Source organism: Nibribacter koreensis, assembly GCF_039541795.1.
Classification (GTDB): Bacteria; Bacteroidota; Bacteroidia; order Cytophagales; family Hymenobacteraceae; genus Nibribacter; species Nibribacter koreensis.
In genome coordinates, this window is the sequence record NZ_BAABGX010000001.1 from 288,357 (window position 1) to 401,579 (window position 113,223).

Annotated in this window: 112 protein-coding genes, 1 tRNA gene, 1 other RNA gene and 1 pseudogene (1 of these 115 cut by a window edge); 61 read left to right on the plus strand and 54 right to left on the minus strand. The window is 49.5% G+C overall.

Annotated features, from left to right (window positions below; all coding sequences use genetic code 11):
* Positions 1–243: 243 nt before the first annotated feature.
* Both ABD880_RS01120 and ABD880_RS01125 read left to right on the plus strand, forming a co-directional pair.
* Entirely contained in the window at positions 244–1,041 is a 798-nt protein-coding gene (locus tag ABD880_RS01120; protein WP_345161464.1) for an alpha/beta fold hydrolase, read from the plus strand.
* A gap of 62 nt (positions 1,042–1,103) precedes the next feature.
* Positions 1,104–1,511: a hypothetical protein gene (locus ABD880_RS01125; protein ID WP_345161466.1), complete on the plus strand. Its 408-nt coding sequence runs from the start codon at positions 1,104–1,106 to the stop codon at positions 1,509–1,511.
* Between the two features lie 500 nt (positions 1,512–2,011).
* Here ABD880_RS01125 and ABD880_RS01130 read toward each other — a convergent pair whose 3' ends face one another.
* Entirely contained in the window at positions 2,012–2,212 is a 201-nt protein-coding gene (locus ABD880_RS01130; RefSeq protein ID WP_345161468.1) for a hypothetical protein, read from the minus strand.
* 969 nt (positions 2,213–3,181) lie between these two features.
* Here ABD880_RS01130 and ABD880_RS01135 point away from each other — a divergent pair.
* The 4 genes from ABD880_RS01135 (at position 3,182) to ABD880_RS01150 (ending at position 5,922) form a co-directional block, all read left to right on the plus strand.
* The gene (locus ABD880_RS01135) at positions 3,182–4,459 is read left to right on the plus strand and encodes a PAS domain S-box protein (protein ID WP_345161469.1); all 1,278 of its coding nucleotides are present in this window, start codon (positions 3,182–3,184) and stop codon (positions 4,457–4,459) included.
* 50 nt (positions 4,460–4,509) lie between these two features.
* Positions 4,510–4,872 carry a hypothetical protein gene (locus ABD880_RS01140; RefSeq protein WP_345161471.1) on the plus strand — a complete coding sequence of 121 codons (363 nt, stop codon included), beginning with the start codon at positions 4,510–4,512 and terminating at the stop codon, positions 4,870–4,872.
* A 259-nt stretch (positions 4,873–5,131) separates the two neighbouring features.
* Positions 5,132–5,482: an STAS/SEC14 domain-containing protein gene (locus tag ABD880_RS01145; protein WP_345161473.1), complete on the plus strand. Its 351-nt coding sequence runs from the start codon at positions 5,132–5,134 to the stop codon at positions 5,480–5,482.
* Positions 5,479–5,922 carry a hypothetical protein gene (locus ABD880_RS01150; protein ID WP_345161475.1) on the plus strand — a complete coding sequence of 148 codons (444 nt, stop codon included), beginning with the start codon at positions 5,479–5,481 and terminating at the stop codon, positions 5,920–5,922. The genes ABD880_RS01145 and ABD880_RS01150 overlap by 4 nt, the downstream gene beginning before the upstream one ends.
* A gap of 87 nt (positions 5,923–6,009) precedes the next feature.
* Here the strand turns inward: ABD880_RS01150 and ABD880_RS01155 are convergent, their stop codons facing one another.
* The 5 genes from ABD880_RS01155 to ABD880_RS01175 form a co-directional block, all read right to left on the minus strand.
* Positions 6,010–6,150 (minus strand): hypothetical protein, encoded by a 141-nt coding sequence (locus ABD880_RS01155; protein WP_345161476.1) that lies wholly within the window; start codon positions 6,148–6,150, stop codon positions 6,010–6,012.
* A 141-nt stretch (positions 6,151–6,291) separates the two neighbouring features.
* Positions 6,292–6,432, minus strand: a complete 141-nt coding sequence (locus ABD880_RS01160; protein ID WP_345161478.1) for a hypothetical protein — start codon at positions 6,430–6,432, stop codon at positions 6,292–6,294.
* A 46-nt stretch (positions 6,433–6,478) separates the two neighbouring features.
* Positions 6,479–7,072, minus strand: a complete 594-nt coding sequence (locus ABD880_RS01165; protein ID WP_345161480.1) for a heme NO-binding domain-containing protein — start codon at positions 7,070–7,072, stop codon at positions 6,479–6,481.
* 54 nt (positions 7,073–7,126) lie between these two features.
* Positions 7,127–7,540 (minus strand): hypothetical protein, encoded by a 414-nt coding sequence (locus ABD880_RS01170; RefSeq protein ID WP_345161482.1) that lies wholly within the window; start codon positions 7,538–7,540, stop codon positions 7,127–7,129.
* A gap of 163 nt (positions 7,541–7,703) precedes the next feature.
* Positions 7,704–8,213, minus strand: coding sequence for a GAF domain-containing protein (locus ABD880_RS01175; protein WP_345161484.1), 510 nt, complete (start codon positions 8,211–8,213; stop codon positions 7,704–7,706).
* A 579-nt stretch (positions 8,214–8,792) separates the two neighbouring features.
* On the opposite strand from ABD880_RS01175, the gene ABD880_RS01180 reads away from it, so the two are divergent.
* From ABD880_RS01180 to ABD880_RS01190, 3 genes are all read left to right on the plus strand, one after another.
* Entirely contained in the window at positions 8,793–9,173 is a 381-nt protein-coding gene (locus ABD880_RS01180) for a response regulator (RefSeq protein WP_345161486.1), read from the plus strand.
* Between the two features lie 127 nt (positions 9,174–9,300).
* Positions 9,301–9,687 carry a hypothetical protein gene (locus ABD880_RS01185; protein WP_345161488.1) on the plus strand — a complete coding sequence of 129 codons (387 nt, stop codon included), beginning with the start codon at positions 9,301–9,303 and terminating at the stop codon, positions 9,685–9,687.
* 2 nt (positions 9,688–9,689) lie between these two features.
* Positions 9,690–10,037: a hypothetical protein gene (locus ABD880_RS01190; RefSeq protein ID WP_345161489.1), complete on the plus strand. Its 348-nt coding sequence runs from the start codon at positions 9,690–9,692 to the stop codon at positions 10,035–10,037.
* 493 nt (positions 10,038–10,530) lie between these two features.
* Here ABD880_RS01190 and ABD880_RS01195 read toward each other — a convergent pair.
* Positions 10,531–10,602: transfer RNA gene (locus ABD880_RS01195), tRNA-Glu, on the minus strand.
* 185 nt (positions 10,603–10,787) lie between these two features.
* Here ABD880_RS01195 and gap point away from each other — a divergent pair.
* The 3 genes from gap (at position 10,788) to ABD880_RS01210 (ending at position 13,144) form a co-directional block, all read left to right on the plus strand.
* Entirely contained in the window at positions 10,788–11,783 is a 996-nt protein-coding gene (gap, locus tag ABD880_RS01200; RefSeq protein WP_345161491.1) for a type I glyceraldehyde-3-phosphate dehydrogenase, read from the plus strand.
* Between the two features lie 109 nt (positions 11,784–11,892).
* Positions 11,893–12,789 (plus strand): diacylglycerol/lipid kinase family protein, encoded by an 897-nt coding sequence (locus ABD880_RS01205; protein WP_345161493.1) that lies wholly within the window; start codon positions 11,893–11,895, stop codon positions 12,787–12,789.
* 10 nt (positions 12,790–12,799) lie between these two features.
* A complete protein-coding gene (locus tag ABD880_RS01210) occupies positions 12,800–13,144 on the plus strand; it encodes a translation initiation factor (RefSeq protein WP_345161495.1) in 345 nt (114 codons plus the stop codon).
* Between the two features lie 94 nt (positions 13,145–13,238).
* Here ABD880_RS01210 and kdsB read toward each other — a convergent pair whose 3' ends face one another.
* Positions 13,239–13,979 carry a 3-deoxy-manno-octulosonate cytidylyltransferase gene (gene kdsB / locus ABD880_RS01215; RefSeq protein WP_345161497.1) on the minus strand — a complete coding sequence of 247 codons (741 nt, stop codon included), beginning with the start codon at positions 13,977–13,979 and terminating at the stop codon, positions 13,239–13,241.
* Positions 13,980–14,094: 115 nt separating this feature from the next.
* On the opposite strand from kdsB, the gene ABD880_RS01220 reads away from it, so the two are divergent.
* The 4 genes from ABD880_RS01220 (at position 14,095) to ABD880_RS01235 (ending at position 19,942) form a co-directional block, all read left to right on the plus strand.
* A complete protein-coding gene (locus ABD880_RS01220; RefSeq protein WP_345161499.1) occupies positions 14,095–14,931 on the plus strand; it encodes a DUF4905 domain-containing protein in 837 nt (278 codons plus the stop codon).
* A 13-nt stretch (positions 14,932–14,944) separates the two neighbouring features.
* Entirely contained in the window at positions 14,945–16,072 is a 1,128-nt protein-coding gene (locus tag ABD880_RS01225) for a LysM peptidoglycan-binding domain-containing protein (protein WP_345161501.1), read from the plus strand.
* A gap of 203 nt (positions 16,073–16,275) precedes the next feature.
* A complete protein-coding gene (locus ABD880_RS01230) occupies positions 16,276–17,046 on the plus strand; it encodes a TIGR02757 family protein (RefSeq protein ID WP_345161503.1) in 771 nt (256 codons plus the stop codon).
* A 490-nt stretch (positions 17,047–17,536) separates the two neighbouring features.
* Positions 17,537–19,942 (plus strand): endonuclease MutS2, encoded by a 2,406-nt coding sequence (locus ABD880_RS01235; RefSeq protein WP_345161505.1) that lies wholly within the window; start codon positions 17,537–17,539, stop codon positions 19,940–19,942.
* Between the two features lie 92 nt (positions 19,943–20,034).
* Here the strand turns inward: ABD880_RS01235 and ABD880_RS01240 are convergent, their stop codons facing one another.
* Together ABD880_RS01240 and murB are read right to left on the minus strand one after the other, a co-directional pair.
* The gene (locus ABD880_RS01240) at positions 20,035–20,580 is read right to left on the minus strand and encodes a hypothetical protein (protein WP_345161507.1); all 546 of its coding nucleotides are present in this window, start codon (positions 20,578–20,580) and stop codon (positions 20,035–20,037) included.
* Positions 20,581–20,591: 11 nt separating this feature from the next.
* A complete protein-coding gene (gene murB / locus ABD880_RS01245) occupies positions 20,592–21,611 on the minus strand; it encodes a UDP-N-acetylmuramate dehydrogenase (protein ID WP_345161509.1) in 1,020 nt (339 codons plus the stop codon).
* A 199-nt stretch (positions 21,612–21,810) separates the two neighbouring features.
* Here murB and ABD880_RS01250 point away from each other — a divergent pair, with 199 nt between their 5' ends.
* The gene (locus ABD880_RS01250; protein WP_345161511.1) at positions 21,811–22,986 is read left to right on the plus strand and encodes a THUMP domain-containing class I SAM-dependent RNA methyltransferase; all 1,176 of its coding nucleotides are present in this window, start codon (positions 21,811–21,813) and stop codon (positions 22,984–22,986) included.
* A 104-nt stretch (positions 22,987–23,090) separates the two neighbouring features.
* On the opposite strand, the gene ABD880_RS01255 is transcribed toward ABD880_RS01250, so the two are convergent.
* The 7 genes from ABD880_RS01255 to ABD880_RS01285 form a co-directional block, all read right to left on the minus strand.
* Entirely contained in the window at positions 23,091–24,302 is a 1,212-nt protein-coding gene (locus ABD880_RS01255; protein ID WP_345161513.1) for a DUF3570 domain-containing protein, read from the minus strand.
* A gap of 11 nt (positions 24,303–24,313) precedes the next feature.
* A complete protein-coding gene (locus tag ABD880_RS01260; protein ID WP_066512859.1) occupies positions 24,314–24,496 on the minus strand; it encodes a DUF4266 domain-containing protein in 183 nt (60 codons plus the stop codon).
* 41 nt (positions 24,497–24,537) lie between these two features.
* Entirely contained in the window at positions 24,538–25,497 is a 960-nt protein-coding gene (locus ABD880_RS01265) for an FAD:protein FMN transferase (protein ID WP_425575817.1), read from the minus strand.
* Positions 25,498–25,926: a thioredoxin family protein gene (locus ABD880_RS01270; RefSeq protein ID WP_345161520.1), complete on the minus strand. Its 429-nt coding sequence runs from the start codon at positions 25,924–25,926 to the stop codon at positions 25,498–25,500. It abuts the gene before it with no gap.
* Positions 25,927–26,240: 314 nt separating this feature from the next.
* On the minus strand, positions 26,241–27,545 hold the full coding sequence (gene murA / locus ABD880_RS01275; protein WP_345161522.1) for a UDP-N-acetylglucosamine 1-carboxyvinyltransferase: 1,305 nt from the start codon (positions 27,543–27,545) through the stop codon (positions 26,241–26,243).
* 6 nt (positions 27,546–27,551) lie between these two features.
* A complete protein-coding gene (locus ABD880_RS01280; RefSeq protein ID WP_345161524.1) occupies positions 27,552–28,211 on the minus strand; it encodes a DUF4290 domain-containing protein in 660 nt (219 codons plus the stop codon).
* Between the two features lie 194 nt (positions 28,212–28,405).
* The gene (locus tag ABD880_RS01285) at positions 28,406–30,643 is read right to left on the minus strand and encodes an ATP-dependent helicase (protein WP_345161526.1); all 2,238 of its coding nucleotides are present in this window, start codon (positions 30,641–30,643) and stop codon (positions 28,406–28,408) included.
* A 315-nt stretch (positions 30,644–30,958) separates the two neighbouring features.
* Here ABD880_RS01285 and ABD880_RS01290 point away from each other — a divergent pair, with 315 nt between their 5' ends.
* Both ABD880_RS01290 and ABD880_RS01295 read left to right on the plus strand, forming a co-directional pair.
* On the plus strand, positions 30,959–31,357 hold the full coding sequence (locus ABD880_RS01290) for a hypothetical protein (protein WP_345161528.1): 399 nt from the start codon (positions 30,959–30,961) through the stop codon (positions 31,355–31,357).
* 138 nt (positions 31,358–31,495) lie between these two features.
* On the plus strand, positions 31,496–32,071 hold the full coding sequence (locus tag ABD880_RS01295) for a DUF3109 family protein (protein WP_345161530.1): 576 nt from the start codon (positions 31,496–31,498) through the stop codon (positions 32,069–32,071).
* Positions 32,072–32,229: 158 nt separating this feature from the next.
* On the opposite strand, the gene accC is transcribed toward ABD880_RS01295, so the two are convergent.
* From accC to ABD880_RS01340, 9 genes are all read right to left on the minus strand, one after another.
* Positions 32,230–33,573, minus strand: coding sequence for an acetyl-CoA carboxylase biotin carboxylase subunit (gene accC, locus ABD880_RS01300; protein WP_345161532.1), 1,344 nt, complete (start codon positions 33,571–33,573; stop codon positions 32,230–32,232).
* A gap of 156 nt (positions 33,574–33,729) precedes the next feature.
* Positions 33,730–34,221, minus strand: a complete 492-nt coding sequence (accB, locus tag ABD880_RS01305; protein WP_345161534.1) for an acetyl-CoA carboxylase biotin carboxyl carrier protein — start codon at positions 34,219–34,221, stop codon at positions 33,730–33,732.
* A 4-nt stretch (positions 34,222–34,225) separates the two neighbouring features.
* Positions 34,226–34,789 (minus strand): elongation factor P, encoded by a 564-nt coding sequence (efp, locus tag ABD880_RS01310; RefSeq protein WP_345161536.1) that lies wholly within the window; start codon positions 34,787–34,789, stop codon positions 34,226–34,228.
* A 123-nt stretch (positions 34,790–34,912) separates the two neighbouring features.
* Positions 34,913–35,911, minus strand: coding sequence for a beta-ketoacyl-ACP synthase III (locus tag ABD880_RS01315; protein ID WP_345161537.1), 999 nt, complete (start codon positions 35,909–35,911; stop codon positions 34,913–34,915).
* 30 nt (positions 35,912–35,941) lie between these two features.
* Positions 35,942–36,886 (minus strand): phosphate acyltransferase PlsX, encoded by a 945-nt coding sequence (gene plsX, locus ABD880_RS01320; RefSeq protein ID WP_345161539.1) that lies wholly within the window; start codon positions 36,884–36,886, stop codon positions 35,942–35,944.
* Between the two features lie 64 nt (positions 36,887–36,950).
* Positions 36,951–37,145: a 50S ribosomal protein L32 gene (gene rpmF, locus ABD880_RS01325; RefSeq protein ID WP_066510210.1), complete on the minus strand. Its 195-nt coding sequence runs from the start codon at positions 37,143–37,145 to the stop codon at positions 36,951–36,953.
* Positions 37,146–37,182: 37 nt separating this feature from the next.
* Positions 37,183–37,734, minus strand: a complete 552-nt coding sequence (locus ABD880_RS01330; RefSeq protein WP_345161543.1) for a YceD family protein — start codon at positions 37,732–37,734, stop codon at positions 37,183–37,185.
* 140 nt (positions 37,735–37,874) lie between these two features.
* On the minus strand, positions 37,875–38,885 hold the full coding sequence (pdxA, locus tag ABD880_RS01335; RefSeq protein WP_345161544.1) for a 4-hydroxythreonine-4-phosphate dehydrogenase PdxA: 1,011 nt from the start codon (positions 38,883–38,885) through the stop codon (positions 37,875–37,877).
* 3 nt (positions 38,886–38,888) lie between these two features.
* Positions 38,889–40,325, minus strand: a complete 1,437-nt coding sequence (locus ABD880_RS01340; RefSeq protein WP_345161546.1) for a leucyl aminopeptidase family protein — start codon at positions 40,323–40,325, stop codon at positions 38,889–38,891.
* A gap of 54 nt (positions 40,326–40,379) precedes the next feature.
* On the opposite strand from ABD880_RS01340, the gene rsmA reads away from it, so the two are divergent.
* Genes rsmA through ABD880_RS01355 form a run of 3 tightly spaced genes read left to right on the plus strand, consistent with a single transcriptional unit; the run spans position 40,380 to position 43,478 of the window.
* A complete protein-coding gene (gene rsmA, locus ABD880_RS01345) occupies positions 40,380–41,165 on the plus strand; it encodes a 16S rRNA (adenine(1518)-N(6)/adenine(1519)-N(6))-dimethyltransferase RsmA (protein ID WP_345161548.1) in 786 nt (261 codons plus the stop codon).
* Positions 41,155–42,507, plus strand: a complete 1,353-nt coding sequence (gene mgtE / locus ABD880_RS01350) for a magnesium transporter (RefSeq protein ID WP_345161550.1) — start codon at positions 41,155–41,157, stop codon at positions 42,505–42,507. Before rsmA ends, mgtE begins: the two co-directional genes overlap by 11 nt.
* Positions 42,508–42,512: 5 nt before the next feature.
* Positions 42,513–43,478 (plus strand): NAD(P)-dependent oxidoreductase, encoded by a 966-nt coding sequence (locus ABD880_RS01355; RefSeq protein ID WP_345161552.1) that lies wholly within the window; start codon positions 42,513–42,515, stop codon positions 43,476–43,478.
* A 97-nt stretch (positions 43,479–43,575) separates the two neighbouring features.
* On the opposite strand, the gene ABD880_RS01360 is transcribed toward ABD880_RS01355, so the two are convergent.
* Both ABD880_RS01360 and abc-f read right to left on the minus strand, forming a co-directional pair.
* The gene (locus tag ABD880_RS01360) at positions 43,576–44,937 is read right to left on the minus strand and encodes a type IX secretion system plug protein (protein ID WP_345161554.1); all 1,362 of its coding nucleotides are present in this window, start codon (positions 44,935–44,937) and stop codon (positions 43,576–43,578) included.
* A 211-nt stretch (positions 44,938–45,148) separates the two neighbouring features.
* Entirely contained in the window at positions 45,149–47,077 is a 1,929-nt protein-coding gene (abc-f, locus tag ABD880_RS01365) for a ribosomal protection-like ABC-F family protein (RefSeq protein ID WP_345161556.1), read from the minus strand.
* 385 nt (positions 47,078–47,462) lie between these two features.
* On the opposite strand from abc-f, the gene ABD880_RS01370 reads away from it, so the two are divergent.
* Positions 47,463–47,993 (plus strand): 2'-5' RNA ligase family protein, encoded by a 531-nt coding sequence (locus ABD880_RS01370; protein WP_345161558.1) that lies wholly within the window; start codon positions 47,463–47,465, stop codon positions 47,991–47,993.
* Here ABD880_RS01370 and ABD880_RS01375 read toward each other — a convergent pair.
* From ABD880_RS01375 to ABD880_RS01400, 6 genes are all read right to left on the minus strand, one after another.
* Positions 47,980–49,461 carry a pyridoxal phosphate-dependent decarboxylase family protein gene (locus tag ABD880_RS01375; RefSeq protein WP_345161560.1) on the minus strand — a complete coding sequence of 494 codons (1,482 nt, stop codon included), beginning with the start codon at positions 49,459–49,461 and terminating at the stop codon, positions 47,980–47,982. The two genes, ABD880_RS01370 and ABD880_RS01375, sit on opposite strands and share 14 nt — an antisense overlap.
* 45 nt (positions 49,462–49,506) lie before the next feature.
* The gene (locus tag ABD880_RS01380; RefSeq protein ID WP_345161562.1) at positions 49,507–50,109 is read right to left on the minus strand and encodes a DUF4136 domain-containing protein; all 603 of its coding nucleotides are present in this window, start codon (positions 50,107–50,109) and stop codon (positions 49,507–49,509) included.
* A gap of 258 nt (positions 50,110–50,367) precedes the next feature.
* Positions 50,368–51,339, minus strand: coding sequence for a deoxyhypusine synthase family protein (locus ABD880_RS01385; protein ID WP_066510238.1), 972 nt, complete (start codon positions 51,337–51,339; stop codon positions 50,368–50,370).
* A gap of 108 nt (positions 51,340–51,447) precedes the next feature.
* Positions 51,448–51,987, minus strand: a complete 540-nt coding sequence (gene hslV / locus ABD880_RS01390) for an ATP-dependent protease subunit HslV (protein WP_160688101.1) — start codon at positions 51,985–51,987, stop codon at positions 51,448–51,450.
* A 222-nt stretch (positions 51,988–52,209) separates the two neighbouring features.
* Positions 52,210–53,946, minus strand: a complete 1,737-nt coding sequence (locus tag ABD880_RS01395; RefSeq protein ID WP_345161568.1) for a pyruvate dehydrogenase complex dihydrolipoamide acetyltransferase — start codon at positions 53,944–53,946, stop codon at positions 52,210–52,212.
* Positions 53,947–54,079: 133 nt separating this feature from the next.
* Entirely contained in the window at positions 54,080–54,694 is a 615-nt protein-coding gene (locus tag ABD880_RS01400) for a histidine phosphatase family protein (protein ID WP_345161570.1), read from the minus strand.
* Positions 54,695–54,747: 53 nt separating this feature from the next.
* Between ABD880_RS01400 and ABD880_RS01405 the strand changes: the two genes are divergently transcribed.
* The 7 genes from ABD880_RS01405 to ABD880_RS01435 all read left to right on the plus strand — a co-directional run bounded on the left by ABD880_RS01405 (position 54,748) and on the right by ABD880_RS01435 (position 61,475).
* On the plus strand, positions 54,748–55,170 hold the full coding sequence (locus ABD880_RS01405) for a hotdog fold thioesterase (RefSeq protein WP_345161572.1): 423 nt from the start codon (positions 54,748–54,750) through the stop codon (positions 55,168–55,170).
* Between the two features lie 19 nt (positions 55,171–55,189).
* Positions 55,190–55,612 (plus strand): hypothetical protein, encoded by a 423-nt coding sequence (locus ABD880_RS01410; protein WP_345161574.1) that lies wholly within the window; start codon positions 55,190–55,192, stop codon positions 55,610–55,612.
* Between the two features lie 28 nt (positions 55,613–55,640).
* A complete protein-coding gene (locus ABD880_RS01415) occupies positions 55,641–56,864 on the plus strand; it encodes a chorismate-binding protein (protein WP_345161576.1) in 1,224 nt (407 codons plus the stop codon).
* Positions 56,861–58,591 carry a 2-succinyl-5-enolpyruvyl-6-hydroxy-3-cyclohexene-1-carboxylic-acid synthase gene (gene menD, locus ABD880_RS01420; RefSeq protein ID WP_345161578.1) on the plus strand — a complete coding sequence of 577 codons (1,731 nt, stop codon included), beginning with the start codon at positions 56,861–56,863 and terminating at the stop codon, positions 58,589–58,591. The genes ABD880_RS01415 and menD overlap by 4 nt, the downstream gene beginning before the upstream one ends.
* A gap of 87 nt (positions 58,592–58,678) precedes the next feature.
* Positions 58,679–59,155 (plus strand): DoxX family protein, encoded by a 477-nt coding sequence (locus tag ABD880_RS01425; protein WP_345161580.1) that lies wholly within the window; start codon positions 58,679–58,681, stop codon positions 59,153–59,155.
* A 196-nt stretch (positions 59,156–59,351) separates the two neighbouring features.
* Positions 59,352–60,176 (plus strand): 1,4-dihydroxy-2-naphthoyl-CoA synthase, encoded by an 825-nt coding sequence (gene menB / locus ABD880_RS01430; protein WP_345161582.1) that lies wholly within the window; start codon positions 59,352–59,354, stop codon positions 60,174–60,176.
* Between the two features lie 204 nt (positions 60,177–60,380).
* Positions 60,381–61,475: an AMP-binding protein gene (locus tag ABD880_RS01435; protein WP_345161584.1), complete on the plus strand. Its 1,095-nt coding sequence runs from the start codon at positions 60,381–60,383 to the stop codon at positions 61,473–61,475.
* Between the two features lie 78 nt (positions 61,476–61,553).
* On the opposite strand, the gene ABD880_RS01440 is transcribed toward ABD880_RS01435, so the two are convergent.
* Positions 61,554–62,225 (minus strand): hypothetical protein, encoded by a 672-nt coding sequence (locus ABD880_RS01440; RefSeq protein ID WP_345161586.1) that lies wholly within the window; start codon positions 62,223–62,225, stop codon positions 61,554–61,556.
* Positions 62,226–62,658: 433 nt separating this feature from the next.
* Here ABD880_RS01440 and ABD880_RS01445 point away from each other — a divergent pair, with 433 nt between their 5' ends.
* The 4 genes from ABD880_RS01445 to ABD880_RS01460 all read left to right on the plus strand — a co-directional run bounded on the left by ABD880_RS01445 (position 62,659) and on the right by ABD880_RS01460 (position 70,440).
* Positions 62,659–66,102 carry a pyruvate carboxylase gene (locus tag ABD880_RS01445; RefSeq protein ID WP_345161589.1) on the plus strand — a complete coding sequence of 1,148 codons (3,444 nt, stop codon included), beginning with the start codon at positions 62,659–62,661 and terminating at the stop codon, positions 66,100–66,102.
* A gap of 139 nt (positions 66,103–66,241) precedes the next feature.
* Complete coding sequence (locus ABD880_RS01450; protein WP_345161591.1) at positions 66,242–66,844, plus strand: porin family protein; 603 nt, start codon at positions 66,242–66,244, stop codon at positions 66,842–66,844.
* Between the two features lie 409 nt (positions 66,845–67,253).
* Positions 67,254–68,339, plus strand: a complete 1,086-nt coding sequence (locus tag ABD880_RS01455; RefSeq protein WP_345161593.1) for a tetratricopeptide repeat protein — start codon at positions 67,254–67,256, stop codon at positions 68,337–68,339.
* A gap of 31 nt (positions 68,340–68,370) precedes the next feature.
* Entirely contained in the window at positions 68,371–70,440 is a 2,070-nt protein-coding gene (locus ABD880_RS01460) for an OmpA family protein (protein WP_345161595.1), read from the plus strand.
* 103 nt (positions 70,441–70,543) lie between these two features.
* Here ABD880_RS01460 and ABD880_RS01465 read toward each other — a convergent pair whose 3' ends face one another.
* Positions 70,544–71,329, minus strand: coding sequence for a transporter (locus ABD880_RS01465; RefSeq protein WP_345161597.1), 786 nt, complete (start codon positions 71,327–71,329; stop codon positions 70,544–70,546).
* A gap of 230 nt (positions 71,330–71,559) precedes the next feature.
* Between ABD880_RS01465 and ABD880_RS01470 the strand changes: the two genes are divergently transcribed.
* The 3 genes from ABD880_RS01470 to ABD880_RS01480 are packed head-to-tail and all read left to right on the plus strand — an operon-like array spanning position 71,560 to position 73,462.
* A complete protein-coding gene (locus ABD880_RS01470; protein ID WP_345161599.1) occupies positions 71,560–71,859 on the plus strand; it encodes an antibiotic biosynthesis monooxygenase family protein in 300 nt (99 codons plus the stop codon).
* A gap of 16 nt (positions 71,860–71,875) precedes the next feature.
* Entirely contained in the window at positions 71,876–72,928 is a 1,053-nt protein-coding gene (locus ABD880_RS01475; protein ID WP_345161601.1) for a cobalamin B12-binding domain-containing protein, read from the plus strand.
* Between the two features lie 36 nt (positions 72,929–72,964).
* Positions 72,965–73,462: a hypothetical protein gene (locus tag ABD880_RS01480; RefSeq protein ID WP_345161603.1), complete on the plus strand. Its 498-nt coding sequence runs from the start codon at positions 72,965–72,967 to the stop codon at positions 73,460–73,462.
* Positions 73,463–73,626: 164 nt separating this feature from the next.
* On the opposite strand, the gene ABD880_RS01485 is transcribed toward ABD880_RS01480, so the two are convergent.
* The gene (locus tag ABD880_RS01485; protein ID WP_160688133.1) at positions 73,627–73,965 is read right to left on the minus strand and encodes a tetratricopeptide repeat protein; all 339 of its coding nucleotides are present in this window, start codon (positions 73,963–73,965) and stop codon (positions 73,627–73,629) included.
* Positions 73,966–74,027: 62 nt separating this feature from the next.
* On the opposite strand from ABD880_RS01485, the gene ABD880_RS01490 reads away from it, so the two are divergent.
* From ABD880_RS01490 to ABD880_RS01505, 4 genes are all read left to right on the plus strand, one after another.
* Positions 74,028–74,765, plus strand: a complete 738-nt coding sequence (locus ABD880_RS01490) for an electron transfer flavoprotein subunit beta/FixA family protein (protein WP_345161606.1) — start codon at positions 74,028–74,030, stop codon at positions 74,763–74,765.
* A gap of 2 nt (positions 74,766–74,767) precedes the next feature.
* Entirely contained in the window at positions 74,768–75,742 is a 975-nt protein-coding gene (locus ABD880_RS01495; protein ID WP_345161608.1) for an electron transfer flavoprotein subunit alpha/FixB family protein, read from the plus strand.
* A gap of 10 nt (positions 75,743–75,752) precedes the next feature.
* Positions 75,753–76,376 carry a bifunctional nuclease family protein gene (locus ABD880_RS01500; RefSeq protein WP_345161610.1) on the plus strand — a complete coding sequence of 208 codons (624 nt, stop codon included), beginning with the start codon at positions 75,753–75,755 and terminating at the stop codon, positions 76,374–76,376.
* 95 nt (positions 76,377–76,471) lie between these two features.
* Positions 76,472–77,773: a NupC/NupG family nucleoside CNT transporter gene (locus ABD880_RS01505; RefSeq protein WP_345161612.1), complete on the plus strand. Its 1,302-nt coding sequence runs from the start codon at positions 76,472–76,474 to the stop codon at positions 77,771–77,773.
* Between the two features lie 96 nt (positions 77,774–77,869).
* Here ABD880_RS01505 and ABD880_RS01510 read toward each other — a convergent pair whose 3' ends face one another.
* Positions 77,870–78,670, minus strand: a complete 801-nt coding sequence (locus ABD880_RS01510) for an ABC transporter ATP-binding protein (RefSeq protein ID WP_345161614.1) — start codon at positions 78,668–78,670, stop codon at positions 77,870–77,872.
* Positions 78,671–78,703: 33 nt separating this feature from the next.
* Positions 78,704–79,432: an MlaE family ABC transporter permease gene (locus tag ABD880_RS01515; RefSeq protein ID WP_345161616.1), complete on the minus strand. Its 729-nt coding sequence runs from the start codon at positions 79,430–79,432 to the stop codon at positions 78,704–78,706.
* A 107-nt stretch (positions 79,433–79,539) separates the two neighbouring features.
* On the opposite strand from ABD880_RS01515, the gene ABD880_RS01520 reads away from it, so the two are divergent.
* The 9 genes from ABD880_RS01520 (at position 79,540) to gldC (ending at position 88,206) form a co-directional block, all read left to right on the plus strand.
* Positions 79,540–80,247 (plus strand): SDR family NAD(P)-dependent oxidoreductase, encoded by a 708-nt coding sequence (locus ABD880_RS01520; RefSeq protein ID WP_345161618.1) that lies wholly within the window; start codon positions 79,540–79,542, stop codon positions 80,245–80,247.
* A 220-nt stretch (positions 80,248–80,467) separates the two neighbouring features.
* Positions 80,468–81,184 carry an SDR family oxidoreductase gene (locus ABD880_RS01525; RefSeq protein WP_345161620.1) on the plus strand — a complete coding sequence of 239 codons (717 nt, stop codon included), beginning with the start codon at positions 80,468–80,470 and terminating at the stop codon, positions 81,182–81,184.
* Positions 81,185–81,193: 9 nt separating this feature from the next.
* Positions 81,194–82,114 (plus strand): gliding motility-associated ABC transporter ATP-binding subunit GldA, encoded by a 921-nt coding sequence (gldA, locus tag ABD880_RS01530; protein WP_345161622.1) that lies wholly within the window; start codon positions 81,194–81,196, stop codon positions 82,112–82,114.
* A 101-nt stretch (positions 82,115–82,215) separates the two neighbouring features.
* Positions 82,216–82,944, plus strand: a complete 729-nt coding sequence (gene gldF, locus ABD880_RS01535) for a gliding motility-associated ABC transporter permease subunit GldF (protein WP_345161625.1) — start codon at positions 82,216–82,218, stop codon at positions 82,942–82,944.
* Complete coding sequence (gene gldG / locus ABD880_RS01540; protein ID WP_345161627.1) at positions 82,938–84,653, plus strand: gliding motility-associated ABC transporter substrate-binding protein GldG; 1,716 nt, start codon at positions 82,938–82,940, stop codon at positions 84,651–84,653. Before gldF ends, gldG begins: the two co-directional genes overlap by 7 nt.
* Positions 84,654–84,663: 10 nt before the next feature.
* Complete coding sequence (locus ABD880_RS01545) at positions 84,664–85,437, plus strand: toxin-antitoxin system YwqK family antitoxin (RefSeq protein WP_345161629.1); 774 nt, start codon at positions 84,664–84,666, stop codon at positions 85,435–85,437.
* A gap of 197 nt (positions 85,438–85,634) precedes the next feature.
* Complete coding sequence (locus ABD880_RS01550; RefSeq protein ID WP_345161631.1) at positions 85,635–86,360, plus strand: hypothetical protein; 726 nt, start codon at positions 85,635–85,637, stop codon at positions 86,358–86,360.
* Between the two features lie 159 nt (positions 86,361–86,519).
* A complete protein-coding gene (dnaN, locus tag ABD880_RS01555) occupies positions 86,520–87,644 on the plus strand; it encodes a DNA polymerase III subunit beta (RefSeq protein WP_345161633.1) in 1,125 nt (374 codons plus the stop codon).
* Positions 87,645–87,840: 196 nt separating this feature from the next.
* Positions 87,841–88,206 (plus strand): gliding motility protein GldC, encoded by a 366-nt coding sequence (gene gldC / locus ABD880_RS01560; protein ID WP_345161635.1) that lies wholly within the window; start codon positions 87,841–87,843, stop codon positions 88,204–88,206.
* 71 nt (positions 88,207–88,277) lie between these two features.
* On the opposite strand, the gene ABD880_RS01565 is transcribed toward gldC, so the two are convergent.
* From ABD880_RS01565 to guaA, 8 genes and pseudogenes are all read right to left on the minus strand, one after another.
* Positions 88,278–88,763 carry a hypothetical protein gene (locus ABD880_RS01565; RefSeq protein WP_345161637.1) on the minus strand — a complete coding sequence of 162 codons (486 nt, stop codon included), beginning with the start codon at positions 88,761–88,763 and terminating at the stop codon, positions 88,278–88,280.
* A gap of 209 nt (positions 88,764–88,972) precedes the next feature.
* Positions 88,973–89,509 (minus strand): dCTP deaminase, encoded by a 537-nt coding sequence (dcd, locus tag ABD880_RS01570; protein WP_345161639.1) that lies wholly within the window; start codon positions 89,507–89,509, stop codon positions 88,973–88,975.
* A gap of 184 nt (positions 89,510–89,693) precedes the next feature.
* Entirely contained in the window at positions 89,694–90,161 is a 468-nt protein-coding gene (locus ABD880_RS01575; RefSeq protein ID WP_345161641.1) for a hypothetical protein, read from the minus strand.
* A 298-nt stretch (positions 90,162–90,459) separates the two neighbouring features.
* A complete protein-coding gene (locus ABD880_RS01580) occupies positions 90,460–90,861 on the minus strand; it encodes an acyl-CoA thioesterase (protein ID WP_345161643.1) in 402 nt (133 codons plus the stop codon).
* Between the two features lie 161 nt (positions 90,862–91,022).
* A complete protein-coding gene (gene hemL, locus ABD880_RS01585) occupies positions 91,023–92,318 on the minus strand; it encodes a glutamate-1-semialdehyde 2,1-aminomutase (protein ID WP_345161645.1) in 1,296 nt (431 codons plus the stop codon).
* Between the two features lie 84 nt (positions 92,319–92,402).
* Positions 92,403–93,677, minus strand: coding sequence for an ABC transporter substrate-binding protein (locus ABD880_RS01590; RefSeq protein WP_345164104.1), 1,275 nt, complete (start codon positions 93,675–93,677; stop codon positions 92,403–92,405).
* Positions 93,678–93,683: 6 nt separating this feature from the next.
* Positions 93,684–94,100 (minus strand): annotated as a pseudogene (locus ABD880_RS01595) (tetratricopeptide repeat protein); the annotation flags it as partial.
* A 15-nt stretch (positions 94,101–94,115) separates the two neighbouring features.
* On the minus strand, positions 94,116–95,645 hold the full coding sequence (guaA, locus tag ABD880_RS01600; RefSeq protein ID WP_345161647.1) for a glutamine-hydrolyzing GMP synthase: 1,530 nt from the start codon (positions 95,643–95,645) through the stop codon (positions 94,116–94,118).
* A gap of 299 nt (positions 95,646–95,944) precedes the next feature.
* Between guaA and ABD880_RS01605 the strand changes: the two genes are divergently transcribed.
* From ABD880_RS01605 to ABD880_RS01630, 6 genes are all read left to right on the plus strand, one after another.
* The gene (locus ABD880_RS01605; RefSeq protein WP_345161649.1) at positions 95,945–96,601 is read left to right on the plus strand and encodes a hypothetical protein; all 657 of its coding nucleotides are present in this window, start codon (positions 95,945–95,947) and stop codon (positions 96,599–96,601) included.
* Positions 96,602–96,759: 158 nt separating this feature from the next.
* Positions 96,760–96,859, plus strand: an RNA gene (gene ffs, locus ABD880_RS01610) — signal recognition particle sRNA small type.
* A 122-nt stretch (positions 96,860–96,981) separates the two neighbouring features.
* Positions 96,982–97,638 carry a fructose-6-phosphate aldolase gene (gene fsa / locus ABD880_RS01615; RefSeq protein WP_345161651.1) on the plus strand — a complete coding sequence of 219 codons (657 nt, stop codon included), beginning with the start codon at positions 96,982–96,984 and terminating at the stop codon, positions 97,636–97,638.
* Positions 97,639–97,759: 121 nt separating this feature from the next.
* Entirely contained in the window at positions 97,760–97,963 is a 204-nt protein-coding gene (locus tag ABD880_RS01620; protein WP_066510384.1) for a fructose-6-phosphate aldolase, read from the plus strand.
* 103 nt (positions 97,964–98,066) lie between these two features.
* The gene (locus tag ABD880_RS01625; RefSeq protein ID WP_345161653.1) at positions 98,067–98,777 is read left to right on the plus strand and encodes a cell division ATP-binding protein FtsE; all 711 of its coding nucleotides are present in this window, start codon (positions 98,067–98,069) and stop codon (positions 98,775–98,777) included.
* On the plus strand, positions 98,767–99,657 hold the full coding sequence (locus tag ABD880_RS01630; RefSeq protein WP_345161655.1) for a glycosyltransferase: 891 nt from the start codon (positions 98,767–98,769) through the stop codon (positions 99,655–99,657). The genes ABD880_RS01625 and ABD880_RS01630 overlap by 11 nt, the downstream gene beginning before the upstream one ends.
* Before the next feature lie 126 nt (positions 99,658–99,783).
* On the opposite strand, the gene ABD880_RS01635 is transcribed toward ABD880_RS01630, so the two are convergent.
* Positions 99,784–100,635 carry a DUF6565 domain-containing protein gene (locus ABD880_RS01635; RefSeq protein WP_345161657.1) on the minus strand — a complete coding sequence of 284 codons (852 nt, stop codon included), beginning with the start codon at positions 100,633–100,635 and terminating at the stop codon, positions 99,784–99,786.
* Between the two features lie 226 nt (positions 100,636–100,861).
* On the opposite strand from ABD880_RS01635, the gene ABD880_RS01640 reads away from it, so the two are divergent.
* From ABD880_RS01640 to ABD880_RS01655, 4 genes are all read left to right on the plus strand, one after another.
* On the plus strand, positions 100,862–101,992 hold the full coding sequence (locus ABD880_RS01640) for a DegT/DnrJ/EryC1/StrS family aminotransferase (RefSeq protein ID WP_345161659.1): 1,131 nt from the start codon (positions 100,862–100,864) through the stop codon (positions 101,990–101,992).
* Positions 101,993–102,095: 103 nt separating this feature from the next.
* Entirely contained in the window at positions 102,096–103,127 is a 1,032-nt protein-coding gene (locus ABD880_RS01645; protein ID WP_345161660.1) for a Gfo/Idh/MocA family protein, read from the plus strand.
* A 97-nt stretch (positions 103,128–103,224) separates the two neighbouring features.
* The gene (locus ABD880_RS01650) at positions 103,225–103,911 is read left to right on the plus strand and encodes a class I SAM-dependent methyltransferase (protein WP_345161662.1); all 687 of its coding nucleotides are present in this window, start codon (positions 103,225–103,227) and stop codon (positions 103,909–103,911) included.
* A gap of 17 nt (positions 103,912–103,928) precedes the next feature.
* Entirely contained in the window at positions 103,929–104,990 is a 1,062-nt protein-coding gene (locus ABD880_RS01655) for a glycosyltransferase family 4 protein (RefSeq protein WP_345161664.1), read from the plus strand.
* 30 nt (positions 104,991–105,020) lie between these two features.
* On the opposite strand, the gene ABD880_RS01660 is transcribed toward ABD880_RS01655, so the two are convergent.
* The 3 genes from ABD880_RS01660 to ABD880_RS01670 form a co-directional block, all read right to left on the minus strand.
* Positions 105,021–106,520, minus strand: a complete 1,500-nt coding sequence (locus ABD880_RS01660) for a lipopolysaccharide biosynthesis protein (protein ID WP_345161666.1) — start codon at positions 106,518–106,520, stop codon at positions 105,021–105,023.
* A gap of 249 nt (positions 106,521–106,769) precedes the next feature.
* A complete protein-coding gene (locus ABD880_RS01665; protein WP_345161668.1) occupies positions 106,770–108,089 on the minus strand; it encodes a polysaccharide deacetylase family protein in 1,320 nt (439 codons plus the stop codon).
* A 77-nt stretch (positions 108,090–108,166) separates the two neighbouring features.
* Positions 108,167–109,486 carry a glycosyltransferase family 4 protein gene (locus ABD880_RS01670; RefSeq protein WP_345161670.1) on the minus strand — a complete coding sequence of 440 codons (1,320 nt, stop codon included), beginning with the start codon at positions 109,484–109,486 and terminating at the stop codon, positions 108,167–108,169.
* Between the two features lie 215 nt (positions 109,487–109,701).
* Between ABD880_RS01670 and ffh the strand changes: the two genes are divergently transcribed.
* Complete coding sequence (ffh, locus tag ABD880_RS01675) at positions 109,702–111,039, plus strand: signal recognition particle protein (RefSeq protein ID WP_066510417.1); 1,338 nt, start codon at positions 109,702–109,704, stop codon at positions 111,037–111,039.
* A 574-nt stretch (positions 111,040–111,613) separates the two neighbouring features.
* On the opposite strand, the gene ABD880_RS01680 is transcribed toward ffh, so the two are convergent.
* From ABD880_RS01680 to ABD880_RS01690, 3 genes are all read right to left on the minus strand, one after another.
* Positions 111,614–112,102, minus strand: coding sequence for a nucleoside deaminase (locus ABD880_RS01680; RefSeq protein ID WP_345161673.1), 489 nt, complete (start codon positions 112,100–112,102; stop codon positions 111,614–111,616).
* Positions 112,103–112,150: 48 nt separating this feature from the next.
* A complete protein-coding gene (locus tag ABD880_RS01685) occupies positions 112,151–112,672 on the minus strand; it encodes a DinB family protein (protein ID WP_345161675.1) in 522 nt (173 codons plus the stop codon).
* Positions 112,673–112,753: 81 nt separating this feature from the next.
* A protein-coding gene (locus ABD880_RS01690) for a glycosyltransferase family 2 protein (protein ID WP_345161677.1) crosses the window boundary here: on the minus strand, positions 112,754–113,223 show its 3' end. The gene runs 958 nt beyond the window's last position; 470 of the gene's 1,428 nt are visible here — the last part of the coding sequence; its start codon lies off the right edge, out of view — the gene reads right to left on this strand; it ends in the stop codon at positions 112,754–112,756.

Genomic DNA, 113,223 nt, shown 5'->3' on the forward strand with positions numbered 1-113,223 from the left:
GGCATGTGTTCTTCTTGCCTGGGACAAGGTTTAGATTGCCGGCATCCTAGTACTATACTATGCCCTTGGGGTTCTGCAGGTCCTTTCTGTGTTTACATGACGGCGAACTTTAACGTTAATCCACAGCGAACAGAGGCAAGCTATCGTATATGAGGGCCAGAGAAGATAAGCACCAACCTTAGACTAAAAGGTTGCAAATTTATTATTGCTAAATTGCAAGACCTTGCTTAACAAAACCCGCCCATGATAAATGCCATAGAAAGGAACAATGTTAAAGTCTTGGGCAATGGCAGCACGCCAATGCTCTTTGCCCATGGGTATGGATGTGACCAAAACATGTGGCGATTCGTATACCCAGCCTTCACCGAGCAATACAAAGTAGTGTTATTTGACCATGTTGGGTTCGGGCACTCTGATGTTTCGGAATACTCGCCTCAAAGGTATGGCTCACTTCAAGCCTACGCCGATGACATCATCGGCATCTGCACTGAGTTGGGCCTGAAGGATGTCATCTTCGTAGGGCATTCGGTTAGTGCCATGATCGGTGTCCTGGCTGCTAATACATCCCCTAGGCTCTTTAGTAAATTAATCCTTGTAGGCCCGTCCCCAAAGTATATAAATGAAAATGGGTACGTGGGAGGGTTTGACCGAGATTCTATTAATGGTCTTTTGGAATCATTGGATGGTGATTACCTAGCCTGGTCCAATGCCATGGCCCCGGTAATCATGGGAAACGCCGAAAAGCCGGAGTTAGGCGAAGAGCTGGCTGCGAGCTTCTGCCGGAGCAATGAAGAGATTGCGAAGAATTTCGCATACCTGACTTTCCTCTCTGACGGGAGGGAAGCCTTGAAAAGGGTCAAGGTTAAAACACTGGTGTTGCAATGCAAGGAAGATGTGATAGCACCGATAGAAGTTGGCAAGTACGTACATGAATCTATTGAAGGCAGCTCCTTTGTTCTGCTGGATGCCACGGGGCACTGCCCCAACTTGAGTGCCCCAGAATATACTGTAGATGCCATCAAGGGTTTTTTGCAGGAGTAACATGTCAAAATAGTAGACTGCTAACCAATAACAAGGGCTAGGGGTGTGCCCATTTCCAATTAATGGCAAAAAGAGAGTTGAAAAAGGCGAATGGAGATGTCTATCTGGAAGCGAGCAGATCTCACGATAATAGCTTTATCTTTGTAAACTGGATTGGTATCCAGTCGTTAGAATCAATCATGATGGGCGCGAATGTTGTCTTGGATATGCTTCGTGAAAGACCCTGTCCCAAAATCCTAAACAGCAATAAAGAACTAATCGGCCCATGGAATGATGGGGCCTTATTTTTAGGGAAAAAGTGGGCATCAAAAGCCAAACAGGCTGGTGTCACCAAATTCGCCCAAATCCTGGGTCCTGGAATTTATGGCCGAAAATCCTTTAGCTTCTTCCTAGAATACGCTATCGACCACTTGGATATAAAGTCTTTTGAGACCGAGTCGGAGGCTCTTGCCTGGTTAAACGAAAGATAAAAAGGTTCTTATCATCTGATTAGACTTCCAGAAGCCATGCCTCAGCTTCTGCTCTTGTCACGAATGTCCTGTTTTAAATAGATAAACCTGTTTTCTGGGTACCCTCATCGGAAATTTCCTTGGAGCGCACCTCCCGGGCTTCATCCAGCGCAAGGATGCGGTCTAGCTTCCTCAGCCTAGTGCCCATCAAGTTCAGGGAGAACCTATGCGTGACAGCCTTGTAAGCTTCGTCCTTCACCTCTATCACTGACTTGTTCGATTCAATGCAAGGAGCTTGATGTCATAGTTAGTGAGGGTGTCAACGATTTGACTTAGGCAGAAGCTCAACTCTGACATACCCAATGCCTAGATTGTCGGGCATGGTGGTGACAGGGGCATACTAGGCGGGGTCCTAGTCCAGAGTGATCATGGCGTCTTAAATTACCATTTGAGCTTAGGGGGGTGTTCGTCCTGGAATATATAGCCGTTTGACTACGTAGCTAGATTTTAGTTTTATGCCCTTAAGCGCAATGCTTTAATTTTTCTACTCTGAAATCGTCATCACCCAGCTCGGATATGGCGAACCTACAAGCAGAGTAGTATGTTTTAAAATACCCCACAATCTTCTCATTAATAATAAGGGCGTGCGCCTCAGAGGTAAGGCTCTGGGCGTCTTCTAACTTCTGGGATTCAGAAACAAGTTGCGCGTATAAATGGTACATATAGGGGAGATTTTGTCCGCAAAGATAAGAAAACGCATGTAGATACACTAGTTTAGTCCATGTTCTTAGCAAGTCAATTAACCAATGCCCGTCTCTAATAGGTCAATGAGAACTTTACTCCACGGCTCTGACTAAACTCCTTAGTGTCACTGGCTAACAAGGGGCCTGCAAGGCAGCCGTTTTTTTATTTTAATAAGTATTAATACTATGGTTATTCTGATTTTATTTTATGGTCAACCACGTATAGTATAAAGAAAAAATAAATCAGATGAGGCAAGGAGAGCATACAATGAATGATTTTGAGAGAATGTTCGCTCATTCAAACACGCCACATGCAGCAACATGAATGCATCGGTAAAGGTGGGGTGGATTGAAGGAAGGAGAAGATTAACATCCAGGGTCTGCCTTTTCATTTCAGTAAGTTCAAGCACTATGATGACGCCAAGGCCTGGCTTCTCCAAAAATAGTAAGTCCAAGCAGACAGGTGGATGTATTCCAGGCTTCCGGTCGCAGGAAGTATTTACGTCCTAACAGGCAGAAGGCTAACTAAGATGGCCCTTCTGATGGATTGTCGTTGGAAAGCCCGAATCTCCTTATCCATACTTTTCAAACGATCCTTTTCAAAAAATACAACTACCTATTGTCGGTCGCTATACCTTGGTCAATTTTTCTGTAACTCCAGCCAAAAAATACCTTAGGATTGTCAATGATTTATAACAGTACTCATGTAGAACAACCAGACTAATATGGGTCTTCGTTGGATTACATAAGAACTGAGGAAAGGCGCAAAACAGGCATCCGGCATTCTGCGTTGAATGGCCGGGCGCTAGTCATTGTCGAGGGTTATTTATCATTAAGGTCGGAGGCTGATTTTGGGAGGTCTTACCGCCTATTTCCTTATATTGCGCTTCTGTAAAAATAGATTGACAGTTATCGCCACTGCAAATGGAAAATACAACATCTGAGCATATGACCAAACAAACTGAGTCCGAATCAGCGCTGGAGAAACAGCTCAAGATAACCAACACCATCACCGACAATGCCACGGTGGCCATGTTCATGATGAATGACAGGGGCTTCTGCACGTTCATGAACCCTGCGGCCGAGAAAATGACAGGCTTTACCTTTGCAGAGGTGCAGGACAAGCCGTTGCACGACATAATCCATCACCACCACCCCGACGGCACTCCTTACCCTATGGCGGACTGCCCCATTGACCGGGCCCTGCCTACCAACAACAACGTACGGGCGCACCAGGACGTCTTCATCAGGAAGGACGGCAGCTTCTTCCCCGTTAGCTGTGCGGCCAGCCCGATCTTTGAGAACGGGGTGCCTGTGGCCACGGTCATCGAGGTGAAGGACCTCACCGAGGAGAAGGCGGCAGAAAGGGCCTTGAGGGACAGCGAGGAGAAGTTCAGGTTCATGGCCGAGTCTCTGCCCCAGATGTTCTGGACCACCCGGCCGGACGGGTACTGCGACTACTACAACCAGAGGTGGGCGGAGTATACCGGCATTCCGCTGGACAGACTGTACGGCTACGGCTGGCTGGAGACCGTGCATCCGGATGATGCCCAGAAGGCCAGCAATGCTTGGAACAGGGCTGTGGAGACAAAGACGGAGTACCAGGTGGAATACCGGGTCCGGCGGCACGACGGTACCTACCGCTGGCACCTGACTAAGGGCCTGCCCCGGCTGAATGAAAGTGGGGAGGTTATGATGTGGGTGGGCAGTACCACCGACTACCACGAGCAGAAAAAAATGGTGGAGGAGCTCGTGGCAACCAACGAGGAGCTGGCGGCCTCTTTCGACCGCGAGGTGGCGGCCTCCCAGAAGGCTGAGTCCCAACGACTGCTTCTGCACGACCTGTTCATGCAGGCGCCGGCACTGGTGGCCATACAGCGGGGCCCTGAGCATGTATACGAAATGGTCAACCCGTTCTACCAGCAACTAGCGCCAGGAAGGGAGTTCATCGGCAAGACGGTGGAGCAGGCCTGGCCCGAGTTAAAGGGACAGGGTTTTTTCAAACTGCTGGACAAAGTTTACCAGACCGGCGAACCTTTCGTAGGCAATGAGATGCTGGCGAAGATAGACCGTCATGGGAACGGGCAGATGGTGGATACCTACTATAATTTCGTGTATCAGGCCTTTAAGGAAGAGGGTAGAATTGCGGGAATCGTGACCTTTGGATTTGAGGTCACTGACTTGGTTCTGGCAAAGCTTGACAATCAGGTGAAATCAGAAGAATAGCAAGGATATTTCAATCGTAGCTTTCGTTTTTACTACACCAATCCCCCAATATGTTACACAAACAGGATAGTCTTCAGAGCCTAGACATAAAGCAGGCCAGGGTGAAATTCATCCTGTTCAAGTCAAAGCTGCGGTCCATCCTGTACGGAAGTTCCGCGGACGACTCGGTGCTGTCCCCAAGGGATAACTCTCTGGGGCAGTGGTTGTATGCCTCTGCCTTGGCAAAATACGGACACTTGGCAGAGATAAGGGAGATCGAGAAGATCAATCTGTCCATCTCCGGCATAGCCAAGGATTTGATTAGCCTTTACAAAGGAGGCAAGATAGACGAGGCCCGGTCAGGGCTGACCCACCTTGACAGATGGGAGGAAGAACTGATAAGGTTGCTTGATGAGATTGAAAGCAAAGCCTAATGAAAATTCCCAAATGGGGAAATACTTTTAAAAAGGTAGCTTTCATGAGTAAATGTCTTAACCGATGATTTACTATAAGATTTGGAGAAAGGACTGAAACATTGACCGGCTGTAACAAGATTTACGCTATTTAACGATTTACGACATCTATAGAACCTTAGGCGGCAACTTACGTCTAGGTAGCATTATGACACAGGAGTACAGAAACGCATTCGGGAATGTCTATCTCTCAGTGACGGTGGACAGTGAGAATAAATGGGTGCATACGAACTGGATGGGGTATCTGACGGAGGAAAGCGTGAAGGCAGGTGCCTTGGCTTATACGGACGCTCTCAGAAAGGCGGGACTTTCCTGCGTTCTGAACGACACCACCCAGGTGATTGGGAGCTGGGACCACTCGATAGATTGGGTTGTGAACGAATGGGCTCCCATGGCGGCGAAAGCCGGACTGAAGCACTTTGCCATGATCACCGCCCCCCAGACCTTCGCAGAATCCTCGGCCTCTGCCTTTTATTCCAACTTAAAATCCTTCGAGGCGAAGGTATTCGACAACATAAGCGTAGCCCGACAATGGCTAAGACAGTATTCACTCCAAGAAATTAGCATATGAGTCCCACAGGAATGATGAATGCAGAAAAGGTGGAGTTGAAAAGGGTGTTTGGTGACGTATACTGCCGTATTTCCAGAAAAAGCGATAACTCAATCGTACATGCCCAGTGGTTTGGTGCTCAGTCAGAGGAGACTGTGAAAGGCGGGGGGCTTAAAATGCTTGAGCTGATGCGGGAAAGGCCCTATGCCAAATTGCTTAACTGCAACAAGGAGGTGATAGGCTCCTGGGACACGGCCCTGGAATGGGTGGAGACCGAGTGGGCACCTGAGATGAGGAAAGCCGGTTTACGCTACCTCGCCTATGTGGTTCCTACCAGCGTCTTTGCCACCATGACGGTTGAAATGGCCATACAGCGTCTGGGAGATGACTTTGAGATCAGGACCTTTGACGATGAGCAGAACGCAGAGTCATGGCTTATATCTCTAGGCCGTATTGATTAATACCCTCCAATCTTTTTAGAGAGTAGACAATAAAGGTATAAAGATTCCTGTTATGAGTTCTGCTATTATAAAGGCACGTTTCTAAAATTAAATGGGTGTGTCTTTCTCTTCTAGCCATAGGATAGCATCTTGTTTTCTGGAGAAAGTCCTGATTTGATAGGAAAGGTGGCCTGACCGCCTTATCTGCTCAATGTTGGCCTGTGCCTGCAGTTCGCGGGCCTGATCCATAGGCTGTATGCGAGCCAGTCTCTCAAGCCTTGTCCTTGCCAGTTCAGCTCCCAATGAAAAAGAAAGCTCCCTGTTTTGCTGCTCGCCAACTGTTATCCTAGAGAGGCTTGCATCTAATAACAGGCGCTTTATGTCATAGTTTTAGATGGCCCCAACCATCACTGTGAAGCTCTCCCGAATCATGTGTAGGGAGGCGGGGTCTAGGTCTGGGTACTCCACTGTAAGAATGTCCGTGGACGGGCTGTAGCCCATTCGGATGGGGCTGTTAGGGAGTAGGTTCATGCTCAGAGTTAGGTTGCTTAAGATGCTTTTTATGCTATCTTAAACTTTACTTTGAAGAGCCTTCCCGTCTTTTAAAATCTACGAAAATCTGAACCCGCTCGTCTTCTGGGTCTGACATGCGGTTCACCGTCACCTGGTCCCCCTCGCCATAGTAATTAGCGATGCCTCTTATGATTCCCACGGCCACGCCCGCCATGCGGCGCTTGGAGTAGTAGTCGACGATGAGCCTGTCTCTGCCTGACTTGGTCACGAGCAGCATGGGCGGGGTGGTCCTTGGGTCCTCGCGCCGCACCGCCCCGTGCATGGCCTCCTCCGTATTGAGGAGCATGTCATAGGTGTGCCACTCGGGGGAGATGTACTTCTTGTAGACCATCAGCAGGTCCGGCACTATGAACTCGCCGTACTGTTCCATCAGGTCGTATACCGGGGTGCCAGAAAGCTCAGAAGCCCGCGCCACGATGGCGAAAAGGTCGTCGGTGGGGTACATGTCATGCATCTGATAGGAGGCGTTCTCCACCCCGGCGCTCTCCACAAGCCCCAGCCAGGTGCTGTGGTCGTGCGTGTACTCCACAAAACGCTTCAAGAGGACGAAGATGCTGCCGTGCATCATGTCCTGGTTCCCAATTCTTTCTGTATCCATGTATTCTTATAGTGCTGCCCAGGGGCGAACGCAGATTCTTTAATTAGAAGTTTCTTAGTGCTTAGCTACTAGCCAGCTATGCGCCTCTACTCGGTCCATGAAATTCTGAAACTCTACGGGCAGGGTTTGGGTCCTTGTCACCTCCTGCGCCACCTCAGAGGCTCTTTTCTCCTGCGCGGCTATGGGGCTGCCCACGCGCGCCAGGTATTTGAGGCGCGTCTTCATCAGGTCTCCTGAGAACTTCATAATGACCACCCTGTACTCGGCGTCATCCACCTCGACGATGGACTTGCTGGAGTCCAGAAGTATCTTCTTGATGTCGTAACTGAGGACTGCCTCCACCACCATGGCCAGGGAGCGCTCTACCTCTGAAACCGTGAACTTTCTGATGTCTGGAAGGGATACTGAAAGTATATCAGTCGCTGGATCGTATTCCAGCGTTATCAAACCATTCTGGCTGATTATCATACTTTTTTAATTATAATATTGAAGCTATTGCTACCAACCTTGGCGGCCAGTTTTCCTACTTAACAAGTGATTACGGCTACGTAACCGCTGGGTTAAATCGATTAACGACGGGGAATAACCATGGGTGCAATTTGACACTGACCACTCCCAAATGTGATTTTCGTTAAGCTACGCCTTTCTCGATGTCGGCCATGATGATAGAGGCTAGGTGCTCCAGCACCCTCTTCTCCGACTCTGGGAACTCACGCTTCTCCTTGTCCACGATGCAGAGGGCGCCTATGTTGTGGCCGTCGGACGTCCGAAGCGGCGCGGCGGCGTAGAAGCGAAGCCCGAAGTCGCCCGTTACCATAGGGTTTGCCAGAAGACAAGGCTCCTGCAAGGCGTTCTCGAAGACGGTGACGTCGTTGTTAAGGACGGCAAGGGAGCAGAGGCTCGTGCCCCTCGGCACTGGAGTAGGGTTATCCAGCCCAGCGCTGCCTTTCGTGAAGACCTGCTCGCTGTCCACGAAGTTCACCAGCGCGATGGGGGCGTTGAACATGCGCGCGGCCATCTCGGCTACGTGCTGGAACGGTCCGTGGGCCTTCGGTTGATCCAGAATGTTAAGGCTATGTAGCTTGACCAGTCTCTGTTCCTCGTTCTCGGGTATGATCGGCAAGCCGAAAGTGTTTTCCATTTTATTTAATATAATCGCGGTCAGTTGGCCTGCTTAGTACAACCTCTGTTTAATAAGTAAGGTTGCCTAGCCTGAAAGATACTGTTTTTTTTAACCAGACTAATTAAGAGATGATATTAACCCAAGCTTTAGCACTCCACAACAGCGATAAGTCCTAACTATGGCATGACGCACAAGGCTACTAGCAGACAGCAAGGTGGCTTCTCTCATAACCTAAGGCGTCAAAAATTAGTAAAACCCTCACTTTTACTCGTTAAATTTCCCAACCCATAAATAAAACCTGCGCATATGGACTTCCCCTCCCTTTTCAATGACGTCCCCGAGAATCTGGTGGTCTCGCCGGATTTTACGGTTCTTGCCGCCACGGACGACTATCTCAGAGTGACTGTGCGCAACCGATAGGAGAAAGTCGGTCTGCATTTTCTGAAGGAGGCTTTCCCTGAGAAGGACATTACTTATGTTTTGTACCTTTGTTTCATTGGGGTAGCATCATTTTATCTGAAAATTAGATATCCCATCTGCAAAATTTTAGAAAGGTCTCTTTAATATTCTTTATTAGAAAACATAAACTGCTTGAAAATGCGTCTGAGGAAGGTTCTTTTTGTGGATGATAATGAAACCTCCCGATTTTTAGTAAGGAGGTTAATTGCCCGGGAGAATTTCGCCGAGCAGACGGTTTGCGCAAAGAACGGGGAGGAGGGGCTCTCATTTGTAATGAGTGAGCAGTTTGACCTCGTTCTACTTGATCTCAACATGCCGGTGATGAATGGCTTCGAGTTACTGGATGCCTTGGCAGGGGAGTTTGAAGGTGAGCTGACAGTCATTCCGCCGATATTCATTCTCTCCAGCTCGTCCAACTCCCGGGATATGGAGACTGTTCGAAGGTACCATTTCGTTAAGGGTTATCTCTCAAAACCACTAGAGAAGGGACATCTTGACCAGATAAGATCACTGATTTGATGTTGTTGAAGTGATTTTGCCAGTTGGGACGTAGAAGTCTTAGGAGTTAAGTAGATATTTGCCAAAGTCATCAAGTTTAAATATAAGAACTGCACAAATGATTTTTTACGAGTCCGAGCATGCCACCATGAGTTACTTCGAGCGGGAGAAGCTGGTTTTCACCGTTTACCACGGCTTCACGCCCAGCGATGAGCTGCGGAGGATACTGGACGCCTCCCTAGAGCTAGTGGCGACCAAGGACGTGGAGCTGGGGTTGGGAGACAACCGCAACATGAAGGTGATTAGACCTGCTGACCAGGAATACATCAACACGGTCTGGTTCCCCGAGTTCCTGAGGCTGTCCAAAATCCGGAAGTCCGCTACCATAGAGTCCACGGATGTGTTCAACCAGATGGCCACCAAGAACATATTGAAGGTCATCGGCGACCGCATCCCCTTCGAGTTCCAGTACTTCGACTCCCTGGAGGACGCGTGCGCTTGGCTGGGAATTGACCCTGAAATTCTTTCTGCATAGCCATGGTAATAGATTTTAACCAGGCGCGTTCCAAGCACACCTTCTTCAGGACTAGGGTGAGGGGCTTCCTCTTGGGGAGCGAGGCAGACCCTGACACCTTCAAGGCCTACCTGCGGGAACTCGGCGCATGGGTAGAGGCCCTGGCCACCCGGTACCATCTTGAAGAGGATGAGGTATTAGAGGCGAACTACCTGCACAGCGAAATGACGGCCAAGACCGAGGCCTTGATTAAATGCTGGGACGCTGGGCGGGAGACCGAGGCTAGGGAGAGGTTCCAGGAAATGGAGACCACTGGGAAGGAGTTCTTGACTATTCTTTCCCGACTGGAGCAGAAAACCAAGAAGATATAATTGACCAAGAGACATACTTCTTGTGGATAATGTCAAAACCAGCTTTCATGAAACCTAACCATACATAAAGCGTAGAATTAAATACCTATTACTCTTAAAGAAGCGACGTCTCTTTGGACGCCGCTTCTTTCTTTTTAGAGGTTAAAGATTAGAAGTGTCCAAGTTTATTAACTAAGGGAAGGGGGGATATTGCAGAAGTGCTGTAATCTTCTTAAATAAGATCAAGTCGTTTGATGATCTGGGTAAAATATTGTCTCATGAAATGGCCGTTTTACGAGACAGAATTGGGCCATGTAGTATTAAGCCGTGATCAGTGAAGTTGAATCCCATTCACTCATCTTAACAAACTAAACCTGTACTATGACTCTGAGATGAGTTGTTAAAATTTTAGAGGATTAATTGTAAGCTTAGAAAGTTGTACGTATATCTATCCGCAAATGAAAGGAAAAGGCCTGTAAGAGTTTGTCTTACAGGCCTTTAGTAATTTTAATCGTAGTCCGTAGGGGAATCGAACCCCTGTTACCAGAATGAAAATCTGGTGTCCTAACCCCTAGACGAACGGACCATCTGTCGGTTTTGATGGTGCAAATATAGCGGGGTGATTTTGATTTGCAAAAGGTGGGCACAAAAAAAAGTGCCTAAAATGGTAAGCTGCTCAAAATGAGCCCCAAAATTTTAGTTTGTTTTGCTATCCAAGAGGCGTAACTTCGCCGGTAGTTAGTACAACCCATAACCAAACCTTATTTATCCATGTCTAAGAAAATAAGAGTAGCCATCAACGGCTTCGGTCGCATAGGCCGTCTTACCTTTAGAGCCCTGTTGGAGCGCGAGAACGTAGAGGTAGTTGGCATCAACGACCTAACCGACAACGCCACGCTAGCGCACCTATTAAAATATGACTCGGTACACGGTCGTTTCAACGGCACCGTCACTGCAGATGAATCTAGCATCACCGTAAACGGCAACCGCATTGAAGTATACGCAGAGCGCGAGCCTAAGAACTTGCCTTGGGGTAAACTGAACGTAGACGTGGTATTGGAGTCTACTGGTCGTTTCGTAGATGAAAAAGGAGCAGGCGGACACTTAGAAGCCGGCGCCAAGAAAGTAGTAATCTCTGCCCCAGCCAAAGGAAACATCCCAACGGTAGTATTAGGCGTGAACGAAGACACTTTGACTGGTTCTGAGACCATCATGTCTAACGCTTCTTGTACTACCAACTGCCTTGCCCCAATGGCGAAGGTGTTGGACGATGCCTTCGGCATTGAGAAGGGGTACATCACCACGGTACACGCGTACACTGCAGACCAGAATTTACAGGATGCACCTCACTCTGACTTGCGCAGAGCTCGTGCCGCTGCGTATTCTATCATCCCAACCTCAACTGGTGCCGCCAAAGCCGTAGGTTTGGTATTGCCTCACTTGAACGGTAAGTTGGATGGTGTTGCCATGCGCGTTCCTATTCCGGATGGCTCTTTGACGGATTTAACCGTTGTCTTGAAGCGCGAAGTAACCGTAGCCGAAATCAACGCCGCCATGAAAGCTGCCGCAGATGGAAAAATGAAAGGCATCTTGGAGTACACTGAGGACCCAATCGTTTCTATTGACATCGTGGGCAACCCGCACTCTTGTATTTTTGACGCTGACCTAACTTCTGCCAACGGTACCTTGGTGAAAGTGGTAGGCTGGTATGACAACGAGTCTGGCTACTCTAACCGTGCCGCAGATTTAATCGCGCGCATCGGATAGTTAGCGTAAAAGCTTTTACACCTTTTAAGAAGTGGTGTTGCTCTACAGCGGCACCACTTTTTTTGTCTATTTTTACCAAAACAGGCCAAAAACGACGTACAACCAGCGCATGAGCCAGAGCCAAACCCGCCAGAAAGTATGCTTTATCTTGAACCCAAAGTCGGGAACCAGGAATGGAGTAGACGTGCCCGCCTTGATTGAGCAAGGCCTGGACGCCCAGCGCTGGGAACCTTGCATACTCCTAACCGAGTACGCCGGGCATGCCACCGAACTGGCTAAACAAGCCGCCGCAGACGGCACCCGACTGGTAGTGGCGGTTGGCGGCGACGGCACCGTGAACGAGGTGGCCCGTGGCCTGCTCAATACCAATACCGCCTTGGGCATTCTGCCCAAGGGATCAGGCAATGGTTTGGCGCGGCATTTGAAAATCCCATTGAAACTGCCGCAGGCGCTGGAATTGATTAACAAGGCCACCTTTCATCACATAGATTCCTGCGCCATCAATGGGCATCCGTTTTTCTGTACGTCGGGTATTGGGTTTGACGGCTTGGTAAGCTCAGCGTTTGCTAAAAGTGTAAAACGCGGTTTGACCAGCTATGTGCAGTTAATCATCAAGGAGTTCAGAACGTACTTTGCCCAGGAAGCCACTGTTAGCGTGAATGACCGGGAGTTGAGCTCTGAGTTCTTTGTGATAGCCTTCGCCAATGCCTCTCAATATGGAAACGATGCATTTATTGCCCCCATGGCCGACATTCAGGATGGCTTGTTGGATGTGTGTTTGATTCGGCACGTGGGCTTAACGGAGGCATTGCAATTGGGGTATGGCCTCATGACCAAGACCATTGCTACCTCTTCCTTAGCCGAGTTCCATACCTGCGCCACTGTAAAAGTGCAGAGCAACGTTCCCCAGCATTTTCACGCAGATGGGGAGTACATTGGCCAAGCCACAGAATTTGAAGTGAAGTTGTTCCCTAAATCACTGGAAGTAGTAGCCGCTTTAGGATAAAGAAAAGAAGATGAGCAAGAACAAGAAAAACCGGGACGGCGTGGTGTTCTCCACCAACCCAGACTTTGAATACGATTACCAGCAGGACGAAGCCATCGCCACCCTGCCACCCCAACAGCAGGATTTGCGCGTGCAACTAGACAAGAAAGCGCGTGGAGGAAAAAAAGTGACTTTGATTACGGGTTTCGTGGGGCAGGATGAGGACCTGCAAACCCTAGGCAAGACGCTTAAAAACAAGTGCGGCGTGGGCGGAAGCGCCAAAGACAATGAAATCATGATTCAGGGCGACTTCCGGGACAAAGTCATGCAAGTGTTGCAGGATTTGGGCTACAAAGCCAAAAAGGCGGGAGGATGATTTTTAGTCCTGAGTCTAGAGTCCTGAGTCTGCTGAATAAGTTATAAACCCGTTTTTGGCCTGGTTTCATGAAAACAGGCCAAAAACGGGTTTATTATTTTTGTAAGTAGGCTAAGGCTTTCTCTACATCCTCGGGGGTGTCAATGCCAATGGTTTCCAATTCTGTGACTGCGGTGACAATGCGGTAGCCGTGTTCCAGCCAGCGCAACTGTTCCAAAGACTCGGCCTTCTCCAGGGCAGAGGGAGCCAATTTTGTCAATTCAGCCAGCACTCCACTTCGGTACCCGTAAATCCCGATATGTTTGTAATAGGCATGCTTCTGCAGCCATTGGTATTGCTCTGCCCCGCGCAGATAGGGGATGGGATGCCGACTGAAGTACAGAGCCTGTTGTTGTGCTCCAATCACCACCTTCGGGCTGTTGGGGTTGAAAAGTTCTTCCTGGCTCTGAATGGGTTTGATGAGCGTGGCAATCTGCGCCTCTGGCTGGTCAAAGCAGGAAATTATTTTGTTAATCTGCTCAGGCTGAATGAAAGGCTCATCTCCCTGAATGTTCACCACCACGTCAAATTCCTGCCCAGCTTGGGTGTAGGCCTCGTAGCAACGGTCGGTGCCGCTTTGATGGTGCTCCCCGGTCATCACCGCTTTGCCGCCAAACGCCAGCACATGGGACAAGATGCGGGCATCATCCGTAGCCACCACCACAGACGTCAAGCCAGATTTCTGGGCCTGCTCATACACCCTTTGAATCATGGATTTTCCGGCGAGGTCTATTAAAGGTTTCCCGGGGAAGCGGGTGGAGGCGTAGCGGGCGGGGATTATTCCTAAGGTGGTCATGGCGTGTCAAGTTAACAAGCCAAAGATAGTATTCTTCCAGAAAGGTTAGGCGATAAGGGTAGATCCGTTTAATTTCCGTTTTTGGCTTACTTTTACCAAAACAGCCTAAAAACGCATGTCCTCCCAACTATCAACCACCAGCTTTCTATTTAAGGGAGACATTTGGCGTCTGTTGCCAGACGAGGCTACCGGCATTGTTGGGGTAGAAGTGCGGGATACGGCCTCGTTGCAGGTTTACTTCTGCTTGATATCAGTTGGCTCCTCACAAGTATTGTTAGACCATTTTCAGTTGCCAGAAAGTTGGTGGGTAGGGCTGGCCGGCATCCATGAACAGGTGCTTTACCTGAACGGCTTTGAAAGAACAGGGCAGATAGGTCACCCAAAGGGCATCACAGCAGTGCATTGGGCCACGCAAAAGGTGTTTTTTGAATTGCCCGCCGCAACCTTAGAGGGAATAAGTCATGGCACCCTACTTGTTTCAGAAGCTGGTACACAGCCAAAAGTGCTGTACCGGGTAAATGCACTTTCTGGGGAAGTTTTTTCCTCCTTCTCACAGCCCGAAGTCCCAACAATCCAGGAAAATACAAAAGAGGCCACGGCTTATCAGGTGCTGTATCCAGAAATATATGAGCAGGGCAGCACGTATTTTGACGACCTGGCAACCTTTTTGTTAAAGGACAGGGCGCAGGTGGCTACGTCTTCAGTGGAATATTTAGAAACAGATAGTTGCTTTATTCTCAGCTACTATGTGCGGCAAGAGAACGGGTTGTTTGTGAAATTTTTGGTAACTTACACCCTCAATGGGGCGGTCTTATACGAGTGCTGTCTCTTGAAGGATGCAGAAAGAATAGGTGGGCCTCCGTTTTTTGTTCAGGCGGGTCAGCTTTTTCTGGTTCAGGACAAAAACGTTCTGCTGTCTGTGTCCCTGCCTGTGAATGTGAATTTTGATTAAGAAATAGAGTCCAATGTTGAAGAAATTTGTGTTTGTTCTAGGATGCGCCCTGATTAGTGTGGGGGCGGCTCATGCGGGCACGTTGGTAGTGCGTGATTCTGTGGGAACCAAGGCCGTAAACGGTAAAATTTTCATTACCCACAAAGTGGAGCCTAGCGAGACCCTTTACGCGCTCTCTAGAAAATATGGGGTGCCGGTAGGACAGATTGTGGCCGCTAACACCAATATTGAGAAAGCCATCCATGTGGGGCAGATTGTCCTTATCCCTACTAAAACTACCGCCGCTCCGGTGAAAACCGTAGCCGCGGTTCCAGCGGCCAAGCCTGCCGCTACTGCCAAAGCCCCTGCGGCCACGGCGGCGGTACCAGCGGCCAGCAAAACGTATGTGGTAGACGCCAAGGGCAACAGAATCCATACAGTATTGCCTAAGCAGACGCTTTACGCCATCTCTAGATTGCACCAGGTGACTTTGGACAACCTTAAGAAATGGAATAACCTGACGGATAACACCGTAGAGATTGGACAAGAGCTTATTGTGGGCACCGGCGATAAGCCAAATGCGCAGGCGGCCGCTAAAAAACCGATTTACGTCCCTGAAAAGGACGATGACGTAACCATGCCGAAGCAAGCGGGAACTACTCCGGCGGCCACGGCAGCGGTGACACCAGAGAAGCCTGCCACCCCGGCGGCTACGCCATCTAAGTCTGGCGTGAAGCCCGTAACGGCCAAGCCAGCCATCCCAGCCACCATTACCAAGCCGGTTGCTGCAAAGACAGAAACGCCTAAGCCTGAAACACCGGCTGTTCCTCCTGCAAAACCAGTAGCCAAAGCTGAAACAAAAGAAAACGAAACCGTTACCACTGAATACAGCGCCCGCGTTTCTGAAAGCGGCATGGCCGAGGCCATTGATCAGAAAATCGATAACAACAAGTTCCTGGCCTTGCACAAAACCGCTCCGGTGGGTACCATCATGGCGGTGAAAAACCCGATGAACAGCCAGACGGTGTACGTGCGCGTGATAGGCAAACTACCAGAAACCGGCGAAAACGAGAAAGTTGTCATTAGACTATCTAAAAAAGCCTGCCAGCAGATTGGCGCCAATGACGCTCGTTTCAGAGTAGAGTTATCTTATATGCCATAAGGCATTTTTGCCCTGTTTTTACCAAAAGAGGCGAAAAACGGAAATCCCCACAGGGTTCCGCTTTTCGCCTCTTTTGATTTAATGACCTTACAATGAATATTGAGAGGATGTAATTTCATTCCTACATTTAGCGTACTACACATTCAAGATTGATCCTTCTTTATTAATCATTACTCACTAATCATTAATCATTACAAAAAAAAGTGTCTGCACAGATAAAAGCCTTGCTAGAAGACAGGTACCGGCGGTACAATACATTGGAGTTTATTGCTAATGACCCAATCTGTATTCCGCATAGGTTTGCGCAGAAGCAAGACATTGAGATAGCCGGTTTCTTCGCGTCCATCTTGGCTTGGGGCCAGCGCAAGACCATCATCAACAAATGCACTGAGCTGATGGCGCGCATGGACAACGCCCCGTACCAGTTCATCCTGCACCACCAAGACGATGACCTCAAAAACCTGCTGGGCTTTAAGCACCGCACCTTCAATGACACGGACTTGCTGTACCTGGTCCATTTCTTCAGATGGTTTTATGAACAGCATGATACCTTAGAAGAAGCATTTATAGGCACTGGCCAAACACCCCTGACCAGCCAGAAGGCGCGGCTGGAACACTTCTATAACTTGGTATTCTCTTTGCCAGAAGCCCCACACAGAACCAGAAAACACATCTCCACGCCCGCCAAGAAATCTGCCTGCAAGCGCATCAACATGTACCTGCGCTGGATGGTGAGAAAAGATGCGTCTGGCGTAGACTTCGGGATATGGAACCGCATGTCTCCGGCAGACTTGATTTGTCCCTGCGATGTGCACGTGCAGCGCGTGGCCCGCAAACTCAACCTCATTGAGCGCACCCAGTCAGACTGGGCCATGGCAGAAGAACTTACCGCCCACCTGCGCGCCTATGACCCGTTAGACCCCGTTAAATATGACTTCGCGTTGTTTGGACTAGGGATAGAGGAGAAGTTTTAAAGAATTAAGAATTAAGCTTGGCTTAACCATCTCCCTGCTTCAAGCTTTCAGCTTGGAGCTATTAATCAGGCAAGTTTTCAACTAGCCTTTTTTAGTCTGAGGTTAGCGCAAGTTTATAAACTTGCTAGGTTGCTACCCACAAGCTATAAGCTTGCGGGAGAGTTTAACATTCCCACATCTCACTTTTGTCTACTGAAAGTGGCACATCTCGGGCTTGCCCTGGGAATCTTTGTGGGAAAGCTAGATAGACTGTGCCTTTCAGCCAATGTCGTTTTTGGCTTCTTTTCCAGAAAACAGGCTAAAAACGGATTCTCTTTCTGACTTATAACCCAGCAAGCCATTATCCAGATTTTCCTCAAATAATTCCTCCTACCAAGGAACATCCCTTTACCTCAATCTGTTATCCAATGCTTGGCAATGCTGTTTTTAACCTACTTTTGTGAAAACAGGCCAAAAACGAAATACAAACCACGAACAACACATAACGAACTTGATATATCCATCAAATTTTGAACAGAAGATAGGTTTCGGGCAGATTAGAGAAATGCTGTCAGATGCTTGTCTAAGTCCCTTGGGCCGCCGCTTTGTAGAACGCGTTCAGTTCCTGAACCGTTTTGACCTGGTGGAGCGCCTTTTACAGCAAGCTGATGAGTTTTCGCAGATACTTAATTCCGGTGAGGACTTTCCTTCTCAATACTATTTTGACGTAACCGAGCACCTGAACCGCGCAGCTTTGGAAGGAGCGTTCATGGAAGTGCGCGGCGTCTTTGAAATCAAAATGTCTCTGCGGGCCATTCGGCAGGCGCTGGGCTTCTTCTATGAGTCGGATGAGGCCGCGTTCCCAGCCCTGAAAGCCCTGACCCAAGGCGTGGAAGTGGACCGTGCTTTGGTGGCCGCCATGGACAAGCTGGTGGATGACTCTGGCAACGTGCGGGAGGACGCCTCACCCGAGTTGCAGCGCGTAAAGCGCGACCTCATTGGCCAGCAAACGCAATTGCGTAAAACCATCAGCAGCATTCTACGCCACGCCAAGAACGAAGGCTGGACGCCCGGCGATGCCGAGCCTACCATCAGGGGTGGTCGTTTGGTGATTCCTATTATTGCCGAATACAAGCGTCGCATCAAAGGCCTCATCCATGATGAGTCTACCACCGGCCAGACCATCTACCTGGAACCCGAAAGCGTCTTTGAACTCAACAATGACATCAAAGACCTGGAGAACGCCTACCACCGCGAGCTGATTAGACTGTTGACGGCCATCACTAACCAGGTCAGACACCATCTGCCCAACCTTAAAAAGGCCTATCAGTTCTTGTCTTTGTTGGATTTCATCCGGGCCAAGGCCGTATTGGCCAACCGGATTGGCGGGGTCATGCCTAAGCTGCATAAACAGCAAATTATCAAGTGGAAGGATGCGCGCCATCCCATCCTGCATCTGACCATGCTGGCCCATGGCAAAAAAGCAGTTCCGCTGTCTTTGGAGTTGAACCCAGAACAGCGCATCCTTTTGATTTCGGGCCCGAACGCTGGTGGTAAATCTGTGGCCATGAAGACGGTAGGGCTGTTGCAGTATATGCTGCAGTGTGGACTGTTAATTCCGGTAGGAGAGGGCTCTGAGGCGGGCATGTTTGACGACGTATTCCTGGACATGGGCGATGAACAGTCTATTGAGAATGACTTGAGTACGTACAGTTCTCACCTGCAGAATATGAAGCAGTTTGTGCTTTTTGCCGGTAAAAAGTCTCTTGTTTTGATAGATGAGTTTGGTACAGGTACAGAGCCGGTCCTGGGTGGCGCCATTGCCGAGGCGGTGCTCGGTCAACTGCATCAAGCTAACGTGTATGGCGTCATCACTACCCACTATACTAACCTGAAGAACTTCGCGGAGAAGACCCCAGGCATTGTGAATGGGGCTATGCGTTATAACCCTTCTGAGTTACAGCCGCTCTATCAACTAGAGATTGGTAAGCCGGGTAGTTCGTTTGCCCTGGAGATTGCCCGCAAGATTGGTCTGCCGAAGAACATTCTGGACAAGGCCGGTACATTGGTGGGCAAGGAGAAAATACGCTATGACAAACTGCTGGAACAACTGGAGCAGGAGAAAACCGACTTTGAGGTGCGCAACGCCAGCGTAGCCAAGCAGGAGCGCAAACTTCAGAAAGCAGTACAAGAATATACTGCCCTCAAGCAACACCTGGAGGAAAGCAAAACCGACGTCATCCGGAACGCCAAAGCCCAGGCCAAACTCTTGCTCAAGGACGCCAATCAACAGATTGAGAACACCATTGAGCAGATTAGAAAAAGCCAAGCCGAAAAGGAACAGACCAAAGTAGCCCGCCAGGAGTTGGAGACCTTCAAAGAGAAGCTGTTGCCAGAGCCAAAGCCCATCATCAGAAACGGAAACGCCAAAAGCGGTCCGTTGCAGGTAGGGGAGCGCGTGGTGTTGCAAGGACAGGATTCGGTAGGTGAATTGTTGGCTGTTAAAGGGAAAACTGCCGAGGTGAGCTTCGGGGGCTTGAAAACCATTGTGAAGCTGGATAAACTGGAACGCCCTGACCACAACGCTGCTTGGATGAAGGAGAAGAAAGTAAAAGAGCGGGTGGCATCTTCGAGTCAGACCAAAGGCATGGACGTGACCCAACGCATGGCTGACTTCCAGCACACCTTAGACGTGCGCGGCAGGTACGCAGAAGATGCCTTGACCACCGTCATGAATTTCATGGACGACGCTATCATGCTGGGTATCCCAGAGGTGAAAATCATCCATGGACGCGGCAACGGTGTGCTTAAGCAGGTAGTGCGTGATTACGTACGAACCTTGAAAGAAGTAGCCAGCGTGGCCAATGAGCAGATTGAGCGCGGCGGCGATGGCGCTTCTGTCATTGTCTTGAAATAATCGTTTTTGGCCTGATTTCTGGAAAAGAGGCCGAAAACGGTTTATATGAAAAAGACCAGCCTAGATAAGCTGGTCTTTTTCATATAAACCTTCTAGTTAACCGTCGGGATTTTAGCTAAGGTCTTCAAAAGCATGCGGCCACGGGCGTTGATGGCTTTTCCGCCTTTGGCCATGTGTTGGCGCACCAGCTCTTCGGTTTCATGTTTGAGCCAAGGTTGTTGCCTGGTGATGTCAGTGAGGGACTGTAGGCAGAAGACTTTTACAAACTGGTGGTCTATGTTCTGTAGCCAACACTCCAGTCGTTCCACCACTTCTGCCACGTCTTCGTCGGCCCAATGGAGTAAACCTAGCATACTAGGAATAAAGAAATTGTAAGCCGGGTCTAACGTAGGCAGGGCGACTCTTTCCAGAATCTCAGCACGATACCGTAAGAACCATTCTAGCTTTTGATTGGCCACTGCCTCCAGTACATGAGCCGCACGGGCGCGAATGCCAAAATTCGCATCATACACCGCTGGCCATAAATTGGCTAATTCCTCCTGCCCGTTTTGAAGAATATACAAGGCCACCTCATCGGTACGGCCCTTGGCGTTAGGCTTGCCTTCAGTGAGTAAAGCGGTGTATTCAGCAGTGGTCATTGATCAGCTAATTAAATAATATTCACCTCCGGAGTGAGCGTGATGCCAAACTTCTCCTGCACCGAGTGGATGATTTCATAGGCTAGTTCCTTAACCTCATTGCCCGTCGCGCCGCCGTAGTTTACCAACACAAGAGCCTGGTCTTTGTGTACGCCGTGCTGGCCCAGCACTTTGCCTTTCCAACCGCATTGTTCAATCATCCAGCCGGCCGGTACTTTTACCGTAAACTCGCTCACCGGGTAGCCAGGCATGTTGGGATACTGCTCTTTCAACAGTTCAAATTGGGCAATGGGGATCTCAGGGTTTTTGAAGAAGGAACCGGCGTTGCCAATCTTGGCTGGGTCTGGAAGTTTGCTTTTTCTGATATGAATCACCGCGTCACTGATTGCTTTCAAGCTCAGTTCCTTCACCTGCATCTCTTCTAAAGTCTGAGTGATGGCGCCGTAGGACGTGTTAAACGTAGGTTTGCGGGTAAGTTGCAAAGTAACCGAGGTCACAATGTATTTGCCCTTGGCGTCTTTCTTGAAAATACTTTCGCGGTAGCCGAAGTTGCATTGGTCTTTGGTGAAGGTAATCAAGTTGCCCGTCTCCATCTCCACGGCCTCCAAAGAATAGAAGGTGTCTTTCAACTCTACGCCGTAGGCCCCAATGTTCTGCAAAGGTGCCGCGCCCACGGTGCCCGGTATCAACGACAGGTTCTCAATGCCGCCCAAATGATGCTCAATAGAATACAGCACCAAGTCATGCCACGTCTCGCCGCTCCCGGATTTTACCAATACATGCTCACCGTCGGGTTGGTCCTCTTGGGTGATGCCTTTGATGCGGTTCAACAGCACGGCCGCCTCCACGTCCTGGGTGAAGAGTACGTTGCTTCCTCCGCCCAGAATCAGCTTGGGCAGGGGCTTCACGGCGGGATGTTGCAAGATGTCCTGCAGTTCCTGGGTAGAGGAGAACTCGGCCAGCAGGCTAGCCTTGGCATCTATTCCAAACGTGTTGTAGGGCTTAAGAGAGACCTCTTTCTTGATTTGCATGGGCAACGGTGCTAATCTGGTGCGCGGTAAAATTACGGAAACGCATTGGGATTGGTAAGACCTTCAGGCCAAACCTGCGAGAATCTTTTGAGAACCGGCCGGTCTTTGCCCGGGAATGCAACAGACGTGGGCTTTTTTTCGGAACTTGCGCCTGTAAATGCGCTTGCGCTTTCATCATCCACTCAACACAAATTTGTCTATGGCCAAAGCTACCAAACCCGAAACCTTTAACATGACTGCCACCACGTTGGCAGGGTTGGAAGAAGTGCTGGCCCAGGAGTTGACGGATTTAGGGGCGAAGTTTGTGAAAGTGGGAGTGCGCGCCGTGACCTTCTCTGGTGACCAACGGCTGCTGTATAGCGCCAACCTTTGGTGCCGAACCGCCATCCGTATCTTAAAACCCTTCGCGCAGTTCAAGGCCCGTGATGAAAAGGAATTATACCTGAAGGTGCGGGAACAGGACTGGAGTCGTTACTTAACCGTAGATAGCACCTTTGCCATTAACGCCGTAGTGGCGCGCTCTACCTTTGAGCACTCGCTGTTCGTGTCACAGTTGACCAAAGATGCCATTGTAGACCAGTTCCGTGACAAAACGGGCAAGCGCCCTAGTGTAGATGTGGCCACGCCAGATGTGCGCATCAACCTGCACATGCATGAGAACATCGTTACGCTGGCCTTAGACGCCTCTGGTGATTCTCTGCACCGCCGTGGCTACCGCCAGCAGACCAACGTGGCCCCCTTGAACGAAGTGCTGGCCGCCGGTATCTTGCTACTCTCGGGGTGGGACAGAAAGTCGCCGTTATATGATCCCATGTGTGGCTCTGGTACCATCCTCGCCGAGGCGGCCATGATGGCTCACAACATTGCGCCCGGCGTATATCGCCGTGATTACGGGTTCATGCGCTGGCCAGATTATAATGCCGGGCTGTACAAAGAAATTTACCAAGCCGCCTTGGCACTGGAAAATAGAGACGCCGAAGTAGAAATCTTCGGCTCTGATATTGACCCGGACTTCGTGGAGGCTGCGTTCCAAAACCTGGAATACGCCGAACTGGACGAATACGTGCGCATCAAAGAACTCAACTTCGCGGAGGCCACCAAACCCGTGGACAAAGGCACCATCGTGGTAAACCCGCCTTACGGTGAGCGTATTGGGGATGACCGTGAAATGAATGACCTCTACAAGATGATAGGGGACACGCTTAAAAGTAATTTCCAGGACTGGGATGCTTTCATCTTTACCGGCAATTTGGAGGCCGCCAAGCACATCGGCTTAAAGCCCTCCAGAAGAATTGTGTTGTACAACGGTCCCATTGAATGCCGCCTGTTCAAGTACGAGTTGTACCGAGGCAGTAGGAGAGAAGCTGCTGTTTAACTACTACCAATAGCGTAAAACCAAAAGAGCCCAAAGACTTTCGTTTTTGGGCTCTTTTGGTCAAAACAGGCTAAAAACGGATAGTATTTCGAATACCTTCAGAATTACTTGATCGTCACGGCCAAAGCCACGGCATCTGCCACCAAGCCTGTGTCCCGGTTGTAATGATCATACCGCATTTCAAGCGTGTTCAGCTTATGGATACCTAGAATCCCATCTGCTGAGTTGTAGCGTAGGTTCAAGCCAAACAGGTGGCTAACAAATTTAGAGAGATCATAGTCACTGGTGTAGAACTCATTTAGAGCAGAATGCTCTTTGTACGGCGCAAAATAATCTGCCGCTGTCTGGCTGTAGAACCGGTAGAAAGGCGACACCGACAAGAAGGGCGTCAACTTGTAGGGCAGTTCAATCTCTGCGGTATGCGCCGTGATGCCCCAGTCATCTGTATAAAAACGGTAAAAGGTCTTCACCAGAATACGGTCCGTGGCGAAGTAATTCAGGCGCAGGCCCACCGGTATCTTCACGCGGCTGTCGGGCAGTTTTTCTACATGCACTGAGTTGTCTGTAAAATACACCCGCTGGTAGGGCGTGGCCAGTTGCCCGGTCTGATAGGCCAGGTCTAACATGGCAGAGGCTTGCAAACGCTTATTGATGACCTGTGCCAAGGACACGGAGGCGTTGTAGGAGTTGCGCGGATTGGTGCCCCCCGCGTCTGGATTGTCTACCGGGCCAGATGGCGTTTCTAAGGTCCTTAACTCAATGGGGTAGATCATGCTCCAAGAATCCAGGAAGGCGCTCAAAGACAAGCCCACCTCACGGCTGCGGTCCTTGGAGAATTTAGCGAAGTTCATATTCACGCCTTTAGAGAAGTAGTCATACTCCGTAGAGACAGAAACACCTGCGCCCATGGAATAACCTTTCACATCGTCCTGCATCACCCAGGAGAGAGAAGGATAAATGCGGTTGTCTCTGGCGCTGGCAGAGGAGATGGTGGTGGGGTCAATCAGGTCTGAGGACGCCGACGAGTAATGGTCAAAGCCAACCTCCAGCCTGAAGGAATGTAATCGGTTTTGCGCGTCTCCTTTGGCCATGGTAATGTCAAAGGTGGTGGCTACGTCGGTGAGCTTTTCGGTGCCAATGCCACCCGTTACGGCAGAGTTGTTCCCATCTTGGGTGTAGTAGCTGGAGACAAAATTAATCTCCTGGGTTTTGAGTTTCCTGCTTTTAAAGGTAGTACTGTCTGGTTGCGTGGTCTGCCCGAAGGAGCTGAGGATGGTCAGAAAGAAGAGCGAGGCGTGAAGATAGATTTTCTGCATCTTTTTAACTGTTAGTTACAACCGCAACCACCGCCCGTCTTACCGCCGTTGGCACCAGAGGCCCCTTCGCGGTACAACAAGAAGTTCAACTCTGTCTTCTGCACCTTACGGGCGTTCAAGACCATCTCGGCGTCATTGAGGTACATCTTATTATATTCCTGTACCGTCTGGCAAGAAAAAAGGCTCCCTGCCATGAATAGCAGTAGGAGCCTTGCGCCGTTTCTGGATGTAGCATTCATTCCTTCAGCCGTATGTTTTTGGAACAGTGTACTCGGTTATCATCATCCACCACTAGGCAGGCAATGTCCTTCATCTGGTTGATGAGGTCCAGGCCCACTTGCACGCCCATCACCATCACGGGCGTGGCCATGGCGTCTGCCAGTTCTGCGTTGGGGCAGAGGATGGTGACGCTCTTTATACCTGTAACGGGCAATCCAGTTTTTGGATTAATGGTGTGGCTGTATTTTTTACCGTCAATGATGGCAAATTTTTCATAGTTGCCAGATGTTGCCACCGCCAGGTTGGAGATGTTTATCTGCGAGAAAGGTTGGTGCTTGGCGTTAGGGTCTGCAATGCCAATGGTCCAAGCCTGCCCATTCGGCTGATGGCCCCAGGCGCATAAGTCGCCGGCCGCGTTTACAATGCCACACTGCACGCCTAGTTTCAGGAGTATGCTTTTGGCCCGTTCAGCGGCGTAGCCTTTGCCAATGCCGCCAAACCCAATGCGCATGCCTTTGTGCTTTAAAAAAACACTCTTGTCTTTAGGATTTAGAAGGACGTTCTGGTAATTGACCAGCTTAACCGAAGCCTGGGCTACTTCCTTGGAGGGTAGCGCCGTCATGTGCGGGTCAAAGTTCCAGAGGCTTTTGTCTACCCCGCCGTACGTGATGTCAAAAGCGCCCTGCGTTAATTCTGAGATCCGGAGGGACCGCTGGATGAGGTCGTAGACCTCGGGAGAAGGGATAACCGGGGCAATACCTGCGTTGGCATTTATCTGGTGCGTTTCGCTAGTGTCTGAGAATGTGGTAAGCAACCCCTCAATGTGCTGTATCTCTACAATAGCCGCGTCTATCACGGCGTCAGCGGCCTCTTGGCTGGGACTAGCCACCGTCAACTCAAACCGATTCCCCATCAGCTTCTGGACCCGTCTAAACAACTGCGGCACTTTGGCTGGGGGGGAATCTGAGTGGTTCACTTATTTTGTCGTTTTCAGTTGCGCTATAAAGGCCGGGGCGTCTTTGGCGGGAATGCCTTCCCACTTCTTCACCACCTTGCCGTTTTCGTCTAGGAGCAATGTTAAAGGAAAAATACCGCTTTTGTTATACTGTTCGGCTAGTTTTTCATTGAGGCTCATCTGTGCCTTGTCCAGCTGGTTCTTCTTCAACCGGGGGAAGTCGGCGTTCAGCAGCACCAAATTCTCAGATGCAAACTCCTGGAACTCCGGATTCTCAAAAATCTGCTTTTCTAGTTTAATGCAAGGGCCGCACCAGTCAGAGCCAGAGAAGTTGACTAAGATGTACTTATGGGTTTCATGGGAGATTTTCTTGGCTTGCTCTATGTCTTTTAACCACGTTGGATTTCCAGACAGAAACCACGCACTCAGGAATACGAATAGAAGGTTCATAATTTTAAGGTTAACAGTAGGATGGAAGTTGGGTAGCAACGGGTCTATCTATTAGACAATCACCATGCCTTACTTGGTTCCTGATGAGCACTACTACAAGATTTCTTAAAAACCCTGATTTTAAATGGTTTAACCAAGATTTGTGATAAGAAAGTTGACACAACCATTAGGATTAAATAATGAGGTACAGTCGTTTTTAGCCTGTTTTCAGCAAATAAGGCTAAAAACGGGACTGATGGCATACAGCGTAAGACATAAAAAAAGAGGAAGCTTTTAGGGCTTCCTCTTTAATAAAATAACTTATAGGCAAGAGCTTAGATACGTGTGATTGAAGCCCCTATAGCGTTCAGGCGGCCATCAATGTTCTGGTAGCCACGGTCAATTTGTTCAATGTTATGGATCACGCTACGGCCTTCGGCAGAAAGGGCGGCCAATAACAAGGCAACACCCGCTCTGATGTCTGGAGACACCATGTCAATACCGCGTAAAGGCACTTGTTTGTTCTGGCCAATCACCGTGGCGCGGTGTGGGTCACATAAGATAATCTGCGCACCCATGTCAATAAGTTTGTCCACGAAGAACAGGCGGCTCTCAAACATCTTCTGATGAATCAAAACCGTTCCTTTGGCTTGCGTAGCAACTACTAAAGCCACGCTCAACAAGTCAGGAGTGAAGCCCGGCCAGGTATGGTCAGAGACAGTTAGAATGGAACCGTCAATATAGGTGTCAATCTCGTAGCTGTCCTGCGCCGGAATGAAGATGTCATCCCCTCTGAACTCCATGTTAATGCCCAACCTACGGAACGTATCCGGGATTAAGCCTAGCTCATGGATTTGTGCGTTCTTGATGGTAATCTCAGAACCGGTCATGCCTGCTAAACCAATGAAAGAGCCAATCTCAATCATGTCTGGGAGCATGCGGTGCTCAGTACCTCCCAATTTCTCCACGCCTTCAATGATGAGCATGTTAGACCCTATGCCTGATATCTTGGCACCCATGCGGTTTAGCATCTTACACAATTGCTGCAAGTACGGCTCACAGGCGGCGTTGTAGATGGTGGTGATGCCTTCAGCCAAAACAGCGGCCATGGCAATGTTGGCCGTGCCCGTCACAGAAGCCTCATCCAGAAGCATGTAGGTACCCTTCAGGTTTTTGCCCTCCAGATGGTAGAAGCTGTCCTGTGAGTCATACTGGAAGGTAGCGCCCAGTTTCTCAAACCCGATGAAGTGGGTGTCCAGCCTTCTGCGGCCAATTTTGTCTCCGCCGGGCTTTGGCAACTTCGCCATCCCAAAACGTGCCAACAAAGGCCCCATGATCATGACAGAACCTCTAATGGCTCTAGCCTGCTCCACAAAGGGCTGGGTAGAAAGGTAATCCAGGTTTATGTCAACGGCTTGGAACGTGTAGGTGTCAGGCGCATTTTGCTCCACCTTAACGCCCATGTCACGTAACAGCTCAATGAGTTTATTCACATCCCTGATGTTAGGGACGTTGGTAATCACCACAGGCTCTGAAGTTAAGAGCACTGCGCAAAGAATCTGCAAAGCTTCATTCTTCGCCCCTTGCGGGATAATCTCGCCGTTTAATGGGCGGCCACCCAATACTTCAAAAGAAGCCATGCGTACTTATTTATTCTTACGGTTATTCTGATACTTATTCTGCTGACCGCCTTTGTTCTTCTGGTTACTGCTATTGCTGTAGTTGTTGCCAGGTCCCTGTGACGTTTTGATGGTGCTGTCAAACAATCCACCTTTCTCTAATAGCGAGGCGTCCAAATCCAGCTGTCCTTTAGACAAGTCTCTCAGGTTCTCTAAGATGACCTGGTCAGACACGCTGTCTTTGTTGTACGTGCGGTACAAGACTTTCATGAGCTTGCCAACCGAGATGATGGCGGCCTCTTTCTCAACCGGGTCCTGAATCTGGGTGGCCTTCTCAATGAGGCTTTCCAGGTTGGAGCCGTAGTGCATGTATTTGGGCGTGTTCTTAGGATATTCTACGCGCTGAGGTTTGTCATTGAGGTAGTCCATGGCGCTCAAGGTGAACGGCGCGTCTACATCCAGCTTCCCGTCGGCCATTACGTACAAATGGTTCCAGAGCGTTTGTTGCGCATCCTGGATGTCTTTCACGTTGGGGTTAAGCCTGCCCATGAGGTTCACCAGAAGCTGGGCCAACTGGGTACGCTTGGTACGGTCTTCTACGGTCAAGATGTACTGCACAATGTTCTGCACGTTGCGGCCGTACTCTCTCAATAAAAGCTCTTGTTTAAATGTAGAACTGGCTACCATGTTGATGGGATGAATTGCTTGGTCAAAATTAGGAATTTATACTGAGGTAAGACGCAAGACACAGGACATAAGACACAAGATAATATGCCTATGCACAATAAACTATCCGTTTTTGGGCTGTTTTCATGAAAACAGCCCAAAAACGGATATAAAAAGAAAGTCTTATGTCTTAAATCTAGCGTCTTAAATCTCTTTTATGCGTGCACCTTGAGCTTGGCAAAACTCAATAGCAGGGTTTTCTCACCTACGCCCTCAAACTCAATGATGGCTTTAGTGCTATTGCCCTGGGTGTCCATTTTAGTAACGGTGCCAAACCCGAATTTAGGATGCTCTACGCGCATACCCGCCTGTAGGTTAGAGGTATCACTAGGCGTAAAGTCCGGAGACGGCGTGTAGTTAGGCGCAGCGGCAGGTTTTTTGGCGGGCGTGATGAGCTGGCTCACCGGTGTTTTGCGCTGTAGCACCTTCTCAAACGGTCCGCGCTCATCGCCAAACTTGAAGTTCAGGTAGCTTGGGTCAATCTCGTCAATAAAACGGCTTTTTTCAGCGGCCCGCAGGTTGCCCCACTGGTAGCGGCTGGTGGCGTAGGAGAGGGTCAGCTTCTTTTCGGCGCGCGTGATGGCCACGTAGAACAGACGGCGCTCCTCCTCCAGATCAGCGCGCGACGATAGCATCATCTGGCTAGGGAACAGGTTCTCCTCCATGCCCACTATGAACACGTTCCGGAACTCAAGACCCTTGGCCGAGTGGATGGTCATCATGGTCACGTACTCGCCTTCTTCTTCTTTCTTGGTGTCTGCATCCGTCAGGAGCGCAATGTCCTGCAAGAAAGACGGCAGGCTCTTGTCTTCTTTCTCAGGGTCATCCACAAACTCCTTGATGGCGTTCAAGAGCTCCTGAATGTTCTCATACCGGGCCAAGCCCTCCACGGTTTTATCTGAGTACAAATCATCTACCAAGCCCGAATGCTTGGCAATATAAGTAGCGGCCTCAAAGGCGTCTTTTTGCTCAGCTACAATGGCAAAACTCTTAATCTTGGTGGCAAACTCGTCAATGGCCACGCCGGCGCGGCCCATGCCCAACTGCGAGGCATGGCTCACCACTTCCCAGATGCTGTGGTTGGTGTCATTGGCCGTCACAATCAGTTTCTCCACGGTAGTATCACCAATTCCGCGTTTAGGGTAGTTGATGATGCGGCGCAGGGCCTGCTCGTCGTTGTGGTTGATGGACAGACGTAAGTAAGAAATCAAGTCCTTGATCTCCTTGCGCTGGTAGAACGACAAGCCGCCCACAATGCGGTACTTGATGTTCATCTTGCGCAGGGCCTCTTCCATAGCCCGTGACTGGGCGTTGGTGCGGTACAAAATGGCGAAGTCCTCATAAGAGAGGTGCTGGTTCATCTTCTCCTCAAAGATGGCGTGCGCTACCAGCTTGCCTTCCTCGTTGTCAGAGCTGGCTTTAATCACGTCCACTAGATTGCCTTCCTCGTTTTCAGAAAAAACGTCTTTGCGCAGCTGGGCCTTGTTGTTCTTGATGACGCTGTTCGCCGCCTTTACAATATGCTGGGTAGAGCGGTAGTTCTGCTCCAGTTTGAAAACCGCCAGCTCAGGATAGTCACGCTCAAAATTGAGGATGTTGGTAATATCCGCACCCCTGAACGCATAGATACTCTGGGCGTCATCACCCACTACGCAGATGTTGCGGTCTTTGGCGGCTAGCTTACGGGTAATGAGGTACTGACTGTAGTTGGTATCCTGGTACTCATCCACCATCACGTATTTAAAGATGTTCTGGTACTTGTTCAAGACATCCACATGGTCCCTGAAGAGCACATTGGTGTTGAAGAGCAAATCGTCAAAGTCCATAGCGCCCGCCTTAAAGCAACGCTCCTGGTAGGTCTTGAAAATCTGCCCAATCTTAGGTCTTAAGGCCGCCTCGTCGTCGGCCTGAATAGAAGCATCCCGCAGGTATTGGGCCACCGAGATAAGTTTGTTCTTCGCCCCGGAGATTCTGCCTAACACCACGTTTGGTTTGTAGAGCTTGTCGTCCAGGTTCATTTCCTTTACAATGTTCCTGATGAGCGTCTTGGAGTCATCAGAGTCATAGATGGTGAAATGGCTAGGATAGCCTATTTTAGTAGCCTCGGCACGTAGAATGCGGGAGAAAACGGAGTGAAAAGTGCCCATCCAGAGGTTCTTAGCCTCGGGGCCCACTACTTTCTCAATACGGCCGCGCATCTCTTTGGCCGCCCGGTTGGTAAAGGTCAAAGAGAGTATATTGAAAGGATCAACGCCCTTTTCCAGCAAATGCGCAATGCGGTAAGTAAGTACTCTGGTTTTGCCCGAGCCCGCACCGGCAATGATCATACAAGGGCCTTCAGTATTTAAAACAGCGGCGCGCTGTGACTCATTCAGGAGTTTGAGATAATCCATGCTCACAAGTATTCTTTCTGTCTAGGAGAACACAAAATTACGGAAATAAGATCACACTTCTTTGGCCATTGGCTAAGGTCTTTAGCCAGAAAGGGAAAGAACCGCCAGTTTTGGCATCTTAAGTTTAGTCTTAGCTAGTCAAGAGGGTGACAGCATGAAAGAAATTCAGTCTTCCTGTGTGCCACCATCTGGCGATATGGTAGAGAAGATGGGTAAAAACATCCCCTCAGATTTTATGTTTGTACACAGAAGCCCTACTTTTACGGTTTGACTAAATAAATTAAAGGGCTTATAAGCCAGTTCGGGGGAACTACCATGATTTATTTTGAGAACGACATCATCACCATCCAGTATGACGAGGCGCGTCAGCTGGTATTTACAGAATGGCACGACTTCGCCAACAGTGAAGACTACCGCAGCATTTTAAACCTTTACCTGAAACTGGTGCAGGAAAAGCCTGTCAAACTGTGGATTGGCAATAATACTAAGGCCAAAGCCATACGGCCCGCAGACCAGGAATGGACCGCTAAAGAATGGGCCGTGCAATTTGCGAAGGCTGGTCAACTGCGCAAAATGGCCGTGGTGGTGGCAGAAGACCTCTTCAACAAAATGGCGGTGGAGAATATGTTCATCAAGGCAGCAGGCATAGTCCCTTTTGACACCCGGTACTTCCAGAGCGTTCCAGACGCCGAGGAATGGGTACTAGAGGACTAACCGATTTTAGCCTGTTTTCCAGAAAGTAGCCCAAAAACGGCTACTTTTCTTTTTTAGGGAAAACCATGTGCCGTTCCCATCATTTGTAGCCGAACTTAAATCCCGGTACTTTTGTCCTTCTCCTGAAATTGACTTGTAATGATAGTACTGCAAAATACCGTCCTCTCTGACGACTTGAAAGACAAGTTCTTTGTCTGCAACCTGGACAAATGTAAAGGAGCCTGCTGCGTGGAAGGTGATTTAGGCGCACCCCTGGAGAAAGAAGAGCTTTCTGTCTTAGCCGAAGTCTACGAACACGTAAAGCCCTACATGTCTTTAGAAGGGGTGAAGGCCGTGGAGGAGCAAGGCCTTTACATTGAGGAGTTTGACGGAGACTTTAGCACCACCACCATTGGCAACCGTGAATGCGCCTACGCCATCTATGATGAGAACCTCACCCTGAAATGCGCCATTGAGGCCGCTTACCTGGACGGGAAAATCTCCTGGAAGAAGCCCATCTCCTGTCATTTATACCCAATCAGAATCACCAAGTACGATGGTTTTGAGGCACTAAACTATGACCGCTGGGAAATCTGCAATCCTGCCTGTTCCTTCGGGGCTGAGCTGGGCGTGCCGGTCTACAAGTTCTTGCGCGAGCCTTTGATTAGAAGATACGGTGAGGAGTGGTTCAATGAACTGGACGCCATGGTGGCCAGTGAGGAATTAGCTAAATAGTTGGTTAGAAGTTTTAGAGAAAGCCGTTTTTGGTCTGTTTTCAGGAAAACAGACCAAAAACGGCTTTCTCATTGTTAGCAGACTGCAAAAAGAATTGCACAAAAGAAAAGGCCCACAAACTTAGTTTGTGGGCCTTTTCTTTTGTGCAATTCTTAAGATTACAATTTCGTGAAATCGTAGTTGTCTAAGTAGCTGGTGGTGAACTCGCCAGATTTGAACCCTTCATCGTCCATCATGGCCAAGTGGAAAGGAATAGTGGTTTTTACACCCTCAATCACAAATTCGCTCAAGGCACGCTTCATCTTCACCAAAGCCTCTTCACGCGTTTGGGCGCTTACAATTAGCTTGGCAATCATGGAGTCATAGTTGGCCGGGATGGTGTAGCCCGCATACACGTGCGTGTCTACGCGTACCCCGTGACCACCTGGTATGTGCAACGTAGTGATCTTACCCGGGCTAGGACGGAAGCCCGCCTTCGGGTCCTCTGCGTTGATACGACACTCAATGGCGTGCATTTGCGGGTAGTAGTTCTTCCCTGAGATTGGAATACCAGCGGCTACCTTGATCTGCTCCTTGATCAAGTCATAGTTCACCACTTCTTCGGTGATAGGATGCTCCACCTGAATACGGGTGTTCATCTCCATGAAGTAGAAATCCTTGTGCTTGTCTACCAGGAACTCAATGGTACCCACACCTTCATAGTTGATGGCGGCGGCACCGGCAATGGCCGCCTGGCCCATACGCTCACGCAATTCATCATCAATGAACGGCGATGGCGTTTCCTCAATCAGTTTCTGGTGACGGCGCTGGATAGAACAGTCACGCTCAGACAAGTGGCATACCTTTCCAAACTGATCTCCCACAATCTGGATTTCAATGTGGCGGGGCTCTTCTACAAATTTCTCCAGATACATGCCGTCGTTCCCGAAAGCGGCTTTGGCTTCCTGACGGGCATCGTTCCAGGCCTTGTCAAACTCGTCCTCAGATTTGATGATGCGCATACCGCGTCCACCACCACCGGCCGTAGCCTTGATGATGACCGGGTATTTGATTTTAGCGGCCAGTTTCTTGCCTTGCTCAGCAGAGTCCAATAGACCCTCAGAACCTGGAATGGTAGGTACGCCGGCTCTTTTCATGTACTCCTTGGCAGACGATTTGTCTCCCATGGAGTTGATCATCTCAGGGCTGGCGCCAATGAACTTGATGCCGTTTTCGGCACAGATTCTGGAGAACTCAGCGTTTTCAGAAAGGAAACCGTAGCCCGGGTGAATGGCGTCTGCGTTGGTGATCTCAGCAGCGGCAATCAGGCTGGGCATGTTCAGGTAAGAAAGCGGGCTAGGAGCGGGACCAATGCATACGGCCTCATCTGCGAAGCGCACGTGCAGGCTTTCCTTGTCGGCGGTAGAGTAAACGGCCACCGTCTTAATGCCCATCTCTTTGCAGGTACGGATGATCCGCAACGCAATCTCGCCCCGGTTAGCGATTAGTATTTTTTTGAACATTGTTTAATGTGCTAATTAGTGGATGTGCTAATGTGCTATGACAAATAAATAATGTGCTGATGAGCTGCTTACAATGTATTTGCAGAAAGAGGCATGCGCCTACGGATTCTGCCTAATACAAACATTAGCACATCAGCACATTAATCAATTAGCACATTAACTAGGATCTACCAGGAACAAAGGTTGGTCGTACTCAACAGGCGTTGCGTTGTCGGTCAAGACTTTCACAATGCGGCCAGATACCTCAGACTCAATCTCATTGAACAGCTTCATGGCCTCAATGATACAGATAACCTGACCTTTCTTCACCTCATCACCCACATTCACAAACGCTGGAGACTCTGGGTTGGCTGAGCGGTACATGGTACCAATCATAGGAGCTTTGATGGCCACGTAACGGCTGCTGTCGTCTGCCGGTGCGGCAGGCGCCGATGGAGCGGCCGGAGCAGGAGCAGCCACTTGCGGGGCAGCTTGCTGCACGGGAGCAGGGGCCGACTGTTGGGCAGGAGCGCCACCTGTTACGTAGCTTACTTTCTGGTTAGGCTCACGTTGTACAGAGATCTTGAATTCTTCTGTCTCAATGTCCACTTTGTTCAAACCAGATTTCGCGATGAAATCAATGAGTTCTTGTAGTTCCTTAGCTTTCATAGGGTTATTTTACTCGTTCGGCGTATGAATAAGTACGCGTGTCTACTTTAATTTTTTCGTCCATTCCAATAAACAAAGGAACGGTAATAGTGGCTCCTGTTTCTACTATGGCAGGTTTAGAAGCGTTGGTGGCCGTGTCTCCTTTGATACCAGGCTCTGTATACGTAACGGTCAGCTCAACATAGGTAGGCAGTTCAGCGGTTAACGGCGTCTCTGTCTCTGCGTGGAACAAGATAGTCACTTCCTGGCCTTCTTTCATCAAATCTGCAAAAGGAACCAACTTTTCATTCAAGGTCACCTGCTCAAAGGTGTTGGCGTCCATGAAGTTGTAGCCATAGTCATCTTTAAAGATGAACTGGTGCGGACGTTGCTCTACGCGGGCAGTAGTCACCTTGATACCAGCCGTAAAGGTATTGTCTACCACTTTGCCGGTTTTGATGTTTTTTAATTTAGTGCGCACGAAAGCGGGACCCTTGCCTGGTTTCACGTGTTGAAACTCAGAGATGAGCCACAAGTCGCCGTTGAATTCAATGCATAGCCCGTTGCGAAAATCAGCGGTAGTTGCCATAGTAATGCGTTATTTTCAAAAAATGGGAAGCCGAAATGCTTCGTATTTACACAAAAAAAATTCGGCCAAAGATAGCCGAATTTCTTGATTTATATAGGAAAACTGTATAAAAACACTGATGGATTACTTAGGGTCATATGCCCATTTCAAGTAGATGGCACCCCAGGTGAAGCCACCGCCAAAGGCCGCCAGAATAAGGTTGTCGCCTTTTTTTAACTGTGGCTCATACTCCCACAGACACAAAGGAATGGTGCCGCTGGTGGTATTACCGTATTTCTGGATGTTGAGCATCACTTTCTCAGAGCCCACGCCCATGCGATTGGCCGTGGCATCAATAATGCGCTTGTTGGCTTGGTGTGGCACTAACCAGGCCACATCGTCAGCGGTCAGATTGTTGCGTTCCATGACCTCGGCAGAGACGTCTGCCATGCCCTTCACGGCAAACTTGAATACCTGCTGGCCTTCCTGGTAGGCAAAGTGCTCACGGGCTGCCACGGTCTCTGCAGTGGCCGGCTTGCGGCTGCCACCTGCTTTCATGTGCAGGAACTGAGCGCCAGAGCCATCAGACTTTAAGATGCTGTCTTGGATGCCCAGCCCTTCTGTGTTAGGCTCTAGCATGACGGCTCCGCCACCATCCCCGAAGATGATGCACGTGGCGCGGTCTGTATAGTCTACAATAGAAGACATCTTGTCTGCGCCCACTATGATTATTTTCTTGTATTTGCCCGTCTCAATAAACTGAGCGCCGGTAGCCAAGGCAAAAAGAAAGCCAGAGCAAGCTGCCTGGATGTCATAGCCAAAAGCATTCACCAAACCGGTCTCAGCAGTGATGATGTTGGCCGTAGCCGGGAACACCATGTCTGGGGTGGTGGTGGCGCAGATAAGCAGTTCTACCTCTTCTGGCTTGGTGTTGGTTTTTTTGAGAAGGTCCAGTACGGCTGGGATAGCGATGGCGGAGGTACCTTGGTTTTCGCCTTTGAGGATGCGTCTCTCACTAATGCCGGTCCTGCTGACAATCCACTCATCATTGGTGTCTACCATGGTCTCCAACTCTTTGTTGGTCATGATATAGTCAGGGGCATAGCCGCTCACGCCCGTAATTGCCGCGGTTATCTTACTCATAATCTTCTGAGGCTTGTAATGGGAAAGCGCTTACCTGGCGCTAAAACTTTTTTTGAGTCGCTCTGCTATCTTGGCCTCGGCCATTCTGTTAGCCAGGTGCACCATGTTGCAGATGGCCGTAGGAGTAGAGACGCCGTGGCCAATGATGGCATTGCCGTTCACGCCCAGGATGGGGCTGCCGCCTACCGCCTCATAGTTGAAACGGTCAAAGAACGGGTCAGAGATTTGCTTTTCATGGATTATGTCAAAGATAGACTCAGCCATTTTGAGGATGACGTTACCGGTAAAACCGTCACAGACAATCACGTCTGCTTTGTCATTGAACAGGTCGCGCCCTTCAATGTTACCGATAAAGTTGATGGATTTGTTTTCTTTGAGAAGCTTGTAAGTAGGCTGGGTGAGCATGGTGCCTTTCCCTTCTTCCTCCCCCAAGTTCATGAGGCCTACGCGTGGTTTGTCTATGTTGAAGACATACTCTGCGTACAAGGAGCCAATTAAGCCAAACTGGTCCAGAATCTCTGGCTTGCAGTCTGCAATGGCGCCCACGTCCAGCATGATGCCGTAGCCGCCAGACAGTTTAGGAATAAAGCTGGCAAGGGCAGGGCGTAAAATCCCTTCCACTTGCTTTACGCTAAACACAGCGCCTACCAGCATGGCACCGGTGTTACCGGCGCTGCAGAAGGCGTCTGCTTTTTTGGAGGCGAGCATGCCATACCCCACGGCAATGCTCGAATCCGGTTTTTGTGTCAATGCTTTGGTAGGGTGCTCACCCATCTCAATCACTTGAGACGCGTGTACTACCTTAATTCTGGAGCCGGTATAACCGTGCTTTTGCAGGAGAGGGTGAATAAGGTCTTCTTTTCCAATAAGGATAATCTGTACCTCGTCTTTCAGTGTCTCAGCGGCCTTGATGGCGCCTTCTACAACAGCTTCGGGGGCAAAGTCGCCGCCCATCGCATCCAGAGCTATTTTCATGTAAAGGGTATTTGCGTAACTATCCTACAAGTAACTAAAATAAAGCCTGAAAAGACAAGCTTTATTAAGCAACAGAGGCGTAATTTTTAATAGCCACTTTACCGTTGTGGTATAAGTCACCGTCCACTACATAAGCTCTGTGGTATTGGTGAACCTCACCCGTAGTTGGGCAGGTAGCAATAGCCTTTTCAGTAAGCTTGTCGTGCGTTCTTCTCTTATCTCTTCTGGTTTTGGAGATTTTTCGCTTAGGATGTGCCATCTCAGGTAATTATTACAAAATTGGTTTAAAAACTTATTTACTTAATCTTACGCAGGGCTTCAAAACGAGGGTCCACCGGACCGTCCTCGTCATCGTCGTCCTCTTCTTCATCTGCTGTGCCAGTGGTGTAGATTAAGAGTCCTTCTGACTCATCCTCTTCGTCCTCATCACCTGCCTCCTCTATAAACCGAGGGTGCAGTTTCTTCATGGGTACTGCCAAGCCTATGAAATCATAGAGGTGCTGGGCAATATTTATGAACTGAGTCTCTGGTACAATCTGCAATACGTTCTCGTCCATTTCTAAATCTTCTGGACCAAAGCGCACCAACAGTACTCTTTCTATGTCTAAAGGCAGGTTGAACTCCTCCAGGCTGCGGTCACAGGTAACGCGTACCTCACCGTTAATGTAGAAAGTGAAATGCAGTAAAAGCTCCGACTTCTTTAGCACTACGCGCGCCTTTAAGTTGCCGCCGTGAATCAATTCCTGGCTGAACATCTCAAAGAACGGGTTACCCAATTCAAACTCATACTCATGCGTCTTGTTGCTGAGTTTGGTCAAATGGATATCGTACTTCTTTATCTCCTTCACGTTGCAGACTTTTTTTGCAAGTCGCAAAATTAGCAAGAATATTCGTATAATAAAATACAGATGCCTTTTTTGCGATGATTAGTTATTGTCGTTTTTGAGGTGTTTTGCTGGAAACAGCCCAAAAACGGTACTAGTTCATTCTACACTAACGGCGTACGCGCCTTCAAGATGTCCAATGCCGCAAACAAGGCTTCTCTGAACGAGGTCTCATCTGCCTTGTTCTGCCCGGCAATGTTATAAGCCGTGCCATGGTCAGGGGAGGTGCGCACCACAGGCAAACCAGCGGTAAAGTTCACGCCCCGCTCAAAGGCCAGGGTTTTAAACGGAATCAAGCCTTGGTCATGGTACAAAGCCAGCGTAGCGTCAAACTTCTCATAACTGCGCGTGCCGAAGAAACCGTCTGCCGGAAATGGACCAAACACCAGGTTTCCCTTCGCTTTTAATTGTTCGATGACTGGTGAAATAATCTCTGCCTCCTCTGTACCCAACAAACCATTCTCGCCGGCGTGGGGGTTCAGGCCCAAAACCGCAATCTTAGGTTTCTGAATGCCAAAATCCTTGCGCAGTGAGCTATCCAGAATGGTCAGTTTTCTGATGAGCAACTCTGGCGTGATGCGCGAGGCCACTTCTTTTATAGCAATATGGCCGGTGGCCGTAGCCACGCGCAATTTGTCTGCCACTAAGAACATAAGGCTCTCAGGGGCGTCAAAGTAATGCGTGAAAAACTCGGTGTGACCCGGGAATTGAAAGCCTTCGCCTTGGATGTTGTCCTTGTCAATGGGAGCCGTCACCACTGCCTGAATCAAGCCGGCTTTTAAGTCTTCGGCGGCTTTGAGCAAGGCTAGTCTGGCCAAGGTACCCGTAGCGGCAGAAGGCTTACCCGGCGCGAAGTCCAGTTCCTCTTCCTGACAGTTGAGCACGTTCACTTTGCGTGGTTGGGCCTGGTCAGCAGAAGGAATCACTTGAAAGCTGAAATTCTCCAGCGCCAGTTGCTTGCGGTAAAAGTTGATGGCGTTCGCTGTGCCGTAGATAATTGGGGTACAGTAATGCAAGACGCGGTTGTCTGCCAAGGTCTTTAAAATCACCTCGGGGCCTATGCCGCTTACATCACCAATGGTAATGCCTATCCTTACTTTGTTCTTTTGCTCCATAGATTAGGCCGTAGCCAGAGACGTTAGGAAATGATACAACAAGCGCACGCTGGTACCCGTGGCGTTCTTGCCTCGGTAGCTGTCTGGGCTTAGCAAATAGGCGGTACCCGCAATGTCCAGGTGAATCCAAGGGTAGTTGGTGAAGAACTCTAAGAATTTTCCCGCCGAGATGGCACCAGCTTCCGCGCCGCCAATGTTCTTCAAGTCGGCTATGTCAGACTTCAAGTGGTCTTGATACTCTTCCCACAACGGGAATTCCACCAGACGCTCATGCGCCAGGTCACCGGCCAGTTTCAAGTCTGTTTTTACTAAATGGTCTGCCGTACCCATCATCACAATGCCTTCGCGGCCAATGGCTCTGGCGGCGGCTCCGGTCAGGGTGGCGATGTCAATGACCAATGAAGGGTTGTACTTCTTAGCGAAATGCAGGGCATCCGCCAAAATCAAACGGCCCTCAGCGTCGGTGTTCAAAACCTCCACGGTATGGCCGCTGTGCATGGTAATCACATCACCCGGCGCGAAGCCTTTGCCACTGATTAAGTTGTCTGTGGCCGGAATCAAGCCAATCACGTGCAAAGGCACCTTGTTTTTAGCCAAGGCGGTGATGGTTCCGGCCACGGCGGCGGCTCCTGACATGTCTGACTTCATGTAGTCCATGGAGTTAGGCGTAGGCTTCAGGCTCAATCCGCCGGTGTCATACACCACGCCTTTGCCTACTAATACCACCGGTTGCTCATTAGTGGCGTTTTCAGGCTTCCATTCTAAAATAGAGAAGGTAGGGGATTCATCGCTGGCCTGGCTTACGCTTAAAAGTCCACCCATCTTCAGGGACTGGATTTGTACCTCATCCAGAATCTCCACTTTCACGTCCGTGCCTTCCAGCATCTCCTGAATCTGCTCGGTGAGCAAGGTGGCCGTCTGCTGGTTATGCGGGGTGTTGATGAGGTCGCGGGTCTGGTACACGGCGTGCAACAGGTTGGCGGTCTCCTGGATTTGAGTTTCGTTGTAACTGTCACCGGTCACCGTTACTTTCTGCAACGTGGGCGGCGTGGCCTTCTCGGTTTTGTACTTCAGGAAAGAGTAATTGCTCAAGACCAGGCCTTCGGCTACAAACAGGGCGGCGTCTGCGCCCGTGGTATCTATGAGGGCAATGTGCTCTACTTTATCTGCGGAGAGGCGTTGGTGCAGGGCATGTCCAGCTTTGCGCCAGGCCTCGTTGGTGTCGGTTTGTTTCTTTTTCGCTTCTGTGTACACCAAATACACCTGATGCGTATATCTGTTGAGCGTGACCACGTTGCTTTTAAGCTCCAATTGCCGCTGGATGAACGTGAGTTCATCTGCTGAGAATTGGGTTTGGAGGGTTTGGTCACGGCCTGAAACCAATACAGCCTTGCTGGTAGGCTCGGCTAATGTTGCGGAGTATGTCAGTTCTGTGCGCATAAGATGTGTATCTTTGGCTGCAATATAGCCTTAACAAACGGAAACCGAAAACCAGTGAAGCTCGTCCAGCCCAAGAAACACCTAGGTCAGCATTTTCTCACCGACCTCAAGATAGCCCAGGATATTGTGGAGGCCCTGCGCCTGCCCAATGGTGCCAAACACGTCTTGGAAGTAGGACCCGGCATGGGCGTGCTCACGCAGTTTTTGATTCAGCATCCAGAGTACCAGACCACCATCGTAGACATTGACCGCGAGTCCATTGCCTGGCTCAACGAGCATTTTCCGCAATTAGAGGGTCGCGTACTTTTAGCTGATTTCCTGAAAACCGACCTAAAAACGCTGTTTGACGGACCTTTCTGCGTGATTGGCAACTTCCCCTACAACATCTCCACCCAGATTCTTTTCAAGGTACTGGACCACAGAAACCAAGTACCCGAGGTGGTGGGCATGTTGCAGAAAGAAGTGGCAGAGCGTATTGCGGCCCCGCACGGCTCCAAAACCTATGGCATCATGAGCGTGCTCTTGCAGGCTTTCTATGACATTGAGTACCTGTTCACGGTGCATGAGAACGTTTTCAATCCGCCACCCAAGGTAAAGTCGGCGGTCATCCGGTTAACCCGCAACAAGGTAGAAACCCTGCCCGTGGATGAGAAGCTGTTTGTAAAGGTGGTGAAAGCCAGCTTTGCCACGCGCCGCAAGACGCTTAGAAACTGCTTGAAGCCCTTCAACCTTCCCGAGGAGATGACCAAGGTGCCCTTGTTTGACAAGCGCGCCGAACAGCTTTCCGTGCAGGATTTCATTCAACTGACTCACCAGATTCAGATACAACATGCAGTCTGAGATTACCCGCGAGTTCATTGATCAGATAGAAGACGCTGTTGAGCGCCGCGACAGCGAGTTCATCCTCTCTAACATGGAGGAGATGTACGCCGCCGACATCACCACGGTGCTGTATGAACTCAATGCGGAGCAAAGCAAGTACGTCATCGACATTCTGCCTTCAGACGTAGGCGCCGAGATTCTCTCTGACCTGGATTCGGATGTGCGCACCAGCTTCCTGAAGAACTTCACCACCGAGGAGATTGCCCGCTACCTGGGCCAGATGGATTCAGATGACGCCGTGGATTTGCTCAACGAGCAGCCCGTGCAGCGCAAAGAGGAAATCATCGCCTTGCTGGAGGATCAGGAACAGGTAGCCGACATTATTGACCTCTTGCACTATGACGAAGACTGCGCCGGCGGTCTCATGGCCAAGGAGTTAATCAAAGTGAACATCAACTGGCGGGTAGGGCAGTGCATTGAAGAAATAAGACGCCAGGCCGAAGAAGTAGAGAAAGTCTATGCCATTTACGTGGTAGACGACCGCGACAAACTGGTGGGCAGGCTAGGCATGAAAACGCTCATCCTCACTAATGACAACACGCCCATCTCCCAGATTTACGACGATGATGTCATTGCCATTGAGTCTTATAAAGACGAGCAGGAGGTGGCCACCGTCATGCAGAAATATGACCTGGACGCCATTCCCGTGGTCAACATTCAGGGACGCTTATTAGGTCGTATTACCATTGATGACGTCATTGACGTGATTCAGGAGCAAGCCGAGCTGAGCCGTCAGTTGATGACGGGTATTACCGAGAACATTGAAGAGGATGATAGCGTGTTCAGGTTGTCCAGAGCGCGTCTGCCGTGGCTTATGGTGGGCATGGTGGGTGGTTTGCTGGGTGCCAAGTTCATTGGTCTCTTTGAAGGCGACATTGCCATCATTCCGGCCCTGGCCATGTTCACACCGCTTATCACCGCTACCGGCGGAAACGTAGGCATTCAATCCTCCTCCATTATTATTCAGACACTGGCCAATAAGACAGTGATGTTTGACAACTTCGCGCAACGTATTATTAAAGTGTTGCTGGTGGCCGTGATCAATGGCTTAGTAATGTCTGGCTTGGTGATGGGGTTCAACGTGTTGTTCAATGTGGATTTCACACTGTCTATTGTCGTGTCCGTGGCCTTGTTTAGCGTGGTATTGCTGGCTTCTTTTATGGGAACCGTCACGCCCATGATTCTGGACCGGTTTGGGGTAAACCCTGCTGTGGCCGCCGGACCTTTCATCACCACCGCTAATGACTTGCTGGGCTTAGCCGTATACTTTATGGTGGCGCACTCGCTGTATAATCTGTAGTTTTTATGCTTACTTCTTCTTCCAATAGATTCCGGTGTCTCATTATTGACCTCATGCATGAGAGCCTCTTGCCCATGCTGGAGAACATGGCCGTGGAAGTAACCTACGTACCCCACATCAAGAAGGACCAGGTAGCAGAGTTGTTGCCGTTCTATGATATGCTCATGGTGCGCAGCAAACTAAGAGTCACCGAAGAATTGGTAGCTTCCTCCCCGCGCCTGAAGGTAGTGGCCAGAGCGGGTGCCGGGCTAGACAACATTGACGACGGCGTACTAGAGAAGCACAACATCATCTTGCTCAACGCCCCCGAAGGAAATAGAGACGCAGTAGGAGAGCACACCTTGGGATTGCTATTAACTTTGTTTCGGAAGATTAATTCTGGTGATGCCCAGGTACGGAAAGGCTTGTGGCTGCGCGAGGAAAACCGGGGAGAGGAGATTGGCGGAAAAACTATTGGCCTGATTGGTTACGGCAACATGGGCCAGGCCTTTGCCAAGCGGCTGGCGGGCTTTGATTGTGAGGTGCTAGCCTATGATCAGCAAAAAGTCAACAATCCCTTTTCTTATGTTAATTTGTGTGTGCTGGAAGAAATCCAGGAACGGGCCGATGTCCTGAGTTTACACATTCCGTACACTCAGGAAAACCGTTATTTTGTGAATGAGGCCTTCATTGAAAAATTTCAGAATCCGTTTTGGTTGCTCAATACCGCCAGGGGAGAGGTAGTGGACCACGCCACGCTGGTGAAAGGGCTGAAGCACGGCAAGGTGCTGGGTGCTGCGTTGGATGTGCTTGAGAACGAAAAACTCTCTACACTTACCCCAGACCAGCAAAAGCACTTGGAATACTTATTTGAACACCCTCGCGTAGTATTAACGCCGCATATTGCCGGTTGGACGCATGAGTCCTACCAACGCATTAATGAGGTCTTGGTAAAGAAGTTAACCACTTACTTGCAAACCCATGGCCATTAACCGTTTTTGGGCTGTTTTCTTGAAAATAGGCCAAAAACGGTAACTGATAGAAACGGAAACGACTCCTTGTAAAAGGAGCCGTTTCCGTTTCTATCAGTTACCGCTGTGGATTTACCTGAACAGTGGCGTACCCAATAATCAAATCAGTGCGCGTGCCGGGTGGTCGGTAATAGACCAGCACGTCATAGACGTTCTCCGTGGCAAAATGACTGCCTTCAAAATATTTGGCATCTGCCTGCCCGTTGGCGCCCTTCACCGCGAAGTAATAGTTGTAATAGCCTTGTTTTAAGAGCGCTGAGCCGGTATACAGTTGTTTCTGGTCGTCATATATCAACTTGAATTGCTCCTGCAGTTGCCAGTCACTTAAGCCGCCAAAGACATAGACCGGGCCAGGCGCTGGTTCTGGGGAGTGCAATTGAAAGATGACATGCTGGTAATCGGCGTTGAGCGGGGCGTTGCCGTACTCGCGGCTCCCGTAGAGGAACTTGCCGTTGGCGTCTGGCTGGGTGCTGTACGCGTCTCGGGCCCGTGATTTTCCGGTTTGGGCATATACTTTATCTGGTGAGGTGGTGATGTCCCTGCGTTCTACGCCCACGCCGCTAAAGCGCTCACTTCTGGTATCCAAGGCCCTGAATTCGCTCAAACCCAGGAAGGCCTGATCTACGTCAAACAGTTGATACTCCAAGCGGCGCTGGGCCTCGTGTACAAACGTAGGCCGGTTAAATTGTTTGGCATTGTCCCAGCGGTGATTCTGGCGCATGACCACTTTCACCTCCTGGCTAGGATTCACCAGAGGATATTGCGCAAAGAAGATGTTGAAGTCTAGTTGCTGACGTTCTAAACGGTCACCTGCGCCGGGCGTGGCCGTTGGTCTGAGGCCTACGTTGACCAATTCTTCATACACTACAAAGCGTCTGCTCAACAACAAACCGCCGCCTTCCTGAGACACTTCTAACAGGTAATTGCCGCTAATTTTTACCGGCGGCACTTGAAAGCGGTAATGCCAGTAGGGGACTTTGGTAGCCGTTGAGGCATTCATGTCCCGGATAAAGAACTCATTGAAGTCCTGCAAATACTGCAAAGACGCCAGTTGAGACGGTTGCCAGTTCACATCACAGTGATGAATCTTCACTTCCACCCGGCTACCAGTCGCATTGAGCCGGTCAAACTCCAGAATCAAAGGCGAAGACTGCGCCAAGGAAACCACCGCCGGAGCCAGCACGTCTGCCGCATTATAACTCTGCGTGTACAACTGCACCGACTTTACATCTGGAGCATAGATTGCGTCTTCATAGCGTAACGTGGCAGAAGCAGAAGACCCAGAAACGCCTGAAGACCCTGAACCAGTTGATTCTACCGGCACACAACCAGTCAGCAAAGTGGCACTTAAAATACCAGTATAGAAGGCAGATTCCCAGTTGGGTAGAAATCTTAGGAATGATGGCTTTTCAAATAGCATGTGTTCATTTTTATAATAGATAAGCATGGCGCAAGCATCCGCTTGTATCTTTAGGCATGCCTTATCAACCATGCCTAAAGATACAAGCGGATGCTTGCGCCATGGTACGCCTATTTTATGACTAGGGTCCGTTTTTGGCCTGATTTCCTAAAAATAGGTCAAAAACGGAAAAACCTCACCAATCTTTTAAGACGATGAGGTTTTGCAGAGGCTAGCTCAATTTATTTTCGATAGTTTCTACCTGTTCCATGAGCTGTTCCCAGATGGCCTGCTCTTTGTCCAACTGGCTTTTGATCTTCTCAAACTGTTGGGTGGCTTCATGCAGGGCGTTGGGGTCTGAGTAGGTGCTGGGCAGGGCCAGTTTATTTTCGCAGTTCTTAAGCTTGCCTTCTAAGTCCTGCACCAGGCCTTCTACCTGCTTCAGTTTCTGATTGGCTTTCTTGAGCTCTTGCTCCAGGTTTTGGCGTTCGCTGGGCGTGGCCTGAACTTTGGGTTGAGTTTTTGGAACAGTGGCTTGGGCTTGCACATTGCGTTTTACGTCACGGTCGCGTTGTTCCTGCCAGTACTCATATTCATGGTAGGTGCCCGGGTATTCCTTCAGGACGTGGTCCTCAATGTACCAGATTTTGTTGGCCACGTTCTCCACGAAGTACCTGTCGTGGGAAATCACCACAAACGTGCCTTCATACTGTTCCAGCGCTTGGATGAGGATGTTCACGGACTGCATGTCCAAGTGGTTGGTAGGCTCATCCAGTAGCAGGAAGTTGGCTTCTGAGATCAGCGTCTTGGCCAGGGCCACGCGGCTTTTCTCACCTCCAGACAAGACCTTGATTTTCTTGAAAACGGTGTCACCAGTGAACAGGAAAGAACCCAAGACGCCGCGCAACTCCATTTCGGTGCGGCGGCTACCGGCTTGGACCATCTCCTGCAGAATCTCGTTTTCTACGGTCAAGCTCTCCAACTGATGCTGGGCGTAAAAGGCCATGATGACGTTGTGGCCCAGCTGGCGCTCTCCTTGAATGGGCTCATCACCCGAGATGATGCGCATGAGCGTGGACTTACCTTTACCGTTGGCCCCAATGAGGGCAATCTTGTCGCCGCGCTCTATGTTGACATTGGTGTTCTTGAAGATGAGCTTGTCTCCGTAGCTTTTGCTCACGTTCTCCAGGCGCAGGATGTTACGGCCCGGCTGTACTGTGAACTGGAACTTAAAGTTAACGACCGGTGCATCACCAGCCACGTCTTCAATGCGCTCCATTTTGTCCAGGGCCTTCATCCGGCTTTGCGCCTGCTTGGCTTTGGTGGCCTTGGCCTTAAAGCGGGCAATAAACTGCTCGGCTTGCTTTATCTGCTGTTGCTGGTTCTCGTAGGCTCCTTTCTGGATTTCGTTCCGGAGTTCTTTTTCCTCCAGATAGAAGCTGTAGTTACCAGCGTAGACGTTCAGTTTCTGGCCAGATACTTCTACGGTCATGTTGGTGGTCTTGTCCAGGAATTCCCTGTCATGGGACACTATCACCACGGCTCCCTCATAGGCACTCAGATAGGTTTCCAGCCATTTGATGGAAGGTAAGTCCAAGTGGTTGGTAGGCTCATCTAGGAGTAGAAGAGAAGGTTTCTGCAAGAGGATCTTGGCTAGCATCACGCGCATGCGCCAACCCCCCGAGAAGGTGCGAAGCGGTTGCTGCAATTCCTCAGTGGAGAAGCCCAGGCCTTCCAGAATCTCCTCTGCTTTTACTTGTATGTTATAGCCGTCCAGGGCCTCAAACTGCTCCTGTAACTTGGCCAGCTTGTCAATGTGTTCGTCCTGGTAATCGGTTTCCATGGCATGGAGCACCTCGTCAATCTTGTGCTGTACCTGAATGGCCTCCTCAAACGCCTGCATGGCCACCTTCAAGATGCTCTCATGGGTGTCATAGGACAGCAAATCCTGGTTCAGGAAGCCCAAGGTTGTCTCCCGGCTCATCTGGATGCTTCCGCGGTCAGGCTTGTACTCGCCCACCAGCAGACGCAAAAGGGTAGATTTGCCGGTTCCGTTCAAGCCAACCAGGCCAATCTGGTCTTTTGGTTTGATGTGCAGGTTGGCGTCTTCGTAGAGGGTGCGGCTCCCGAAATGGAAGTCCAGGTTATTAATGGAAATCATGTGGCAAGGCGAATAAGCCGCAAAGATACGCATTTTATGACTGAGGTTTTGACCAGCTTCCAGCAAGTAGCTAGGCCTTAACCTTGCCTTTAAAATTTAATGCAGAAAACTTGTGGAGAGATGAAGAAGAACCACTACCTTTTCTTCGTTTTAGAGCTGGTTTCTGGAAAACAGGTTAAAAACCAAAGCGCACAGGAGTCTATGAAGGCGAGCCTAAGAGGAAGCTCTCAGAATAAGGCTGATTATTTTAATCACTTATAGAATTGCTTCGTTAATAAGAGGCAGGATTTTGTTTTTGGCTTATTTTAGCCAAAACGGACCAAAAACGGCAAAGGTACTTATGGTTGCAATTGTTTCTTTGTTAGATGAAGTCCATACCGCCCGTATGAACCATCTAATATTTCTTTTAGAGCAGGAGTTTGGCTTAAAAGGAGTACAGGCAACGCCAGATCCCCACTTAACATGGCTTACCGCCAGTGACGCCAGCCTGGCTAACATCAAAAAAGCGCTGACCAAGGCGGCGGGCCTGTGCTGCAGCCTTACCGTAAAAACTACTGGACTGGGCATTTTCCCGGGCGAGAAGCCGGTGTTGTATGTGCCCGTCATCAGAACGGTGGCCGTCAATCAGTTTCAGAGCCATCTCTTTGAGGCAATCACAGATTCAAACCAAGAAGTGGGACCCAACTATCAGCCAGATTTTTGGTTGCCTCACCTCACGTTGGCCCTGGCAGATACCACGCCGGTGCTTCTGGGGCAGGCCGTTCAGTTTTTGAATTCCCTGAATTTTAACTGGGAAATCAAGTTAGACAACCTGTCTCTGCTCACCAAAGTAGATGATAAGTACCTGCGTGAAAGCTATTTCCCGCTGGAAGATTACAAAAAAGGCCAGCCGGTCAAAATCTTTAACAAACTGTAGTCTGCTCCCAGGCGGCTTCCAATTCTTTTGCTTTCTGTTGCAAGATCTCCAGGGCCAGGTCCAGGGTGGCTTTGTGTGTTCTAAAGGAGAGGATGGCAAACCTGATCATGAACCTGCCTTCTAGCAGGGTAGAGGAGAGAAACACGCGCCCGTCTAACTGCACCGCCTTAATCAGATTTTGATTGAAAGCATTGGCGTCAATGGCCGCGTCTGGCACGTACCTGAAAATCAAGACAGACAAATCTGGGGCCACCGGTACCTCAAAGCCCGGCAGTGCCTGCAACTGCTGGTAAGTGTATTGCGCCAGCAGCAGCTTTTCTTCCAGGGCGCTTCTAAAAGGGGCTATGCCGTGTAATTTTAAAGGAAGCCAAATGCGCAACCCTCTAAAATGCTTGCTTAGCTCTGGAGAGACATCAGCAGGTGAAACCTCGCCGGTCACGGAGAGCGTATCTTGCATGTAGCTGGCCTGGTAGTGGTGGCTCTTTGCCAGTTGGTTTTGGTTTTTGATGAGCACTGCGCCAGAGCCATACGGAATGAACAAGCCTTTATGCGGGTCCATCACCACAGAGTCGGCCAGTTCAATGCCTTTCAGTTTCTCCTTTCCAGCTTTACACAATGCAAAGAACCCGCCATAGGCCGCGTCTACGTGGTACCAAAGTTGGTGCTGTTGGGCAATGGCGGCCAGTTCTGGGAGCGGGTCTACCGCGCCCACGTCTGTGGTGCCCGCAGACGCTATTAACAACCAGGGTTTAAGGCCGGCTTCTGTATCTTCTTTTATTGCTTGCGCCAAGGCCGAAGGGTTCATTCTGTACTGGGCGTCCATGGGCACGTGCCGCAGTTGGCATTCGCCTAAGCCGGCAATGCGCAGGGCTTTGTCCAGGCAATGATGCGTGTGTGACGTGCAATAGATCACGCTGTCTGGGATGATGCGGCAGGTGATGGCCTGGGCGTCTCTGGCGGTGACCAAGGCAATGAGGCTGGCAATGCTTCCACCGGAGGTCAAATTTCCGGAGGTGTCTGCCGGGAAGCCGATCTCCTGGGCCATCCACCTAATGAGCATGTTCTCCATGCGCACCGCACCTGGTGAGGAGTAGAAAATACCAGCATACCTATTAGTGACCGCCGCCAGATAATCGCCTAAACCAGAATAGTATAATCCGCCGCCCGGTATGTAGCCCATGTGACCGCCAGAAGCCGGATTGATGCCGGGCGTATCTACATGCGCTTGCAGCAGCGACAAAGCTGCTTGCACAGGCATTCCATCTTCTTGGATAGGGCTATCTAACAAGGCTGCTCCCTTGTCTGGCATCTCTACAAACACTGGCAAGTGTGGCAGGTCTTCCAGAAAGGACTGGGCATAGGCTTCAACTGCCTGCTGCACCGGCAGACGCTCTAGGGAGGTTGGTTCTAAAAGGAGGGTTTGCTGCTCTAGTTCCTGTAGCCTTTGTTCAAGTGTCTGTGCATCCATGTTCCTGGGGTTTCAATCCACAAGGTACACAATGGACAGAAAACTTTAGTTATGGGTAGAGTTCTCTCTAAGATAGCCTTGTCTAAATACCCGGTACTGGTCAAAGATGGTCCGTACGGCCCGGTTCAGGTACACGGTGCTCTCAGTGTTTTTGTCGGCTAGGACGCCAGAGGTGTAACCTTGCCATACAGCATTATTGTGTTTATGGTCCAGAAGGGTGACCATGAGCGTGCCCTGGCTCATGTAGATTTTAATGGGCTTGTAAGGATCTTTGGATTTCACGCCTTCGCCGTTGTCTGCGTTCTCAGCTAGCCAGATGTCAAATTCCTCCTGGTCATAGCCTTTCATGTTGAGGTCGTCAAAAAAGATAAAGTAGCTCACCAAAAGATCGGGCTTTTTTTCTGTGTAGGTATAGCCTTGCACCTCCAGACGTTCCTTGATAAATTTTTTGAGTACCTCATAGTTTTTGAGGGTGAGGCTGTCTTCATTAGAGGCATGCGTCACAAAACTGAAGGTTTTGTACTTGTTGAACATCCCAGAGTAGCTGTAGTCAGAGCCGTACTTCTGTTTGTTAAATATCATGCATCCGGATAAGACTAAGGCCAACGGAAGCACCAAAAGCTGGGTGAAAAGGTATTTGTTTCTCATTTCATTCGCGCTCTAAGTTTAAAACTCTATCAGTCTTCTACTTACGACGCCCAGCCTTGCAAAGATTCTATGGATTTATAAGAATTGTTAAAAAAGGTGAAAATCAACGTCTGTTGATAATTTACTGAATTTCAGGTATATAATTAATAGGCAAAGAAACGCGCTTTGAAGCAACGCTTACGAGAGAGGCACAAAAAAAGGGAGCGGTGTTTTCCGCCCCCTTTCCAGAAAATAGCCTAAAATCGGCTTGAGTACTTCTTAGTAATCCAATACGATGGCGAAGATCAACGGTGCCACAATGGTAGCGTCTGACTCAATCACATACTTGGGCGTGTCTACGCCCAGTTTACCCCAGGTGATTTTCTCATTCGGCACGGCGCCCGAGTAAGAACCGTAAGAGGTGGTAGAGTCAGAAATCTGAGCGAAGTAGCCCCACAATGGAACGCCTGTACGCTGCAAATCCTGGTGCAACATAGGCACCACGCAGATAGGGAAGTCACCGGCAATACCGCCGCCAATCTGGAAGAAGCCAATGGTTGACTCGTCCGTAGCGGTTTGTGTGTACCACTCGGCCAGCTCCATCATGTACTGGATACCCGTGCGCATGGTATGCACATTCTTGATGTCACCAGAAATCACGTGGCCGGTGTAGATGTTACCTAAAGTAGAATCTTCCCAACCTGGTACAAAAATAGGTAGGTTCTTCTTAGCCGCCTCTAGCATCCAGCTATTCTTCGGGTCAATCTGGTAGTATTGCTCTAATTCACCAGACAAAAGGATTTGGTAAAAGAACTGGTGCGGGAAATAGGCTTCACCGGCTTGGTCGGCTTTCTGCCAGTATTTCAAGACCACGTGCTCCAGACGGCGCATGGCTTCTTCCTCTGGAATACAAGTATCGGTTACGCGGTTTAAGTGACGGTCCAACAGGTCTTGCTCGTCCTGCGGCGTCAAATCGCGGTAATTAGGGATGCGCTCATAGAAATCATGGGCTACCAGGTTGAAGATGTCTTCTTCCAGGTTGGCACCAGTACAGGTGATGGCCTGCACCTTGTCCTGACGAATCATTTCTGCCAGGATAATACCCAGCTCGGCAGTACTCATGGCACCCGCCAGGGTAATCATCATTTTACCACCGTTGGTCAGGTGGAGTTTGTATCCTTCAGCGGCGTCAATGACGGCGGCCGCGTTAAAATGCTTGTAATGGTCTTTCAGGAACTGCGTTACCTTCATATCGTTACTGTTCTTTTAAAAAGCGTTTTACTATTTAATTTATGTTGCTTTTATGGGCCTTAAGCATGTAAAATGCCGGACCGAAAAGCAAACCGAATAACGGGTAGGTTAGTTCGGTTTTTCAATAATGAGATTGTGGTTGGTGTATATGCAAATGTCTGCGGCAATGGTCAAGGCCTCGCGTACCATTTCCTCTGCCGTCAAGTGTGGTGCGTGCTTCTTCAGGGCCAGAGCCGCCGACTGCGCATAGGTGCTCCCTGAGCCGATGGCGGCAATCTGGTGGTCGGGTTCCAAAACGTCTCCGGTGCCCGAGATAATCAGGAGCTCCTCTTTGTTGGCCACCACCATCATGGCCTCTAGCTTGCGCAGGTATTGGTCTTTGCGCCAGTCTTTGGCCAGTTCAATGGCCGCGCGTTTCATGTTGTTGCCGTAAGCGTTGAGTTTCTCCTCAAAGCGCTCCAGCAGGGTGAAGGCGTCTGCGGTGGAACCAGCAAAGCCCGTCACAATCTTGCCGTCCTGCAGCACGCGCACCTTGCGCACGTTGCTCTTGGCAATGTATTTATCCATGGTGGCCTGCCCATCTGCCCCCAAGGCTACTTCGCCGTTGTGGTAAATGCCCAGCACCGTGGTAGAACGTATTTTAGCCATATATCTTCTGTTTAATCTCCCTTGCGGGACCAGCCGCGAAACTACGACATTCTTTCCATAATGCCACGCCTGCGCATTTCTTGGTAGTTGGCGCGGCGGGCACGCTTGGTATACGCAGGAATTGGTTTTCGTTTTTGGCCTGTTTTCTGAGAAACAGGCCAAAAACGAAGAGAGCCGCCAGATTTCTCCGGCGGCTCTCTTTTATAAAGATATGCTAAGTACTTACACTAACATTCTCACCGGGTCTTCCAGGAAGCCTTTCAAGGTCTGCAGGAAGGCAGAGCCCACGGCGCCGTCCACCACGCGGTGGTCACAGGACAAGGTGACTTTCATGATGTTGCCAATCTGAATCTGACCGTTCTTCACCACTGGCGTCTGCTTGATGCCACCCACGGCCAGGATGCACGCATCTGGTGGGTTGATGATGGCGGTGAATTCCTCGATGCCAAACATGCCCAGGTTAGAGATGGTGAAGGTGTTGCCTTCCCAATCTGAAGGCTGTAGTTTCTTGCTCTTCGCTTTCCCACCTAAGTCTTTCACTTCCGCAGAGATGGCAGAAAGCGTCTTCTGGTCGGCGTTGCGAACCACTGGTACTAATAGGCCATCTTCTACCGCTACCGCCACGCCAATGTTGATGACGTTGTTGTAACGGATTTTATCACCTAACCAGGAAGAGTTCACGGCAGGGTGCTTGCGCAATGCAGCAGCGGCGGCTTTAATGACTAAGTCATTGAACGACACTTTCACCGGAGATACTTCATTCATGCTGGCGCGGGCTTCCATGGCTCTATCCATGTCAATCTCCATGGTCAGGTAGAAGTGCGGGGCAGAGAATTTGCTTTCAGCTAGACGCTTGGCAATGATTTTGCGCATCTGCGATACCGGCACCTCTGAGTAGGCTTCGCCTGGGGCGGCCACCGGAGCGGCAAATGGGGCAGGGGCCGAAGCAACAGGCGCCTGGGCTTGAGGAGCGGCGGCTGATGGCGTGAAGTTCTCCACGTCACGCAACACAATACGGCCGTTCTCACCAGAACCTTTTACCTGGGTTAGGCTGATGCCTTTTTCTTGGGCTACCTTCTTCGCCAACGGCGAGGCAAGTACACGTCCCTGGTTGCCAGCGGCAGGCGCTGGCGCCGAAGCATTTGTAGCAGGGGCCGGAGTAGGCAAGCTTGAGGCCTGGCCAACGCCGTCGCCAGACTGCGACTGGGCTTCGGTTTTATGTTCTTCTAAGCGGGTGGCTTGTTCTTGGGTAGGGGCAGTGGCCGGGTTGGCGTTTCCGCCGCCTTGCGCGCCGCCATTCAGTAGAGCCTTGTAGTCAGCGCCGGCTTCACCTATGATGCAAAGAACACCGTCAACGGCCACTGAAGAACCAGCTTCTACACCAATGTATAACAGCGTGCCGTCTTCGTAAGACTCCAACTCCATAGTGGCTTTGTCAGTCTCTACTTCGGCTAGTAGGTCACCGGCTTTTACTTTGTCGCCTACTTTCTTGTGCCAGGCCACAATGGTACCGTCCGTCATGGTGTCGCTCATCTTAGGCATGCGCACAATCTCGGCGTTCACGTTGGCGGCAGGAGCAGCAGCGGCTGGTTGCGGGGCGGGAGCGGCTTCTTCCTTTTTAGGCTCTTCCTTGGGCGTCTCGGCTTGAGGGGCCTTTTCTGCCTTTGGGGCAGGGGCAGCTCCGCCGTTCACCTCGGCCATGAGGCCAGAAATATCTTCGCCTTGTTTTCCAATAATGGCCAGAACGCCGTCTACCGGAACAGACTCACCATTTTTTGGGCCAATATATAATAAGGTTCCGTCTTCGTAAGACTCTAGTTCCATGGTCGCCTTGTCGGTTTCCACTTCGGCGAGAACGTCCCCAGATTTCACAGAATCACCAACTTTCTTTAACCAGCTGGCAATCACGCCATCGGTCATAGTGTCGCTCATCTTGGGCATTCGGATGATTTCAGCCATATTCTTTGCTCGGTTTTAGAACCTCAAAAATAGAGGCAAAATTGGTGTAATACAAATACGCGGGGAATTGATTCTCTGACCGTATTTGGGCTGGTTTCTGAAAAAGAGGCCAAAAACGGAAATAGCCAGCGGGTTAGGACAGGTGAGACACGTCTGCGAACTTCTCTACCCACAGCATGGAGCCCGTAAAGTTGAGCTGGTACAGGCACAGGTTGTAATGGATAAAGCGGTCCATCTGGCTCAAGGGGTAATGCAACAACTGCGAGAGGAAAATGCGCATGGCCCGGCCGTGCATGCAGATGAGGATGGTTTCCTCTTCGGGCCGGGACAATATCAAATCTATGACCGGTTTTTGGCGCTCGGCTACCTGCACTGGGCTTTCTCCGCCCTCAATGGGCAAGTCAATCTCGCCTTTCTGCCAGCGGCCCAGCACCTCATAGTAATAGGCGTCCTCTTCGGGAGATATTTTGGTGCCCTCGCGCCAGCCCCAGCAAATCTCATTCAGGCCGGCATGCGCTTCATGCGGCAGACCCATATCCATAAACCCCTGCACGGATTGTTGCGCGCGTTGCAGGGTAGAGGTGTAAACCTTGTCAAATTTTATATGCTGGTAGGCTTGGAAGAATTTCTCTGCCTGCCAGCGGCCCGTCTCATTCAATGGCGAGTCCACGCCGCTTCCCTGAACAATGCCTTGCAGGTTCAGGTCGGTTTGGCCGTGCCGGATGAGGTATATTTTTTTGAGGCTCAATTTTACGCTAATTTGCAGGCCCTAAAGGTAGGGGATAAATACGAAAAGTAGCCATGAAAAGACGCGCTGACGTTTCTTTAGAGCAGTTAAACGCCTGGAACAAAAACACCATGGGCGAGCATATAGGCATTGAATACACTGAGATTGGCGACGATTATCTGGTAGGCAAAATGCCTGTGGACCACCGCACCCACCAGCCCATGGGCCTCTTGCACGGGGGCGCATCCGTAGCCCTGGCTGAGACCTTGGGAAGCGTAGGCGCCACCATGTTTCTGGATTTAGAGAAGCAGTACTGCGTGGGATTGGAAATAAATGCCAACCATATCAAGAGTGCGCGCAACGGGTATGTGTACGGCAAGGCAACGGCGGTGCACATTGGCAGAAAGACCCAAGTCTGGGAAATCCGTATCACCACAGAATCCGGCGATTTGGTGTGCATCAGTCGCATTACCATGGCCGTGTTGGATAGAGGTTAGTTGGGATTATTGGCAAAGCATGAAACTGTCGAATTTCGAAATTGAAGATTCTATTGCGCTCAGATATGCTAATCAATATCTAGACCTTCATAATGATTATGATTTTACTGATTTTAAGTATTCAGTAAGCTCCCAAATCTTCGAAATGAGTTGGACGCCAATACAATCAATTAGTACCGTCACAAATCCAGTTACTGGTTTAAAATTGCGATTCGAGGAGGTAGATTTTCTGAAGATACAGGAAAGAGACAATGAAATGCCTTACAGTGAGGACACATGCATAGACATAATTGGATTTCTACCCCAAGAGATGAGGGAAGTTATGGATAGCTTTGGGGCTAAACCTGATTATGAAAACGACGATATGGTTTTCCACTTTAGGGGAGGCCAAACTATTAAAATCTATGCAGAATCAGTTGAATTAATATTGTCTGTTAAATAAAAAGCTAGTTGCACTTAATTATAATTGAATGCCAGACGATAGTACTTCGGTTTCCCCTTTGCCGGAAGCCTTGCCAATTGACATTGCCCATTCGCTTTTCTTGGCTGGCGTAGAGACGGACTTACCGTCTGTGCTGTGGCGGTTACCCAATCAAACCGAAGTACAGGTGCTGGTAGCCACTTCAGGCAGCCAAACATCGCTTCCGCCTTTAGAGGGACCCGTCCCTGGTTTTGCGTTCTGCCCGTTTGAAGTGTCAGAAATGGCGCTCAACCAGTTTCTACCCGCAGATATCTACTATTGCGGTAAAGCCGATGCTCAGCTTCAGGTCAACACCACTGCACTGCCAGAGCGTTTTTGGCCTCTTTTCCAGGAAATAGCCCAAAAACGGCAGCTTCACCCATTGACAGACTGGCCGGTTCACCCTGATGGACAGACATCCCAAATAGCCAGAGAAGCCTTTGAGGAAACGGTCACCACCGCCGTGAACGCCATGCAGGCCGGCTGTCTGGAGAAGGTGGTATTGTCACGTACCAAAACCTTGCCGCTGGCGAAGGAGGTAGACATCCTGCAACAATTCACCCAACTGACTCAATTGTACCCGACGGCGTTTATTTCCTTGGTAGCCATTCCGGGAGTGGGGACGTGGTTAGGCGCTACCCCAGAATTATTGGTGCAGATAGACAAGCACAAAGTGTTCAGGACGGTGGCCTTGGCCGGGACGCAACCCTTGACTGATGGCCTTACGCCCGCCGATGCTATCTGGCGCCAGAAGGAGATTGAGGAACAAGCCCTAGTGCAGCGCTACATTGTGAGCTGTTTCCGGCATTTGCGCCTGCGCGAATATGTGGAGATGGGCCCTCGCACCATTTTGGCGGGTAACCTTTTGCATTTGCGCACCGACTTTAGCGCGGCCATGGACGAAGTAGGCTTCCCGAAATTGGGTACCCAGATGCTGCAGTTGTTGCACCCCACCTCGGCGGTAGGCGGTATGCCCAGAGCCGCGGCCTTGAAAATGATTAGCCAACTGGAGCCGCACCAACGACGGTACTACAGCGGGTATCTAGGCCCGGTGCAGATAGAAGGGGAGACCAATCTGTTTGTGAATTTGCGCTGTGTGGAACTGGGCCAAGACACCGTGACTGCCTACGCTGGCGCGGGCATGACCCCCGACTCAAACCCGGCCAAAGAATGGCTGGAAACCGAACTGAAGATGCAGACCGTCCTGCGTCTTTTCCAAGATTCTGATTCATGATTTTACAATCTGTCATTGACATAGCCGAAATCTGCGCCCGCAAAGACGTGCAAGACATTGTCTTGTCGCCGGGTTCCCGGTGCGCGCCTTTGGTGCTGGCTTTTGCCCGTCACCCGCAATTGCGCGTACGCACAGTTCCAGATGAGCGAAGCGCGGCCTTTATAGGTTTAGGCATTGCCCAACAAACCCAGAAGCCGGTGGTCTTGGTATGCACGTCGGGCACGGCCGCTTATAATTATGCGCCTGCCGTGGCCGAAGCCTATTACCAGCACATTCCTTTACTGGTCTTGACCGCAGACCGTCCGCCGGAATGGGTAGACCAGCTAGACGGACAGACCATCAAACAATCGCAAATCTATGGTGGCCATGTTAAGCGGAGTCTGGATTTTCCGGTGGAGACCAATCATGCAGATTCTCAATGGCATGCCACTCGGCTTATCAATGAAGCGCTCAATGAAACCGTAGCTTTCCCGGAAGGCCCCGTGCACATCAACATCCCCTTACGTGAGCCTTTTTATCCGGAGGAAGGGGAGACGTTTGCTTACAGCTCAGAGGTTAAGATTATTGAGGAAGTATCACCTTCTGGGCAGTTGGCATCAGAAGCAGTCTCCACTTTGCAGGCTGAGTTGAAAGGCTTCAAGCGGGTTCTGGTAGTGGCTGGGCAGGGAAGAAAAGACCAGGACTTGCAAGAGGCGGTGCAGAACTTCTGCCGAATGACAGGGGCTGTGTTTGTCACGGATACCATCAGCAACCTGCAGATAGAAGGCGAGACCATCAATTACCACGACGTGTTTCTGGCGGCCAAGGCAGTGAAGGCAGAGCCGTCTATTCAACCTGATTTACTCATTACTTTCCATAAATCGCTTATCTCCAAAAACCTGAAACTGTATTTGCGCGGCCAGCAGCAAATGCAACACTGGCACGTGCAACCCGCAGGGCAGGTGGCTGACACCTTTCAGGCCTTGACGCGCATTATCAGAGCAAGGCCAGAGTCGTTTTTCCAGCAAATCACCTTCACTCAAAGCGAGCAAACCGTGGCACCTGCCTTTGCCAACGCCTGGTTTGAGTTGAACGCGCAGGGGCATTCAGTTTTGGAGAGATTCCAGGAAAACAGCCCATTTTCGGAGTTCAAGGCTTGTCATCAAGTGCTTAGGAATCTGCCGGCCAACAGTTTGTTGCATTTAGCCAACAGCATGAGCGTGCGCTATGCCAATTTGATTGGGGTTTCTGAACTGGAGAACGTAGAAGTGATGGCCAACCGCGGCACCAGCGGCATTGATGGAAGTACCAGTACCGCCGTGGGCGCCGCCCTCAGCACTGACCTATTGGTGACCCTGCTCACCGGCGACATGGCCTTCTTGTATGACCGCAACGCGCTCTGGCACAACTACCTTCCGCAGAACCTAAGGATAGTAGTCTTGAACAATCACGGCGGCGGCATCTTCAGGATGATAGAAGGACCGCGCAACCAGCCAGAGTTGCGTCCTTTCTTTGAAACCGACCAACGCCAGACCGCCCAGAAAACTGCCGAGGACATGGGCTTGACTTATCTGAAAGTCACCGATGGGAATGCCTTAGCAGAAGCCTTGCCTAAATTCTTCGACCTTAGCGCCGGGCCTCAGTTATTGGAGGTGGAGACCAGCAGCCCGGAAAATTATCAGGTGTTTGCCGCATACCGAGAAATGGTGCAACAAGAAATCTCGCTGGATAAGAATTCGTCCCTCTAACTATAGCAATATTCGCTTTTTGTGATTGCATCTTTTTAAGTACCAACGTATAAGGAGGTAGGGCGCTACAGTAAAGGCGTAAAAAAGATGGCATGGACAAACAACGTTGATTCCTGGCAAACCAAACATCATCCTATCATCTATGACATAGGAAGGGTGGCCTTAGGCTTGTTCCTTTTATACAAGGGCTTGATGTTTATCTCAGACACGTCGGCACTGGCACAGATCATGGAAAAAAGCCAGTTTGAGTTTGTGGCTTTAGGGTTGGCGCACCTGGTGGCGTTTGCCCACTTGGTAGGCGGTCCTATGATAGCCCTGGGCCTGAAAACCCGGTTTGCGGCGGCGGTGCAAATTCCCATTCTGTTGGGCGCGGTGTTGTTTGTGAATCCAGACAGAGGCTTTTATTCTGAGAACACAGAGTTGTGGCTCTCCATCATTACCTTGGTGTTGTTGGTGGTGTATTTGATTGGCGGTTCTGGGTATTACTCCCTAGACCGTAAAATGGATGAGCATGCCACCAGAACAGACCCATTGTGGCACCATGACACCCACAGTTATGATTAATACCTTTTGATCAAGTTTCGTTTTTGGCCTGTTTCCCAAGAAATAAGCTAAAAATGATGCCTGAACCTAAGCGGCTTACCTACCGTACGTATAATCCCTATACAGCATCCTATGTAGCTTACTTAGAAAGTCCTTGCATTCACGTGCCAGGACTTTCTACCTTTACGGCTGTATTGTTTTACTAACGTAAGATTTCATGAACAGCAACTACAACTGGTCTACCCTTAAGGAATACAAAGAAATTTTATTTCAATTTTATAACGGCATCGCCAAAATCAGCATTAACCGCCCAGAGGTGCACAACGCGTTCACGCCGCGCACCGTGGCTGAGATGATTGATGCCATGAACATCTGCCGTGACAACTCAGACATTGGGGTCATCATCTTGACCGGTGAAGGCGGAAAGGCCTTCTGCTCGGGTGGCGACCAAAGCGTACGCGGACATGGCGGCTACATTGGCGAAGACACCGTTCCGCGCCTAAACGTGCTGGACTTGCAGATGCAGATCAGACGCATCCCGAAGCCCGTGATTGCCATGGTAGCCGGCTGGGCCATTGGCGGCGGACACGTATTGCACGTAGTGTGTGACTTGTCTATAGCGGCACACAATGCACGCTTCGGTCAGACGGGACCTAAGGTTGGTTCGTTTGATGGCGGCTTTGGTGCTTCTTATTTGGCCCGCGTGGTAGGTCAGAAGAAAGCCCGCGAAATCTGGTATCTCTGCGACCAGTACAATGCTCAAGAAGCCTTAGATATGGGGCTTGTGAACAAGGTTGTGCCGTTGGAGCAACTAGAGGAAACTACCGTAGCTTGGTGCGAGAAAATTCTGGAGAAAAGCCCATTGGCCCTGCGCATGCTCAAAGCCTCTTTCAACGCCGAGTTGGATGGTCAGTCCGGTATCCAGCAATTGGCCGGTGACGCTACTTTGTTATATTACCTCTCAGACGAAGCAAAAGAAGGCAAAAACGCCTTCCTGGAAAAGCGCAAGCCAGACTTCTCTAAGTATCCAAAGTTCCCTTGATTTTTTATAGACACAAGACATAAGATTTAAGACACAAGACTTTTTCAAAAGAGGTAGCTTTTATAAAAGCTACCTCTTTTTTTCTGCCATATCTTTGGACCAGTAGGGTCATTAAACGCGCATAAATTTTTAAAGTCTTGAATCTTATGTCTTGTGTCTTACGTCCAACACGTGTCTTACATCAAATGCTCAAACGCCACATCTATGCCTGACCACCTGCTGTTAAATGGAAAGAAGTTTTTTCTGGATGAAGTGCAAGAGTACTCTTACCGGGAGAGTATTCCCTTGGACGGCTATGAGATAAAGACGCTGGAGTTCTGTAAGAATTGGTTGCAAGGCGTGCAGGAGTTTCCGGTCATGACCTCGGGGAGTACGGGCACGCCCAAGGTGATTACTTTGACGCGGGAGCAGATGGAAGCCAGCGCCAAGCGCACGTTGCGTATTTTTAATCTTCAGCCCGAAGACAAAGTACTGGTCTGCCTGAACACCGAATACATTGCCGGCATGATGATGTTGGTGCGCGGACTAGTAGGTGAGTTGCACATGACCATCATTGAACCAATTGGGAATCCCTTGGCCAATGTAGACGCAGACGCCTCTTTTGACTTTGTGGCCATGGTGCCCTTGCAACTGCAACAACTGCTAGAGCAGACTCCAGAGAAGGTAGAACAGCTTAACCAAATGAAAGCCTTGCTCTTGGGCGGGGCCGCCATCCAAAGAAACCTTGAGGACGCAGTGCAAAGCCTTCAAGTGCCCGTTTACCAAAGCTATGGCATGACCGAGACCGTCTCGCATGTAGCGGTGAGGCAGTTGAACGGCAAAGACCGAAGCGAGTACTACGTGGCTCCCCCAGAAGTGACGCTGGGACAGGATGAGAGAGGCTGTCTCACCATTTCCGCAGAGGTTACCAAACATGAAACGTTGGTGACCAATGATCTGGTAGAAATGCGTGATTCTCAATCCTTTAAATGGCTGGGCCGTGCGGACAATACCATCAATTCTGGTGGGGTGAAAGTACAGTTGGAAAAAGTAGAACAGGCCTTGGGCGATGCTATGTCCAGCCTGGGCATGAGCAGAAGGTTTTTTGCCGCTGCCCTGCCAGATGAGGCTTTGGGCGAACGATTGATTGCGGTATTGGAGGGTTCTCCTTTAACAGATGAGGAAGAACAAAACCTGAAAGGGATGCTCACCGAGCAATTGGGCAAGTATGAGATTCCCAAGCAGTTTGGGTACCTGCCCAGACTACCAGAAACCGCTACTGGTAAGGTAGACCGTAGAGGAGGAATGGCCTTGTTGTAGGACGTTTTTAGCTTATTTTCTGGAAAACAAGCCAAAACGGCCTACAACAATTTAGCACAACCACCCTCTAGAAGCTTATTATTTGACTTTGGGTTGTTTATTGTATTCTAGAAGTGCTTCGTATGGGGTTTCTTTTTTTAGAATATTCTTTGCCTTCTCGTTATCATGCATCATCACTAACAAAGAATCTTGCTGTAGTACTTGCATTTTGCCTTCACCTTTCTGAAAAAATTTGAAGTACCCGCTGGGCAGACTCGCAGTGTTTTGCGGTGCCGGCAGAAAAGAATACGCATTAATCTTCCCTTCCACAGATTTGAACAGCCAGCAATTGCCAGTGGGAATACCTGGTACAGATTGTTTTTTATTAGTGAAGACCTTGGTGATAGACCTTGTATCTTGGGGATATATTTTCAAATTTCGGGCTGGGTCGTTTAGTTTTTTAGACAAATCCAGAGTTTCTAAATAGCTGGAGTTTTTCCAGTCAAACCTTATTTTACCCTGCATTTTTTTGACGGTACTGTCTTTCATCACTACTATATAAGTAGACAAAGGATTTTTTAGGGCAAAGCTTTTTTCTCTTTCCGCCATAGACATGGTAAGCATCATCTGCGTTTGTTGATGCATTTGCCTGTGCATGTGTTGGTTGGCTAATAAGTTGGCAGCTTGCGTCTGGTAATTTTGTCCAAATACAGAAGTGACAGAACCTGAAAGGATTGTAGTTAAAATGGCTAAGAATAAGGTTTTTTTCATGAGAAGAGTCTGCATCATAAGCTAGATGCTGAAGGCTTGAGAGAAGGTCTTACTTTGGTTGATAGCGTTCTTCAGGTAAAAGTAAGTAGTCTCTTTTGAATAAAGTTTTCTTGGAGGTCTTCTTTATAGTCTTTTTAAATATTGCTATCCATTTTTAGCCTGTTTTGCAGAAATTAGCCCAAAAGCGTCTAAGAAATCGATTGCGACCAAAGCTTTATTGTAAAATGGAGTTCTGCCAATTCAGAAAATTGTAATACATAATGCGCTTGTGTTTTATGAAAAGTGCAATGAAAAAATAAGATTATTGCCAAAATGAATACTTTTGGAGCATTCTTACGTATCGGGAGGAATCTAGCCAACTGCCCCTAAGCGTGCTATTTGATGAACGGCCATAGGGGTGGCAGATTTCCAAACCTCCACTACCGCACGTTCCATGAAAATTAAAAAACTGTTGGTCGCCAACCGCGGCGAAATCGCTATTCGTGTACTTAGAGCCTGTAATGAGCTGAACATTCAGACAGTGGCCATTTACACCTATGAAGACCGCTACTCCCTGCATCGCTACAAGGCAGATGAGGCCTACCAGATAGGCAAGGAAAACCAACCGCTACAACCTTACCTCAACATTGAGGAAATCATCAGAATAGCCAAAGACAGCGGCGTAGACGCCATCCATCCAGGCTACGGTTTCCTCTCAGAAAACAAAGACTTCTCCCAGGCTTGCCAAGACAACAGCATCCAGTTCATAGGACCCAAACCGCAGGCCATGGCTGCGCTGGGGGATAAGATTGCCGCCAAGAAAGTGGCCTTGGAGCAAGGCGTGCCGCTCATACAAAGCAATGAAGTAGACCTCACAGACAAAGAAATCGCTCTTTCTGAAGCCCACCGCATAGGTTATCCGGTCATGCTAAAAGCCGCCGCTGGTGGTGGTGGGCGCGGCATGCGCGTGATTAGAGATGATGAGCAATTGGAAAGAGGCTTCTTTGAGGCGAAGAACGAGGCGGCAAAGGCCTTCGGGGATGATACCTTATTCTTGGAGAAGTTTGTGGAACGCCCCAAGCATATTGAGGTGCAGATTGTAGCAGACAACCATGGCAACATCACCCACCTGTTTGAGCGCGACTGCTCCGTGCAGCGGCGCTTCCAGAAAGTGGTAGAGGTGGCCCCTGCCTTGGGCTTGTCAGACAGAGTGAAGAAGGAGCTGTATGACTACTCGCTGCGCATCTGTAAGGCGGTTAATTACACCAACGTAGGCACGGTGGAGTTCTTGGTAAACCCAGAGAACGAAGAGATTTATTTTATTGAGGTGAATCCCCGCATTCAGGTGGAGCATACCGTAACGGAGATGGTGACGGGTGTAGACTTGATTAAAACCCAGATTTACATAGCGGATGGTTACAATCTTTCTGACCCCGAAATAAACCTGGGACCGGAGCGGAAGATAGCCCCAACGGGCTTTGCCATCCAGTGCCGCGTCACCACTGAGGATCCTGAAAACGACTTCAAACCTGACTACGGGACTATCATTGCCTACCGCAGTGCCGGTGGCTTCGGGATTAGATTAGACCAAGGAAGCGTGTACCAGGGTGCCAAAGTGAGTCCGTTCTTTGATTCACTGTTGGTAAAGGTTTCTGCGCATGACAATACTTTGCAGGGCGCGGCCGTCAAGATGCAACGGACCCTGGACGAGTTCAGGTTGCGCGGCGTGCGGCATAACATGGCGTTCCTGCACAACATTGTGAGCCACCCGGTGTTCGTGAGCGGCAATGCCACGGTAGACTTCGTGAAGGACCATCCGGAGCTGTTCAAGTTCCAGAAGAGCCAGGATAGAGCCACGCGTTTGCTCAGCTTTGTGGCAGACACCATCGTGAACGGCAATCCAGACATCAAAATCAAGCCGCCTTACCGTAACCTGGAGAAACCCCACATTCCGGCTTACCCTAAATACGGCGAGTATCCCAAAGGCACCAAAGACCTGCTCACCGAGATGGGCCCAGAGAAGTTCTCGCAGTGGCTACGCAACGAAAAACAGATCCATTACACAGACACCACCTTTAGAGACGCGCACCAAAGCCTCTTGGCCACCCGTATGCGCACCTTTGACCTCATGAAAGTAGCCGAAGGTTATGCCAAAATGCATCCACAGACCTTCAGTATGGAAGTTTGGGGAGGTGCTACCTTTGACGTCTGCCTGCGCTTTTTGCACGAGGACCCTTGGGACCGTCTGCGCCAATTGCGCCAGGCCGTTCCCAACATCTTGTTGCAGATGCTCATCAGGGGCTCAAACGGGGTAGGGTATAAGGCGTATCCAGATAATTTGATTGAGGCCTTCGTGGAGAAAAGCTGGGAGACAGGCGTGGACATCTTCCGGATTTTTGACTCGCTTAACTGGATGCCGGGCATGGAGTCTTGCATCAATTTCGTGCGCAAGCGTACGCAGGGCCTAGCGGAGGGTTCCATCTGCTACACCGGTGACATCCTCAACCCAGCCAAAACTAAATACACCCTGGACTATTACTTGCGCTTAGGTAAGCAATTGGAGGACGCTGGTGCGCACATCATCGCGATCAAAGACATGGCGGGTCTGCTTAAGCCATACGCCGCTAAGGAACTGGTGACTGCTTTGCGCGATACGGTCAAGTTGCCTATTCACCTGCATACCCATGACACGGCCTCCATCCAGGCGGCAACGTATCTCAAAGCCATTGAAGCCGATGTAGACGTGATTGACGTGTGCTTGGGTTCTATGTCGGGGTTGACCTCGCAGCCTAACTTTAACTCGGTGGTGGAAATGATGAAGTTTCAGGACCGTCACCGTGACTTTGACATGAAAAGCTTAAACGAGTTCTCCAATTACTGGGAGACCGTGCGTGAGTACTACTATCCGTTTGAAAGTGGGCTGTTGGCTGGTACCGCCGAGGTCTACCAACATGAGATTCCGGGCGGACAGTACTCTAACTTGCGTCCGCAGGCCCAGGCGCTAGGCTTGGGTGACAAATGGGAACAGATCAAAGACACCTACACCGAGGTGAACCAGCTGTTTGGCGATGTCATCAAGGTGACGCCTAGCTCAAAAGTGGTAGGGGATATGGCCCTATACCTGGTAAGCAACAACCTGACTACGGTAGACGTGCTGGAGAAAGGCGACCAGATTTCGTTCCCAGAAAGTGTGCAGTCCTTCTTTAAAGGAGACATTGGCCAGCCAGAAGGCGGCTTCCCTAAGAAGTTGCAGAAGCTGGTCTTAAAGGATGAGCAACCCTACACCGGCCGGCCTAATGACCACATTCCGCCGCTGGACATTGACACCACCTTTGAGGACTTTAGAGAGAAATTTGGACGTGATAGAAGCTTTTTAGATTACCTGTCTTACCAACTGTATCCTAAAGTTTGGGAAAGCTACTGCCAGCATGAAGCCCAATACGGTGACGTGTCAAAACTACCCACCCGCGTGTTCTTTTATGGCATGTGTCAGGGCGAAGAGTACATCATTGACATGGCCAAAGGCAAGTCCATCATTGTGCAGTACATGTCCATGACCGAGCCAGATGACAATGGCAACCGAACGGTATTCTTCAAGCTCAACGGCCAGACGCGTAACATTGAAGTGCGTGACAAGTCTATTAAAGTAGAAAGCCGCGAGAACCGCAAAATTGAGAAGGGCAACGCCAAGCAGATGGGCGCGCCGCTACAAGGCATGCTATCCAAAGTGTTGGTGCAGAAAGACCAGCAGGTCAAGCGCAATACGCCTTTGTTCATCATTGAGGCCATGAAGATGGAAACCACCATCACCGCGCCAGAAGACATGGTGGTGGCAGACATTCACTTGGCAGACGGTACGTTGGTGCAGGCAGATGACCTGGTGATCAGTTTAAACTAGGATAAGCATACAATTCCTTCTTTCTTCCGTTTTTGGCCTACTTTCTGGAAAAAAGGCCAAAAACGGAAGTTTTTTTTGCCTAGTCCATAGGGGACCCATGCACGTAAAAGGTCTTATATATCAAGCAATTAGAATTCCTATGAAAAAGACTTTTTTCTGTTTTTTGTTTCTTTTAGGGGTTATGGTACAGGCACAGGCTCAGTTTGCTTTGGGCTTAAAGGCAGGCATCAGTTCTTCTAGCGTAGATATTAAGAATGCGTCCAGCAATACCGCGCAGTTCAAAGACGAAGACAACATTACGGGTTTTCATGCCGGGGCCTTTGCCCGGGTGCAACTGGGCGGGTTCTTTGTACAGCCAGAGGGCGTTTTCTCGGCTTCGGGCGGAAAAGTAGAGATTCAAGAAGCCGTTTCTGGAGACAAAAAAGTAGAGGAGATGGGCTTTTCGCATTTAGACGTACCCGTATTGGTGGGCTACAACTTCTTAAAAGTGGCCAGGTTATATGCCGGCCCCGTGGCCTCCATCCTAGTAAGCAGTGATTTTGGGGATGAGAAAATAGACCAGTACTTTGATTCCGCAGACTGGGGCTATCAGGTGGGCGCGGGTCTTGACATCTCTAGACTCACCTTAGACGTGCGGTATGAGCGTTTGACACGCACCTATGCAGATGACGCTGCTAACAAGTTTGACGTAGCAGGCAAGCAGATCATCTTCAGCCTAGGCTATAAGTTGATCGGGAACTAGGGTCTTATAATGGTACTAAGATTTAAGAAAGGTAAAGGCGCCTCTGGGTGTTCTTTACCTTTTTTTTGCTTGATTGTATAAAGTGACCAAGTCGGGTTAAGCAGTAAAATCATTTAAACCCAAATTTAAATAAATAGTATACAATACTTTACGCTTAACTCCGGCTATTGCCTATATTCAATTAAGTCGTAATTTTGTCCTGTTATCAAAGGAATTGTTGGCTTAAACAGATGGCTCTCTTCTTCACCCCCTAAGAAGAGACTGGTACTTACTCTGCTTCTTTATGGCCTTTCTATAGCAAGCAGAGCCTTTCTTATGTTTCTGAGTTTGTGACGTTGGTATTTACTGTGGCTTGGCGGCTTCTTGCCTCCGCTAATTCTTTGTTTTTCCTTTCTTAAATAAGCATTCTATGATGAAAAGACTACTTTTCCTCTTGTTAGGCTGTGCTGGTTTTTTAACGGCGCAGGCACAACTTGCCCAAGTCACGCCTACTACGCCTGTGGACACCACAGAGGCGTCTAAGGCGGCTGAACTGGCCTTAGTAGCAGACAAGCTATACAAATCGGGTTTAGAATACTTGGCACAGAAGGAGTACCGCACGGCAGTTATTGACTTAGACTCGGCCATTGCCCTGCGTCCTGCTTTTGAACAAGCCTACATGGGGCGTGCCGCCGCGTACCAGGAGCTTAAAGAAGTGCAGCGCGCCATTGACGACTATGGCAAAGTGGTGTCCCTCAACAGCAAAAACGCGCAGGCATTCTTTAATAGGGGCAGAGCCAAGTATCAATTAAAAGACAAAACCGGGGCCGCTTCTGATTTTACCCAGTCCCTGGAAGCTGATCCTGCTTTCTATCAAGCGTTCTACCACAGAGGCGGTCTTCATTTTGAAAGTGGAGACTACAAAGCGGCCATTGAAGATTATTCCGGTGCCATCAAATTAAGTCCTAGAAACGGGTACGCCTACCATGACCGCGGTACGGCCAAACGCCAGCTGAATGATGTAGAAGGAGCATTGGCAGATTACAGAAAGGCCATTGAGGTCAATCCAGATGTGGCCATGGCCTATTTTAGCTTAGGCAACCATAAGCTTGGCAAGAAGGAATACTCGGGTGCCATAGAAGAGTTTACCAAAGCCATTGAGCGCAAAAAGGACTATTACCTAGCCTATAACAGCCGGGGCAAAGCCAAGTATGAGGCCGGCGATTATGAAGGTGCGCTGGCAGATTTTACCAAAGCCGTGCAGTTGAACCCTCAGTACGCCTTCGCCTTTAACAACCGGGCGGCTGCCAAATACAAGTTGCAGGATTTTAAAGGGGCCTTGGATGACTGCAACTTCGCGCTTCAATTAGACCCAGAATACGGCTACGCTTATTTTAACAGAGGCAATGCCAAAGAAATGCTGCGGGATGCCTCCGCGTGCCAGGACTGGGAAAAGGCGGTAAGCCTGAATGTGCCAGCCGCCAAAGCCTATCTGTTGTATTGCCAGGAAAAATAGCCTTCCAATTCTTAAAACCTATAAGATGGATATGAAAAAATTAGCCTTACTGCTGGGGTGCTCCTTGAGCGTGAGCCTGGCCATGGCCCAGAACGTGGAGTTTGTGAAAGAAAACTTCGCGCAGAACAAAGACGGCTTTAAAGAAGCCAAGAAGCGCCTGGACGAGGGCAATGATATCTTTGCCGCCACCTCAAAGAAAACAGACGATACTTACCGACAGAAGTTTTACAAAGACGCCGTAGCGCCGTACCTGGACGCGTATGCGCTTAACCCCAACAATGCGCTCTTAAACTACCGCCTGGGCGTGGCCTACCTGTTCACAGACCAGAAGGCAAAGGCCTTGCCGTATCTGGAGAAAGCCAAGAAACTGAACCCTTCTGTTGATCCAGAGCTGAGTTTTTACTTAGCCAGAGCCTACCAGATGAACATGGAGTGGCAGAAGGCCGTCACAGACTACAAGAAGTACCTGGCCACCTTGTCCACAGATAAAGGCCGCGCCAAAGTAGACGTGGTGAACAAGTACATTCGGGAGAGTCTATCTGGGGAAAAGCTAGAAAAGAAACCGGTACGCGTTTTCTTTGACAAGGCCGGGGAAACTATCAACTCTAGGTTTGCTGATACGCAGCCGGTAGTCAATGCAGATGAGACGGTGATGCTGTTTTCTTCGCGCAGAGCGGTGTTGGCAGAAGGAAAGACCCAGCCAGACAAAGACAAGCCGTTACAGGATGACATCTACATCTCTACCAAGGTCAATGGTCAATGGACTCCAGCCAAACCCTTAGACAAGCACATTAACACAGACAAGAATGAAGTAGTGGTGGCCATCTCGCCAGACGGGCAGCGCTTTTTGTTTACCGGCGATGAGAACGACGGAAACCTGTACGAGTGTGTCTTGAAAGGCAATGAGTGGAGCAAACCAGATGAACTACCCAAGGAAATCAACTCCAGTGCCCGGGAGTCGTCGGCTACGTATTCTTATGACGGTAAAACGCTTTATTTTGTAAGTGACCGGGCAAACGGCATTGGAAAGGGTGACATTTATTTCGTGGTCCTGGATGCCAAAGGTAACTGGGGCAAGGCCGTGAGCGCCGGCCCGAAAATCAACACCGCATATGATGAAGGTGCCGTGTTCATGCTGCCAGACGGGAAAACGTTATACTTCAGTTCTGAAGGGCACAACTCCATGGGCGGCTATGACATCTTTAAAAGCGTCCTGGAAAATGGGCAATGGTCAGAACCAGAGAACCTGGGCTACCCGGTGAACACCCCAGAAGATGACAAATTCCTGACTTTGACGGCCAATGGCCGCTATGGGTACATGGCGTCTAGCCGTTTAGACAAAAGCCAGGGCGAAAGCGACATCTACCGCCTTACGTTTATTGGGGCAGAAAAGCACATGGTCCTCAACACAAGCGATGACCTGATTGCCAGCACGTCCATGCAAGTGCCTCAGCCCGTCAGCATGCCGGTCCTGGATTTGAAGACCCCGCAGACCATTCTCGTACAAGGCATCATCCTAGATGCAAAAACCAAGAAACCCCTGGAGGCCAAGGTAGAAGTGATTGACAACCTAAGAAAAGAGGTGGTGACCACCTTTACCTCTAACAGCGCCACCGGTCATTATCTGGTAACCTTGCCGGCAGGAAAAAACTATGGGCTGGCTATTAAACGGGATGATTATATATTCCACTCATCGCATTTCAATGTACCAGCCACCGCTGGATTTAAACAAGTAAATCAGCCAGTGCAGCTCCAGCCCTTAGAGGCCGGGGGCGTTTTACCCTTACACAACATTTTCTTTGAAGAAGGCAAAGCCGCTTTGCTGCCTGAGGCAACCTATGAGCTAAAAGGATTGGTTGCCCTGTTGAATGATAAGAAAAGCCTGAGGGTAGAAGTGGCCGGCCTGCCCCAGAGTCAGGATGCCACGCAGTCTCTGGCAGAGAGCCGTGCCAAGGCCGTGTTGGACTATCTGGTGGCCAACGGTATAAATGCCAAGCGCCTGCAATCCAAAGGCTACGCTTTAGCAGATGCAACTGCAACACCTGAGAAGATCTTGCCAGTAGAGGACTATGGCCTGGAGATTAGATTCTTAGCCAAATAACAGGTTTTGAGAGTATGACATAAAACAGAAAGGCGAACCTTAGTGCAAGGTCCGCCTTTCTGTTTTTGGCCTGATTTCTTGAAAATAGGCCAAAAACGCGCGTCTATCTGGGTAGCCTGACGCTTACACCTCCGCTCACAAAGTAATCTGGCGTATCCTGGCTCAAACCTATTCCGGCAGAAGCGTCTAATTGGAGGTTGGGCAACAACTTGTACGTTAAGCCGCCGTCCAAATGGTGCTGCCAGTTCAGAGATTGGGGCTTTTGGCCGTAAAACTCAACAAACGAGCCTAGTCTTTCTGTTAAGGATGCTCCTAAGGCAATGGTATAGATGGTTTGTCCCAAGGCTTCGTCGGGTGCCCACTCATAACCCACGTTGTAGCCTAGGCTAAATCTGTCTGACAAGGTATGAGCTAGTGAGAATCTAAAATCTGGGACCACGTAACTAGGCCTGAACTCACTTTTGCCGGTTTGCAAGGTCAGGTGCCCAATGAACGCCATGGCGGGCAAGAGGCCTTTCTCCTCGGTTATCTTAATCTTAGTGCCAATGGCTATCGGGCCCAGGCCAGAGACTCTACCCAGACCTGACTCCTGTTCTTTTAATTGCCACCGCTCCACCAATAAGCGTAATTCCAGGGTTTCCAGCAATCCATAGCGCACCAAGGCAGTAGGTGCAAGCTGCGAGACGAATGTAAGTCCCTCTTGCTTGTCTACTTGTCTAAAAAAGCCTGCTTCCAGTTGAATGAATCCCTTGGGTAGCACGCTGGCAGCTTCAGTCTGATCTGGACGGTCGGTTTCAATGGCGCTTAAGGAGTCAATGCCTTTTGTTTGGCCTAGGGCTGATAAAGTGGTGAAGAGTGTAATAAATACAGTAGAGAATAATCTAATCATAAAAGCAATCTTGTTGAAAATGACCTAGCAAAGTAAGGTAAATTTAGATACGTCTAAAAATATATGAAGGTTTATCTAATTAGATTTGGTTAATTTTTTCTTGCCTTAATGCGGTACAGCCCTTAAATTGCTATTCTTTATTTCTCCCGCCAAGCCAGTGAAACAATAAAACAAGTGTCTTTCTGGTGGTCTTTACCTGTGGCGGGCGTCACTGTTTTAGTCCATTCAGAATGTTTATAGCACTCAGTACTTTTACCATTGCCAATGACATGGCGCCGGCCGTAAAAGAGGCCTTCATCAACAGACCCGGTTTGGTAGAAGGCGCTCCCGGGTTTATTCGGCTACAGGTCATTTCTCCGCAAGACAACCCACAGGAAATCTGGTTGATCACCCATTGGCAAGATGAGGAAAGCTACAAAACCTGGCACCATAGCCACATGTACCATGATTCGCACAGCGGCATTCCTAAAGGCCTTAAGCTAGTGCCGCGTTCCGCCAAAGTTCGTTTTTTTGAACATATCTGCGAGTAGCCAGTAAGAAGCAGAGATGTCAGAGAACAGAAAAAAATCTGCCGCGCTCTTAAAGCGTCTGGAACCCGAGTTGGTGGCGCAGACCATTGACTTGGTGTATGCTCAGAATCCCGACATGGAGGCAAGATATGGCCCAGAGGGGAAGGAAAAGTGCAGACAAGACACCCACTTCCATTTTTCTTATTTGATTGAAGCAGTGGGCTCAGGCAGCTCAGCATTGTTCAATGACTATGTCATGTGGGCCCAGCAAGTACTGGAGACCCGCAACCTTCCTGCCAAAGACCTGCACGCCCACTTGGCCGCCTTAAAGGATGTGGTGACCCAGAATCTGCCCATTGAGCATTACGTGCGGGTGGCCAATCATTTGAACAGCGGCCTGCAAGTGTTAGAAGACAAGCACGGCCTGGCCACTCAAACAGAGAACGTTCTCACTGAGGTAGCTGAGCAATACCTGGCATTGCTTTTAAAAGGCAAACGCAACCAAGCCATTGACCTTGTCATGCAAGAGGTAGAGCGCGGCGTGCCCGTCAAGGAAATTTATTTGAGCGTTTTTCAGCCGGTGCAACATCAGATTGGGCGCCTTTGGCAGAAAAACAAAATAAGCGTGGCCCAGGAGCATTTCTGCACCGCCGCTACCCAATGGGCCATGTCTCAGTTGTACCCGCACGTTTTTGGTACAGAGCGCAACGGCCTAAAGCTGGTGTCTACCTGCGCCGCCGGAGACTTACATGAATTGGGCGTACGCATGGTGAGTGACTTCTTTGAGATGGAAGGCTGGGATACCTACTACCTGGGATCTAACGTGCCTGTACATAGCCTGTTAAGCGCGCTCAGGGACCAGAAGCCAGACTTGTTGCTGCTATCGGCTACCATGACCTATCATGTACCCGCGGTAGAGGCGGCCATTCAGGCAGTAAGGGCAGCAGAAGATTTAAAGGACCTCAAAATAATGGTGGGTGGGTATCCGTTTAATACGGCAGAAGAACTCTGGCAGCAAGTGGGCGCAGACGGCTACAGCAAAGATGCCCAAGAAGCCTTAGAACTGGCCAAGGAGTTGGTCGCCAAATAGGAAAGCAAAGGAGAGAGGTTGGAAAAGAAAGGCGGAATGGTGTGGCGTTGTACGCAGGCGGGCAGGGTGCTGGAAGTGGTCTCAACAGACTTTTCAACCCTGCCAGAAAATCCTGCCGGCAAGTCTTTCTTGAACCTGCTTAACCAAACTTCCAAAGAATTAGCCACTGAGTGGTTTCAGAAATTTCCCGCACAGACTAGTCTATTGCCCAACATGCGCCTGGCCCAAGACCCAACGGGGCAGGTGTTTACCTTAGGCCTTACCCAGACAGGAAAAGAACTTTGGCTGTTCTGGAGCACCGTGCAGCCTCTGTTGCCGCCGCCGCCTTCTCTCCCTGGGACGGTGTATACAGAAGATGACCAAGACTCCTCACACACCCACAGTGGCTGGGAGCCCGAAGTGCAACACGAAGAACTTCTGGAAGAACTCAGCCGCGTGAACAATGAACTGGTGAATGCCCGCCGGGAACTCATCCGGCAAAACATTGAGCTCCACCGCCTGCACCGCAAACAAGGAGAGAGCAAAACTATATAGGGCGTTTTTAGCCCGTTTTCTGAAAAATAGCCCAAAAACGGAGAGGCCGACTGTCAACAGTCGGCCTCTCCGTTTTCAGAAGCAACCTCAACAATTCCGTTTTTAGCCTGTTACAAGAGAACGAAGCAAAAAAACTAAGAAATAGTATGCATGCCAACTAAATTTTAGTCATCTTCGTAATCCAAACCCATCATCTTGTTGTACGCCCCTTGGAGCTCAGAGAAGGCGTGCAACTGACCCTGCTGGCGGCTTACCTGCATTCCTTTCTGGTAGGCTTGCTGGGCCAGGGTGGGTTCGTCTAACTGTAAGTAAAGGCTGGCGGCATGGTAGTAAGTTCCCACATAGTCCGGGTGCTCTGCCAGAAGTTTCTCGTAGAAAAAACGGGCCTTCTCTACGTCAAAGGCGCGGTACTCCGTGGCGATGGCGTAAAGTGTGAACGGGTCCTGCGGGTCATCCTGGTAAAAGGCCAGGAGTTGAGCCAATCTGCTGTTAGACGTTTCCATTTGATGAATTATTCTTTAAATTGCCCACAAATTTAATGTAAAATCCACTAACCTTAAGTGAGATGAAATTCTTAGTTTGCATTAGTAACGTACCAGACACCACCACCAAGATTACTTTCTCCGGAGACGGAAAAGAATTTAACACGGCGGGTGTTCAATTCGTGATCAACCCATATGATGAGTACGCGCTAACCCGCGCCATTGAGCTGAAAGAAGCTTTGGGTGGAACCGTAACCGTTTTAAACGTAGGAGAGGCTGACACCGAACCAAATATCCGCAAGGCCCTGGCCATTGGCGCCGATGACGCCATTAGAGTAAACATCAAACCAACCGACGCTTTCCTTGTTTCTACCCAGATAGCCCACTACGCCAAAGAAGGCGGGTATGACCTGATCTTGATGGGCCGCGAGTCTATTGACTACAACGGTTTTCAGGTGCACGGCATGGTAGGCGAGCTCTTGGGCATTCCCACCATCGCGCCAGCCATGAAGCTGGACATCAACGGCACCACCGCCACGGTAGAGCGTGAGATTGAAGGCGGCAAGGAAATCATTGAAGCGTCACTTCCTTTGGTAGTGAGCGCGCAGCAGCCTATGACCGAGCCTAGAATCCCGAACATGCGTGGTATCATGACCGCCCGTACTAAGCCATTGCAAGTGGTAGAGGCGGTTGGTCAAGAGGCCAAGACGCAGGTGCAAGGATACCAGTTGCCTCCAGCTAAATCTGGCGTTAAGATGATTGACGCAGAGAATGCCGGTGACTTGATTAAATTATTACGCAACGAAGCTAAAGTTCTATAAGCATGTCAGTTTTAGTAGTGATAGAATGCGCGAACGGCGAAGTGAAGAAGTCTTCCCTGGAAGCAGCTTCGTACGGGAGCAAAGTAGCGTCTACCTTAGGCACCACCGCCACGGCCGTGGCCATTGGAGACGTACAAGCCAATGCATTGACTTCTTTAGGGGAGCAGGGCATTACCAAAGTCTTGTTGGACAATGACAGCCGCCTGACCAATTTCGTGGGCGCTGCCTACGTGAAAGTGATTGCCGCCGCCGCGCAGCAGGAGAACAGCAGCGTGATCATTGCCTCTAACTCTAACATTGGCGCCGCCATTGGTTCTAGGTTAGCGGTTCAGTTAGGCGCTTCTTTGGCGACTAACGTAGTGGCTTATCCTGAGATTTCTGGTTCTTCTTTCAAAGTACGCCGCGGGGTATTCTCGGGTAAGGCGTTCTCTGACGTGGAGCTGACGTCAGATAAGAAAATCATCCTGGTGAAGAAAAACGCAGTAGATGTGGAAACGTCTGCTGGTGCCACTGCCAACGTAGAGAATTTCTCTGCTTCTTTGACAGACGCTGACTTTGCCGCCGCTCCAAAAGAAACCATTAAACAGTCTGGTGACATCTTGTTAACCGAGGCAGATCTGGTAGTTTCTGGCGGCCGTGGTTTGAAAGGCCCAGAGAACTGGCATTTAATTGAAGATTTAGCCAAAGCTTTGGGTGCTGCTACCGCCTGCTCTAAACCAGTGGCAGATGTAGGCTGGAGACCTCACCATGAGCACGTTGGCCAAACCGGTATCACCGTGAGCCCTAACTTATACATTGCCGTGGGCATCTCTGGTGCCATCCAACACCTGGCGGGGGTTAACTCTTCTAAAGTAATTGTCGTTATCAATAAAGATCCAGAAGCACCATTCTTCAAAGCCGCCGATTACGGCATTGTGGGTGACGCTACTGAGGTTGTTCCTAAATTGATAGAAGCCGCCAAGGCTTTAGACAAATAGAAGAGATATTGTGAAGAAAATTGAGCTAGAGATTCTGGGTTTGTCCTCCAGCCAGTCACAGTCAGGGTCGTTTGCCCTGGTGCTGGGGGAGAAAGACGGAAGCCGCCGGTTGCCCATCATCATTGGTATGTTTGAGGCGCAGTCCATTGCCATACAGATAGAGAAGATCAATCCCACCCGTCCGCTGACGCATGATCTGTTCAAGACATTCGCCCTGCAAATGGACGTGTCTGTGCAGGAGATCATGATCTCAGATTTAAAGGAAGGGGTGTTCTTTTCAAAGATTGTCTGCCACGCCGGCGAGAAGGAGTTTGAGCTGGACGCCCGTCCCTCTGACGCCATCGCCATTGGACTGCGGTTTGGGGTTCCTATTTACACGGTAGAATCTGTCCTTTCTGAGGCCGGTATCATCTTAAGTGATCTGGATGAAGAGGAGGATGAAGACGAGGAAACCGATGAAATCCCAACGTCTTCCGCTAAGGAAAGCAGCGCTTCTGCCGGGTCTTCTTCCAGCAAAGCCAAGCTCACCGAGGTGTCTGTGGATGAACTGAACAAGATGCTCAATGAGGCCTTGGAGAAGGAAGACTATGAAAAGGCCGCCAAAATACGTGATGAGTTAAACAAGCGGAACTAAGCTTTTTAACAGATTTGAAAATAAAGTCCTGAGGTACCTCAGGACTTTTTCTTTTTACGTGAAATTTGGCTTATTTTTGAAAAATTTGTTTCTCCATGTCCAGTGTTTTTCAAGGCCTCATCGGCTATTTTGTCCTCATCGGGATTGCCATCTTATTCTCTACTAACCGCAAGGCCATCAGCTGGAAGCTGGTAGGAGTGGGGATTCTCATCCAAATCATCTTCGGGGTTCTTGTCACAGAAGTTGGGTTTGTAAAAGCCGGCTTTGAGGCGGTGAGCGAAGGCTTTGTGAAATTATTGAGCTTTGCAGACGCCGGCGCCGAATTCTTGTTTGGTGAACTGGCCAAACCTAATTCTCCGGCTGGCACGGGCTATATCTTCGCCTTTAAAGTATTGCCCACCATCATCTTCTTCTCAACGGTGACGGCCGGCTTGTACTACCTGGGCGTCCTGCAGAAAATTGTGTACGGCATTGCCTGGGTAATGTCCAAAGGCATGCGTCTGTCTGGGGCAGAAAGCCTTTCAGCGGCAGGTAACATCTTCTTGGGTCAGACAGAGGCGCCGTTGCTGGTGCGTCCGTTTATTGCCAACATGACCCGCTCTGAGCTCATGTGCTTGATGACCGGTGGTATGGCTACGTTGGCGGGCGGTGTATTGGCAGCCTATGTGGCTTTCTTGGGCGGCGATGACCCTGCCCAGCAAGCCATCTTTGCCGCGCACTTGTTGACGGCCTCTATCATGAATGCTCCGGCGGGTATTGTGATGGCTAAGATTTTAGTGCCTGAGACCGAAGGCGATAAAATCAACACTAAGCTAGAAGTTAACAAAGAGTCATTAGGCGTGAATGTGATTGATGCCATGTCTACAGGTGCCGCCGATGGCTTGAAGCTTGCCTTGAACGTGGGTGGTATGTTGCTGGCCTTTATTGCCGTGATTGCCTTGTTGAATTATATTTTATTAAGCCTGGGTGAGTTTTCGGGTTTAAATGAAGTGATTGTAACCAGTACCGGCGGTCGGTTTGAAGGTCTCAATTTCCAATACATCCTAGGCCAGATCTTTAGAGTCTTTGCCTTCTTGATGGGCAGCCCGTGGGCAGATACCTTGCAAGTAGGTAGCTTATTAGGACAAAAAACTGCCATTAACGAGTTTGTGGCTTACATGGACTTGGCTAAGATGAAAGAAGCTGGCACGTTGACACCTAAATCTATCATCCTGGCAACCTACGCGCTCTGCGGGTTTTCTAACTTCAGTTCTATTGCCATCCAGATTGGCGGTATTGGCGGCATGGCCCCCAGTCAGCAAGGCAACTTGTCACGTCTGGGCTTAAGAGCATTGCTAGGTGCCTCAGTGGCTTGTATGATGACCGCTACCATTGCCGGCATCTTGTTTGAATTGTAACAGACCAAAGGTCTAAAAGGTAGAGGGTCCGTTTTTGGGCTGTTTTCTAGAAAACAGCCCAAAAACGGACCCTCTTTTTATGGATGAATTTACAGGCTATTCGTTGCTCTGGCGTTCTTCTTCCTGGCGCTCATCTTCTTCAATCTGCTCCACTTTCTTGGCATCGCGCATGAGGCGGTTAGAGAAGATGAAGTCGTTGAGTTCGCGCACTTTGGTGTCCATGATCTCTGAGCTTTGCCCTTCCCAGAGCTTCTTGCCTTGGTACATGAACATGACCTTGTCGCCGTATTCAAGCACCGAGTTCATGTCATGGGTCACTACAATGGTGGTGATATCATACTCTTCAGTGATTTCTTTAATCAGCTCATCAATCTTGATGGCTGTCAAAGGATCTAGGCCAGAGTTGGGCTCATCGCAGAACAGGTAGGTACAGTGCGGCGCAATGGCGCGGGCAATACCCACGCGTTTCTTCATCCCGCCGCTCAGTTCAGAGGGCATCAGCTTGCCGGCATTTTCCAGGCCTACCCGTTTTAGACAGAACTCAACCCGTTCAATGCGTTCTGCCCGGTCCATGTCTGTGAGCATCTTAAGCGGGAATTCCACGTTTTCATTCACGTTCATGGAGTCAAAAAGCGCACTCCCCTGAAAGAGCATGCCAATCTTGCGGCGTATCTCCTGGCGTATGTCCAGTTTGTTGTTGGTGAACACGCGGCCGTCATAGGTAATGCTGCCCACGTCTGGTTTCACCAGGCCCACTATGCATTTGAGCAATACGCTTTTTCCGGTGCCGCTGGCCCCCAAGAGCATATTCATCTTGCCAGACTCAAAGACGCCGCTAATGCCATCCAGCACTTTCTTGCCATTAAAGGACTTATGGATATTATGTATTTCAATCATGTACGTCAGTTCAAATAAAGACCCAGTGCAAGCTTACAGCAGTACCTGGGCGCAGACATAATCAGCAATTAAGAGGGCAATGACACTGCTGGTCACCGCCTTGGTGCTGGACTCGCCCACTTCTAGGGCACCACCTGTGGTAAAGTAGCCTTTGTAAGAAGAGATAGAGGAGATCAGGAACGCAAAGACCACCGACTTTATCAGCGCGAAGGTGATGTTATACGGGATGAATGCCGTCCTAAGCCCTGTGATGTATTCTTGCCCGGTCAAGGTATCGGTTAATGTACCCGCTACATAGCCGCCCAAAATGGACAGGAACATGGCAATGATCACCAGCATAGGAAACACCAGAATGGAGGCTATGATCTTAGGCAGCACCAAATAGGAGGTAGAGTTAATGCCCATCACTTCAAGGGCGTCTACCTGCTCCGTAATCTTCATGGTGCCCAGACCGCCAGCAATGTTGGAGCCTACCTTGCCCGCCAATACAATAGAGGTAATGGTAGGCGCCATCTCCAGCACGGTCATTTCCCGCACCATAAAGCCAATGGTAGACTTAGGGATTAAGGCACTGGTGAGGTTATAGGAAATCTGCACGCAGGTTACCGCGCCAATAAAGGTAGAGACAACCGCTACAATAAAGATAGAGTCAATGCCAATTAAGATGGCTTCGTCAATGGTTCTTTTAAAGAGGATTTTAGGAGATTCCCCGCGCCTGAAGAGCGAGCCTAAAAATAGGAGGTATGCACCAAAGTTTTTCATGAATGGGAACGTAGGCCGTAGGTTGTCCTGCTCTAACCAGAGCAGAATAGGCACTTCTTGTTTTCAAATGCCTATATTACGTTGAAATAAGAAAAAACATCTATCCCATGCAAAAATATATAGTGGTGACCGGTGGGACCAAGGGTATTGGGCGGGCCATTGTAGATAAGTTTGCCGCCGAAGGGTATCACATCATCACCTGCGCGCGCAATGAGAAAGATCTGCAAAAACTGAAACTGGACATTGAACAGGATTATACCTTTTCAAAGGTCTTTTACCAGGCTATAGACTTAAGTCTGCCCGGCGAGGTGAAGAGGTTCATCAATTACATCAAATCACTTAATGTGAAGGTAGACGTGCTGGTGAACAATGCCGGCTTCTTTATACCAGGTACCATCCATGAGGAAAGTGACACCGTGTTGCGGGAAATGATCAACACCAACCTGTACAGCGCCTATGATTTGACCAAAGGCTTGGTGGGGGACATGATTAAGCGCAAGGACGGCTACATCTTCACCATCTGCTCCACTGCCAGCATCATGGCGTACACTAACGGAGGCTCATACTGCATTGCCAAGCACGCCCTATATGGTATGACCCGCGTCTTGCGCGAAGAGTTGAAACAGCATGGCATACGCGTGACGGCCGTCCTGCCAGGCGCAACGCTTACGGCCAGTTGGGAAGGCGTGGACCTGCCGCATGACCGCTTCATGAAACCCGAGGACGTAGCCAACGCCATCTGGGGAGCCAACTGCCTCTCTAAACAGACAGTGGTAGAGGAATTATTGCTAAGGCCGCAATTAGGAGATATTTAAGCAGCGTTGTTCGTTTTTGGTTGTTCGTTGATTGATGAGTATATAGAAAATTAAGCTTCGTTTTTAGCCCGTTTTGCGTAAAACAGGCCAAAAACAGAAAACTTGCGCATGCCACAAACAGATTTATATACTTAACACTTTTCTAAAAAAGAACTTTGATTGATCAACGAACAACCAAAAACGAATAACATATTCATTAAATTTGAACAAAATCTTTGATATGGAATTAGAAGGAAAAGTAGTGGTGATTACGGGAGCCAGCAGTGGCATTGGCTTGGCGGCGGCTAAGACATTATTGGAGCAAGGAGCCACCGTGGTGAGCTGGAGCCGCTCTAAACCCAAAATCTCACACCCAGACTTTTATTATTTTGAATGCGATGTGCGCCATGAGCAGTCGGTTTGGTCAGCGTATGAGCAGACGGTGGAGCGCCTTCGCCAGAATATTTCTGTGTTGATCAACAATGCCGGCCTGGGTATTGAAGGCGCGCTAGACACCATGAGCCCCAAAGACTGGCACACCATGATGGACACCAACGTGAACGGTATCTTCTACTGCACGCGTCTGGTATTGCCCCAAATGAAGAAGCAGTTGGAAGGCCACATCATCAACATATCCTCCATTGCCGGCCTGACGGGTATTGAGAACATGAGTGGTTACTGTGCTACCAAGTTCGCGGTGCGTGGCATCTCGCATTCCTTGTTCAAAGAGGTGAGACCGCATGGCATCAAAGTGACGTGCATCTATCCGGGTTCAACAGCCACGCATTTCTTTGACGGCTTTGAAGGCACTGGCACATCACCAGAGAATATGATGCAACCCGAGGATATTGCTTCTACCATCTTGCACGTTCTACAATCACCGCCCAACTACCACCACGTAGACATTGAGGTGCGCCCGTTAATGCCCAAGGGCAGACCTGAGAAAAAGAAAGCCTAACCCAGAAGAATGGGAATTGAAATAAAAGATTTGACCAAAGTATATGGTCCGCAGGCAGCTGTGGACCATATCTCATTTACAGTAGGCACCGGCGAGATTGTGGGATTTCTGGGGCCCAATGGTGCAGGAAAATCCACTACCATGAAAATTGCTACCTGCTACTTGCCACCTACCAGCGGCACGGTGCTGGTAAATGGCTTTAACGTAGTGGAAGATCCCAAGCAAGTGCGTCGGCAAGTAGGGTATCTGCCAGAGCACAATCCCTTGTACCTGGACATGTACGTGCGCGAGTACCTGCACTTTGTGGGTAAATTGCATGGCTTAGGCGGAAGCTCTTTACAAACCCGCACCGAGGAGATGATTCAGCTTTGCGGGCTGGATCGTGAAAAACACAAAAAAATTGGTGCCCTTTCCAAAGGATACCGCCAGCGCGTAGGCCTGGCCCAAGCCATGATTCATGACCCAGCCGTGTTAATCTTAGATGAGCCTACTACCGGCCTGGACCCGAACCAGATTGTAGAAATTAGAGCATTGATCAAGGAAGTAGGGCAGGCCAAAACGGTCTTGTTCTCTACCCACATCATGCAGGAGGTAAGCGCGCTCTGTGACCGCGTGCTCATCATCAACCAAGGCAAACTGGTAGCTGACAGCCCCGTGGCCGAACTCAAGAACATGGGCCGCAAGGAGACGCGCATCCTGGCAGAGTTTGAAGCCGAGGTGGATACTTCACCCATTCTTACTTTGCCTCAGGTGCAACGCATTGAACCGGCTGGATTGCACAAGTACAGAATCATTGCCACCTCGGGCTCAGATCTGCGCTCAGCCATTTTCAGGTTGGCTGGAGAACAAGGCTGGCCTTTGGTGGGACTTCAGCAGGAAGAAAACTCGCTGGAGAAGTTGTTCCAAGATTTAACTCAGAGCAAGAAATAGTGAAGCCGTTTTTGGCTTGTTTTCCAGAAAATAGGCCAAAATCGAATCAACTAAAACACAAAGTCTAGATACTAGCGTCTAACATCTAGTGTCTCTCCAATATGTTAGCAATCTTATCAAAAGAATTCAATTCCTATCTCAACTCGCTCATTGGCTATATAGTCATGGGGGTGTTTCTGGTGGCTACGGGCCTGTTTATGTGGGTCTTTCCAGATAGCAGTGTGCTGGACTACGGCTACGCCGATTTGCAGTCTGTTTTCTCATTAGCGCCTTGGCTTTTCCTGTTCTTGATTCCGGCCATTACCATGCGGGCTTTTGCCGAGGAGCGCAAAGCCGGCACCATGGAACTGCTCTTGACCAAGCCGCTTTCTGACACGCAGTTGTTGTTGGGCAAGTACTTTGCCTGTCTGCTGTTGGCCCTGTTCGCGCTATTGCCTACGCTGTTGTATTATGTGAGTGTGTACCTGTTGGGTGATCCGGTGGGCAACATTGACTCGGCGGCGGTAGCGGGCTCTTATCTGGGATTGATCTTTTTGGCGGCGGTGTTCGTGGCCATGGGCATCTTTGCGTCTTCGCTCACAGAGAATCAGATTGTAGCTTTTATTCTGGCAGTCTTCCTTTGCTATTTGGTGTACACAGGCTTTGACTTGTTGGCGTCTATTGATGCGTGGGGAACGGCCTCTTACTACATTGCGCAACTGGGTATTTCCTATCATTACAGCTCCATCAGCAAAGGTTTGATTGACTCCAGGGACGTGCTGTATTTCTTGAGCGTAATTACGGTAATGCTATTAGGGACTAAACTGGTATTAGAGAGCAGAAAATGGTAGAGCAGACAAATCCCACTCCTCAAACAACCGCACCTGTAGCAGAAAGCCGAAGACGCCAGGACTGGACCTTCTTTTTGGTGGCCGTTGGCTTGCTGTTGGTGCTCAATTTTGTGGCCAACCGCTACTTTTTTAGAATTGACCTTACAGAGGACCAGCGTTACACCATCTCTGACCAAACCAAGAACCTGCTGGGCAACCTGAAAGAGCCGGTGCAGGTAACGGTATATCTTGAAGGCGAATTTCCGGCGGGCTTTAGGCGTTTGCAGAACTCTACCCGTGAGATGCTGGAGGAGTTCAGGCTGTACAGCGACGGAAAACTGGATTACAACTTTGTAGACCCCAGTGCCAATACCAATGAAGAGGCCCGTAACCAGTTCTACATGCAACTGGTGCAGCAGGGCCTGCAACCTACTAACCTGTTCGCGCAGGAAGGCGACAAGAAGGTAGAGAAGATTGTGTTCCCGGGAGCCATTGTGGCTGGTGCCGGCAAACAGACTGCGGCTACATTGCTAAAGGGGAATCAAGCCGCTCCGCCAGACGAGCGCCTAAACCAATCCATAGAAGGGCTGGAGTATGAACTGGCCTCAGCGGTGCGCAAGGTGGCCGCTACCAGCAGTGGCCGCATAGGCGTCTTGCAAGGTCACGGCGAATTGTGGGTACCTAAGGCCGCCGACTTCTTGGGCACGCTTTCTGAGTATTACACCGTCAACCGCGTAGAACTGTCACAAGTACCGGACTTACATTCGTTTAACCTGGTGGTCATGATGAAGCCTACGCAGCCCTACATAGAGCAGGACAAGTACAAGCTGGATCAGTTTGTGATGCGCGGCGGAAAGGTTTTATTCATGCTGGATGGCGTACGCGCCGAGTTGGACAGCATCAAGAATGAAGGAATGCTGGCTTTGCCCAATGACGTCAACTTGCAGGACTTGCTGTTCAAGTACGGGGCCCGCGTGAACCCAGATCTGGTGCAGGACTTGAACGCTAGCTTCCTGCCCATGGTCACAGGCTACATGGGCAATCAGCCGCAGACGCAGTTGGTGCCATGGCGCTATTATCCATTGGTGAACAGTTTTAGTAAGTTGCCCATTACCCGTAACCTGGATGCGGTGCAGGCTAAGTTTGTAAGCTCTATTGACACTGTGAAGGCTGTTGGCATCAAGAAGACGCCGTTGCTGTGGTCCTCGCAGTACTCGCGCAAGCGCCCGGCACCGGTCTCGCTTTCCCTCAACGATCCTAGAATTGACCGGGACCCCAAGCTGTTTGGCGAGCAAGCGGTACCTATGGGCTACTTGCTAGAGGGTGAATTTAAATCTCTCTGGACCAATCGTCAGCCGCCGGTGGGTACGTCCATTCCTTTTATTGGTACTAGCAAGCCTACCAAGCTGGTAGTTTTCTCTGACGGTGATTTGGGCGCCAATGAGGTGGACCCTAAGAACGGGCGTCCCATGGAATTAGGCTATGACCGGTTTACACGGTTGCGTTACGCCAACAAAGAGCTCCTCAAGAATACCGTAGATTTCTTGCTGGATGAGAAAGGCCTTATAGAATTGCGGGGTAAGGAAATCAAATTGAGACCCCTGGACAAAGCCAAACTGCGCGACGAGCGTACCAAGTGGCAAGCCCTTAACTTGGGGATTCCTTTGGCGTTGCTGCTACTATTCGGGGGCTTCAAGTTCTGGTTGAGAAAACGCAAGTACGCCAGATAATCAAGTCATTATGAAAGGTTTTGTATTGCCGGTTCTCCTAGCCGTCCTCTTGTTTTCTTGCATGTCTCCTAAGACAGAAGAGGTAAAGGACATGGACTCCAACGGATGGGTGCGAACCAAAGGAACGTTGGTGAACGGCCACCGCGAAGGTTTTTTTGAGGACTATGACAGCAGCGGCGTCTTGATTGAGTCGGCTTTCTGGAAGCAGGGCTACCGCGAAGGACCATTTACCAGGTACTTCCCCAACGGTGACATAAAAGAGAAAGGCGCGTATGTTGAAGGTGAGTTAAACGGTACGCATGAATTGTATGACTCTTTAGGCAACAGCACCTGGGTGATGTATGCTGATGGCATGAAAGTTGGCGTAGAGGAGCATAAAGACAAAACCAGAATCATCACAGACCAGATCCATTACTCAGAGAATGGCCATGCCTTGTACCAGGAGAAACTAAGCGTGCTAGGGAAAGTCACCGAGCGCATCTTGTTCCCGGTGATGGGTGACAATGATGACGTCCTTAAGCTTGGCGTCGCCAATGCCTTTACCGTGCACCTGATAGAGCCCCCGGTTGGCAAAGTAACCATGGTCATAGGCACGGCCACCGAGGACGACTTCATCCCCATTGCCACTGGCACCTCTTCCAATAACCAGACGTTTACCTACATTTTTAAGCCTACCAAGATAGGGCCTCATGTCTTGTCCATTAAACTAAAGCACGCCAAAAGCCCGCAGGACCAGGTTTCTGTCTCTGATGAGGTCTATCAGTTTTTATACACGGTAGAATAACCAAACCGATTTTAGGGTATTTTCCAGAAAACAGGCAAAAAACAGAGCTTCATCCTAAGAGGCTCTGTTTTTTTTATGCCTTCTGGTCATCGTAAAATATCTGTCCTCAAATAAATTTTAAGGAAAACCTGACCTAAAAGGAGGAGTTGCGTAAACACGCTAAAAGATAATTACTTACCCCCAAATTATCCTCTGGTATGAAGCGTCTATTACTTTTTTCCTATATCCTGATTGTTTTTCCGTTCTTGGTTTCCTGTGAAAGTGAGCTGGTAGCCCCTGCGGGCGCCACCAATTCCCAGACCAAAGAGTCTTACGGCGCTTGTAGCACCTACCAGTATATTTCTAAAGCGGGTGACGTGACTAGTTACGGCACTGCCTATAATCAAATAGTTTTGGTAGGCTTTAGAGAGGGCGTTAGCTTAAAGGAAAAGCAACAGATTGTACGCACCAGTTCTGTGTATAAGGATATTGTAGGCGAGGTAGCCCTGGACTCTGGCCCTATTACCTTGGTCCAGTTAAAACCCAGAAGCACCTGCGCTGATGTAGAGTTGTTGAGAACCCAATTAGAACGGTACCCAGAGGTGTTGTTTGCCAACCCCGCGTTTGCCACCCAAGACCCCGAAATCTCCTGGATTGGCCTGCCCAATGAGTTTTTGGTGTCTATTGAGCCAGGTACCCAGCCCCAATTAGAGGTGCTAGTGGCCAGCACCCAGACCAGCATTGTTTTTTCCCTGTCAGAAGAACTGCACCTGCTCTCAGCAGACAAGAACTCTAATGGAGATGCGTTGGCCATGAGCAACCTCTTCAACCAACAGGCTTTTGTGGTTTCAGCAGAGCCTAACTTTATCTTTCAGGCCAAAACCAGCGGCTTAGACGGAGCGGCCTCGCAGACCATTCTTAAGGAAATGAAGCAGATAAAGTAGACCTTGGTTTAAAGGTATAATTCGTTTTTGGCCTGCTTTCCAGAAAATAGGCTAAAAACGGCTTGGCGCGCAGAACAAACCTGTTTACAGACGTAGGAAAAGAGCCTTTTTTGTATAACTTTGCTCTGTTATTGACCTTTTCCAAACCGACTATATAGGATGAAATTCATTGTATCTTCTACGGCGCTTTTAAAGCAGCTTACCAGCATCAACGGGGTAGTGGCCAACAACCCGGTTGTCCCAATTCTGGAGAACTTCTTGTTCGAGATCAACGATGGCGTTTTGACCATCACCGCCAGTGACCTGGAGACATCCATGATCACGGAGATACACGTAGAGGCCCGCGAGAACGGTAGAATTGCCGCTCCGGCCAAAATCCTGATTGACACCCTAAAGAACCTGCCAGACCAACCGGTGACCTTCACCATTGACGAGGAGACCTACACCATTGAGATCAGCTCTTCTAATGGCCGCTACAAGCTATCTGGTGAAAACGCCACAGATTTTCCGAAGGTACCGGTAGTGAGAGGCGGCACCGCCATTGAGATTCCATCTAACGTATTGAGCCGGGCCATCAACAAGACCATCTTTGCCGTGAGCAATGATGAGCTGCGTCCTGCCATGACCGGTATTTTTGTTCAGTTGGGCAGTGACAACATCACGTTTGTAGCCACAGACGGCCACCGCTTGTTGCGTTACAGACGCAAAGACGTGAGCAGTGAGAACGCCGCTTCTATCATCATCCCTAAGAAAGCTTTTAACCTGCTTAAGTCTACGTTGCCAAGTGAGGCCACCGCGGTAAGAGTAGAGTTTAACACGTCTAACGCGTACTTTAGCTTTGACAACCTAAAGATGATCTGCCGCCTGATTGATGAGCGTTACCCAGATTATGAGAACGTGATTCCGGCGCAGAACCCTAACAAGTTGAGCATTGACCGCTATGACTTCCTGAGCTCTGTAAAGCGTATCTCCATCTATTCTAACAAAACCACGCACCAGGTTCGTTTGCGCATTACGGGCAGCGAGTTGCAGATCTCTGCCGAGGATTTAGATTTCTCCAATGAGGCCAGCGAGCGCCTGACGTGTCAGTATGACGGCGAGGACATGGAGATTGGTTTCAACGCCAAGTTCTTGACAGAGATGTTGAGCAACATGGATTCTGATGAGATCACCCTGGAGCTTTCTACACCAAACCGTGCCGGTCTGTTGATGCCAGCCAACAACGACGATGAAGAAAACATTTTGATGCTGGTTATGCCTGTGATGCTGAACAACTACGTATAAACAGCGTTTTTTATAAAAAAGAAAGCCTTCTCTGGAAACAGGGAAGGCTTTCTTTTTGCCAGTCGTTTTTGGCCTGTTTTCTGGAGAACAGGCCAAAAACGAGAATTGGTTTACAAGAGGATAGGAAACTGAAGAACTGAGAAAAAGCTGTTACCTTTGCAGAAGTGAACCAAAGCGCCTAAGGGGGCTAAGAACCATGAAACAGATGAAAAAATCAGAGATACACTTCAGCATTGCCTTGGATGACCAACGCGTGCCAGAAGCCATTAGCTGGCGGGCCACCGACGCCGGTGATGACATTCACTTCGCCAAGGCTATCAACATTGCCCTTTGGGACCGCAACGACAGCGGCACCATGAAGATTGACCTTTGGACCAAGGACATGCCCGTAGATGAGATGAAGTACTTCTACATTGACACCTTAGGAGCTATGGCCCAGAGCCTGGAAGGCGCTACCAATGACAAGGTGATGGCAGAAAAGATGCGCTCGCTTTGCCAGGAGTTGATGAAGCACGTAGAAGACCAACAGCGTCTAAACGCGCAGAACAATCCTACCGCTTAATACAGAAGCCCATATAAACAGAAAAGCCGCTCAAATGAGCGGCTTTTCTGTTTATATGTAAATGAGAAAGTCTATTTGTTTACAGAAGAAGTGGCTTTCACAACGGCTACCTCAGGCTTAGGAAACGTTCTTTGAGATTCCTGAGACGTTTGAGAGACCATGGTTTTGGCAGCTCTTCCGTTTTGTTTCTCTAACTGCAGGGCATATTGTTTGTCATGGGCTACCAAGGCCTTGCGTGAGCTGTAGTAGCGAGAATATTGTGAGGTGCTCAACAAAGACTCTAACTCCGTATCACGCTCCTTACAAACCCCTTTAATACACTTGTCCAGCTCAGCAGGATTGTTTGAGAACTTCTGCTCAAAGGCAACCATTTTTTGGGCGTTGGCCAGGTTAAGGGCTCTCAGCTTTCTAGCCTGGAAATTATTTAGTTGTAGCTCCTTGATCATCTTGTCAGACAAGCTGGCTGCCCTTTTTTCTGCTTCGGCAGTGGTCTGCGCAAAAGAAGTTGCTAACCCTGTAAGGAACATTATAGCGAAGGCAAACACAAATTTTCTCATAGCTAATCAATTTATTTAGTGGTTATAATACAATTCCCGTGCCATCTTTTCAGATAAAAATCATCAGTGGGGGGCTTGTCTTATCCATTAGAATTTTAAACGATTCCTATGCGCAAGAGTTATGTGACTTGGACAAGAAAACCTTTGCATAGGCTCTAATAGAACCGTGGTGGCCTAAAAATAATTCCATGAACCAGCTTTAAGCTCAATTAAAAAGTATTTTTCCACATCATGGACTCTACCGGGTAGGGCGTGCGGTCATTGTATTTGGCGTTTGCCTTCTGGTTGTAGTAGTTCTCAATGCCGCCGTTCACTACAAAGTAGATCAATTGGCCAATGGGCATGTTGTGGTACACGCGCACCTTTTGACTCACGGAGATCTCCAGCGTCCAGTGGTTACAGAAGCCTACATCTCCCTTGCCCGCCGTGGCATGGATGTCAATACCTAATCTGCCTACGCTGGATTTGCCTTCCAGGAATGGCACGTGGGCGTGGGTCTCGGTATATTCTTCGGTGACGCCCAGGTAAAGTTTTCCCGGTTCCAGTACGTAGCCTTCCTCCGGAATCTCAAAAACGTCAATCTGGTTGTGTTTGCGGGCATCTAAGACCTCATCTCGGTAAGAAGCCAGGTACTTGCCCAAATGCACGTCATAGGAGTTGGTGCCCAGGCAAGAGCGGTCGTACGGCTCAATTTTGATGGTGCCTTTCTCTATTTCTTCCAGTATTTGACGGTCAGTGAGGATCATGCAGATTGGATGGTTGTATTAGCCCGCAAGGTACGCTGAAAATGTGTGTTTTGCCATGGATTAGGAAGGAAGCGCTATTTTTGGCTTTTTTCCTGGAAAATAAGCCAAAAACGGGAGGGTCTTGCCGTACGGTTTAAATAAATCCTTGGGTTGGCGTTTATATTGCATAAGCAGCAGGTCATCACTAATTCAAGAAATGACGCTTTACATTCTTTCTGGTTAAGCCCCAAAGCGCAAAGGCAATAAGCAAAACCGTCAACAGGTATAATGGTAAATCTGAAGTGCTTATCTGGCTTATAAGACCTGATAAATTGGTGAACGTCAACTGCCTAGCAAAATGGATGGCAGAGGCAAGCATAAGTACTCTACCCACTAGCCAAAGCAGTAAGAACTTGGCTACAAATTCTCTAATTAGCTCCTTGTAGGTTAACAGCGCCAAAAAAAGAAGGCAAAAAGCCGTTAGGGCCAATGCGCAAAAAATAAACCATGCCAGGGAAGGCTTGTCAAAATGCGTGCTGAATGACCAACGCATACTATGATAAGAGAAGACATTTTCCCACCAAAACAGAAGGGTATCATAGAAAGATAACAATGGCAAAACTGCTATGGTCCAAACCAGTATTTTTACCTTTAAGGGTTTTGCGATTTGCATGAGGCTGGTAGACAATCCTACCCAAAATAAGAATTTATAATTTAAGCTATAACCCAGCCTGAAGCAGAGGAGTGAGGCAGTCTTCTGCGTTAGGCTAATTGAATTCTGGCTACCCAATTTAAATCCTGCCGTGGTTTAGCGCAAATGTACCAAATAGGGTAAAGGCTATCTATTATACCAAAGTATTTTGATTGTTGCCGCTCAGTGCCCTGCCGTGCAACTACGTCTCGTCGTTCACATGTCAAGGTCGTGATGCAAGGTTAGAGTGTCTTCATAACCACCAGCCAAGTTATAAACTTTACAACAAATCAATCAACTCCTGTTCAATACGCCTGGGCCGCATGGTTTGGGCATCTAATAAGCACCAGATGGTCTTCGCCGAAGCCAAAAGTTCTTCTGTGCCTGCTGTGTATAGACTTACAAACCGTTCAAACTTAGCGCCTTGGTGTTCGCCCACCCACGTATAGCCTGTAATGTTGTCATTTGGCATGGCAGATTTTAAGAAGTCAATCTCATGGCGCAGGATCACCCACAGGTATTTGTCTTTTATAGCTTGCGGAGCCACATAGGCCCAATGGGCAGCAGAAACCTCTTGCACCCACCGTACATAGACCACATTGTTCACATGGCCTAGTTCATCTATATCTTCTGGGGAAACTTTTATGGATAGGCTGAAGCTGCCTTTGGGGGGCTGTGGCATGAGATAAGTTAATTTTTAAAGGAAGATAGATAGAAGCAGTAACAATCGTTTCGTTTTTGGCCTGTTTTCTTGGAATGAAGCGAAAAATGAATCCTCAAATCCTCAGTAATAAAAAAGGCACTTGATATTTTCAAGTGCCTTTTTTATTACTAGTGAAAGCGTTACAAAGTGGCTTGTAAAGCCTCAAGATTCGCCTTTAGATATTGGTCTGCCAAGGCATCTGTGATGGCCGCAGAGACAAACAGCGTCTCATACTGAGAAGGGGCCAGGTAAATGCCACGCTGCAACATCTCATGGAAGTACTTGCCAAAGCGCCCTAAATCTGAAGTCTTGGCAGAGGCAAAGTCGGTTACGGGTTGCTCTGTGAAGAACAAGCTAAACATGGAGCCCACCTGGTTGATGGTGTAGTTCAAGCCCAGTTGTTGCATGTTTTGTTTGGTGCCATTTACCAACTTATCCGTGATGGTTTGTAGGTGAGTGTACACTTCGGGGTGCTCATTCAGATACGTCAACGCCGCCATTCCCGCCGACATGGCAATTGGGTTCCCAGATAAGGTACCTGCCTGATAAACCGGTCCCACTGGGGCTACTGAATTCATGATTTCGCGCTTTCCTCCGTAGGCACCCACCGGCATGCCGCCGCCAATAATCTTACCCAACGTGGTCATGTCTGGTAGGACACCATACAATTCCTGAGCACCACCTTTGGCCAACCTAAAACCGGTCATCACCTCGTCAAAAATCAACACGATGCCTTCTTTGGTACACAAGTCGCGCAGGCCTTGCAGAAAGCCTTTAGCGGGTACTACCAAACCCATGTTGCCTACCACCGGCTCTAAGATGATGGCCGCCACCTGCGAAGGATTGGCATCGATCAAGGTCTGTACGGCGGCCAGGTCATTGTAAGGAGCCGTCAAGGTGTCATTGGCCACGCCTTTGGTCACGCCCGGGCTGTCTGGCACGCCCAAGGTCACAGCACCGCTACCAGCGGCAATCAAAAAAGAGTCGCCATGGCCGTGGTAACAGCCTTCAAACTTGATGATCTTGTCTCTTCCGGTATACCCACGCGCTACTCTAATAGCAGACATGGTGGCCTCTGTGCCTGAATTTACCATGCGCACCTTCTCCACGCTGGGTATCATGCTGATGATGAGTTCGGCCATCTCTACTTCGCGGCGGGTAGGAGCCCCAAACGAAAGCGAACCCGGCAAGGCATCGCGCACGGCCTTTTCAATCACCTCATGGGCGTGACCCAGAATCATAGGCCCCCAGGAATTGATGAGGTCCAGGTACTGGTTTCCATCTTCGTCAAACAGATAAGCGCCTTTAGCTGCTTTCATGAAAAGCGGCTGTCCGCCTACGGCTTTAAAGGCTCTCACGGGTGAATTTACGCCCCCTGGAATAGAATCCTGGGCTCTGGTAAATAGTTCTTGGCTGGTGGTATGGATTAGGGACATATTTTGGATTGAGTGATTGAAAGATTGAATGAGTGAGAGAATAAAAATAAATCATTCAGTCTCTCAATCATTCAATCTCTCATTTTATAGAACTGGATTTACTATCAATAGGCGGCCGTTGTCAATTTTGAGAATGGGCACGTATTGGTTGTCTTGGGTAGGCTGCCCGTTGATGTTTTGGTAGCTTAAACCTTGGTAAAAATAACTGGGTAATAACCCTCCTAAGCGTAAAGGGGCAGCGTAGCCTTGGGAATTTAATTGCTGGCCCAAATAATACACCAACTCAAAACCGCTGTAGGTAAAAGCAGAAGGAGGTAGGTTATGTTTACGGGTATAGTTTCTTTTAAAGGTCTGCACCGCCGGGTCGTCTAGATCCACAAACTTAGGCGAGTAAAAGTAGGCTTCCAGAAAGTCTAACTGCGAGAAGCTGATCTGGGAAAACTCTAACCAAGTGGCAGGCACCAACAAAGGCACCTTAGACGCCTTTTGCTCCAGGTTGCTCACCGCACTGGAAGCCACATTCACCGCCGATGACTGAATCACCAGCACGCCCAAATCCCTTAAATTAAGAGAGCCTAAAATGCCACCAATAGAACCGCTGGTTTTGGAGTTGATCTTCTGAAAGACCTGTACCTTTCCACCTAGTGCAGTGTACGTCCTCCTGAAACTTCCTGCAAACGTGGTATCCTCTTTATTGCTGTCATAGATGATGACCGCCGTCTTTTTAGCGAAGTTCTGGTAGGCATGCGCCGCCGCGCGCTGTCCCTGGGTGGCCATGGAGGCCTCCAACAAGAACAGGTAGGGGTTGCCTTTGGTCATCTCCAGATCATCAGAGAAAGGATTGAACATGTTTAGGCCGCGTTGCTGGGCTAGTTTGGCCGCCTGTACGCTGGTGCTTTTAAAGATTGGACCTACCACTGCGTCCATACTGGACAGCTCTGGCATCTGCAAGACTTGCCTAACTTGGGCCGTGTCCGTGCCCGAATCATACGGGAACAGATTGACCTTGATTCCATGGCGTTGCAGAGAGTCCTGGGCGGCTTTCATGCCCGCATAAAAGTCTGTGATGAAGAGGTTCTTCTTTTCTAACCTGGAGCCGGCATCGGTGATGTTAAATGGCAACAACACCGCCAAGTTGTACTCATTCTTCTTGAGTGAAGTAGTGCGCGTGAGGTAGCTTCTATCCAGATTGAATTTACGAACCAAATCCTCTAACTGCGTTCTGTCTTGAGCCGTGTACCATCCGCTGACCAAACGGTCAACATAGGCCTTACCCAACGTAGCATCATCTGGATACTGGCGCACCAAATACTGAAACGTGGACTTGTCTGACAATTGCAGCAGGTAATGGCGCTTCATGGAATTAGCCTCTTCCTGAAGCCCAGAATTTTGCAATCCGTTGAGCGTTTGCAGCGCCTTTTGGTACTCCTTTTTCTCAAACTGCACCTGCGCCAACAAGTACTGCGCATCTGGCAGGCCACTCCACGCCGGGAATTGCATCTGCATCTGCGTCAACATCTGCTCAGCCTCTTTCCATTTCTTCTGCTTAGTTGCCGCTACGCTGTATAAAAAAGCCGCGTCTGGCGCATACTGGCTGCTAGCCGAAATAGAAGTGAGGGGCAGCAGTTCTTCCATGGCCAGGGCATACTTTTCCTGGTCCAGAAGAAAGCGGCCGTTGTTAAAGCGCGTAGACTGTTCTGTATTGTTTTGGGCCTGCACCTGCCACCCGAAGGTGAGAAATGCGGCCGCCAAGACAAGTCGTTTTTTCATTGTTTTCCGGAAATTAGGCCAAAAACGCTATTCCCACTCAATAGTAGCGGGTGGTTTAGAGCTGATGTCATAGACCACGCGGTTGACCCCGCGCACCTTGTTGATGATCTCGTTAGAAACATCAGCCAAGAACTCATACGGCAAATGCGACCAGTCGGCGGTCATGCCGTCAATGCTGGTCACTGCGCGCAAAGCCACCACGCGTTCATAGGTGCGCTCATCACCCATCACGCCCACGCTTTGTACCGGTAACAGCATAGCGCCCGCCTGCCATACCTGGTCGTACAAGCCTGAATTTCTTAGCGACTTGATAAAGATATGATCCACTTCCTGCAGGATGGCCACCTTTTCTGGAGTCACATCGCCCAGAATCCTGATGGCCAAACCCGGACCCGGGAAAGGATGACGGCCTAAGATAGCCGGGTCAATGCCTAAGGTCTTGCCTACCAATCGTACTTCGTCCTTAAACAACGTCTTAAGCGGCTCCACTACTTTCAATTTCATGAAATCGGGCAGACCACCCACGTTGTGGTGGGATTTGATGGTCGCGCTTGGACCTTTCACTGACACGGACTCAATCACGTCTGGGTAGATGGTGCCCTGGCCTAGCCACTTGGCATCCTCTACCAAATGCGACTCCTGGTCAAACACGTCAATGAAGACCTTACCAATGGCTTTGCGCTTTTCCTCTGGGTCAGAGAGACCGGCAAGGGCGGTGTAGAACATGTCTTTGGCATCTACACCTTTCACGTTCAAGCCCATGTCTTTATAGGAGTGCAACACGCCTTCAAACTCATCTCTGCGCAAAAGACCGTTGTCTACAAAAATACAGTACAGGTTCTTGCCAATGGCCTGATGGATGAGCATGGCCGCTACGCTGGAGTCTACGCCTCCAGATAAGCCTAAGATTACTTTATCGGTGCCAATCTGCTCTTTCAGGTCGGCCACGGTGGTTTCAATGAACTGATCCGGGGTCCAATCCTGGGAGCAGTCACAGATGTGCACCACAAAGTTGCGCAGGAGCGTCTTGCCCTCAGTAGAGTGCGTTACCTCTGGGTGAAACTGAATACCGTAAGTCTCCTGATCTTTTACCTTATAGGCCGCTACCTGCACAGACTCGGTGCTAGCAATGATTTCAAAGTTGTCTGGAATGTGCTTGATGGTATCGCCGTGGCTCATCCACACCTGAGAATCCATGGTGATTTCCTTGAGCAGGCGGTTGTGCTGGTCCACGTGGTTGAGCTTGGCGCGGCCGTACTCTCTAATAGTAGAGGCAATGACTTCGCCGCCGCCTTCCTGGGCCATTAGCTGGGCACCGTAGCAAACCCCAAGAACGGGCAGTTCGCCTAAGAAAGGGGTGAGGTCTGGGTTAGGATAGTCTTTTTCCCGCACAGAGCAGGGGCTTCCAGATAAGATAACGCCTTTCAAGTCTGGGCTGAAGGCAGGAATCTTGTTGTAGGGATGGATCTCGCAATAGACATTCAGTTCGCGAACCCGGCGGGCGATGAGTTGGGTATACTGAGACCCAAAGTCAAGGATGAGAATCTTTTCTGGCATGTGCAAAGGTACACGGGCTTGTTAAAAAGTGAAAGAATAAATTGAATACTTCATGGATAGCGATTTTAGGCGTAGGGGAGAGGGAAAACTTCACGGTCTAAGTAGTTGGCCGGTCATAGGTGTATTGATCCTGAACACCTAGGCAAAGATGAATTACCTTCTAAAAGACTGAATATTTGTTTTTGGGTTGATATTCAATTGGTTACAATAATGTGGTCTACCTGTTTGATTTTTTGGCAAGATATTAGCTTAAAGGAATATACAAGAAAACAGATATTATTCTCTAACTTACTTATAGTATGAAAAGCCTTCTACTAAACCCTGCAAAAAACCTTCTTAGCGTACTGGCCTTGTCTTTTATGCTGGTGTCTTGCCATGAAGATAAAGATACTGAAGAACCAACTGTGGTGGCCGGCCCTACTGAAACGGAGTTCTCCATGGTAGACAGCATTAAGGTAGATGCCCGGTACCGGGACTCTTATCCAGGGCTTTACCATGATATGAACGGCCAGACCTACAAAGTGGCTTCAAAGGACAAGACCGACGTGTTTTTTGTGGAAGAAGACAATGAGGTAATTATCATGTTTGAAGACACCTCAAAGGTGAATGCCAAGCCTTGGTTGGCTTTGACGTTTAAAAACAGAACCGTCAATCAATTGCCGGCTACCTTTTCTGCCAAAGACGGCGCCATTGTGTGCGTTGAGAACGGACAAAGTTTTGCTGACGGCTCCCGCGCCCTGTCACCCGGCTGTGATGTGGTATTGGACGGTACCATAACCCTTCAATATGACAAAGCCACAGATGTCATTAGTGGGTCCATCTCAAAATTGCAATACGGTCTGGAGTACCACGTGCCCACCTACACGTTCTCTAGCCGCAACGGCAATATTTTGCGCAGTAGCGGTAGCAACCGCAACATCAACCTAACCTTCAAGAACATTAAAAGGAAAAAATAGCCCTGTCTTAACCGTCTCATCCTTCAAAGCCTCAGATTTATCTTGTTATAAATCTGAGGCTTACTTTTTTACCTCAATCAAAATCTTCGTTTTTGGCTTGTTTTACAGAAAATAGGCGAAAAACGACTTGTTCTGCTGGAAAGTGTTCGTATCTTTGCAACGGCAAATCGGTACGGCCAGCTCCTACTGAACTCCCCCAGGCCCGGAAGGGAGCAAGGGTAAGTGGTTGAGCGGCGCGATACTCGATTTGCCGCTTTTTTTTGCCCATACCCCAACGGATTCTCCGTTCTCCCGCTAGCCGCCTCAGGCAAAATACTTCACAACCCGGTTCGGTTTTCTTTTAGATTCAAGTAGATTTGTGTTTCCTAACTCATTCTGCTATGAAATTTTTCATTGACACCGCTAACCTTGATGAAATCCGCGAAGCCCATGACTTGGGCGTGTTGGATGGCGTAACCACCAACCCCTCTTTGATGGCCAAAGAAGGCATTGTAGGCTTTGACAACGTCATGAAGCACTACAAAGCCATCTGCGAGATTGTAGACGGTGACATCTCTGCCGAAGTGATTGCCACAGATTATGAGACCATGATCAAAGAAGGCGAGGACCTGGCGCAACTGCACCCCAACATTGTGGTGAAGGTGCCTATGATCAAGGACGGCGTAAAAGCCATCAAATACTTCTCTGACAAAGGCATTAAAACCAATTGTACGCTGGTGTTCACCGCTGGTCAGGCTTTATTAGCAGCCAAAGCAGGTGCCACGTACGTTTCTCCGTTTGTGGGTCGTTTGGATGACATCGCGACTGACGGTTTGGCTTTAATTGAGCAAATCAGACAGATCTACGACAACTACGGCTACCCAACCGAGATTCTAGCGGCTTCCGTGCGTCACGTCATGCACCTGGTGCAGTGCGCAGAGATTGGCGCTGATGTGGTAACCTGCCCATTGAACGTAATCACTGCCCTGTTGAACCACCCGTTAACCGACAGCGGTTTGGCTAAATTCTTGGCAGACCACAAGAAAGCGAACGGATAATTGACTAAAGGTCAATACAATTAGAAATTTAAAATTAGAAATTAGAAATTATGGTAAACAAATGAGCCGTTCGGCGTTTCTAACCCATAATTTCTAATTTCTAATTTCTAATTAATAAGAAGTGTACATCATTAAGGTAAAAGGCAAGGCCAAGATTCCGGATTACATTCAGCTGCGCGATGAGAATTTCGTGCTGATTGCGTATTTCAGGGCAGACCGTCCGTTGAAGAACATGGACCGTTATGGCTTGGCAGGCAAAGAAGAACCGCTAGCCGCGCTCATTGAGAGCCTGGAATTTGGCAAACTGCAGAAGCTAGAAATCTAGACTTGTAGTCAGTTCCATTACGCTTGCGCCATTACCTTTTACCTATCAGTTTTATCTAGTCTTGATACTAGCGTCTAATGTCTAGCATCTAACAAAAACGGCTATGGAATTTTCGTCTAACCCAGTGGTAACCTTACAGAAAGTCTCAATTTTTCAAGAAGTGAACACCATCTTGAGTGATGTGACTTTTTCCATTGACAAAGGCGAATTCGTCTATTTGGTGGGCCGTACCGGAAGCGGTAAAAGCTCCTTGCTGAAGACCCTCTATGCCGACCTTCCCCTGAAAATGGGAAGCGCCCAGGTAGCCGGTTTCAACATCCAATCCCTTACCTGGAAACAAGTGCCTTATCTGCGTCGCAAGATTGGCATCGTGTTTCAGGACTTTCAGTTGCTGTTTGACAGAAGCGTGGCCGAGAACCTGCGTTTTGTGTTGAAAGCCACGGGCTGGAAAGACAAGTCCAAGATCAAAGGCCGCATCTCAGAAGTATTAATGCGCGTAGGCTTGGATTCTGCTGCTAACAAAATGCCACACCAGTTATCGGGTGGGGAGCAACAGCGTGTGGTGATTGCCAGAGCCTTGCTGAATGAACCGGTGATATTGTTCGCCGATGAACCTACCGGGAACCTGGACCCAGACGTAACCGATGGTATCATGCGTCTGTTTGAAGAGATCAACAAAAGCGGAACCGCCATCCTCATGGCTACGCACAACCACCAGACCCTGCAACGCTACCCACGCCGCATTATCAAGTGTGACCAGGGCCGCGTGCTAGACTCTTCCCGCGAAGATTTCTCGCTGGTAGATGGTATCTGAGCTTTCCATCCTCATTCCGGTTCATAACCGTGACGTGCAGGAGTTGGTCCAGTCACTGGTCCGGCAAGCAGCTTCCCTCGGTATTACTATTGAGATACGGGTATATGACGATGGCTCTCAGCTAGTCTTCAAATCCTTCAATCAATCACTTTCTTCTTGTGCGCAGGTAATCTATAAAGAGTTGCCAGCCAACGTGGGCCGCTCGCAGATACGCTATCTGCTGGCGCAGGAGGCGCGCTTTGCTACCTTGCTTTTCCTAGACAATGATGTCATGCCGGTGCATTCAGATTTTCTGGCCACCTACCTTTCTAGCCATTCAGGTTCGGTGACGGTAGGGGGTATTGCCTATCAGGAAAAGCCATCTAGCCCTGAATTGGAATTACGCTGGGCCTACGGCAAAGAGCGGGAGGAGGCGGTTGCCACCCAGCGGCAGAAAAATCCTTATGAGAGAGTATTCTTGAGTAATTTGCTGGTAGAGAAGCCTCTATTTCTGGAGTATTTTAAAAAGGACGTCGTGACGGCCTATGGCCATGAGGATACTTTGTTTGCAGACCTTTTGCGGCAACACCAAGTAAAGGTGGTCCATATTGAGAACCCGGTGTACCATCTAGGTTTAGATACCGCTGATAATTTTTTGTTTAAGACGGACCTAGCTATCAAAAACCTGGTGCTGCTGCGTAAAAGTGGGTGGGTTCAAGGCAAAAGTAAACTCCTGGATATGCATCAAAGGTTGGTCAAAACGGGCGTGATGGCCTTGCTAAGACCATATAGTTACTGGTTGATACGCAAGCTTAAAAATCGACTCCTCTCTGCTAGGCCTTCTTTGCGGCAATTTGATTTCTATAGACTACTCTTGTTAGATCGCTACCTGCGTTTATAAAGGCCGTTTTTGGCCTCATTTCCGGAAAACAGGGCAAAAACAAAATTCCCCAGTAAGCTCCTCTAAGAGAAACTAACTGGGGAATCACATTCACATATTTCTTGTGAATACTTGATTGCTTATGAATTAGTCGTTGTCTTTGACAACATCACCAATTTTCTGACCGGCTTTCTTAGCGGTGTTACCCACGGCTTTACCGGCGTCTTTGGTGGCTTCGCCTACTTTGCTGTTAGAAAGGTCTTTACCCACTTCCTTGGTCTCTGACCCAATGTTACTAGCCGAGTTGCCGATTTTGCTACCAGCTTTCATGGTCTGGTATTTGGTTTTAGCCTTGGCAATTTCCCACTTGTCCTTGTCAGATAACTGGCTCTGGATGGCATTTTTACGGTCATCTAACTGCGCCCAGTACATGTCTACCATCTTCCAGTCATCATTAGTGTAGTTAGACTTGTTGGCCTCTACGTGGGCTACAAATTCTTCATATGCGGTTCTAATGTTAGTGGCCGTATATGAAGGAATTCTTTTCACATCCATAGATGACATGTCTACCTTGGTCATGGCGCGGCCACCGCTTTGGTTGGTCTGCTTCCAGGTGTTGTATTGTTGTTCACGGGTAGTCCAGGCCGTGTTCCAACGAGACTGCAACTCCTCATACTCCTGACGACGGGTATCATCAAAGTCTGCGGCGTGCTGGTTTACCTCGTTGTAGCGGGTGTCATAGTCGGTACGGGCCGTCTGCATGCGGGTATCCCAGTCCGTGGCAGTAGAATCCCAGCCACCGCGCACGTCGGTCTCCATCTGGGTCACGTAGTTTTTGTAATCGTCATACGCTTCATCACTGGTTTTGGTAGTGGTGGTTGTGGTGCTGGTGGCAGTATCTTTGGTTTCTGTTTTGCTACAGGCAAATTGCGTAGACACCAAAAGAAGTGATGCGCCATACACCAGCGTATGTTTTTTGAAGAAATTAGTGCTTTTCATAGTTGTGGTTAGTTTAGTTTTTTGGAAGACATGTTCCTCCATGCCTTTGAACGGTGCTTGTACGCGTTTGTTTCAAATAGGGTTAACCCGTTTTATTTTTAGCGCATTTTGTACTTTAAATATATTGCTTGGCAGGTAGTCAGCCATTATCTTTTTTGGAATGTGTAGAACCAGAAGCAGGCCATGTAGAAACCTATCTGTATATTTGTCTGCAATTTTTTAGAGCATGAACCCACTCCAGATGGTAGACCTGAAAGGTCAATACCAACGCCTGAAACCCGAAATAGACGCCGCCATGCAAGCCGTGGTAGAAAGCACCGCATTTATCAACGGTCCACAGGTGAAGTCGTTTGCTAAATCCTTAGCAGCTTACCTGCACGTGCAACACGTGGTACCTTGCGCTAATGGCACAGATGCTTTGCAAATAGCCTTGATGGCCTTAGAACTTCCAGCGGGTGGAGAGGTGATTGTGCCGGCGTTTAATTACGTGGCCACTGCCGAGGTGATTGCGCTTTTGGGCTTAAAACCGGTCTTTGTGGACGTACTGCCAGACACCATGTGCATTGACCCCGCCAAGGTGCGCGCTGCCATCACAGACAAGACCGTGGCCATTATGCCGGTGCATTTGTTTGGCCAGTGCGCTCCCATGGAAGAGCTCATGGACCTGGCCATTGCGCAGGAGCTGTACGTGATTGAAGACAACGCCCAAGCCATTGGCGCGCAGTATATGGATGCTGAGGGAGGAAGTTCCTTTGCGGGTACCATGGGGCATATAGGCACCACGTCCTTCTTTCCGTCCAAGAACCTGGGATGTATGGGAGACGGCGGGGCTATTTTTACGCAAGACGAGGAACTGGCTGCCGTTCTCAAGCAGATTGCCAACCACGGACAGCAGCAAAAATACTATTACTCCAGAGTAGGCGTGAACTCTAGGTTAGATACCTTGCAGGCTGCTTTGCTAGAGGTGAAACTACAACACCTGGATGACTTCATCTTGCGCCGCCAGAAGGCTGCTGCCAGGTATGATTCTTATTTCGCGGATCTTGAAGGCCTATCCATCCCAGCAAGGGCGCCTTACAGCTCGCATGTATTTCATCAATACACCTTGCAGGTGGTACCAGAGAAGCGCGATGCCTTGAAAGCCTACTTAGAGAAAGCGGGAGTGCCCAGTATGGTGTACTATCCGGTTCCTTTGCATTTACACGAGGCCTATGCTTACTTGGGCTACAAGTCCGGAGATTTTCCGGTGTCTGAAACCCTTTGCAAGTGCGTGATCTCCCTGCCCATGCACACAGAATTGACCGAGTTGCAACAAGCCTTCATTGCCGAGAAAGTGATTCGGTTCTTTCAACAATAGGGCAAGATTCCGACAGTAAAATTTAGCCTTTTGGCTATCCATTAGAATGCCGTTTTTTGGCTATTTTCCAGAAAACAGGCCAAAAACGAATAACAGGCAGTACATGTCAGAGAAGATAAAATTTGCGGTAATAGGGGCGGGGCACATTGGTAAGCGCCATGCCACCATGGTACAACGTCATCCCGAAGGCGAGTTGGTGGCCATGGTAGATACAGATCCCGCGCGCGAGTCAGAAGTAGACTCCTATGGTGTTCCCTTTTTCCTGAGCATGGATGACTTCCTGGCCCGTGGTCCTAAAGCCGATGTGATTTGCATCTGCACGCCCAACGGCTTCCACGCCGATCAAGCCATGCTGGCTCTTGAAAGCGGAAGCCATGTGGTCTGTGAAAAGCCCATGGCTCTGAGCAAGGCCGACTGTGAGCGCATCATTTACAAATCCCTGCAAACGTCTAAACTGGTGTTTTGCGTGATGCAAAACCGGTATAGTCCACCGTCACTGTGGCTCAAGGAAATGATCATGGAGAACCGTCTGGGCGAAATCTTCATGGTACAAATTAACTGCTACTGGAACCGTGATGCGCGCTACTACAAGCCCGGCACCTGGAAGGGCGACCAAGCTCTGGACGGTGGCACCTTGTTTACGCAGTTCAGCCATTTCATTGACATCATGTACTGGCTGTTTGGGGACATCAAGAACATCTCGGGCCGGTTCATGGACTTCAACCATGCCCAGCTCACCGACTTTGAAGACAGCGGTCTGATTCAGTTTGAGTTCATGAACGGAGGAGCCGGTACGCTTAATTACTCTACGGCCGTCTGGGACAACAACTTGGAAAGCAGCATGACCATTATAGGCGAGAAAGGCAGCATTAAGGTGGGCGGACAGTACATGAACGAGGTAGAATATTGCCACGTGCAGGATTACGTAATGCCAGAGTTGCCACCCAGCAGCCCCGCCAACGACTACGGCCATTACAAAGGCAGCGCCGCCAACCACCACTTCATCTTTGAGAACGTGATTGACACCCTCAAAGGCAAAACCTTCGCGACCACCAACGCCCTGGAAGGCCTCAAAGTGGTAGAGATCATTGAACGAATCTATGCCCTGCGAGCGCCATCGCTAGTTAAAAGTTAAGAGTTATGAGTTAAAAGTGCCTGAATTGCAGGTCCACTTTTAACACGGCTTTTTTTAAACTTAACTCTTAACTCAAAACTTTTAACTCTTAACTATAATGAGCGTTTCCAATTTCTACGACGACTATACCGAGCAGCAATTCAAAAAAGGCATCCACATCCGGCACCGCACCATCTTGCATAACCTGAAAAAGGCTGGATTGAAATCCAATTCTAAGGTGTTAGAAATTGGCTGTGGCATTGGGACCGTGACGCATTTGCTGGCGAAGGCCACGCCGCAAGGCAAGGTACTGGCCGTGGACATCTCGCCTAAGAGCATTGACATGGCCCGTCGCTTTAACCAGGAGTTCAACCACGTTGAGTTTGTGGTGTCTGACATGACGGATTTTGCACGCCCTGAGCGTTTTGACTTCGTGGTTTTGCCAGACGTGATTGAGCACATTCCGCTGGAGCAGCATCCGCATTTGTTTCAGGTGATTGCTCAGCACCTGCACGCGGGCTCTGTGGTGGCCATTAATATTCCGCATCCTTTGTATTTGACCTGGGTGCGCGAAAACCAGCCCGAGCTGTTGCAAGTGATTGACCAACCTATCCATACCGATGAGTTGCTTAGAAATACGTATGCCGCCGGTTTGTATCTTCATTCGCTGGAAAGCTATTCCTTGTTCTCGCAGGTGGAAGACTACCAATGGATTGTCTTGAAACAGCGCCTGGTTCCTGCCAAAGTAGAGCCCAAATCAAAGGTAGACCTCAAGTTGCAGGATTTGTCTTCAAAGTGGCTGTAATCGCCTAACTGCCTTCTATGTCTGCCCACCGTCCGGTTCTTCTCTATTTCTATCCTGGCCTTTCGTCGTTTGTGGTGAAGGACTTGCAGATCATGGAGAAGGCGTACGAGGTGCGGCATATAGGATTTCTGCCGGCTAAGAAATGGCAGACGCCTTTGATCTGGCTGAAGCAGTTTTTCTTTTTGTTGCGGCATATCTGGACTGCCCAAAAACTAGTCTGTATGTTTGCCGGTTACCATTCCTGGTTTCCGGCTCTTTTCGGGAAAATAGCCCAAAAGCCAGTCTTGATTGTAGCTGGTGGCACTGACTGTGTTTCCTTTCCCAGCATTGGCTACGGTTGTTTCGCTAAACCCATCCTTGGTAAATTCACGCGGTGGTCGTACCAACTGGCCAGCTACATTGCACCGGTGCATGAGAAGCTGGTGAGACAAGAATACAAATACCAACCCAATGATTTTCCATACCAAGGCTTTCGGTTCCATTGTCCCGGGTTGAAGACGCCGCATACGGTGGTGTATAATGGGTATGACGCCAGTTTCTGGAGGCCAGGTGCTACCGTTCACCGCCAGCCTAAATCTTTCCTCACAGTTTGTGCGGGCTTGCACATGCGCTTCACGCAGCGCTTGAAAGGGATAGACTTAATTTTGGAAGCGGCCCGCCAACTACCCGAAGCTAGTTTTACCATTGTGGGCGCACCAGCCGGATTTGCCTTTCCAAATCAACCTGTAAACGTCAAGCTTTTACCCAAGATGCCGCTGGCCGATTTAAAAGCGGTGTACAGCGCACATACGTTCTACCTGCAACTTTCCATGTCAGAAGGCTTCCCGAATGCCTTAAGCGAAAGCATGCTCTGCGGGTGTGTACCGATAGTGAGTAATGTATCTTCTATGCCGGAGATTGTGGGGGGTGCTGGATTTGTCCTAGAAAAAAGAGAAAGTGGCTTGTTGATAGAGTTGCTTCAAAAAGCGATGGATTCAGACACTTCCTTTTTGGGGGAAATGGCCAGGCAAAATATTGCCAACCATTACCCAGAAGCGCGGCGCGAAGAGGAATTACTTCAATTGTTACAAAGGTTGTAAGCGTCCAATTTCTCTTTAGTCAAGAAGGAATTACAACCATTTCCATTCTCTGAACCCGAAGCGCACCAGTGTTTTCCGGATGCCATTGTTCACTTCTGGGGAAACCTTCAAGAACACCAACAGACCGCCGTACACCGCGGTGATCAACACGGACCGCACCGCAATATCCAACACCACATTAGACAACTGCGGCAATAAGCAGGAAGCGCCAAAGGCCAAAAGAGAAATCACCACAATCAGCAGAGAGTCCCAGCCAAAGGGCTGCATTTTGAAGAAGTGCGCGACCAGGATCACCCGGAAGAGGTTGTACACCACAAACACCACCATAGACGCGAAGGCCGCGCCGCTGATGCCGTATTCTGGAATCAATAGGTAATTGGTATAGGCCACCAGCGCCATCATGAGCAGGTTAAAATACAGGTCAAAGCGGTACTTGTTGCTGGTGAGTAAGATCATGCCGTTGATGCCCGTGGCCAGGTCAAATAAGCGGCTGAGGCCCATGAACAGAATCACATACTTGCCCTGGCTGAAGTCCTTTGGCATGATGGCGAAAATATTGTCCACGTTGCACCAGATGCCCAGAAACAGCAGAAAACCCACCACCATGTTCACGCGGGTCATCTTGCGGTAAAGCACTTTAAGGCCGGCCATATTCCCCGCCTTGAAGAAGTCTGCTACCTGTGGGTAGACAATCTTGTTGAGCCCCCGCGACGGGACCATGATGGCCGAGGTAATGAAGTAGCCCGTGGTATAGTAGGCCACGCCGTCCAAGCCCAGATAGTGGGCAATCATGGCCTGGTCAATAAAGGTGATGACCGCAGAGGAGACGTTGCCTAGAAAGGAATAGAGGCCGTATTGCACCACTTCGCGCATGGGCACCACCTGGAACATGTTGCGGTTGGGCCGCACAAAGAACTGCCGGAGCCACAGCAGGTAAACAATGCTGATAAACGTCACCGCCGAGTTCGCCCCGATGAACAGCACCAGAAACCACTGAAAATCCACCCAGCCCCAGGCATAGCACACCACCGAGGCCAGCATCAACACCCGTTCCAGAAAATCCTTCAGAAACGACTGCACCACCGTCTTGTACAAAGACCGCAAGTAGGCGTCCAGTAAGATAAATAAGAGGGTGAAAAAGCTGAGCGGAATGATGTAGTAGTAATACTCCACGGCCAGCGGCGAATTCTTCCCGAAGTAATCCACCACGGCCGGCTTCAACAACAGGAAAAGGACCGTCACCACCGCAAAACCTGCCAATGGAATCAAGAGCATCAGAAACAAAAAACCGTTGTGTTTCTTGTCCCGGTCTCTGAAATAGGGAAAATACTTGGCACTGATGTTGGTAAAGCCCAAGGCCGCAAACTGTGCGTAGATAGCGGCCACCGAAATCAGGAAACGAGTGAGGCCCAGTTCATCTGCATCGGGGATGAGAACCGGAAACAGCACCACCAGGTTCACATACCCAATAATCATCCCGGCATATGAGATGATGGTGTTCAGGAAACCCTGCTTACGGATAGTGTCCATGGACGGGTGGCGGTCGTTTTTAGGCTATTTTCTGAAAACCAGGCCAAAAACGGCCCAGATAGAAGAAGCAAAAATAACAGCTTCTATCGGGGCTTTTACTATGCTGGTAAAAATAGACGGCTTACATTATCAAATAGATACCATGGCGCAAGCGTCCGCTTGTGTCCGCACGCATATCAGATTAACAATGCGTGCGGACACAAGCGGACGCTTGCGCCATGGAGCGTCTATAAATTTTGTGAAATAGCACTAAGAATGAAACTGCACCGCCTCCTGTGCTTTGAGAAAGTGAGTGCCTCTTTTTTGCACGTACTGCGTAATTTCTCGGAACAGTTCCAAGCCTTGGGGGAGCGCGTAGGGCGTGAAATTCTCGTTGTGCCAGAGCAGGGTAAACACCCCATGAAACTTCTCAATTTCCTGCAGCATAGGCGTAAGGGCGGGCATCACTTCCTCGGGCTTCAACTGCAGGTAGTTGGGATGATTCAAAGTAATGTCCATAAGGTTGAGGGGCAATTCCCAGACAGAACTCAAGCGGCGGTTCTTAAAATCAAACAGCCTGAACGGATGGCAGTAACTGTTTCTGAACCCAAACCGCTCCGGAAAGCCCAGACTGCTATCGTATTGTAGACCTGCTTCTTCTAAAACTTCTAACGACTTCACTGGATCAAAGCGAAGATAATGGAAGCGGTTGCCTTGAACGGGTTGACCAATTTTCTCCTGCTCCTGCCGCAGTTGCCGGGCTTTGTTGCCGCTTCCGTGACCCCCGTGCAGGGCTATCTCATGACCAGCGCTTTTCAGTCTTTTTATTTCAGCTTGAATTTTAGGAGAAGCCACGTCATAATCTGCATTGGGATGACCCTGGTAAAGGGCTTTTTCAGGCAGAAAGAAGAAGGTGCCTTTGGCGTTAAGCGCCTGAAGCTCTTGTTCCACCTGGGGCAGGTTGAACCACGCATCCTGGCCTTTTAGGTGCTTGAGGTAGAGTTGCAGAAAGAGCTTGATGTTGCCTTTTTGCAGGGCGGGTTTGCCGGCTACCTTCCAGGCGGTTTGGCAGTAGTCCACGTCATATGTAAGGCAGGTGGCAAACGGTTTTCCGGCCCAGAGTTTGGCTTCTATCTTTTGGCCGTAAGCTACTTCAACAGCTTCGCGTAGGATGTCAAAGTAGTAGTTGACCAGGGGCTTGGTGATGAAGCGGTGTCGGGCTTGATAGGAGGCTTTGAAAGGAAACCGTCCGAATTGGTCGCGGTCCTTGCCATAGTATTCCTGCCAGCCGCTCAACAGGTAGAAAGCTGAGGCAATGATGTCATACGGCACAATCACCTGGCCTTGCGCATTTTGGGTAAACCAAGGTTGGTAGGTGGCCTCGTTAAAGAACAGGGGCATATTGGTGCCTTGCCATTCCTTCCAAAACACCTGCACGGGCTGGGCCTGCTGACGTTCAAAAAAGCTGCTGGTGGTTGGGATAATCTGAAGGCGGCTCTGGCCATTTAGACCATAACTTATCTCTAAGTCTGCCGGCAAATGGTACACCTGCCTGAAATGAAAAAGGACGTAGTCAAAGAGGATATTCACGGGCTGAAAACGATACGCCTTTGGATATTGGTATGCGTTTTCGGGCTACTTTCTGGAAAACAGCCCGAAAACGGCGCTTAGGATACTAACAGCTTAGATAATTTTTCGGTAAGAGCGCGGCGTGAATACTGGGTGTAATTAATGAACGGCAGGTCTAGGTTGGTGTTAATCTGCCAGGTCTTGCTCATCTGCATGAGGTGGTCGGTCATCAATTCATAGCCCGAGTAATGGAACACCCTGCCTGCACCGCATTCGTCAATGATTCTATCGGCGTCGCCGTGGATGGGTCCGATGCAAATGATGGGTTTGTTTGCGGCCAGGTACTCAAACAGCTTTCCCGTCAGAATCCCGAAGTTGTTGGGCACGTCCGGAATCGCCATTAACAGCACGGTGCTGGCCATGAGGTATTTAATGCTTTCATCATGCGGCACAAAATCTATGTACTCCGTGATGAGCGGCAGACTGGCGGCTTCAATCTGCTTTTTGATACCCTCAGAAACCTTGCCCACAAAACGCAATTTGTACCTAATGAATGGGTTGCGGGTCACGGTGTCACAGAGCGCCTGGAAGAAGCCTTCCACGTTGTAGGCCTCGGTGAGCGTGCCAGTGTAGGTGATGATGAACTCCTCAGAAGACGGCGTGGACGGGTGTACAAAATCAGCCTCGTCGTAGCCGTTGGGAATCACGTGTATCTTGTTAGGGTTGAGCGCCGCCGATTTATTGAGGAACAGGCGCTTCATGTCATCGCTTACTACAATGACCTCATCTGCGTTTTCTAAAACCTCGCGCTCGTATTTGGCGTCCAGCTTTTGGGCCAGCGCGGTGTGGTTCAGGTCCTGGTAATAGTAAATGTCGGTCCAGGGGTCGCGCATGTCGGCAATCCAGCGCAGGCCGTGCTTTTGCTTGAGCTTTAAGCCAATCAACTGCGTAGAATGCGGCGGGCTGGACGTGACCACCGCTTTGATGTCCTTGCGCTTCATGACCTTGGTGGCAGCGTCCAGGGCAAAGCGGTTCCAGCCTATGCGTGGGTCTGGAATGAACAAGTTTCCGCGCAGGAACTTGAAGAGCTTCTGCTTCCAGTTCTCCCTGCCGGTGTTGGCGAAGCCGCCAAACGGAATATCTTTCTTGCCAGTAATCTTCTTATAAAACTCAAACGGCTCGCGCGTGGCGGTTTTAATCACCTGCACGCTGGCCGGAATCTCGCCCTCCAAGGAATGGTCCAGAATAGGGTAGGAGGCCTGTTTCTCATCAACGGTGATGACCGTGGGCGTAATCCCAAACTCTGGTAAATGCTTTACAAACTTAAGACAGCGCTGTACCCCGGCCCCGCCCGAAGGCGGCCAGTAGTACGTCATGAACAACACGTTTTGAGCGGCAGTTTTGTCAGCAGATTCCAAAGGCAATGGTCTTAACTTTTAGTCTGGTAGAAGAACAGGTTTCGTTTTTGGATTGTTTTCCAGGAAAAAGGCCAAAAACGGTTTCTGGTTCTTACTCGTTTAGAAACCTCCGAATATACGCGTCTGTATTGAAAAGATGGTGAACTTGCCGAAATTCTGCGTATTTTTGTAGTTACTGACACTAGATAATCACCTAACTCAGCCATATAAACCACATGTTTGAGAATTTAAGTACCAAGCTAGACCGCGCCTTTAAAACGCTTAAGGGCCAAGGAAGCATCACTGAAATCAACGTTGCCCAAACCATCAAAGAAGTTAGACGCGCCCTGGTGGACGCTGACGTGAACTACAAGGTGGCCAAAACCGTGACTGACAAAATCAAGGACGAGGCCATGGGCCGCGACGTGCTTATTGCCGTGTCACCAGGCCAGTTGATGGTGAAGATTGTGCACGAAGAACTCACCGAACTAATGGGCGGCGAGAAGAAGGACATCAACATTACTGGTTCTCCAGCTATCATATTAATCGCCGGTTTGCAGGGTTCTGGTAAGACCACCTTCACAGGTAAGCTTTCTAATTTCTTGAAGAAACAAGGCAAAGGTGTTCTGGTAGCGGCCTGCGACGTGTACCGTCCGGCGGCTATTGACCAGCTGAGCGTTTTGGCTGAGCAGGTGGGCGTGGAGTTCTACGCTGAGCGCGAGTCTAAAGACCCGGTTTCTATTGCCCGCAACGCCGTGGAGCATGCCAAGAAAACCGGTAAGAAAGTAGTCATCATTGACACCGCCGGTCGTCTGGCCGTGGATGAGGCCATGATGAAGGAAATCTACGACATCAAGGAGGCCATCAAGCCAACTGAGACCTTGTTTGTGGTAGACTCCATGACGGGTCAGGATGCAGTCAACACCGCCAAGACGTTCAACGAGCGCATCAACTTTGACGGCGTGGTCTTGACCAAGTTGGACGGTGACTCACGCGGTGGGGCGGCCCTTTCTATTAGAGCCGTGGTAGAGAAGCCTATCAAGTTCATCTCAACTGGTGAGAAGATGGAGGCCCTTGACCTGTTCTACCCTGACCGTATGGCCCAGCGTATCTTAGGTATGGGTGACGTTATCTCCTTGGTAGAGCGCGCCCAGCAAACCTTTGACGAGGACGAAGCAAAGCGTATCAACAAGAACATCCGCAAGAACCAGTTCAACTTTGACGACTTCCTGTCGCAGTTGGAGCAAATCAAGCGCATGGGTGATATCAAAGACCTGGTGGGCATGATACCGGGCGTGAGCAAGATGATGAAGGACGTGGAGATTGACGAAAGTGCTTTCAAACCGATTGAGGCCATCATCAAGTCCATGACCAAGGAAGAGCGTCAAAACCCAGACATGATTTCTGGTAGCCGCCGTAACCGCATCGCGAAAGGTTCTGGCACCAACATCCAGCAGGTGAATAACTTGATGAAGCAGTTCAACGACATGCGGAAAATGATGAAGTCCATGAACAAGATGGCCGGTACCAAAGGAGGTCTTGCCAAACTGGGCAGCATGATGGGACGCAGATAATTGTTGATTGTCAATTGCTAATTGTTAATATAAAAGAAGCCCGGACCGGTTGGTTCGGGCTTCTTCGTTTTTGGCCTGTTTTGGTGGAAAGAGGCCAAAAACGATTTGGAAACTTTATGCCGAGGCGATTCATGGCGCAAGCGTCCGCACGCTTTGATGATCAGACATGCTCATGTCTCCCCCTTTCTCCCGCAAGTTTATAAAATGTGAGTAGTATGATGGAAGTTTTCAACATCCGGCTTTTATGGTTGTAATCATATCCTAGCCATTGGGTTTTTACTAGCTCTTTCTCTTCAACTAGCTCTACCTTTGCTATTCGGGATTTACCAATCCCGAATCTATCTGTCGGGGATTTATCAATCCCCTTTGTGAACGTATGGGAAATCAGGAAACGGTGATTGGTAAATCCTCGACAGATAACTTTCGGATTAATAAATCCGACAGAGCTGGCTTTTTCGTTTTTGGCCTGTTTTGGCAGAAATAGACCAAAAACGGAAAGGTCATGCAAATAGATTGATTCTGAGCGAAAGTTGAGGGATGCTATCTTCTGTTTGAGTCAACCAGCAATTAACAATCAATAATCAATCCGGCCTTCGTGTTTTTCCCATTCTTTAAATCCTTCTAAGGCTTCCTCTCGCAGAAATTGTTGCATAGGAATGGTGCGCTGGTGGAGGGGCAATTCAATCTCTTCATAAATAAAAGCGTCGTCAAAGCCGATGGCGGCGGCGTCTGCCTTGGTGTTGCCGTAGAAAACGCGGTCGGGGCGGGCCCAGTAGATGGCGCCCAAGCACATGGGGCAAGGCTCGCAGCTGGTGTAGAGTTCGCAACCGGTCAACTGAAAGGTGCCTAAGGCTTGGCAGGCTTTCCGGATGGCGTCCACCTCAGCATGGGCAGTGGGGTCATTGCTGGAGGTGACGTTGTTGTAGCCTCTGGCAATGATTTCTCCGTTCTTGACAATTACCGCCCCAAACGGGCCGCCTTTTCCTTCTTTCATCTTTTCTATGGATAAATGAATAGCTTCGCGCATGAAGCCTGCCGTAGGCATGTTCTCTTCCTGGTTCATACCACACCGTACGCAAGAAAAGCCTGCAGTGATGTCCTTTGCCAACAATTACGCCACCAGCCGTTTCATTTGCTTTTTATGATGATCTGCGTGCTCAATTAAAAAGTCCAGGGTCTGATGAATGGTAATGACGCCGGCGCGCGGGTGTTTGAATATCTCCTTGTTTAATAAATGGGCAGGGAATTCAGTTAGAAGCTGGTGCCAGGCGTTGCGGGTTTCCTGCCATTTCTGTTCTACCTCTTGGGCGTTCACGGAAACCGGCATTTCGCCAATCATCTTGGGCACTTTAAACTTTATTGGCAGAGATAGAAAGAGGTTGAGCAGAAAAGAGCGGTACCTGGTGTTAAAGGAGTTGGACTTGTGCACCCGGCCACTGGCCATATTGTCTTTGATGGATTGTAGAACGGTTTGCTCTACTTGCCAGAGGTGATAATACAACTGCGCCGCCGACCATTGGTCTTCTGCGGGTTTCTCTGCTTGTTGCAAAGAGGTAAGAGAATTGAGTTGGGTGGTGTAGGCTTGGCGTTGTTGTTCTAGGCGGTCAAACTTGGCCTGTAATGCGGTTTGCATAGGAGTACCTGAATATTTGGCAAAAGGTACGTTTTTGACCTGATTTCCGCAAAACAAGCCAAAATCAAGAGTTCTCCAATCCTACGCGGCTTTCTTGGCGGCGAAGCCAGTGCGGGTCATTTCGCCCCAGCTCTTTTTGCCGGTAATCATGTCGCGGTTACCCAGTAAGGCCCAGCGCACCGTCATGGGGTGATAGACAAAAGGTTCTAGCAAGGCGGTGCCCATGAGTTTGAAAATGTCCTTTCGGTCTGAATACTGGTAATAAGAGAGTTCGTCAAAGAGAATGGCCATAAAAGAAACCATGACGGCAAACGTGTACACGCTAACTAACAGCAGCAGAAAAAACGGCCAGTTGAGCCAGCCCATAATGGCCGCCAACAACAGGTACAAGAGGCCTCCTGCCTCAATTAAGGGTGCTAGCCACTCAAAGAAAAACCAATACGGATAGCTCACCAAGCCCAGCACCCCGTAGCGCGGGTTGAAGAACATCTTCTTATGGTATAGGAGCGTCTCAATGGTGCCGCGGGTCCAACGGTTGCGCTGGCGTCCCA

What these genes read in the sequence shown, in the direction of transcription:
- ABD880_RS01120 (WP_345161464.1), top strand. Translation starts at nt 244, where the DNA reads ATGATAAATGCCATAGAAAGGAACAATGTTAAAGTCTTGGGCAATGGC.
- ABD880_RS01125 (WP_345161466.1), top strand. Translation starts at nt 1,104, where the DNA reads ATGGCAAAAAGAGAGTTGAAAAAGGCGAATGGAGATGTCTATCTGGAA.
- ABD880_RS01130 (WP_345161468.1), bottom strand. Translation starts at nt 2,212, where the DNA reads ATGTACCATTTATACGCGCAACTTGTTTCTGAATCCCAGAAGTTAGAA.
- ABD880_RS01135 (WP_345161469.1), top strand. Translation starts at nt 3,182, where the DNA reads ATGACCAAACAAACTGAGTCCGAATCAGCGCTGGAGAAACAGCTCAAG.
- ABD880_RS01140 (WP_345161471.1), top strand. Translation starts at nt 4,510, where the DNA reads ATGTTACACAAACAGGATAGTCTTCAGAGCCTAGACATAAAGCAGGCC.
- ABD880_RS01150 (WP_345161475.1), top strand. Translation starts at nt 5,479, where the DNA reads ATGAGTCCCACAGGAATGATGAATGCAGAAAAGGTGGAGTTGAAAAGG.
- ABD880_RS01155 (WP_345161476.1), bottom strand. Translation starts at nt 6,150, where the DNA reads ATGGATCAGGCCCGCGAACTGCAGGCACAGGCCAACATTGAGCAGATA.
- ABD880_RS01160 (WP_345161478.1), bottom strand. Translation starts at nt 6,432, where the DNA reads ATGAACCTACTCCCTAACAGCCCCATCCGAATGGGCTACAGCCCGTCC.
- ABD880_RS01165 (WP_345161480.1), bottom strand. Translation starts at nt 7,072, where the DNA reads ATGGATACAGAAAGAATTGGGAACCAGGACATGATGCACGGCAGCATC.
- ABD880_RS01170 (WP_345161482.1), bottom strand. Translation starts at nt 7,540, where the DNA reads ATGATAATCAGCCAGAATGGTTTGATAACGCTGGAATACGATCCAGCG.
- ABD880_RS01175 (WP_345161484.1), bottom strand. Translation starts at nt 8,213, where the DNA reads ATGGAAAACACTTTCGGCTTGCCGATCATACCCGAGAACGAGGAACAG.
- ABD880_RS01180 (WP_345161486.1), top strand. Translation starts at nt 8,793, where the DNA reads ATGCGTCTGAGGAAGGTTCTTTTTGTGGATGATAATGAAACCTCCCGA.
- ABD880_RS01185 (WP_345161488.1), top strand. Translation starts at nt 9,301, where the DNA reads ATGAGTTACTTCGAGCGGGAGAAGCTGGTTTTCACCGTTTACCACGGC.
- ABD880_RS01190 (WP_345161489.1), top strand. Translation starts at nt 9,690, where the DNA reads ATGGTAATAGATTTTAACCAGGCGCGTTCCAAGCACACCTTCTTCAGG.
- gap (WP_345161491.1), top strand. Translation starts at nt 10,788, where the DNA reads ATGTCTAAGAAAATAAGAGTAGCCATCAACGGCTTCGGTCGCATAGGC.
- ABD880_RS01205 (WP_345161493.1), top strand. Translation starts at nt 11,893, where the DNA reads ATGAGCCAGAGCCAAACCCGCCAGAAAGTATGCTTTATCTTGAACCCA.
- ABD880_RS01210 (WP_345161495.1), top strand. Translation starts at nt 12,800, where the DNA reads ATGAGCAAGAACAAGAAAAACCGGGACGGCGTGGTGTTCTCCACCAAC.
- kdsB (WP_345161497.1), bottom strand. Translation starts at nt 13,979, where the DNA reads ATGACCACCTTAGGAATAATCCCCGCCCGCTACGCCTCCACCCGCTTC.
- ABD880_RS01220 (WP_345161499.1), top strand. Translation starts at nt 14,095, where the DNA reads ATGTCCTCCCAACTATCAACCACCAGCTTTCTATTTAAGGGAGACATT.
- ABD880_RS01225 (WP_345161501.1), top strand. Translation starts at nt 14,945, where the DNA reads ATGTTGAAGAAATTTGTGTTTGTTCTAGGATGCGCCCTGATTAGTGTG.
- ABD880_RS01240 (WP_345161507.1), bottom strand. Translation starts at nt 20,580, where the DNA reads ATGACCACTGCTGAATACACCGCTTTACTCACTGAAGGCAAGCCTAAC.
- murB (WP_345161509.1), bottom strand. Translation starts at nt 21,611, where the DNA reads ATGCAAATCAAGAAAGAGGTCTCTCTTAAGCCCTACAACACGTTTGGA.
- ABD880_RS01250 (WP_345161511.1), top strand. Translation starts at nt 21,811, where the DNA reads ATGGCCAAAGCTACCAAACCCGAAACCTTTAACATGACTGCCACCACG.
- ABD880_RS01255 (WP_345161513.1), bottom strand. Translation starts at nt 24,302, where the DNA reads ATGCAGAAAATCTATCTTCACGCCTCGCTCTTCTTTCTGACCATCCTC.
- ABD880_RS01260 (WP_066512859.1), bottom strand. Translation starts at nt 24,496, where the DNA reads ATGGCAGGGAGCCTTTTTTCTTGCCAGACGGTACAGGAATATAATAAG.
- ABD880_RS01270 (WP_345161520.1), bottom strand. Translation starts at nt 25,926, where the DNA reads ATGAACCTTCTATTCGTATTCCTGAGTGCGTGGTTTCTGTCTGGAAAT.
- murA (WP_345161522.1), bottom strand. Translation starts at nt 27,545, where the DNA reads ATGGCTTCTTTTGAAGTATTGGGTGGCCGCCCATTAAACGGCGAGATT.
- ABD880_RS01280 (WP_345161524.1), bottom strand. Translation starts at nt 28,211, where the DNA reads ATGGTAGCCAGTTCTACATTTAAACAAGAGCTTTTATTGAGAGAGTAC.
- ABD880_RS01285 (WP_345161526.1), bottom strand. Translation starts at nt 30,643, where the DNA reads ATGGATTATCTCAAACTCCTGAATGAGTCACAGCGCGCCGCTGTTTTA.
- ABD880_RS01290 (WP_345161528.1), top strand. Translation starts at nt 30,959, where the DNA reads ATGATTTATTTTGAGAACGACATCATCACCATCCAGTATGACGAGGCG.
- ABD880_RS01295 (WP_345161530.1), top strand. Translation starts at nt 31,496, where the DNA reads ATGATAGTACTGCAAAATACCGTCCTCTCTGACGACTTGAAAGACAAG.
- accC (WP_345161532.1), bottom strand. Translation starts at nt 33,573, where the DNA reads ATGTTCAAAAAAATACTAATCGCTAACCGGGGCGAGATTGCGTTGCGG.
- accB (WP_345161534.1), bottom strand. Translation starts at nt 34,221, where the DNA reads ATGAAAGCTAAGGAACTACAAGAACTCATTGATTTCATCGCGAAATCT.
- efp (WP_345161536.1), bottom strand. Translation starts at nt 34,789, where the DNA reads ATGGCAACTACCGCTGATTTTCGCAACGGGCTATGCATTGAATTCAAC.
- ABD880_RS01315 (WP_345161537.1), bottom strand. Translation starts at nt 35,911, where the DNA reads ATGAGTAAGATAACCGCGGCAATTACGGGCGTGAGCGGCTATGCCCCT.
- plsX (WP_345161539.1), bottom strand. Translation starts at nt 36,886, where the DNA reads ATGAAAATAGCTCTGGATGCGATGGGCGGCGACTTTGCCCCCGAAGCT.
- rpmF (WP_066510210.1), bottom strand. Translation starts at nt 37,145, where the DNA reads ATGGCACATCCTAAGCGAAAAATCTCCAAAACCAGAAGAGATAAGAGA.
- pdxA (WP_345161544.1), bottom strand. Translation starts at nt 38,885, where the DNA reads ATGGAGCAAAAGAACAAAGTAAGGATAGGCATTACCATTGGTGATGTA.
- ABD880_RS01340 (WP_345161546.1), bottom strand. Translation starts at nt 40,325, where the DNA reads ATGCGCACAGAACTGACATACTCCGCAACATTAGCCGAGCCTACCAGC.
- mgtE (WP_345161550.1), top strand. Translation starts at nt 41,155, where the DNA reads ATGCAGTCTGAGATTACCCGCGAGTTCATTGATCAGATAGAAGACGCT.
- ABD880_RS01355 (WP_345161552.1), top strand. Translation starts at nt 42,513, where the DNA reads ATGCTTACTTCTTCTTCCAATAGATTCCGGTGTCTCATTATTGACCTC.
- ABD880_RS01360 (WP_345161554.1), bottom strand. Translation starts at nt 44,937, where the DNA reads ATGCTATTTGAAAAGCCATCATTCCTAAGATTTCTACCCAACTGGGAA.
- abc-f (WP_345161556.1), bottom strand. Translation starts at nt 47,077, where the DNA reads ATGATTTCCATTAATAACCTGGACTTCCATTTCGGGAGCCGCACCCTC.
- ABD880_RS01370 (WP_345161558.1), top strand. Translation starts at nt 47,463, where the DNA reads ATGAACCATCTAATATTTCTTTTAGAGCAGGAGTTTGGCTTAAAAGGA.
- ABD880_RS01375 (WP_345161560.1), bottom strand. Translation starts at nt 49,461, where the DNA reads ATGGATGCACAGACACTTGAACAAAGGCTACAGGAACTAGAGCAGCAA.
- ABD880_RS01380 (WP_345161562.1), bottom strand. Translation starts at nt 50,109, where the DNA reads ATGAGAAACAAATACCTTTTCACCCAGCTTTTGGTGCTTCCGTTGGCC.
- ABD880_RS01385 (WP_066510238.1), bottom strand. Translation starts at nt 51,339, where the DNA reads ATGAAGGTAACGCAGTTCCTGAAAGACCATTACAAGCATTTTAACGCG.
- hslV (WP_160688101.1), bottom strand. Translation starts at nt 51,987, where the DNA reads ATGGCTAAAATACGTTCTACCACGGTGCTGGGCATTTACCACAACGGC.
- ABD880_RS01395 (WP_345161568.1), bottom strand. Translation starts at nt 53,946, where the DNA reads ATGGCTGAAATCATCCGAATGCCCAAGATGAGCGACACTATGACCGAT.
- ABD880_RS01405 (WP_345161572.1), top strand. Translation starts at nt 54,748, where the DNA reads ATGAAAAGACGCGCTGACGTTTCTTTAGAGCAGTTAAACGCCTGGAAC.
- ABD880_RS01410 (WP_345161574.1), top strand. Translation starts at nt 55,190, where the DNA reads ATGAAACTGTCGAATTTCGAAATTGAAGATTCTATTGCGCTCAGATAT.
- ABD880_RS01415 (WP_345161576.1), top strand. Translation starts at nt 55,641, where the DNA reads ATGCCAGACGATAGTACTTCGGTTTCCCCTTTGCCGGAAGCCTTGCCA.
- menD (WP_345161578.1), top strand. Translation starts at nt 56,861, where the DNA reads ATGATTTTACAATCTGTCATTGACATAGCCGAAATCTGCGCCCGCAAA.
- ABD880_RS01425 (WP_345161580.1), top strand. Translation starts at nt 58,679, where the DNA reads ATGGCATGGACAAACAACGTTGATTCCTGGCAAACCAAACATCATCCT.
- menB (WP_345161582.1), top strand. Translation starts at nt 59,352, where the DNA reads ATGAACAGCAACTACAACTGGTCTACCCTTAAGGAATACAAAGAAATT.
- ABD880_RS01435 (WP_345161584.1), top strand. Translation starts at nt 60,381, where the DNA reads ATGCCTGACCACCTGCTGTTAAATGGAAAGAAGTTTTTTCTGGATGAA.
- ABD880_RS01440 (WP_345161586.1), bottom strand. Translation starts at nt 62,225, where the DNA reads ATGAAAAAAACCTTATTCTTAGCCATTTTAACTACAATCCTTTCAGGT.
- ABD880_RS01445 (WP_345161589.1), top strand. Translation starts at nt 62,659, where the DNA reads ATGAAAATTAAAAAACTGTTGGTCGCCAACCGCGGCGAAATCGCTATT.
- ABD880_RS01450 (WP_345161591.1), top strand. Translation starts at nt 66,242, where the DNA reads ATGAAAAAGACTTTTTTCTGTTTTTTGTTTCTTTTAGGGGTTATGGTA.
- ABD880_RS01455 (WP_345161593.1), top strand. Translation starts at nt 67,254, where the DNA reads ATGATGAAAAGACTACTTTTCCTCTTGTTAGGCTGTGCTGGTTTTTTA.
- ABD880_RS01460 (WP_345161595.1), top strand. Translation starts at nt 68,371, where the DNA reads ATGAAAAAATTAGCCTTACTGCTGGGGTGCTCCTTGAGCGTGAGCCTG.
- ABD880_RS01465 (WP_345161597.1), bottom strand. Translation starts at nt 71,329, where the DNA reads ATGATTAGATTATTCTCTACTGTATTTATTACACTCTTCACCACTTTA.
- ABD880_RS01470 (WP_345161599.1), top strand. Translation starts at nt 71,560, where the DNA reads ATGTTTATAGCACTCAGTACTTTTACCATTGCCAATGACATGGCGCCG.
- ABD880_RS01475 (WP_345161601.1), top strand. Translation starts at nt 71,876, where the DNA reads ATGTCAGAGAACAGAAAAAAATCTGCCGCGCTCTTAAAGCGTCTGGAA.
- ABD880_RS01480 (WP_345161603.1), top strand. Translation starts at nt 72,965, where the DNA reads ATGGTGTGGCGTTGTACGCAGGCGGGCAGGGTGCTGGAAGTGGTCTCA.
- ABD880_RS01485 (WP_160688133.1), bottom strand. Translation starts at nt 73,965, where the DNA reads ATGGAAACGTCTAACAGCAGATTGGCTCAACTCCTGGCCTTTTACCAG.
- ABD880_RS01490 (WP_345161606.1), top strand. Translation starts at nt 74,028, where the DNA reads ATGAAATTCTTAGTTTGCATTAGTAACGTACCAGACACCACCACCAAG.
- ABD880_RS01495 (WP_345161608.1), top strand. Translation starts at nt 74,768, where the DNA reads ATGTCAGTTTTAGTAGTGATAGAATGCGCGAACGGCGAAGTGAAGAAG.
- ABD880_RS01505 (WP_345161612.1), top strand. Translation starts at nt 76,472, where the DNA reads ATGTCCAGTGTTTTTCAAGGCCTCATCGGCTATTTTGTCCTCATCGGG.
- ABD880_RS01510 (WP_345161614.1), bottom strand. Translation starts at nt 78,670, where the DNA reads ATGATTGAAATACATAATATCCATAAGTCCTTTAATGGCAAGAAAGTG.
- ABD880_RS01515 (WP_345161616.1), bottom strand. Translation starts at nt 79,432, where the DNA reads ATGAAAAACTTTGGTGCATACCTCCTATTTTTAGGCTCGCTCTTCAGG.
- ABD880_RS01520 (WP_345161618.1), top strand. Translation starts at nt 79,540, where the DNA reads ATGCAAAAATATATAGTGGTGACCGGTGGGACCAAGGGTATTGGGCGG.
- ABD880_RS01525 (WP_345161620.1), top strand. Translation starts at nt 80,468, where the DNA reads ATGGAATTAGAAGGAAAAGTAGTGGTGATTACGGGAGCCAGCAGTGGC.
- gldA (WP_345161622.1), top strand. Translation starts at nt 81,194, where the DNA reads ATGGGAATTGAAATAAAAGATTTGACCAAAGTATATGGTCCGCAGGCA.
- gldF (WP_345161625.1), top strand. Translation starts at nt 82,216, where the DNA reads ATGTTAGCAATCTTATCAAAAGAATTCAATTCCTATCTCAACTCGCTC.
- gldG (WP_345161627.1), top strand. Translation starts at nt 82,938, where the DNA reads ATGGTAGAGCAGACAAATCCCACTCCTCAAACAACCGCACCTGTAGCA.
- ABD880_RS01545 (WP_345161629.1), top strand. Translation starts at nt 84,664, where the DNA reads ATGAAAGGTTTTGTATTGCCGGTTCTCCTAGCCGTCCTCTTGTTTTCT.
- ABD880_RS01550 (WP_345161631.1), top strand. Translation starts at nt 85,635, where the DNA reads ATGAAGCGTCTATTACTTTTTTCCTATATCCTGATTGTTTTTCCGTTC.
- dnaN (WP_345161633.1), top strand. Translation starts at nt 86,520, where the DNA reads ATGAAATTCATTGTATCTTCTACGGCGCTTTTAAAGCAGCTTACCAGC.
- gldC (WP_345161635.1), top strand. Translation starts at nt 87,841, where the DNA reads ATGAAACAGATGAAAAAATCAGAGATACACTTCAGCATTGCCTTGGAT.
- ABD880_RS01565 (WP_345161637.1), bottom strand. Translation starts at nt 88,763, where the DNA reads ATGAGAAAATTTGTGTTTGCCTTCGCTATAATGTTCCTTACAGGGTTA.
- dcd (WP_345161639.1), bottom strand. Translation starts at nt 89,509, where the DNA reads ATGATCCTCACTGACCGTCAAATACTGGAAGAAATAGAGAAAGGCACC.
- ABD880_RS01575 (WP_345161641.1), bottom strand. Translation starts at nt 90,161, where the DNA reads ATGCAAATCGCAAAACCCTTAAAGGTAAAAATACTGGTTTGGACCATA.
- ABD880_RS01580 (WP_345161643.1), bottom strand. Translation starts at nt 90,861, where the DNA reads ATGCCACAGCCCCCCAAAGGCAGCTTCAGCCTATCCATAAAAGTTTCC.
- hemL (WP_345161645.1), bottom strand. Translation starts at nt 92,318, where the DNA reads ATGTCCCTAATCCATACCACCAGCCAAGAACTATTTACCAGAGCCCAG.
- ABD880_RS01590 (WP_345164104.1), bottom strand. Translation starts at nt 93,677, where the DNA reads ATGAAGCGCCATTACCTGCTGCAATTGTCAGACAAGTCCACGTTTCAG.
- guaA (WP_345161647.1), bottom strand. Translation starts at nt 95,645, where the DNA reads ATGCCAGAAAAGATTCTCATCCTTGACTTTGGGTCTCAGTATACCCAA.
- ABD880_RS01605 (WP_345161649.1), top strand. Translation starts at nt 95,945, where the DNA reads ATGAAAAGCCTTCTACTAAACCCTGCAAAAAACCTTCTTAGCGTACTG.
- fsa (WP_345161651.1), top strand. Translation starts at nt 96,982, where the DNA reads ATGAAATTTTTCATTGACACCGCTAACCTTGATGAAATCCGCGAAGCC.
- ABD880_RS01625 (WP_345161653.1), top strand. Translation starts at nt 98,067, where the DNA reads ATGGAATTTTCGTCTAACCCAGTGGTAACCTTACAGAAAGTCTCAATT.
- ABD880_RS01630 (WP_345161655.1), top strand. Translation starts at nt 98,767, where the DNA reads ATGGTATCTGAGCTTTCCATCCTCATTCCGGTTCATAACCGTGACGTG.
- ABD880_RS01635 (WP_345161657.1), bottom strand. Translation starts at nt 100,635, where the DNA reads ATGAAAAGCACTAATTTCTTCAAAAAACATACGCTGGTGTATGGCGCA.
- ABD880_RS01640 (WP_345161659.1), top strand. Translation starts at nt 100,862, where the DNA reads ATGAACCCACTCCAGATGGTAGACCTGAAAGGTCAATACCAACGCCTG.
- ABD880_RS01645 (WP_345161660.1), top strand. Translation starts at nt 102,096, where the DNA reads ATGTCAGAGAAGATAAAATTTGCGGTAATAGGGGCGGGGCACATTGGT.
- ABD880_RS01650 (WP_345161662.1), top strand. Translation starts at nt 103,225, where the DNA reads ATGAGCGTTTCCAATTTCTACGACGACTATACCGAGCAGCAATTCAAA.
- ABD880_RS01655 (WP_345161664.1), top strand. Translation starts at nt 103,929, where the DNA reads ATGTCTGCCCACCGTCCGGTTCTTCTCTATTTCTATCCTGGCCTTTCG.
- ABD880_RS01660 (WP_345161666.1), bottom strand. Translation starts at nt 106,520, where the DNA reads ATGGACACTATCCGTAAGCAGGGTTTCCTGAACACCATCATCTCATAT.
- ffh (WP_066510417.1), top strand. Translation starts at nt 109,702, where the DNA reads ATGTTTGAGAATTTAAGTACCAAGCTAGACCGCGCCTTTAAAACGCTT.
- ABD880_RS01680 (WP_345161673.1), bottom strand. Translation starts at nt 112,102, where the DNA reads ATGAACCAGGAAGAGAACATGCCTACGGCAGGCTTCATGCGCGAAGCT.
- ABD880_RS01685 (WP_345161675.1), bottom strand. Translation starts at nt 112,672, where the DNA reads ATGCAAACCGCATTACAGGCCAAGTTTGACCGCCTAGAACAACAACGC.